The following is a 115,343-nucleotide window of genomic DNA, read 5'->3' as shown; positions in this document are numbered from 1 at the left end:
ATGCAAAGTCAATCTCTAAATCGCCAATATCTGTAAGTTGCCATTTATTTTCTTTATATCCCCAAATTTGATATTTGCCTTGATCATCTTTTATAAGATAAGGTTTTTTGTCTAGTTTGCTTGTATCCAATTTATCGAATGAAGTGATGGACATCAAAGAGAGGTCATAGTCATCCCCTAGCAATCGAATTAAAGAAGCCCTATACTCTGCAATGGTCTTAGAGTACTCCGTATGTTTGAGTGCGAAATGAGCTCTTGGGTTGGTTGTATAATCTGGGCTTAATATCGTGGCGTTTACCTCGGAAATATATTTTTTTTCAGCCACCTTGGCATAAATTTTGGCTTTTTTAGCATGAACGGTTTTAAACGGTTCTAAAGAGATGAATAGGGCGTTAACCAGATCAATGCGCTGTTGAGTAAAGAAATGAGCTGTAGCTAAATTTGCTTTTGGAGCTCTCGTCATCAGTAAGGGTTTTTCAGACAAGCTCGCGATGATAGCTTGATCTTGCGCTTTAGCTCGATCAGAGTCAGTAAAGCTTTTTAGAAAATAAGGCTGAAATTGGCGATACAAGCGAAGTAACTTAGCTTTTCTTGCTGAATTAATATCTTCACCATAGAGTAATAGTTCAATGTTCTCGCCAGAATAGACGTTTTCGTGTGCTAATAGCTTTATAAACTTATTCCATGCGCCTTGTGCTCTTATAAGTTTTAAATGTTGAGTCTTATGATACGCATGCAATTTTCTTGCTTGCTCAAGTGTTAAATCATCGGGATTGCTTAGTGAGAAACCTGCTGGCGTCTGCCGAAACGCGAGTCGTTGCACAGAAGACGTTGGGTCAATGCCTAAAATTTTTGCTTCGTTAAAGGTTGCATCGGGTAACTCGCCAGAGTAAGGACAGACATGCTTTTCAGACTCTTCTACAAAACGCAAAATGTCTTTATTCAGTTTAATATGAAATAGATGCGTAGCCTTGTCCTTGGATAGCTCGGTCTGCAACTTTGCTTTTATAGCGATTAATGTGGTGAGAGCTAGAGGGCCAGCTTGACGTTTAATCCAGTGCCATGGTCTCACGATTTGGCGGCCCCAAGTATTTTCTTCTGATAAGTCCCTGAGAATAAGATTGGCCAATTCTGGAGCAATAATCTTCATGTAGGGGTGCAAGAATTGGTATTTATTGGCCAAAAATTGCTTGTCTTCTTTTGGCAAATTCAAAAGGGAATATCCTGCAAATGAAGAATCTTCAATAACCTCAAAGAAATCGTTAAGTGCTTGCTCGGCTATATTGTGTTTTGTTAAATCCCATTGTGCAGTAGAAATGCGTTGTCGGGTTTGTTCAAGCCGAGCTTCATTAAAACGCGAATCATCCAGGGTTAATAATTCCTTTCCCTTTGCCGAGAAATTGACAATTGTAGAAGCATAGACTCCTAGAAGCTCGTACCAGGGTTTAATTTGGTTCATTAAAGGGGTTGTAAGTGTACCGGGACGAAGTAGGGCCTGATCCTCAAGTCGATCAACTAAAGCAAATAAAGCGGGTAAGTAAACATGTTTTAACTGTCCTAAATTGTACCGAACGACCTCCTGGGAAGATTCATTCATGTAACCAATCTGCTCCAAAGTGCTCATGGAGAGAGTAAAGATATGTCGAATGATCTTTATGTAATTCAATGCCTTAAATGAGATAAAAATATCACCACTCTGGAGATTTTCTATAGACTTTAATAATTTAAACGCTGATTCTTGTAAGTCCCCAAGTTTCGCCTTATCAATGGTTGGTTGATAAGTAGAAATTTGTGGGGCAAATTCCTGCAGCTTAAGCGTTAACTGTTGGATATAGCCAGGTAAAACAGCTCCAAAATGTGCAAGGAAATCATAATCGTAATTTCCCCCATTAGGCCTCATTTGATCGATGGCAACGCCAGAGAACCAGCCTGCATTATAACCAACAGGATAATCTTTCAAGGAGGATGTGAGCCCTGCAGTTGAACGGGTATGCTTATCGATATGAGCCTTTACTCGTGTGATGATCTGGAACCAATCTGCATTATCTTTCAGAGCGGATGTGAACTCTACAGCTGCATTAGTATTCTTGTCGGTATGTTTTATTATTTGTGCAAAGATTTGGATGACTTGTTGTTTGATTTCACTACCAAGAATTTCATTAAAATCAATATCAAGATGCGTTATAAGTTGGCTAGCTTTGTAGGCATGGTCTAGCGCTTCCCAAGATTTTCCAACATCTTCGAATAATTCGTTTATATTGCTCAGATTAACGGATTGTAAATCTTTAAAGGCTAATTGTGCGTGATAGATGGCATTCAGCAATTGCTTGATTTGGATGATTTGCTTGGGTTCATTGGCAAAGTCGGTAAAAGGCTCTCCTTCGCTGTTCACCACGGCAAAAAAAGGTTTTGCATAATGACTAAAATAGGTCTGCTGAAGAGTAGTGAGAATTTTTTCCCTTAGATTCTTTAAGAGGCGTGCGATATCGCGCTCTTTAAAACCATCGATTAATCCACCTAATCCCCATAATCGTCGTAAGTATTCAATCATCCTGTTTCTTAAGTATGCATTTCCGCATGCTAATAGTACAAGATTATCCTTAAGGAAACATTAAGGAATTTATTTTTTTATTTCTGCATTTGCACAGGACAAAACTTTTTTATTGCCGTTATTGCGAACAAAAAGCAATCTATATTCTTTGTGCAAACGATCGATCTGGGTTGCTTCGCTAGCGCTCGCAAAGACTTAATTTTTATCCTATAGCGCTTTTCTGCAGGCGGTTATAATGAGTAGACAAATAGAACTCTAAGAAGTAATCATGCCTATCCCATTAAATAAACATGCAAAAATTTGGGTTCACTGATGGAATCATTCCGGACAAAATTCATAATCGCCTCCTTTTCCAAAGAAAAGTTAGGCCTGATGATAGTCTTATATTTTTTATTAACGAAAAATGCTTGGCTGGTTCCAGCGACAAGATAAAAGAATTATCTGAGCATGGGGTTAAAATAAAAGTCATTGATGATTGTTTGTCTGACAAAAAAGATGATCCTTATCTTGTTACCCTTATTCAGAATATTCTTGGAAAGGTAAAGTTAACTAAGAATGCGAAGGATTCTGTTTTTGCTTCAGATCTTTTAAGAATGACGAATATGGTTCAAGACGAAGGGTTGTATTCAGATACAGATGTTTTTTTCCTAAACAAGAACGGTTCCCTAATCATTTCTACAACACACCTATTTGGCCATCATAACGATAAGACTGCCCCAGATATTCACATATTTGGTATAGATTCTTATACAAGAAAAAATTTTCATGCTTCCTTGGTTAGAAATCTAAAAGAATTTTATGGGGGCGAGCCGCCAAGTCCAAATGATGAACGACTTGTGATGATGCCTGGCATACATTTTTTAGATTTCTTAGAAGCATCAGGACATGGACATTTGGATTTTAATGAAACAAAAGACAACGTTTTATCTGGGTTAGATCAGACACATGCTGGAGGAGAGGAGAGATTGCATGATAATGCAATAAAGGATGAACTTTTGAAACAGGCTAAAGAAGCAGTAGAAAAAATCAACTTAGGAAACAAAATATAGGATATTCATTTGACAATCAAAACACCGATTTTTTTGTATGTCAAAAACAGCTCTCTTCGATTAAGATTTTCAATCCTAAAACAAAACCGAAGGCGGAATAAGAAATGAATCATTGGCAGACCTTGGCAGATATCCGTCGCGAATATGGTGAGTTATCGTTATCAGAAGAATCAGTAGCTGATTGCCCTATTGCGCAATTCAAACAATGGTTCGAGGAGGTCTTACCTGGAGAGACGACTGATCCCACAGCGATGGTTCTCTCCACTGTAGATGACAGAGGTTTCCCCGATTCGCGCGTTGTCTTGCTCAAAGGCTTAGAGCATGAGGCTTTTATTTTTTATACAAATTATCAAAGTACCAAGGCATTACAACTCGCTCATACGCCTTATGCCGCGCTAAATTTTTACTGGCCCGGGATGGCTCGCCAAGTTCGGATCCGCGGTCGAGTCAAACGTACCAGCAAAAAACAGTCCGATAACTATTTTTATTCACGACCACGAAGTAGTCAGTTAAGTGCTATCGTTTCCGTACAAAGTCAGGAGATTCCAGATAGAAGCAGCCTTGAAGAAGCGTTGAATAAGCTCATTGCAACATATGGACAAAAACCCCTACTACGTCCAAAACAGTGGGGTGGTTACCTTGTTATTCCAGATGAAATTGAATTTTGGCAAGGCCGCGATAACAGACTTCACGACAGAATCTTTTATTACAAGAAGAAGGGACAATGGGTTCATTGTCGATTGGCACCATAAATGCATTATGAATGAGAAACTCATTTGTTAAGCGATCACAGTCTAAGTAACAATTTTGTCAAGAAAGAGTAAAAAAGGGGCATTCAAAGGCACGAAGAGGTTCGTAGTCGTAGAATGAGGATTAATGAAGTGCTGGTTGGCTAAAAGGAAAAGCACTTTTAACTGAAAATAAAGATAGCGTATTGGAAGACGCTAGAAGGGGGTACCAAGATGAACGATACAACTTCGTTGTTACCAGACATAAAGCTACGCTTCAACATTGAACACCCAAATCTTGAAGAATGCTACGCTTATGGTTATGAGTGTGCCCTGGCTGAGATTGGTGAAGAAGCAAACCCATATCGCGAAGGCACTCAAGAATACGAACACTGGATTGAAGGTTGGTGGGCAGGATTTTATGGTGAAAAGCCTTTATTCGACCTTGCTGAATTAATGGTTACACAAGAGAAAAATGAAAAGAACGCTGCAAATGATCAGGTGTACCATTCTTTGGGAAATATGGTAAGTGCCAACTTTCTCACCAAGATGTTAAAAATTACTGGGGCGATTGCTGCCACCGCAGTTGTTGGCTACCAGGTTCTGGATTTGGTTGCATAGACTTATTCCAAGGTTAAAAATCACTAAGTCAGACCAAATGAAAAAGGGTAGGTGTGAACTTACCCTTTTTATTTACTCATCTGTAGTCTGGTTGACATCTAACGCAAACAGGAAATGTTCCTATTTAAATAATTTCAGTACCATTCCTTTCATTCTCGCTAATTCAGCGGGATTAAATTCTTTATAAATCGGGCTGCCAATATTTAGGCAAACGGTCACTTGTTCACCTATCCCTTTTAATAGATCGACGCCTGAAAGCATAAGTATGTTGATGTGGGTGCTGATATCTTGAGCCCATTTATCGAAATATTCCCTGCTCGTAAAGACAGGTAAAAAAAATTGTCCGTCTTGTTCGAAATAAAGGACTTCCGGTTGCTCAGGGTTTGAATTTTTATCAACAGGAATCATAAAATTTGCTTTGATAAATTCCAGGTAGGCTTTATTTGCTTCCACACTTCCTCCTGCAGAATCCAAAGCCTTTTTGATTGCTAACTCAAGTTCGTTCATTCGATGACCAAGTGAGAAAAACAAAAATTATACACAAGTGGAGTGAAAATTACTGCAGGGAAGCAAGGTGATCACAGATTCTGCAAAAGCTAGGGACGTTCCCTAAGTTCTATATGAGCAATGTGTTGAAATAATTAACGGTAACAGTATAATGTAGGTTGAATTTTGATAATTTAATGACCAGCCTACTGTTTTTTATGATTTATTCCAAATTCATCTAGGATGGAAACGGTAACGAGTAAGTTTATGAATATGTTAGCAATGTCTCAGAGTACAAAAGTAAATCGCGTTAATCAATTGGGTTTTGCTTGGCTTGTATGGGGATTAGCAGCAACTTTTTACTTTTCCGACTACATGGCGCGAGTAGCTCCAGGGGTTATGCACCGTAGTTTACAAATAGATTTTGGTATTAATGAAGCTGGCTTTGGTATTTTAACCGCTTCATTCTATGTCCCTTATATTTTAATGCAAATTCCAGTGGGCCTCACTGTTGACCGTTTGAGTATTCGTGCCATTCTTACGGTGATGTCATTAATTACTGCGCTTGGTTGTGGGGTATTCGGTTTGGCTGATGGTCTGGCTATGGCTTCGGTCGGACGAATGTTGATTGGTTTTAGTGCGGCATTCGCCTTTGTGAGTTCCTTGCGCTTGGCAACCTCCTGGTTTCCTCCTGTCATGCTGGGTTTATTGTCTGGTTTGACGCAAGCCTTAGGAATGTTAGGAGCAGCCGCAGGAGAAGCTCCTGTTTCATTTTTGGTAGCAAACGTTGGTTGGCGCCATAGCATGCTCATCATTGCCTTTTTGTTTATTGCCCTTGCCGGTCTTTTGTACCAATTTGTGCAAGATAAGCCAGGGGAAAAACGGCATGAAATGAAGAAAAGCGAAGGCGAAGTAAGATTAAGCATTCTTCGCAGCTTACGTATTATTCTTACTCATCGTCAAACTTGGTTGAATGCACTATATGCTGGATTTTTATTTGGTCCTACTGCCGTTATCGGTGAAGCTATTGGACCTGCTTATTTGCAATATGGACGAGGTTTAACAGCTCATGCGGCTGCATTTGCAACAGGTTTAATTTTCATTGGTTGGGGAATTAGCGGTCCTTTGTCAGGTTGGTTATCAGATAAAATGGGACGCAGAAAGCCATTGATGATACTTTCTGCTTTATTTGGTGTTGCATTAACTTCTATTTTTGTTTTTTATCCTCATATCGACAGAACACTGGCTTACGTTATCTTCTTCGTCTTTGGTATCACTAATACAGGCGTGGCTATTGCCTATGCTGTGTCAACGGAGATACATGAAAGTAATGTTATTGGTACGTCTATTGCCTTTACCAACATGATCTCCATTTTTGTGGGGGCTTTGATGCAACCATTGGTTGGTCGATTGGTGGATTTGGCCTCAGGTCCTCGAGCCTATAATGTTGAAACCCTGTTACTCTCAGATTTTCAGGCAGGTTTAAAAATCTTGCCTCTTTGCTCTCTGGTCGCTTTAATTTTGGCATTTACAGTCAAAGAAACTTACTGTAAGCCCATTCGCAAAGCATAACCCCAAACCAAGGGCTCCTCTGGTCATTAAGTTAATCGATTTCAAATCCCCGCGGGATCCATCATGTTAGTCTGGTATGGGTGCTGCGGTCTGATCCGGTTCTGGTCCGGGAGCGGTAGTGCGAGAATAGAAAAAATCCTTAACTTAATGACAGTTTAGCCAAGTCCTAAACAGATAATGATTTTTTCTCCGAATGTCTTTGCTAGTTAGTTAATCTCATGTTTTAATTAGGGGCGGTGCCTCTGTATATTTCTTTTTATTCAAGAGGCGAACACCTAACACGGAGATAATATGAAAAAATTCATAGGATTAGTGGTTATTCTAGCCGTCCTAGTCCTCGGCTCTTATTATGGTATGGGCTACCTTACTGAGCAAAAAGTGAAGGAAAGCCTCAATTTTGTGAATCGATCAGATGGGTTAGCTGCAACAATTGTCAAATATGACCGTGGCTGGTTCACGTCAACAGCAACATTGAATTGGCATATCCATATCCCTGAGCAAACGACTCAAACTAACGGTAAGACTGAGACTACTCCTGCGCAAGATTACAAGATGCAGATGCCAGTTACCATTTATCATGGCCCGGTTATCTTCTCGGATAAAGGTGTAAAATTTGGCTTAGGTTATGCGCATACTGCCCTGAAAATGCCGGCTGAATATACGCAACAGTTCAATACCTTATTTACCAGTGAATCCACAAGCCCAACCGTGGTTATCGATTTTTTTGTAAGTTATTTAGGCAATAGCAATGTCGATATGTCGGTGCCTGCATTTAAATTATTTGCAAAAGAAGGTAATGCAACATTTGAGTGGTTAGGGATGTCGACCTCAACTAATTTTTCTTCAGATCTCGACAAAGTAGGTGGCAACATTACCATTGATGGTTTGAGCTTCAAAAAAGATCAAGTGAACACCAAGATGTCAACCGTTACCAGTGAATATAATTTGCACAGAACTGATAAGGGTTTGTTCCTTGGTGATGCCAGTTTATCTTTTCCGTCTTTTGTCGTGATGGATAGTGATAAAAAGCTATTTGAACTGGGTCAGTTCGATATTCACTCAGATTCTGATATAGAGAATGGGTTATTTAACTCCCATTTTAAAACGTCTATTGAGAAAATTGTTGCAAATAACAAAACCTATGGTCCTGGAAGCCTGGAGGTTGCTATTCGTAATCTTGATGCAGATGCATTAGCTAGATTGAATGCGCAAGCTCAACAAGTGCAACAGGGTACAGAAGCCGAACGTCAACGTGCTATGTTGGCAATGTTGCCTGAGCTGCCGAAATTGTTTAGCAAAGGTGCTGAATTTGAAGTTACAGAGATGAATTTTGTAATGCCGCAAGGGACTATTGAAGGCAATTTGATGGTTTCATTGCCAAAAGGGGAAATGAGTAATCCATTTGAGATCATCCAAAGGGTTCAGGGTAATGGAAAGTTAAAGGTTCCTGCCGTTGTTGTGAAAGAACTCTTTACTGAATCCATCAAACAGAGAATGATGTCTCCACAAGGACAGCAAGATGATGGTGATAAACAAGGAATTACGCAACAAATACAGCCGCAGAATAGCACCGATGCTACGGCTCAGGCAGCGGCTAATTCCAGTGATGTGTCACAACAGGCTGTTGCCCTTGCTGATAAGCAATTGGCTACTTTGGTGCAAAATGGTGTACTGGCCCAGCAAGGAAGTGACTATATTGTTGAGGTTAGCCTCAATCAGGGTCAATTCACCATCAATGGGAAGCCCTATAGCCCTGAAATGATGAAATTCTAATAAGTTTAAGGAAAAGATTATCGAGATGAGCCTGGTTCGCTGGGCTCACGACTAATTCCTGATTTTTAAAATAATTTTACAAAGTCTAGACTTGCCATGGATTAGCCGATTCGGTAACATGCTCGTTTTTAAAGGAGGAGTTAAGAATAATGACAACAATCAGTAATGAAGCTGGGGATGCAACGATGTCACTGGCTGAGAGTGTCACTCAATCAGTGCAGAAATACTTTGCCGAGCTCAAGGGAACTGATCCTGTTGATCTGTACCAATTTGTCCTTGAAGAAGTTGAGACACCTTTGTTTCGTGCTGTAATGGAGCATTGCAAATACAATCAATCTCGTGCAGCAATTATGCTTGGAATCAGTCGAGGTACATTGAGGACTAAGTTACGTCGTTACTTCGATGACAAGTATGTTGGTACTAGAGATTAATTTTTTGCTCGGCACAAGATAAAGGGAAGAAATCATCTTCCCTTTTTTATTTGAATTAAAAAGTAACAAGATTTTAAGATTCCCTCTGATCTATTACATTAAAAAAGCTCAAACTTGTTATGAGATCTTATCGACAAACATTGAACTTACAGATTCCTCAACATTCACGCGCTTAATGGCTTGAGCAAGCATATCAGCCAAGCTAACTACTCTGATTTTTTGGCAATGTTTTGCGGCTTCAGAAAGAGGAATTGTGTCGGTGACAACAACCTCGTCCAAGGCAGAATTTGTTATGTTCTCTACCGCTGGTCCTGATAAAACTGGATGGGTAATATATGCTCTAACACTGATCGCGCCATTGCGTTTTAATTCCTGAGCAGCTGAACAGAGCGTGCCGGCAGTATCCACAATATCATCGACGATAATACAGTGTCTGCCTGCTGGCTCACCAATAATATGCATTACTTGGGCTTTGTTTGGGCCGCTACGACGTTTATCGATGATCGACAAATCCGCATCGTTCAATTGTTTAGCCATTGCTCTTGCACGCACCACCCCACCTACATCTGGTGATACGACCATGAGATTGGAAAAATTTTGCTGCTTGATGTCCTCAAACAAAATAGGTGTGGAGTATACGTTATCCACAGGCATATAGAAAAAGCCTTGAATCTGATCAGCATGAAGGTCTACGGTTAGCATACGGCAAATCCCGACAGAGGCCATCATGTCGGCGACAACTTTAGCAGTGATTGGAACACGTGCGGAACGAACTCGGCGGTCTTGGCGTGCATAACCAAAATAGGGTACAACCGCGGTAATTCGACCAGCAGACGACCGTCTCAATGCATCTGCCATGATTAATAGTTCCATCAAATTGTCATTTGTTGGCGAACAGGTCGATTGAATAATAAATATGTCGCGACCACGAACATTTTCGAGGATTTCAACCATGGTTTCGCCATCGCTGAAGGTCCCAACTGTTGCTTGTCCAATGGGGATCTGCAAGTGAGAGGCTATTTTAAGTGCAAGCTCTGGATTAGCATTGCCGGTAAAGATCATCATCGTTGACATGTGCAAAAAACCTTTGATTTGAGTTTACTCAGGTAACTTAAACACATAGCAGAAGACAGCCAGTAAGATATAATTATTATTTGAGCGATCCGGTGAACGCATCCTTTCCGGGTATCTTCTGCCGTCTGTTTACTTGAATCAACAAGATTGTGGCTGGGGTGCTAGGATTCGAACCTAGGTATGCAGGGATCAAAACCCTGTGCCTTACCGCTTGGCGACACCCCAATAAGTTGTAGATTCGTTTATCATCCATGAACATGCATTGCTGCAAACGTGCGTATTTTGCAAACTATTTATAGCCTTGTCAAACATTTTATGTGGCGAACATTGTACTATATCATCGATTTAATTTTGATAGGGAAAAAAGCTTCTTTTTAATTATGCCTTATAGAATGTTTGATGCAAAAAATAAGGATACCCAAGCTGACCAAAGTAGCTTGGGTAACAGGTATAATATTAGATCTTCCAGCGTTTGATGACAAATTTGATAAAGACTCCATTGCCTTGTAATCTTATCAAGCTAGGTAGAGCCACGTTGCCTATCGTTTTATATTGACCATATTCAATCGTGTAGCCTCCTTGCCGTAAGACTAATAAGTGATTGGCAGAATCGCGCTTGGCAGATTGAATATTACCAGGTGCAGGAAGCCCCCTTACCCAATAATATAAGTTGTTCACTGGCAACCGGATTCCTGTTTCTTTTTTAAGCAATTCATCTGCATTTGATGAAGAAGCAGACTTGGGCCCGTCACGATAGGTTACAACGCCTCCTTGTTTATTAATAATTACTGTTCCACTACCCAGAGGGCCAAATAATCTAATCTGATATTGCCCAAGGCCACGTTGCATCCAATTTACAGAAGCGTTCCAACCTTTATTTTTACTACGGGCAGCCATGGCGCCGGAGATTTCCCAAGAGGAAATAGCGGCGGCTGAAGCTGTAGCGGCACTCTTTGTTGCTTCTGCTGTTGTGGACGTGGATGGTGTAGCTGCAATTCCTGTTGTTTTATTGGTTGTTTGAGCTGTGGTCTCAGTTTTGCCAGTATCTGTTGTACCTGGCACTGGATTAGCAGCGTTACTTCCTGAGAAGTTAGATGGTACCTCCATTCCTGGACGAGGGGCACAAGCAGCTAGTAGAAGGAATGAACAGAATAAAGTCGATTTAATAGCAGTCATTGCATCTCCTAATTCCATTTATCGTGGGGTTTCCATCTTATAATAGTCTGCAAGTTGGAAATTTTCCTGTTCGTGAGGAAAAAGGTTTTATCAGAGCAGTATACTCAAGAAACTTCAAAATGCTAGATGAGCTATCGCTTTTTATGACTACGACGCTTTAAAAACTCGCAATAGGACTAGCTATTACTTGCTTTTTAAAGCGTCGTAGTCATAAAAATCAAGTTGCCCAAAAACTAGCATTTTGAAGTTTCTTGAGTATAGTTTTTCGAGGCACAATACGGTAGACTGCCAGAAATTGCAATTTGTTGCTTAATACAATGAAACATAAAGTAATCTATCCAGGTACCTTCGATCCGGTTACTAATGGTCATGTTGATATTATCACACGTGCCTCGAAAATATTTCCTGAATTAGTGGTTGCAGTGGCGAGTAATGAGACTAAAGGTCCTTATTTTCCTTTAGAAACCCGAATTGAACTTATTAAACAATCTTTAGGGAATTTGCCGGGTGTGGTAGTACTTGGCTTCGATTGTTTGCTCATTGATTTTGTGCACCAACAAAAGGCAGGAATTATTTTACGCGGCTTACGGGCTGTCAATGATTTTGAATATGAATTCCAACTCGCGGGGATGAATCGTAAACTTTCAAAGGATATCGAAACCTTATTTTTAACACCATCAGAGCAAGTATTGTTTATTTCATCCACGTTAGTGCGAGAAATTGCCCAGCTTGGCGGTGATGTATCGCAGTTTGTGCCCCCCCCTGTAGTACGTGCTTTCCAGCAGCGGCAACACAAATCTGTATGAGCATGCTTAAATTTATACTTTTCTTTTTGCTAATTGTCTCTAGTATTCATGCCCATGATCGCTTTGGACCACCTCCTGGTTACGCTGTAGCCACTGCTCATCCTTTGGCAACCAATGCTGGTTTAGAAATTCTTGCTGCTGGTGGCAATGCTTTCGATGCAGCTGTGGCTGTTAGCGCGGTACTTGCTGTAGTGGAGCCTTATCACTCAGGTTTGGGAGGTGGTGGTTTCTGGTTGCTCCATTTAGAGAAAGAGAAAAAAAATGTTTTTATTGATGGTCGTGAAGTAGCTCCTCTGGCTGCTCACAGAGATATGTTTCTGGGTTCTGATGGCAATCCTGTGCCAGGTCTTTCTTTAAATGGTGGATTAGCTGCGGCCATTCCGGGAGAACCAGCGGCCCTTGTATACATTGCAAAACACTACGGCCGCTTACCTTTGAAGGAATCTCTTGCCCCCGCTATTCGTCTTGCGGAAGAGGGTTTTATTGTCGATCATCAATTTAATTATTTTTCAACGATGGATGATCGTTTGCAGCTGTTACGACGCTTCCCAGACACGGCAGCCGTTTTTCTTAATAGTGGGCGAGCCTATCAAATTGGCGAGCGTCTGCGGCAACCAGATTTGGCTAGAACATTGCGGTTATTAGTTGAGCAAGGTCATGATGGTTTTTATAAGGGTAAGGTTGCTGAGCAACTTGTAAAAGCGGTACGTGCGGCTGGAGGCATCTGGACTCTAGACGATCTTGCTTGCTATCAGATTAAGGTTCGTGAACCTTTGCAAGGTGCTTATCACAACATGTTAATTATTACCGCACCTCCTCCTTCTGCTGGCGGTGTAGCTCTAATTACGATGTTAAATATTTTATCAGCTTATCCTCTGCAAGCATTTTCGAAAGCGCAATGGGTGCATTATCTTACTGAAGCGATGCGCTTAGTATATTGGCAACGAGAACAAGCATTGGGAGATCCTGATTTTATCAAAATACCTCTTGAGAGACTTTTATCGGCTGAGAATGCAAAACAACTAAGAAGCCTAATTTTGAAGGATAGAGCTACTCCTGATCTCGGAGGGAAAGAAATCACTAAACTAAGAAATGACAATACTAGTCATATATCAATTATCGATAAAGAGGGCAACCGTGTTTCCGCAACGATGACAGTGAATTTCATATTTGGTTCCAGTGTAATAGCGGCTGGAACTGGGGTGTTACTCAATGACGAGATGGATGATTTTTCTGCAAAGCCTGGAGCAAGGAATGTTTTTGGTCTGGTCGGGAGTGAAAAAAATAGTATTGCTCCTGGAAAAAGACCGGTTTCAAGCATGACGCCGACGTTCTTGGAAATGCCCGGTCGGGTTGCTATTGTTGGAACACCTGGAGGTAGTCGCATACCAACGATGGTCTTACTTGCTTCATTAGTTTTTAACAATTATCAAGGGGCGATATCCATGGTATCTGCGATGCGCTTTCATCATCAATACATACCTGACTGGCTACAATTCGAACCGGAGACGTTTTCTCCTGCGTTACAAGCCGAACTTAAGAAAATGGGCTACAAATTAATGGCCCTAAAACAATACTACGGCGATATGCAAGCCATCACTTGGGATAAGGAAAATAATATCCTCACTGCAGCCTCTGATCCCAGACATATTGGTTTAGCAGCTGCTATTACCCTGAATTCCACTGGATATGGTTTCAATTATTGATTGTTTGTGGATGTTTTCCCGCTAACTCTTCAATCGCTGTATGAACTCGCTGAACGAGCTCATCCTTATTTTCCTGAGTGTATTGAGAGGCATCTATGGGTTGTCCAATGTGCACTTCGGCTGTTTGATTAATGTTAAATTGAGTGGTTCTTGCTGGCAAAATGTTATAGGCTCCGCGGATACCGATGGGAATAATGGTTGCCTTTGCCTCAATTGCGGTAATAAATCCTCCTTTCTTAAAGGCCGCAAGTTGCCCATCTTTCGAGCGAGTGCCTTCAGGCGCTATCCACATAACAATGCCACTTTCCAGTAGTTTACGGACAGCCTTCAAATCTTTGATAGCCTGAAGTCGATTTTTACGATCAATGAAAGGAAATTCTGCAGCTTGCATCCCTTTTCCCATAAGGGGGATTTTGGACAATTCTTTTTTAGCAAGCATGCGAATGGAGTGATTCGGAAAGGCTTTAAAGCTAATGGGGATATCATAGAGGCTACTATGATTGCACATGATAATTGTTGCTTCCCCTGGTTTAGGTTCGATCTTATGGGGGTTTATAATTTTGCATTTGACTCCAACCAGGTTGAGCAGGTGATTGGTCCAGGCATGAATGGTTTTGTCGACCCATGCTCGATTCGTTGTGCCTGTGAGATGTCTTAAGGTGGAACAAAGACAGTAAAAGGCAGTATAGAGAGCGGATAATAAAATTATCCATTGAGTGCGCAACTTGCTTATTTTCATTCGGTTCGATAAATAAAATTAAAATATGAAGAATAATACTTCATGTTTATAGGCTTTCACAGTAAAAGTGCGAGCTTTCACCATCAGGACAACCTCTTGCATAACCGCATCTTTTATTTTATTGCTGCGTTATCAATGTTTCTGCGGTGCTCATTTACTTCATGTAAACTCTGCTCCTCGAAACATTGATGCCTTGCACTCAAATAAAATCTACCGGTTATGCAAGAGGTCTAATGAAGGTTGACAATGAGGGCAAAAGGCAGAACTACGCCCTGCTATGATGGCTACTTCAATGATATGATGACAATGGAAACAAGGAAGATTTTTTCTACCATATACCTTTAAATCCTGGGAAAAATAACCCGGTTTACCATCAACCGAAAAAAAATCACGTAGTGTTGTTCCTCCAGCGATGATTGCTTTCTCTAGAACACGCTTGATTTGATAAACAAGCTTAGCAACTTGTTTAGCTTGTAGACTTCCAGCTGGGGTTTGCGGATGAATGCCTGCAAAAAATAAACTCTCGGTTGCATAAATATTACCCACACCTGCCACAATATCACTACGCATAATAAAAGATTTAATATTTTGCCGTTTTCTAAAAGCCTTTTGACTTAAATAATCTGCATGAAATGCCTCAGAAAGTGGCTCTGGTCCTAAGTGGTTTAAAAGAGGATACTGATAGGGATCACCCGTGAAATATTGCCAAAGACCAAATCGTCGTGGGTCATTGTAACGAAGCATGTAGCCATCCTCTAATAGCAAATCAATATGATCATGTGCTCCAACAACATCGTCTGTTTGTATTAATCGCAGATGACCAGACATCCCCAGATGAATTAACAGATGGCCACTTGTTAACTGTAACAATAAATATTTGGCACGCCGTATTACAGCTTTGACCTTTTGACCTGAACAGAGATCATTTAATGGGGGAACAGCTAGACGTAGCTGCAGCTGTCTAACGACGATATTTTTGATGGCTTTACCCACGAGGAAGGGTGCTATGCCGCGTCTTGTTGTTTCGACTTCAGGTAATTCAGGCATTAATCTTTGTCACTATGTTCAATAATACGCCCTTTGGCTATCTCTTTTTTGGCGCTCGGGAAAAGAAAGTGTTTCACCACGGCAATTAACCACAGAATACCCCCTATAACAAGACCCCATATCAGTACATATGAGAATAGGATAAATAAAGCGATGATTAATGCGATTGCAATCCCTGCAATTAAGAAAGGAATGATTTGTTGAAATAAAGGCTCTAATGTTTTGTTGCTCATATGTTGTCCCTATGTGGAAAACCACTAGCTAGCCAGCATGTTATTTAAATTATCGTTCACAACCGTAGGTGATGCAATGCGAATTGTGCAATTTGTGATATGATATAAGCAATGTTCTTGTGAATTTATCGCCAGGGAACATTACTATGATTTTATTTAATTGGGGAGTAACCATATGATTTATGGTGTTCTAAATCTGTCTTTCTGGGGTTATGTGTTAGCAATATTGATACTAACGCAAATTACTATCGCCGCTGTTACTATTTATCTACATCGTCATCAAACACATCGCGCCTTAACATTGCACCCAATTATTAGTCATTTTTTTCGTTTCTGGTTGTGGTTGACTACCGGTATGATCACGGCTGAATGGGTAGCCATCCATCGCAAGCATCATGCAACGACGGATGTGGAAGGTGACCCACATAGTCCCAAGGTCTTGGGTTTGAAAAAGGTTTTTTGGGAAGGAGCTGAATTATATAGGGAGGCAGCTAAAGATAAGGAAATGATTGCCAAATACTCTCATGGAACACCTAATGATTGGATTGAAAGAAATCTCTACTCCCGCTTCTCCGCAAAAGGTATTTTGTTAATGTTTATTATTGACCTCGTGCTTTTTGGCTTACCCGGTATTACCGTTTGGGCCTTGCAGATGCTGTGGATTCCTTTGCATGCAGCCGGAGTAGTCAATGGTATCGGACACCATTGGGGCTACAGAAATTTTGAATGCCCTGATGCTGCAACCAACGTCTTTCCCTTTGGATTTTGGATAGGTGGTGAGGAGCTACACAACAATCACCATACATTTGCCTCTTCAGCAAAATTTTCCGTAAAATGGTGGGAATTTGATCTTGGTTGGTTATATATTCGCTGTTTATCCTTTTTAGGATTAGCCAAGGTTAAAAAACTACCACCGAAATTAGCAAGAGAAGAAGGTAAACTTCATGTTGATCTCGAAACGGTAAAAGCTGTAGTAAGCAATCGCTTCCAAGTTATGTCCCAGTATTATAAGCGAGTTGTCCGCCCTATTTTGAAGCTTGAAAAACGTGCCGCATCGGTCAAAAGAGAAAAGCATCTTTTCCAAAAAGCAGGACGTCTATTGCGCTTGCAGGAGAGTTTGCTAACTCCACGGGCAAGGGCGCGTCTGCAAACACTTCTGGCCAGTCGAGAGCAATTACGTCTTGTCTATACGTTTCGCCAATCATTGCAAAATATTTGGTTAAAAACAGCAAGTTCACAAAAAGAATTGGTAGAGGCGTTGCAGCAATGGTGTAAGCAAGCTGAGGAGTCTGGATTAGACGTGTTAAGACAATTCGCCCAGCAAATAAAAGCTTATGTTCCCCACCCCGTAAAAATTTAGGGTCTGAACACAATGGGTGGAGGTGGGCAAACCATAGCATCAATTTGACTGCTAGACTTATAATGCTGACATGGTAAAGTTGACATTCAGCTACTTTTGCTTTGAAGTGATAGTTCCCAATCACATGATCTTTAAGGAGATGTTATTTATGGAAAAGACGGCCGTTGTTACTGGAGGAACAGGTGGGATTGGTACAGCTATTTGTCAACGTTTAGCTGCTGAGTATCAGGTAATTGCTTGCTATTTTAAAGGTGGGAATCATGAAGAAGCGAAACGCTGGCAATTAGCACAGAGAGCCGCAGGTTTTGAGATTGATATTGTCTACGCTGATATCGCTCATTTTCCAGATTGTGAAAAATTAGCATCTCTCATTCTTGAAAAATATAATCATATTGATGTCTTAGTGAATAATGCGGGGATCACTGTTGATACCAGCTTAAAAAAAATGAGTCCTCAACAATGGCAGGCTGTTATTGATGCCAACTTGACCAGCGTATTTAATGTAACTCGTAATATTCTGCCAGCAATGTTAGAAAAAGGTTATGGACGAATTATTAACATTTCATCCATTAATGGACGAAAAGGGCAATTTGGTCAATGTAACTATTCAGCTTCCAAAGCCGCCCTTTTTGGATTCACAAAAAGTTTAGCCCAAGAAGTGGCTTCTAAAGGTATTACAGTTAACACTATCTCCCCAGGGTATATTGAAACGCCAATGTTGGCAGGAGTGAAGGAAGAGGTTTTACAAAACATCATTGCTCATATTCCTGTCGGACGACTGGGTACACCTAAAGAAATTGCAGATGCTGTCGCTTTTTTAGCTAGCCCCTCCTCAGGATTTATTACAGGTGCTAACTTAGACGTAAATGGCGGCCAATACATGTAGTGTAGTGTCTTAAAAACTTTAGTGTCTGGTTTAAACAGGGAACAGGATGCAAAAAGAAAAAGTAGTGTTGATTACTGGCGGTACAGGTGATATCGGTACTGCCATCGTTAAGCAATTAAGACCCTTGTATGGCCATATCATCGCACTCGATATTGTTTCTAAACCTCAAGCTGCTTTATGGGAGGCTGAATTAGGTCAGGACAATGGTCACAATATCTATTATCGTCAGATGGATGTTTCTAACTTTGATGAATGCAAAGTGGTTATTGAAGAGATTATTGCTGACTTCGGACGTGTTGACGTATTGATCAATAATGCCGGCATTACTAAAGACGCTGTATTTTCTAAAATGACTAAGCAACAATGGGATGATGTCTTAAGGGTCAATTTAGATAGCATGTTTAATGTCACTCATCAGGTTGTTGAACAAATGCGTAGCCAAGGAAGCGGGCGAATTATCAATATTTCCTCAGTCAACGCACAAAAAGGGCAGTTTTCTCAAACCAACTATGCTGCTTCTAAGGCGGGGATTTATGGTTTTACCAAAAGCCTTGCGCAGGAACTTATGTCCAAAAATATTACTGTCAATAGCATTTCCCCTGGGTATGTCAATACTCGCTTGATGAAGGGTATAAGACCAGATATTTTGGAGGCGATCATTGAGCTAATTCCAGCTAAGCGTTTGGCTGAGCCAGAAGAGATCGCTTGGGTTGTTGAATTCCTAATCGATGAGAGAAGCCGTTATATCACCGGCGCAAACTTAAGTATTAATGGTGGCTTACATATGTATTAAAACGTAGGTTGGGCCAAGGCCCAACCTACGCTTCCCACATCCTCATTTAGAAAGTGGATAGAGAGAGCACACAGCCCAAGCAAAAATAAACCAGCAAAAAAGCATTGAGAGAATATGGCAAGATTGATAAAGAAGTATAAGAACCGCAGATTGTATGATACCGAAAAAAGCCAATACATTACTGTTGAGGAATTGCAACACTATGTGGTTCAAGGGTTACCTTTTAAAGTTGAGGATTCCACAACAGGAAAGGATATAACCAATGCCACCTTGTTACAAATTTTGGTAGAAATGGAAAGCGGCGCTACACAATTCCTATCACCTGAAATCCTGCGTCAACTAATCACCTTCGCTAACCACCCAATGAGTCAATCGTTTAAATCTGTCTTAGAGCAGATGTTCGCCAATATGCAAAAGCTACTACAGACAAACCCTTATTTAAATGACTATAAAAAAGCTACAAATCTTTGGAACGAACAAATGCAACAGCTCTTTAAGCAATGGCAAGGATTTTTTTAGGATCTTCTCTTCGTTGCAAATGAAATCTGTTTTCAATGTTGCATCGCAAAAAAAAATCACATAAGCTCTTGACACGTATAGTGAAAAGATACTAATCTATTATTGTGCAGTGCAACATATCGGAGAAATAAGATGACACAAGCATACTTTGAGAAGTGGAGCGAAGTAGCAAAAAAAATGCAAGAACCTTTTCAAGCTATCGCCGAACTGAATGTAAAAACCATGCAAAGTTTAAATTACCTAAAACCTGAGGAATTGACCAACGTCAAGAAGCCCGAGGAGCTGGTAGAGAAACAAATTCATTTGGCAATAGAGAATGGCCATAAGGCTTTAGATTATTTGCAAAAATCATTTCAAATCATTGAAAAAACCATGCTTGCTTTGGTACAAGAAGTAAAAAATAAATCAGATATAAAGAAATAGTTTCCTCTGTTAGTGGCAAAAAGACTACCACGTTGTTTGTGGTAGTCTTTTTTATTGGTTTATTAATTATCCTGCTTCCATGACGATTTCCAAACGGTGGTTAACCACGCTTTAGCCGCGGGGCTTATGTTTTCATCCACTAATGCTGCTTGATAAATCTCTTCCCTCATTACACTAGAATCTCCACACATCTCATCCATTAAATCATTCCACTGTTGCAGGATTTTAGAAGAGCAATTTTCTTTCGCCTGCGCCAAGATACTATAAATTCGTTTTTTATAGTAACTATCGATGGCTTTATCTAACCAATCAACATGCTTAGGTGAAAGCAAATGATCTTCTCCAATCTGCCCTTGCTTGAATCCTTTTTCCCAGATTGCACGCTTAAGTTCGGCAAAATGTCTTCCATACAAGCTATTGACCATTTCCATACAGCGCTTGCCAATAGACTGAGCCACTTCAGAGGCGGGATCATCATCTAAGTGTAAAGTTATTTTATCAACTAGCGCCGCCCATTCTTTTTCGAACTGTTGTTTTTCCGCTTCTCGGGTTTTTAATTCCCTCTCAAAGCTTACATAGTCTTTGAGCTCTTCAGGGCTAAGTACTTTGCCTGCCCATGATTTTTCTAATTCTTGCGTCATTTGAAATACCTCGATTGATTCAATAATTGTTTTCCAAGGAATGGATTTATCTTGATTACAATCGGCAATAATCCGTCTTAATGTTTGGCTAGCTTCTTTTAGACTCTTCGCTTTCTCTTCCAAATAAGCGGCTTGCAGCGAAAAATTATCAAGGATATTTTGCTGCTTGTCGAGCAAGGTTTTGATTTCTCCCAATTTAAAGCCAAAGAACTTCAACGCGATAATTTGCTGTAATTTTGATAAATCGCTTTCGGAGTACAAACGATAGCCATTCTCGAGTCTGATACTGGGCGTAAGTAATCCCAAGGCATCATAGTGGTGCAAAGCACGCACAGAGACTTTGGTTATTTGACTTAACTCTTTAACAAACCACTGGGTCATCGTTTTTCCTCCTTACTGCAAAGGCTAAGCTATGACGCAACGTAAGGGTCAAGCATTTTTTCAAAAAGGGTTTATCTTATTATTTTATTTAAAACTCAATCTTCAAGTTTTCTAATTAACAAATCAAAAAAAACGAATTACCGTGGCTTGACCACGGTAATTCGGTGTTCTAAAGAGTCAAGCAATTAGTTCTTCAGTCACTTCAGTTTCTTTTAAAGATGGTGTCACAAGGTCATCAAGGCTTGTTTGTGGCGCAGTTACTAAATTTGATTCAGTGGTCTCTTTATATGTTTTATGTACATACTTTCCAGGTGCATCCATAATGGCTTTGAACGGTAATTGCCTAAAATCTGGAGCAGGGATGAATTCGCCAGATTGCTGTTCAAGCCAACTTAACCATTCTGGCCACCAAGAACCAGGGTGGTGGGTAGCTTTCGCCAACCATTCGTCAGCAGTTTGGTTTGTACTTAGATTGCGGTAAAAACCATATTTCTCCGAGGGAGGTGAATTAACAATGCCGGCAATATGTCCTGAACCCCCTAATAGAAAGCGTTTTTTTCCCTTCATTGCTTGAAAACCTCGGTATGTCGTTTTCCATGGCGCAATATGATCTTTCTGTGTAGAGACAAAAAAAGTTGGTACATTGATCTGACTAACATCTAATGGCACATGGTTTAACTGGATTTTCCCAGGTTTGATTAGATTATTATGGAGATACATCCAGCGCAGATATTGAGAGTGCATTTTTGCAGGCATGTTCGTAGCATCGGCATTCCAGTACAAAATGTCAAAGGGTACTGGATTTTTGCCCTGCAAATAATTTTTAATGAAAAACGACCAAACCAAGTCATTTGCTCTTAAAGAGTTAAATGTGCTCGCCATAAAACGGCCATCTAAAAACCCCTTGGTATGCATTTCCTCTTCAATACGACGAATTTGCTGTTCATCAATAAAAACAGAGATATCACCTGGATCACTGAAATCAATCATCGATGCCAAAAAGGTTGCACTATGAATAGGATTTTCTTTTAGTGCCTTTAAATAAGCCAACATGCACGCGTTAAGAGTACCTCCAATACAAAAACCAAGAGTATTCACCTGTTCTACATGAAGCTGTTTTCGGATGACCTCAACGGCAGTCAGAGGGCCTTCTTTAAGATAATCATAAAGCCCTTTTTTCGCATAACTTGCATCAGGGTTAACCCAAGAGATAATAAACACGGTGATCCCTTGTTTTACAAGCCAAGCAGCTAAAGAATTATGAGGGCTTAAATCTAGAATGTAGTACTTATTAATCCACGGGGGTATGATTAGCAGCGGAATGCTTCTTACGTGATCCGTCTGCGGTGTGAATTGAATAAGCTCCATCATGTCGTTGCGATAAATAACTTTCCCTGGAGTTGTCGCAATATTTTCACCGATTTTAAACGCATCCATATCCGTCATCTTGATGATTAAACGTGATGAACCTGATTCCATATCTGTTAATAGATTTTGCAAACCAAGCAATAAATTTTTACCGTTACTTTGAATGGTTTCGGCCATTAATTGCGGATTTGTATGTAAAAAATTAGCAGGAGACAAGGCATCAAGGTATTGTCTGGCAAAAAATTGCACCCTTTTGGCAAGTTGTTTATCACCGTAATCCAAATGCTCTAGAAGTGAATTGAAGTGTTCACTGGCTAACAAATAATGTTGACTGAGTAAGTTAAAAAACGGGTTATTCACCCACTCTTCACTGCTAAAACGACGATCTTCAATAGGCATTGGCGTCCCTTCAAGCCAGTGATTGAATTGCTCCTGCGCTAAACTTAGAGCATCTTGCCAATAAGCCATTTGCATTTGCCACACTTGTTCCGGATTTTTTAGAATAACGGCTAACAATGTTTGGAAATCCGTTGTTAAATCAATAAACTGCTTGATTAAGGCAGGTACTTGCACAGGTTGCTGTCTTAAACCATCCAATAGCTGAAGACTTTTTAAGGCAACGGAGTGCATGAGATCCCTAAGTTCTGTATCCTGAGTCATCCGAGCTCCTACAGGGGTGAGTTGCTCACCTATTTTTATAGTTATTACTTAGCTTAGCAAGCAGTGAATGAAAAAAAGTAATCGTAGGTTGTGCCTTGGCCCAACAAACCCGGAAAATGTTGGGCGGCCAAGGCCCAACCTACATTCCATTACAAGCAATTCTTCTCCTACGGACTGCTTGTAGGTTACAATTCCGCCAATTTATTTTTATTGCGCCACCAATGCAGCTTAAAGAATTAAAACTAGCCGGATTTAAGTCTTTTGTAGACCTTACTGTCATCCCCTTTCCCAGCCAACGAGTAGCAGTCGTAGGTCCTAATGGATGCGGCAAGTCAAATGTCATTGATGCTGTGCGCTGGGTGATGGGTGAAAGTTCAGCAAAAAATCTGCGCGGTGAATCAATGGCCGATGTTATCTTCAATGGCTCGAGTCAGCGAAAAGCCGTAGGCCAAGCTTCCGTTGAACTTATCTTCGACAATAGCCTTGGTCGTTTGGCTGGCCAATACGGAAGTTACCAAGAAATTTCCGTAAGACGAGTGGTCACGCGCGATGGAGAGTCCTCTTATTATTTGAATGGTACTCGCTGCCGACGTAGAGATATCACTGATATATTTTTAGGGACGGGAGCAGGAGCTCGTGGTTACTCTATCATCGGACAAGGGACGATTTCTCGCATTGTTGAAGCTCGACCTGAAGAATTAAGGGCATATTTTGAAGAGGCTGCAGGTATCTCTAAATATAAAGAGCGACGCCGCGAAACGCTTGTTCGTATTGAACACACTCGTGAAAATTTAGCACGTGTGACGGATATTCGTGATGAGTTAGATAAACAATTGCAACGGCTTGAGCGCCAAGCCAAAGCTGCCCAACAATTTAAAAGGCTAAAGGCTGAAGAACGTTTATGCAAGGCTGAGATTTTGGCACTAAAATGGAAAGCGTTGAGGACTGAGCAGACTGCAAAGCAAAATGATATCAAAACTCTTTTTGCTGAGTACGAAAAGCACCAGGCAAAGGCCGCAGAAGCGTTTAAACAAAGCACAGTTTTTCGTGAAAAACTGCATAATGACAATGAAATTTTTCAGCAAATTCAGACGAATTTCTATCAATTGGCCACAGAAATTGCGCGACTGGAAGATTCTATTCAACAAAACCAACGAGAAAGGAAGCTTCTAAAGCAAGATCAGCAGCAAGTTCAAAGCGATTGGCAAGTAACAAACAATCAAATTCAACAAGACAGCGAGTTAATACAAATCAGCGAGAAGCGGCTTGCAGAACTGCAAGACAATCTGCAGCAATTACAACAGGAGTATTCTCTTAAGGAAAAAACACTCCAGAGCACGCAAAAAGAACAGGCTGCTTGGGATGCAAAAATCCATGAGATTGAGAGTCTACTCAATAAAGCTCTGCGTAATACTCAGATCGAAGAAGTACGTTTGCAACATTTAAATCAACGCCGTCAACAATTGCTAACTCGGTTGGAAAAAATTGCAGAAGAGCAACATTCTAGTGAGTTAGAACATCTGACACAAGCACTTGCCGAGCAAAAAACATCCAGTTCTTTGCTGGTGAAACAACTCCAAGAAGACGAGCAAATTCATCAACAAGTTAATTTAGAAATTGCAGCATATCGTCAAAAAATAGCTGAAATTGAAGAGCAGGTTCGTCATTGTCAGGATAATCTGCATGATCTAAGTACGAAGCAAGCAGCAATCCATGCAGCACAGCAAACCGCTTTGGGTCATACACGAGAGACCCCGCTTGACTCTTGGCATGGAAAACCTCGGCTGGTTGAAGTAATAAGCGTTGAAAAAGAATGGCAACATGCTTGTGAAGTTGTCTTAGGGGAGGCTCTACAAGCTACAGTTTGTGAAAATTTAAATGATCTATGGCCAAAACTTAGAGAGATAGAAACAAATAGAGCTTACTTCCTTACATCAGCGCAATCAAAGAATACAACGTCTAATTATTCTCGTCTTATAGACAAGATAGCGGGTATTCACCCGAGCTGGCTACATAACCTGGATAACGTTTATACGGCCAATGATGTGGATGAAGCGTTGTCTTTGCTCCCTCACTTAGATGACGCAGAATCGATTATCACAGCTGACGGTTATTGGCTAGCCAAAGGCTGGGTTAAAATTGCCAAAACATTTTCTAATGACCAACATGGATTGCTGTCTCGCCAAGAGGAATTGACTCATTTAAATGAGGCGCTGGTTGCAGCGAAAACTGAGTTGTCTAAGCTAAAAATCACGCGAGAGCAATACCATCAGCAATTTAAGGCAGCAGAACAACGTTTAGAGGTAGCAAAACAAGCTTTAGCAAAAACCCATGAAGAATACAGAATGAGTGAAGTGGAAATCACTCATAAAGAAAGGGTGTTGCAGCAAGCAGAGATGAGGAAAAATCTCTTGGCTCAGGAAAATGAAGAATGTTTAGGCTATTTGGAGGAGCTTGGGCAAGAGCAGGAAAACTGCGAACGATTGTTGCATGTTGCGCGGAATGAGGGGCAGCAATATGAAACAGAGCGCAAGCAGTTGCTTGAACAAAAAACCAGCTGGCAAGAAATCTTGCTAAAGCATCAGCAGGCTCTCGAGCAAGTGAAATCACTCCTGAGTCAGGCACAGTTGGCTTATGATCGCGAACAGTTTAAAACTCAGCAATTGGAAGAGAACATTAAACGCGAGCAGTTGCGTCTCGAAACCTTTAAGGAGCGAATGGAAAAACTATCTGTTCGTCTTCTGGAACTTGAACTTCCAGAGGAAACACTAACCAGCGATCTCAATGAGAAAATTCTTAAACATCAGGAATTGGATGCCCACCTTAACCATGCTCGGGATAATTTACAGGTTTTAACTCAGCAATCAGAAGAATTTGAAGCTCTTGTACGCACAGAAGAGAAAAATGCACAGCTTTTGCAGGAAAAAATTCAACAAGCACAAATGCAGGAGCAAGCGCTTGCTGTCAGAGCCTCCGGGGTCATCGAAGCTTTGACAGAGCTTGGTGTTAGTCTGGATAACCTATTAAATAATCTGCAGACAACAATGACTCAGGCAGCGCGGGAACAATCTTTAGAGGAGATTGGCGAAAAAATTAGACGCTTAGGTGCAATTAACTTGGCAGCGATTGAAGAATATGACAGCGAGCGACAACGTAAACAACATTTGGATGAACAATATCAGGATCTTAGCGAAGCCCTAGCCACCCTGGATGCGGCAATCGCAAAGATGGACAGAGAGACACAACAGCGACTGCAAAATACGTTTGATGAAGTGAATACCGCTTTTCAAGCTCTCTTCCCACGTCTTTTTGGTGGCGGACGTGCCATATTGGAGTTGACTTGTGATAATCTGTTAGAAGCTGGCATTTTGGTGATGGCCCAGCCTCCAGGGAAACGAAATAGCACCATCCACTTGCTTTCTGGTGGAGAAAAAGCTATGACCGCGGTCGCTTTGGTGTTTGCAATTTTCCAATTGAACCCCTCACCATTTTGTATGTTGGATGAGGTAGATGCGCCACTGGACGATGTTAATGTTGGACGGTTTTGTAGTTTAGTAAAAGAGATGTCACAATTCGTACAATTCCTGATTATTACTCACAATAAAATAACCATGGAATTGGCAGACCACTTGATTGGGGTAACGATGCGTGAACCTGGGGTCTCGCGCATCGTTGCAGTCGATGTAGAACAAGCCTTGTCTATGAGCTCATCTTAAGTTTTAGAGCTCTTTAATAGAGGAGTTAAACATGCAGGCAAATTGGAGTCTTATCCTTAATGTTCTGTTACTCATTGGAGTTATTATTGCTATAGGGCGGTTGATGAGAGCAAGGCGTCAAAGCTTAAACCCTATCAGCTATCAACCCTCACTGGGGCAAGTGGAAAATAAAAATTTTGATGACATTATAGCAGTGCGTAAAGTTAGTCATGATTTACCCGATGAGGAACATCAGCAGGAGGCTCCATTAATACAAAACGTTACGACAAAAGCACCGAGAGGTGAGGAACCGCAGAAGCAACACTTAGGATTCCAAACCAGTGATGCTGGTCAATCAGTGGTGATGTTTCTGCTCGCGAAGGAAAATCGTCAACTTGCAGGTTATGAATTATTACAAACTGTCTTGGCAGCTGGTTTGCGTTTTGGAGAAGGCCATCTTTTTCATCGCCACCAGTATCCTAATGGCCAAGGTCCGGTGCTTTGCAGTTTGGCTGCAGCTACAGCAAGTGGGGTCTTTGATTTACAAAATATTGGGGCTTTTAGTGCTAGAGGTCTTTGCCTATTTATGCAATCTTCAGGTAATCCAACGATCGATGCTGAACGCCTTACGATTATGCATGAAACGGCCAAGCAACTTGCTGATGGATTAGATACTTATTTGCTCGATGATCAACGACAGCCACTAACCGAGGTAAGTCTTGCACGTTATCATCGTATGTTAAATATTCCTGAGACTTATGAGTTGCCCATCCTGGCTTAAACGTGCGCCTAGGCAACTTCAGCTTGAAGTGAAAATCAAACCGGGCGCCAAAGAAAACAAGATTTCTCTCGATTCCTCAGGGGGCTTGCAAATTAGCTTGCAAGCTAGGCCTGAGGACGGTAAAGCCAACAAAATGCTCATTCAATATTTGTCTAAATACCTTAAGGTTACGCAAAAGCAAATGAGCATCTTGCGTGGTGCTACTTCTCGTACAAAGCTGCTTGGTATCGATAGTAATGACGCAGAGCAGGAAAGGTTAGTACACTTGCTTTTTAAAGTTAAACAAATTAACTATAAAACATGAAAACATCGGTAGCCTGGATGGTCGCATTAGCGAACATCCGGGGTTACCACAAGAATAATAATGTACAAAATTACTCCACTTACTGGTGAGTTAAGGCAATAATCAGTACACTAAGCCTTTTAGCCACACTAAAGCACTATGAACCTAAATCACCTTGCGGAATTGTTGGGCGTTACTTGCTCTCAAAACGATCTGATTACAGGCGTTTGTATTGATAGTCGTCAACTTAAGCCCGGAAATTTATTTGTTGCGATAAAGGGAGAGCGTTTTGATGGTCATGATTTCATTGAAGAAGCGGTAGCCAAGGGTGCCATCGCGGTAGTATGCAGTCGAGCAAATAAAAAGGTGGCTGTTCCGCAGTTCGTAGTGGCTGATACCTTGCAAGCCCTGGCAAAAATTGCCATCGGCCACCGCGAAACCATCCACTGTCCCATCATTGCCTTAACAGGGAGTAATGGCAAGACCACTGTGAAGGAAATGATTGCTGCTATTTTACCTAAACCCTCACTCGCCACACCCGGAAATTTAAACAATCATATTGGCGCTCCCTTAAGTGTGCTGCAATTAAATGCGCAACATCGTTATGCAGTTTTCGAATTAGGGGCTAATCATGTAGGAGAAATTGCTTATACAGCAGCGATTGTGCGCCCTCACGTAGCCTTGATTAATAACATCGCACCAGCGCATATTGGTGAATTTGGTTCTATTGATGGTGTTGCAAATACCAAAGGCGAAATATATCAATCGCTTAATGCTAATGGTACTGCTGTCGTTAATGATGACGATGACTATGCGCACTTCTGGGATGCTAAATTAACAGGCAAAAAGGTTTTGCGTTTCTCTTTAACGAAACCTGTGGACGTTTATGCACGCAACATCTCTTATAATGAGGATGGTTGTGCCAAATTTGAACTTGTCTTGCCGACAGGCCATGCACAAATAACTCTACACGTCCCTGGCGAACATACTGTGCGTAATGCTCTAGCTGCTGCTTGTTGCTGTTATGCTGTTGGTATCCCTTTAGCTGATATTACGCAAGGATTAAGCCATTTCCGTGGTGTTCCTGGCCGTATGACTTTGTTAAAGGGCAAAAATCAATCTCTGGTGATTGATGATACTTACAATGCGAATTTACGTTCCGTATTAGCTGCAGTTGCTGTTCTTGCTAAGCGCCAAGGTCGACGAATTCTAGTGTTGGGAGACATGGGGGAGCTTGGTGATTGGACGCAACAACATCACGAAGAGGTAGGTCATGCTGCTCAACGTCAGGGCATTGACTTATTGTTGACGTGTGGCGTTCATAGTATACATACCAGTAAAGCTTTTGGGTCCAGTGCAAAACATTACAAAAGCCAGGAAGACTTGGCCCAAGATTTGCTCAGTAAACTTGATGAGAATACAACGGTTTTAATAAAAGGGTCGCGTTCTGCGGCAATGGAAAAAATTGTGCGTCAACTGGTGGGTTGAATCACCCAGAATATGGTATGCTTGGCAACTTTTTGCGCGGCCTGAGAATTGCGTTATTTATCCCAGGCAATTTTATTTTGGGTGTGCTCCTAACATGAATGAGGTATAAAAGATGCTTTACTGGTTAACGCAGTTACTACAAGGACAGTATCATGCGTTTAGAGTTTTTCAATATCTAACATTTCGTTCTATCCTGGCCTCTTTAACTGCGCTGCTTGTGGGCCTTTTTTGTGGTCCTATGATGATCCGCTGGTTACGAAGCCTGCAAATTGGTCAAATGGTACGTGATGACGGACCAAAAACGCATTTATCAAAGGCGGGCACACCAACAATGGGAGGTGTCTTGATCCTACTGGCTATCATTGTAAGTTGCTTGCTATGGGGTGATCTACGACAACCTGCTTTATGGTTGGTGTTGTTGGTAACCACAGGGTTTGGCTTAGTTGGTTGGATTGATGATTATCGCAAACTGGTGCGTAAAAATAGTAAAGGCTTACCTGGACGCTGGAAGTTTTTTTGGCAGTCAGTGATTGCTTTTGCAGCAGTGCTTTTTCTCTATCATACGGCAGAAATTCCTGTGCAGACACAGTTAACAGTGCCGTTTTTTAAGGACCTGCTGATTAACCTTGGTCCTTTCTTTCCCATATTGGCTTATTTCGTTATTGTGGGTAGTAGTAATGCGGTTAATCTTACCGATGGTTTAGATGGTTTAGCCATCATGCCAATTGTTATGGTTGCTGGAGCATTAGGGATATTCGCCTATGCGAGTTCTAATGCCCTCCATGCGCATTATCTGGCAATCCCCTTTGTACCGAACATAGGAGAGTTAACGATCTTTTGTTCAGCGATTGTCGGTGCTGGCCTCGGCTTTCTCTGGTATAACAGTTATCCCGCCCAGGTATTTATGGGAGATGTAGGGTCTCTAGCACTAGGCGCTGCCTTGGGAATGGTTGCTGTAATCGTTAGACAAGAATTGGTCCTGCTAATCATGGGCGGCTTATTTGTTCTTGAGACAATATCTGTAATTTTGCAAGTTGGTTATTTCAAATACACCGGCGGTAAGCGCTTATTCCGTATGGCGCCATTGCATCATCATTTTGAATTGAAAGGATGGTCTGAACCTAAAGTTATTGTTCGTTTTTGGATCATGACTGTCGTTTTTGTGCTTTGCGGTTTGGCAACCTTAAAATTACGGTAGGGCATAATCATGAACCAACCACTCTATCTAGTCGCAGGATTAGGCAAAACAGGGCATTCAATCGCAGGCTTTCTGAGTCGGCGTAATCAACCGTTTGTGGTTTTTGATACTCGCAAGAATGTTGAGGGGCTGGCTGCATTTAATGCTGAATTTCCTGGAGTGGATGTTTTTCTAGGGGAATTGCCCACAGCAATTTATAAGCAGTTAGAGGGTATTATTGCCAGTCCAGGTATATCTCTGGATGAGCCTTTTTTGCAAGAAGCTTTTCGATTAAATATCCCGGTGTTCGGAGATATTGAGTGTTTGGCTCGGGAAATTCACGCACCTGTCATTGCTATTACTGGAACCAATGGCAAGTCGACTGTAACCACTTTAGTCGGTGAAATGGCTAAAGCAGCGGGATTAACAGTTGCTGTAGCCGGGAATATTGGTTTGCCAGTGCTGGATTTATTAGATGATGCGCAACAATATGACATGTGGGTTTTGGAGTTATCCAGCTTTCAATTGGACTTAACACATTCGCTTAAACCAGTAGCTGCAACGATTTTAAATGTCACTCCTGACCATTTGGATAGACACCATACGCTTGAAGCGTATACGCAATCTAAACAACGTATTTATCGCAATGCTGCTTTCCTTTTATACAACCGTGATGATGAACTAACACAACCCTTACCTGCGTATCAGCAAGCGAATAGATTTAATTATGGTTTGAATAGTCCCCAATCCAATAATTGGGGCATTGTTGAACAAAATGGCATTAATTATCTTGCTCGAGGAGAGGATTGCTTTTTAGAGGTAGATAAGCTCCATATTAAGGGTAAACACAATTGGCAAAATGCATTGGCAGCTTGTGCATTAGCATCAGCTGCAGGAATTGATAGGCAGTATATTGTCAGTGTTTTACAGTCCTTCAGTGGTCTGCCGCATCGTTGTCAGTGGGTGAGAACACTTGATAATGTTGATTGGATCAATGACTCTAAGGGAACGAACATTGGAGCAACTATTTCTGCCATTTCTGGAATAGGAGGTTCCATGCAAGGGAAGATCGTATTAATTGCTGGTGGCCAAGGGAAAGGCGCCGATTTTACGCCTTTGCGTACACCTGTTACCGATTATGTGCGTACGGTGGTTTTGATTGGCGAAGATGCAGATAAAATTGCCAACGCACTTGATGATGTGGTGCCTGTGTTACGCGCGTCTTCCTTGGATGGTGCAGTGACACTTGCTAAACAACAAGCAAAACCAGGTGATGTCGTATTGTTGTCTCCTGCCTGTGCAAGTTTTGATATGTTTCGTGATTTTAATCATCGTGGTGAAGCATTTAGCCATTTGGTGGGTAACTTGTGAGCACTATGCAGCCTCGACATTACAATTTGCGTGGGAAACCGACCAGTAAACCAATCGCCCTTTATGATAAATGGCTGATGGGCGCTGTATTGGGACTATTGATTCTTGGTTTAATGATGGTTGCTTCAAGCTCAGTCATGATTTCTACAAAGTACTACCATCAGCCTTTTCATTTTTTAATCAGACAGGCTTGTTATCTTATTGCCGGACTTTTAGTCGCCTTAGTTGTGATGCGAATAGACAGTAGTCTTTGGGAAAAACTGAGTGTGTCTTTACTGCTAATTTGTTTGCTTATGTTATTAATTGTCCTAATTCCAGGTGTTGGACGCATCGTTAATGGTTCTCGGCGCTGGCTTGCGCTTGGTCCCATTGGGATTCAAGTTTCTGAATTAACAAAGCTAATAATGATTTTTTATGTTTCTGGTTATTTGGTTCGTCAACATACTAGTATACATCAGAGTATTTTGAGCTTCATCAAGCCGATGATTGTTTTGGGTTTAGTATCGGTGTTATTGCTTATGGAGCCTGATTTTGGTGCTACTGTCGTTATCTCTGGAACGGTGATGGCACTTTTGTTTTTGGCAGGAGTTAAACTACGTTATTATGTTGGACTATTGATCATTGTGACGTTTAGTTTGGTTGTGCTTGCTTTTTCCTCTCCTTACCGGGTGGCTCGTTTAACAGCCTTTCTTAATCCTTGGGCAGATCAATTTAATAGTGGCTATCAACTTACGCAATCGCTCATCGCTTTTGGTCGTGGGGGGTGGCTAGGTGTCGGACTGGGGGATAGTGTTCAAAAATTATTTTATCTACCAGAAGCTCATACGGATTTTTTATTTGCTGTGCTTGCTGAGGAATTGGGATTAGTTGGCGTTTTTTTGGTATTAATCTTGTATACCATATTGGTCGTTAGAGGAATGACAATAGGTTTTACTGCTTTTAACCAAGGACGTTTGTTTGCTGCGTTTACAGCTTATGGTTTAACGTTTTGGTTAGGTTTGCAGGCTGCTATTAATATGGGTGTGAATTCGGGACTACTACCTACGAAGGGATTGACGTTACCCATGCTAAGTTACGGTGGCGCCAGTATGGTAGTGAATTGTGTGGTGATCGCGCTTCTATTGCGTATTGATCACGAAAATCGTTGGCAGTCTCTAGGACTGAGAGCGCCAACCTCTTAAATAAAGGGGAATTTTGTGAAAAACATAGGGCAGTTTCTATCACCAAGGATGGGGCGAGTAGAACAAATTCATTTTGTTGGGATTGGTGGTGCTGGAATGTGTGGCATTGCTGAGGTTTTGCACAATGAAGGCTATCGTATTACTGGTTCTGATCTAAGTGAAAGTCGTACAGTGCAACGACTCCAATCCCTGGGTATCAAAATCTATATTGGGCATCATGTTGAAAATATTCGAGGGGCGGACGTGGTCGTCCGTTCGACTGCTGTTGATGCAAACAATCCAGAGGTTGTCGCGGCTCTTGAGCAATTAATTCCTGTTATCCCGCGAGCAGCGATGTTGGCTGAGCTTATGCGGTTTCGCTATGGCATCGCTATTGCTGGTACCCATGGGAAAACCACGACAACAAGCTTAGTAAGCAGTTTACTAGCAGAAGGAGGATTGGATCCCAGCTTTGTGATTGGTGGTAAATTAAACAGCTGTGGCTCAAATGCTCAATTAGGTAAATCTGCCTATTTTGTGGCTGAAGCCGATGAAAGTGATGCCTCATTTTTATTCTTAAAGCCCATGATGGCTGTGGTGACTAATATTGATGCTGATCATATGGGAACTTACGACGATAATTTTGATAAATTACGTAATACATTTATTGAGTTTCTGCACCATCTACCATTTTATGGTTTAGCTGTTCTTTGTATTGAAGATGAGGAAGTTCGTCGCATTTTACCTGCTGTCCAACGCCCTACAAAAACGTATGGATTCTGTGAAGAAGCCCATTATCGCGCACTAAACTGGACACAAAATGGTTTGCTAAGCGAATTTACGGTTGAAAGACCTGCGCCTTGTAACCCATTGAACATTAAATTTAACTGGCCCGGCCGCCATAATGTTTTAAATGCGTTGGCAGCAATTGCTATCGCTAGCGAACTCGGTGTGAGTGATGATGCTATTATCAATGGCTTACTCAAATTCCAAGGTGTCGGTAGGCGCTTTCAGATGTTGGGTGAAAGACGTTTTGAGCGAGGCTCTGCCATTATTGTGGATGACTATGGTCACCATCCACAAGAAATCATATCAACGATTGATGCTTTTCGGCGTGTGTGGCCAGATAAACGTTTAATTCATGTTTTCCAACCACATCGCTATAGCCGAACCCAATCGTTGTTTGATCAATTTGTTAGTGCCTTAAGTTTATCTGATGAGTTGCTTTTAATGGATATATACCCCGCTGGAGAGCCGGCAATTCCGGGGTTGAGCAGTGAGCTTTTGCTACAGCAAATAAGTCAGCACCATCCGAATGCTAGATTAGTGAATGATAAAAATCTGATGCAAACATTGGATGAGTTGGTGACGGATGGTAGTGTCATTTTGATGCAAGGTGCCGGTAATATCGGCCAAATGGCACTTAATTTAATGCAGTCCTCAGTGCGAGAATCAGCATGAGAACGATGACCTCAACGGATGCCGCAATGTATCAAGGTCAGTTGCTCATTAATGAGCCATTGGCTGATTATACAACCTGGCGTGTCGGAGGGATTGCGAGCAAGTTATATAAGCCCACCAGCATTCCTGATCTGGTGCTTTTCCTTAAACAGTTACCTAAGGATGAGCCATTATTATGGTTGGGTTTAGGAAGCAATTCCTTAATTAGAGACAAAGGTTTCTCGGGAACGGTTATTTTAACTCAGGGATGCTTAAAGGAAATTAAATTAATTGGCGAAGGATTGGTGCACGTTGAGGCAGGTGTATCATGTGCTACCATGGCAAGATTTTGTGCTCGTGCTAATTTAGCTGGGGCAGAGTTCTGGGCTGGTATTCCTGGGACAATGGGTGGGGCTTTAAGAATGAATGCAGGTTGTTTTGGTGGTGAAACCTGGCAATCTGTGATTGAAGTAGAAACCATCACTCGTTATGGTGAGACGCGTATTCGTAAGCCAGAAGAGTTTGAGATAGCTTACCGTCACGTAGCTGGTTTGCAAGATGAATGGTTTATTGCCGCGACCTGTCGTTTTGCGAAGGGTGACAAGGAAAAATCATTACAACGGATTAAAGAGTTATTAGAGCATCGTGCTAAAACACAACCAACGAGCGAATATAATTGTGGTTCGGTTTTTCGCAATCCTCCGAATAATTTTGCTGCCTATCTTATCGAGTCTTGTGGCCTCAAGGGTAAGCAAATCGGAGGCGCGGTTGTGTCAGAAAAACATGCCAATTTTATTATCAACCAAAATGGTAATGCTTTGGCTCGAGATATTGAATCATTAATCGAGTTAGTACGTGACACCGTGCAGCAGCAAACAAACATTGAGCTGGTTCGTGAAGTACACATTATCGGAGATCTTTAATGTCTGAATCTATTAATCTCTTATTACTTTATGGTGGCAAATCTGGAGAGCATGAGGTTTCCTTAGTTTCTGCAGCTTCAGTCTTGAGGGAGCTAGATGCTAAAAAGTACAACATTATCCCAGTTGGTATGAGTAAAGAAGGACAGTTTTATCTAAATGATTATCAGGAAATGCTCACTTTTAAAGAAGGGTTGCCAGTAAAAGCAACGCGCTCGCAATCCTTACCCAGTCTAATGGCAAATGGGCGGTTGGCTGTTGATGCCGAAGTGGTTTTTCCAGTTGTGCATGGCCCTCTTTATGAAGATGGTTGTTTACAAGGTATGTTAGAGCTAACTGGTATTGCTTATGTGGGTTGTGGTGTGTTGTCTTCTGCAATTGCCATGGATAAAGATATGGCCAGACGGCTTGTCTGCAACGACCATATTCAATCGGCGCGATATCGGACCCTTTCCTGGCATAGCACGGCTGAAGACAAGGAACAATTTTGTCAGCAAACAGCAACTGAGCTGGGTTGGCCTTTGTTTGTTAAGCCTTGTTCTTTAGGCTCAAGTGTTGGTATTCATAAAGTAAGAAATATGGCTGAACTAAAAGCCGCGGTTCTAGATGCTTTGCGGTATGATGAAATGATTTTAGTGGAGGAATTTCTTCCAGGTCGTGAAATCGAATTATCCGTACTTGAGAATACCTCTCCTTCATGTGCTCCAAGAGTTAGTTTACCAGGGGAAATCTGTGTGCATCATGCCGATGGCTTCTACTCTTATACGGCAAAATACCTGGAAAGTGACCAAACAGAATTCCATGCCCCAGCCAAGCTTAACGCTGATGCAGTAAAACGTTTACAAGCAATTGCAGCTGATATTTTTACTCGGCTAAAGTGCAAGGGTATGGCTCGAGTTGATTTTTTTGTGAATGAAGAGAATGGTAAAATTTATTTTAATGAAATTAATACCATTCCAGGATTTACTCCTATAAGCGGGTATCCAAAAATGTGGCAAGCTAGTGGTTTAGCTTATCCAAAGTTATTAGATGAGTTGATCAATCTGGCCATGGTTCATCAACGTTGCCGGCAACAATTGGTAACAGATTATCAATAATGACATTGAGGTTAGCGTAATTAGAATAGCTGATAACGGGTAATGGGATAAGCGGATGGATGCTAATAGGGGACGATTACGCTATGCGAGCTTTCTAACACTATTGATTATGTGTGCGCTTTTCTTGGCAGCAAGATTAGTCTATCTCTATATGGCTGATCCAAAAAGGTTCCCGATCAATACGGTCAGAATAACTGCAAATTATCACCATATTACCCATAAAGACATTGAGACCATATTAAGTAAATACTGGGATTCCAGCTTTTTCTCGCTGCCTGTGGGAAAATTGTATGCTGATTTGGCTTCGTTTGAATGGACAGATCAAGTGCAAATTGAGCGTGTTTGGCCAGATACCTTGAAAATTATTTTAGTCGAAAAAGTTCCTATAGCCACTTGGAATAATGCCATGATGACGGTAGACGGCGAATTGTTTAATGAGGGTGGAAGACTAGATACTACTTTACCGCATCTTAGTGGTCCAGCGAATCAACAGAAGGAAGTCTTACAAGTTTATAAAAAAATGAGTAAGATATTATCAATATATGGTTTGCATGCAGCTTCTTTAGATTGGCGTGATAATCAGGCATGGGAGCTCACCCTTGCTAATGGCGTACAATTACGCTTGGGCAAGCGGGACTTAGAAACCCGCATAACTCGATTCTGTAAAGCATATCCGGCTGTTTTTGCAGAAAAATCGGACCAATTGGCAAGTGTTGATTTACGTTATCCGCGAGGCATGGCGGTGCAATGGAAAAAATAAGCGGGAAGATAATGGCAAAAAAAACAGAAAAAAATATCATCACCGGTTTAGATATTGGCACTTCAAAAGTGGTCGCATTGATAGGTGAGGTGGCGGCTGATGGTGCGATTGAGATCATAGGTATTGGCCGTCATCCCTCCCGTGGATTAAAACGAGGTGTAGTGGTCGATATTGAGGCGACAGTGAACTCCATTCAACGGGCGGTTCAGGAAGCAGAACTGATGGCTGGCTGTGAGGTGCGCACTGTATATACTGGTATTGCTGGTAGTCATATTCGCAGTTTGAATTCACATGGTATCGTTGCGATTAAAGATCTGGAAGTTTCTCAAGCAGATGTAGAGCGTGTCCTTGATGCAGCAAAGGCCGTTGCTATACCCGCCGATCAAAAAATTCTGCACATCCTTCCTCAGGAATTCATTATCGATAATCAAGGAAGTATTCGCGAACCTGTCGGCATGGCTGGTGTTCGTTTAGAGGCAAGAGTCCATATTGTAACAGGTGCGGTTAGTGCGGCCCAGAATATTGCAAAATGCGTGCGACGCTGTGGTTTAGAAGTCAACGATATTATTCTTGAGCAACTGGCTTCAAGTCATGCTGTGTTAACAGAAGATGAAAAAGAGCTTGGCGTTTGCCTCATTGATATTGGCGGCGGTACTACAGATATTGCTGTGTTTGCAGAGGGAGCGATTCAATACACGGCGGTAATTCCAATTGCGGGGGATCAAGTGACAAATGATATTGCGATGGCATTGCGCACCCCCACAAAAGCAGCAGAAGCCATTAAAGTAAAGCATGCTTGTGCAATGCCTGAGTTGTCCAACGCTAACGAAATGATCGAAGTACTTAGTGTGAATGAACGGCCAGGACGAAAGATATCAACGAAAGTACTTTCAGATGTCGTTTCTGCCCGTTACGAAGAATTATTTTCATTGGTTCGCAATGAGCTTCGCCGTAGTGGCTTCGAGCAGCGCATTGCAGCGGGGATGGTCATGACTGGAGGTGGGGCCTGTGTGCGGGGCGCTATCGAATTGGCTGAAATGTGCTTTGAAATGCCAGTTCGTCAGGGCTGTGCACAGCAAGTATCAGGCTTGGTTGAGGCGACGGTCAATCCTTCCATGGCGACGGGGGTAGGTTTGTTGTTGCATGGGTTTCAACAACAATACGAAGGTGGTTATAATGTAACTAGTTTCAGCGATAGCGGTAAGGGAATGTGGGCGCGGATGAAGGAATGGTTTAACGGGAATTTTTAAAAAATCGAGCAGATTCATGGTCATTGGCGTTTGCAGTAGAATGTAACTGCATTTTGCAGGTTAAATTAGGTTCCATCCCGATTGCGTTTCAGTCATAATTTGGGATAGGAGCATCGTCATAGGCAGAATTTTTGAGGGGAGAGGTCTAAATGTTTGAATTAACGGAAAGTCAGCCAGACAATGCCGTAATTAAAGTTGTTGGTGTCGGCGGTGGCGGCGGTAATGCCGTTCAACACATGGTGGCTGAAAATATTGATGGCGTGGAATTTATATGTGCCAATACTGACGCTCAAGCACTCAAAAATTCAAATGCTAAGATCCATATTCAGTTGGGTGAAGAGCTCACCAAAGGTCTGGGGGCTGGTGCAAATCCGCAGATCGGCAGAGAAGCGGCAGAAGAAGATAGAGACAGGATTAGAGAAATTCTTGCCGGTGCAGACATGGTATTTATTACAGCCGGCATGGGGGGAGGAACGGGTACAGGTGCTGCCCCAGTGTTTGCAGAAGTGGCAAAAGAATTAGGTATTCTTACTGTTGCCGTGGTGACAAAACCGTTCGCCTTCGAAGGCAAGCAGCGTGCCTTGGCGGCTGATGAAGGCATTCGCCGTTTGAGTGAACATGTTGATTCGCTAATTACCATTCCGAACAACAAGTTACTCAGTGTACTAGGTAAAAATATTAGCCTCTTAAATGCTTTTAAAGCAGCTAATAATGTCCTTTTAGGCGCAGTTAAAGGCATTTCAGATCTTATAACTCGTCCAGGCTTAATCAATGTGGATTTTGCTGATGTGCGCACAGTGATGTCAGAAATGGGCATGGCCATGATGGGTACTGGTAGTGCTACCGGAGAACAACGAGCACGCCAGGCAGCAGAAGCAGCCATTGCCTCACCGTTGTTAGAAGATGTTAATTTCTCTGGTGCAAGAGGTATTTTAGTTAATATCACCGCAGGTCTTGATATGTCTATAGGCGAATTCGAGGAAGTGGGTGATGTTGTTAAAGAATTTATTTCAGATGATGCCACAGTTGTTGTCGGTACAGTAATCGACCCTGAGATGACTGATGAAATGCGCGTCACAGTCATCGTAACCGGTTTAGGTGAGCGTGGTGGTCGTCATCAACAACAAGTAAACATAACAACGAGGACTCGTATAGCGGAATCGACTCGAAGTGATGGTTCACTGGATTATCAGCAATTTGATAGGCCCGCAGTGATCCGTAAACAGGCAGCGGTAGCCGCAAAACCAACCAACGAGACTTCGATACCTGATGTAGATTATTTGGATATCCCAGCCTTTTTACGTCGACAAGAGGAAAATGTCGAATAATGATTAACCGTTAGTCTTTATGTTTTGTGTATCTGTCTTAAAGCAGTCTGTTTTGCTTGTTGTGGATAAGGAAGTAAAAACTGCTGTTTGTAGAGAGTTACAAAAAAATTAGACTAATCAATAAATTGCTGATATGATTTGGTAGTTTATTGCGCTAAAAAATGGGATAGCAAAAGGTGATTACTGAATGATAAAACAAAGAACGCCTAAGAAAGTCATTCAAGCAACAGGTGTTGGGTTGCATTCTGGAGAAAAAGTTCTACTCACCTTGCGTCCCGCTCCAATTAATACGGGTATTGTTTTTAGACGTATTGATTTAAATCCAGTGGTAGAGATTCCTGCGCTATATGATCAAGTTGGCGATACCATGCTGTGTACTTCCCTGCAACGCGATGGTGTGAAGGTAGCGACAGTGGAGCATTTACTGTCTGCGTTTGCCGGCTTAGGCATTGATAATGCCTATGTCGATATCAATGCTCCTGAAATTCCTATTATGGATGGTAGCGCTGCGCCTTTTGTGTTTTTGATTCAATCCGCGGGCATCCGCGAGCAAAGTGCTGCGAAACGATTTATTCGAATTTTAAAGCCTATCCGTGTTGAAGATAATGGCAAATATGTGCAATTCCTTCCATACAATGGTTATAGAGTTTCCTTTACCATTGATTTTGATCATCCCGTTTTCAATGACAAACCGCAAACAGCAATCTTTGACTTATCTAGCACGTCATACGTGAAAGAAATCTGTCGGGCCCGAACATTCGGATTTTTGTCAGATTATGAGAAATTGCGTGAAAATGATTTAGCGAAAGGCGGTAGCCTTGATAATGCAATTGTAGTTGATGATTATCGTGTCATAAATGAAGATGGTTTACGTTTTGAGTCCGAATTTGTCGCCCACAAGGTATTGGATGCTATAGGAGATCTTTATCTCTTGGGTTGCGGGCTTATCGGTGCTTTTGAAGGGTATAAATCAGGACATGGGCTCAATAATCGTCTTTTACGTGAACTGATGATCCGACAAGACGCTTGGGAATATACTTATTTTGATGCCGAAAATTACCAACCTACCGTTGCCTCTGACTTTTTGCCTATAGAAGCATAGTTAACCTGTCTACTCAAAGCCAATATAAATGATTTCTCGATCTTCAATTTCTTTAATACGACAAATCAAGAAACCGAATTACCGTGGCTTGACCACGGTATCTAGAGATCTTCAATGAATCATGGACCGCATTTACATCGATCAATATTGAAACACTGATTCTGATTGCTGTCTGGGGCTCACCTTCTATTTTTCAGGGGTGTTTTAAAATCACCAGAAAAGATGGCAAGGGTAAAGAAATTTTATTTTTTCGCTCCGAATGTTTCAGCGAGCAAAACGCAATTATGCAAGGGAACTTCTCTCCAGAGGACCATCAATTTACTCATCTCTACCACAGCTGCAATCGCATTGCACTAGACCTTTTAGTCAAGGAAAATGAACAAGCGCTATATATTTTGCAATATGCATTATATTTAACCTTGAATAAAATGTTAACTCACAGCCAGTGGTCTCTTAAGTATGTAGATGAAGTGGCTATGAATAACATAGGTAAGGCAATTGAGCCAATCTTACACTGTGGCTCATGGACGCAAGATGCTGAGCATCTCGGTTTTGCTGTAGCTGTTGATTTTCATCCCGGAAATCCAGTGGAAGAGTCAGCGGTGTTAACTGTGTTAAAGGTTGACAAGCTATTCACAGTTTTATCCACAGGATCTGTGGGTAAAAAAAGAGGAGATTATTTTAATTAAAACGCGGCTGAGCCTTTGAGTGACAAAGGAAATAGAAGAATCTAAAAAATAAGAAAATTAACTTTTTTCTCTGACTAGAGAAAAATTATCCACAGGCTATGAAAGGAATAGGCACGACAACTAAGGGATAATAGCCGAATAAATTTTAAAAAAATAGTCTTGACATCGCCAAAATCTAAAAATTTTTAGATTGCAATTAGACTCGCTTTATAAACTATCAAAATTACGATAAAGTGTTCGTCTTCTTGTCTTAACTGGTTTCGTTTATGTTTGAAAAAGCGGCGGAAGTATTGACATGGGCCACTGGTGGCCTGGTGGATCCTTTTAATATTGGTGGGTTGGCAAGACAACGTACACGAGAAACGTTTGCTGGCTTGTGGACGCATTACAGTTGGCGAGAGTATTTTGCAAGAGGTACGATTGTGGTGTCCACAGTGGCATGTGCAATGCTTGCGGCTAACAGTTGTGAGAATGAAGATTGTAGCTACCTAGCAAGAGGTATGGCGGGTGCAGCATTTGGTTTTTTTGCCTCTCATGTGGCCGTTATGACACCCACGCTATTACGCCGAAACGCCATTAAAAAAGATTCACAGGCTTTATGCGAAAATGTAGGTGAAACGCTTAACAAAATAGCGGAGAAATACAATTCGGAAACAGAGCCTTTTGAGGTGACTGTAAAATTAATCGTTGCCATAAATAATTTCGCTACGGCTGCTTTAAATCAAAAATTACCTGTCACTAAACGCGGTGATACGGTAAAAAATTTATTAAGTATTAAAAGCTTAATGAGAAAGTTAGACGCAAGCGTTCAGGAGCTTGCAAGCGCATTACTTGAGGCTGACAATGATTCGGTCGGAGAGCTCTTGCAAAATGCACTGGTTTTTTGGGAACAAGATTTTGACATGATTAAAGCAGATTTAATGGCAATGGACACTGTTCAGATGAGCTATCAACCTAAGCAATTAACGGGCTAGTTTTTGTAGTGCTTTTTTAAGAGGTTCATAAGTAAACTCACTACTGGCTGTATAAATGATGGCGCGAGCTGGATCTGATATTTGGATGGCTTTCTTCATTTTGGTAGTGCTGATGCCATGCTCATTCGCTTCATCGATGGAAATTTTAATGCCGGTCAATTGATAAAGCCCTGCTTGTTTCCTCAATTTATCGCGTAAATCAGGGATGATATAGCGCAATTCAGTTGCCCAAGCAGAGGCTGTGACAATAACTAAGCAGCCTTTGTTAAAACTTCCTACTCTACAATACTCAACTAAGCTCAAGGGCAAATATTTTTTTATCAGGTTATTCAGGGCTGCCAGTTCCATCGCCTTCTCACAGAGTGCTGCTAATTGCGGATTAAGACAACGATTGACTTGGCGCATTTGACATCCTTAAAGGGAACTTCTGAGTTAAAGAACATAGCATAGCAAATTTCCCGTATCTGCAATATCATTATGTCTAAGTGATTACTTACTACTTAAGGGTGAGAATGATAGACAAAGATGTCGTATATTTTGCAAGGCTACATTGGATCTTATTTTTCTGGCCAATTGTGTTAGCACTATTTGCAATCTATATGGGTTACTCTTCGATGCCGTTGAAAGAAGTATCTATCTTGTTTCTCTTTGTTGCTTTGATTTGGATGATCATGACTTGGGTCACCTATCATTTCTCCTCGCTCACGATTAAAAACAAACAAGTCATCTTGCGTACTGGCATGTTGGTGAGACAAACAGTCGACATCCCCTTATCAAAGATAGAAAGCATCGATATTCGGCAATCCGTATTAGGGAGTATCCTGCGCTATGGCTCGTTAGTCATTACGGGTACAGGAGGTACACGCCACATCATCAATTTCTTGGACAATCCGTTAACTTGTAGACGGTATATCGAACAACTCATGCATGAATAATAGACGTCCTTCGAAACTCGCTAATAAACATTGGTCGCAAGCCTTTTTTACAGAAATCATCATTTCTGTCCAGCCTTTGCAAGGTAGTTATCAGCACCAAACGGATATCATTGAGCTTCAAGATCACAGCAAATGGGTTTGCAAAACCTTTTCCAAACATAGCTGGTTAGGCACAAGTAGTCCTTCGCAAATTGCGTTTACCGCGTCTCTTACAGTCTTGGTGGCAGCAAAGCTGGGTTCTACGTTTGCACCGGTGTTTAGTGCATGTCTTGAACCCAATGCTGCTAACTCATCCTCAAGGCTCATTTTCCCTTATTGTGAAGGTCGAGTTACCGATGCTGTCACTGAAATTCAGGCTTTTAAGCTCGGAGGCGTTCTCGCGCAATTGCATGCTCTAAGATTGCCACAAGATAAAGCGAAAATGCTTCCCGAGATCCAATTACCTGCAACAGGAACTTATCCTGCTTGGGTATCTACTTTAGTTGAGCATTGCAATAAGTATCATGACTATGATGCAGAGAACATGGTTGTGAGTCATCGTGACATTCATTTGCACAATGTTGTTTGGAAAAATGAAGACACACCGCACTTAATTGATTGGGAGAGTGCTGGTCTTATTCATCCCTTCGTAGAGCTTATCGGCTTGGCAAGCAATTGTTCAGGTTTAGCTGTTTTGATTTTTGATAAGAAACTATTTCAAGCGGCATTAGCAGGTTATGCTAATGATGCCAAACAATTACCACGAGGAGATAATATCCTCTGGGGGTTGACGCTGCATACCTGGCTATTATGGTATGCTTATGCCCTAAGTCAGGGTTGGCAAGAAAATGCTAGACAAACCTTACAAACCATTAATTTCATTCGAGGCAAGTTGCGAGAACTTAAGCGGATTTATATCGAAGCCGCAAGAGACTTACCAAATGGATAATGAGATCTAACATGAAAAAAATTGATTTTCGTAGCGATACGATGACCAAACCTGATAAAGCGATGCTGCAATTCATGATGCATGCGGAAGTTGGTGACGATGTTTGGGGTGAGGATCCCACTGTTATCAAGTTAGAAGAGATGCTGGCAGATAAAGCTGGCATGGAGGCAGCCGTTTTTGCACCTTCTGGCACGCAATCGAATCTAATGGCTGTTATGGCGCACTGCGAACGAGGCGATGAATACATCGTTGGACAAACGGCTCATACTTATATGTGGGAAGGTGGTGGCGCCGCTGTTTTAGGCAGTGTTCAGCCACAGCCACTTGAATTTGCTGAAGATGGAACGTTGCCTTTGGATAAAATTGCTTTAGCCATTAAGCCATTGGACGATCATCATCCACGCACCAAATTGCTATGTCTTGAAAACACCACGGATGGGAAAGTCCTACCTCTCGATTATTTAAAAAAAGTACGGTTATTCTGTGGTGAACACAATCTCCAAAGTCATCTAGATGGAGCCAGAGTTTTTAATGCTGCAGTTCAACTGCAAGTGCCTCTGCATGCAATTAGCGCGCATGTTGATTCCGTATCGATTTGTCTTTCCAAAGGCTTGGGTGCTCCTGTTGGTTCAGTGCTTTGTGGAACAAAAGAATTCATTCGAAGAGCCAGAAGATGGCGAAAAATCTTAGGCGGTGGTATGCGTCAAGCGGGCATTCTTGCGGCTGCATGTATTTATGCTTTGGAAAATAATGTGGCGCGCTTGCACGAGGATCATGAGCACGCTTTTCTTTTGGGCACTACTTTAGCAGAAATCGAGGGTATAGACGTCGAGGGATTGCAGACAAATATGATCTTTGTAAGATTTGCACATGGTTATTCTGAATTACAATCGCACTTACAGCAAAAAGGTATTTTATTCCCAAAGCAAGCGAACAAAAAAGGCATTGTGAGATTAGTGACACACTTAGATATCTCGCATAAGGACATCATTTTGGTCATTAAAGAAATTAAGAACTTTTATGCAAGCCCCTATAGAACCTAGAGAGGAGGATCTATGTTAAAGAAGGTCGCTTTTACAATGTATCCTGTTGAGGATCTCAATCGTGCCAGACAGTTTTATGAAAAAAAGCTTGGGCTTACTGTTGGAAGTATAACCGCAAATGGTCGTTGGGTTGAATATGATTTACCTGATGGAGGCTGTTTCACTATCACTGATCTGGCTGAAGGATTAAAGCCAAGTGCAAATGCTGGCGGCTCTATTGCTTTTGAAGTTGAGGATTTGGACAAATTGGTTTCTCATCTCAAAGAAGAAAACGTCAAATTCAAATTAGATATTTTTTCTTCCCCTGTTTGTCGGATGGCGGTGATAATTGACTCAGAAGGAAATGCAATCACCTTGCACCAGCTTAATAATCCAAGGTAGCTAAGTGTAGTCTGCTTACAGAGTAACTCCCGGCTGCAATCAGCCGGGTTACGTTCATCAGAGATCCTGACAATCATTCCTCACTTGCAGTGTAGCCGCAACCTTCTTTAGGACAAATAATTTGCTTTCCAGAGCGCTTTGTTTCTTTGACGGTTAACAACGGCCAGGCACATTTGGGACAGGGCTTATCAATCGGTTCATTCCACAGTGCATAGTCGCACTTAGGATAATTACCACAAGAATAAAATATTTTCCCTTTACGAGATTTGCGCTTCAAGATAGTTGCTTGGTGGCATTTGGGACATTGTACAGCGGTATCCGCTGGTTTTTCTAAGGGTTCAATGTACTTGCAACGGGGGAAATTACTACAACCAATAAAACGACCATAACGGCCGATTTTAATATGTAGAGGACCAGAACATTCTGGGCATACGCGTCCTTCTACAACCTCTGGTTCCGCTTTGTCGCCTTCCTGGGTGTTCAAGTCTTGCGTGTAATCACATTCGGGATAACCCGTACAACCAATGAACCGACCACGTTTCCCTAAGCGAATAGCAAGTGGTTTCCCACATTTCGGGCATTTTTCCTCGAGAGCTTCAGTGGTAACGTCTTTGCGTTGTACCTGAGTATCCGTATTTTCAATCTGACTAATAAAGGGCTTCCAAAACTCTTCCAGGACGGGTATCCAATCTCGTTCACCACGGGATATTGCATCCAATGTATCTTCCAACTGTGCAGTAAATTGGTAATCTACATAGCGGGTAAAATGTCCAGTAAGGAAGCGATTAACAATCCGTCCTACGTCTGTTGGGATGAATCGTTTTTTATCGACAGTCACATATTCACGTTGTTGCAACGTATGAATAATTGTGGCGTAAGTCGATGGGCGGCCAATATCATATTCTTCCAAAGCTTTCACAAGTGAAGCCTCAGAATACCGTGGTGGAGGTTCAGTAAAATGTTGTTTTGCAAGAATATCTTTTAAATGCACTTTTTCACCGACTTTCAATGCCGGGAGTAACGCATTTTCCTCATCATCCTGAGTATCATCACGTCCTTCTTCGTAGATAGAAAGAAACCCAGGAAAAGTAATTGTTGAGCCATTAGCGCGAAACATATTGCCTGTACCACAGCTTAAATCAACAGCGACAGTATCAATCACCGCTTCGGCCATTTGACAAGCCACTGTGCGTTTCCAAATGAGATTATACAATTTGAATTGATCACTGGTGAGCGATTGCTCAAGCATTTCAGGGGTGCGTTTAATGGAGGTAGGACGAATGGCTTCATGCGCTTCTTGAGCATTTTTTGATTTAGTCTTGTATAGTCGAGGTGAACTTGGGCAATTATCTTGGCCATAACGTTCATGAATGTAACTGCGAATTTCTTCAATCGCATCTCGGGCTAAGTTAACCGAGTCAGTACGCATGTAGGTAATTAAACCCACAGTTCCTGTGCCGATATCGATACCTTCATAGAGTTGCTGGGCGACCATCATGGTTTTTCTGGCAGTAAAGCCTAATTTTCGAGCTGCTTCCTGCTGCAAGGTAGAGGTGATGAAGGGGGCAGCTGGATTACGTTTACGTTGTTTTTTCTCAATGTTAGCAACGACAAGGAAACCTTGTGCTTCTTTCAATAAAGTGTTTTTTATATTGTGTGCTTGTCCCGACTCATTGACCGTAAATTGCTGTAATTTAGTTTTGGAAAAATGAGTCAGTCTTGCTTGAAAAGCAGTATTGTCATGTTGGCAAAGAGCTAAAATTTTCCAATACTCTTGTGGTACAAAACGTTCTATTTCTTCTTCGCGCTCCACAATAAGTCGCAATGCTGGACTCTGTACACGACCAGCTGAAAGACCGCGGCGAATTTTTTTCCATAATAAAGGTGATAAATTGAAACCTACAAGATAATCGAGAGCTCGCCGAGCCTGCTGAGCATTTACCAAATCCATGGAAATAGAACGTGGGTTACTTATTGCTTCTTGAATAGCTGATTTGGTTATTTCATTAAAAAAAATGCGGTGAACTTCTTTGTCTTTTAGTAGATTCCTTTCTTTCATTAGTTCATACACATGCCAGGAAATGGCTTCCCCTTCACGATCAGGGTCTGTTGCTAATAGAAGAGAGTCAGAATTTTTTAAGGCTTTGGCAATGGATTCAATATGTCTGAGATTCTTTTCTATCGGCGTATAAGTCATATAAAACTGATTATCAGGATTAACGGAACCTTTTCGCGCAGGAAGATCTCTGACGTGGCCATAAGAGGCCAATACGTCATAATCTTTGCCTAAATACTTTTGAATTGTTTTAGCTTTCGCGGGTGATTCCACGACAACCAAGTGTTTGCTCATAAAGAATTAACCTTCCTTGTGGTAATAAATTAATGCAACGGTAACTTATCTTCTTTTTGATATAGCACAAGATCAAGAAAAGCTAACTGATTCGCATCAAGGTTATCGGCAAGTGCGTTGCGGATTGTCCATTTGGTTTCTTGCAAACTGACAAAGCGGGATTCGGAAAATAATAGCTGATTGATAATCAATTCCATGGTTTCTTCAGCAATAACTCCTAAAAGCATCAGGCGTGTTAGAAATTGATAGCTTGCTTTCGTGAGTTTTCTCTGCTCATCTACAGTAAATAAGCGCATGGCAGTTTTTTTTGCATCTCTGATGTAGATGGTGCGATCTTCCAGGCTTAGGTTCTCTCCTGTCTCTTGGCTATCATCAACACTCGTTTGACTTTCTTTCAACTGTGCCAAGCTTTTTTCAAAAAAACTCATTAATATTTCAAACAAACTATCTTTCATTACGCGCACCTCATGTAGCCACCAGGAACTGCTTTAATTGTCCCTTGTAATTCTAATGTAGCCAGGGAGCTGACTACCTCTTCAATGCCTAACCCACTTCGTGCAATGATTTGATCCACGCTCGTTATCTCGAAGCCAATGCACTTTACTAGGTTTTGGTTATCCGTGGCAAGGGATAGTGTTGGGTTAGCTTGTATGACTTGCTTACTATCCAGACCTAACTCGTCCATGACATCCTGAATTGAAGTCACTAACTTCGCTCCTTGCTGCAGAAGATAGTGACAGCCTCTGGCTTGAGGATTAAGAATCGATCCTGGTATAGCCAGGACGTCGCGATTTTGCTCCAGAGCCAGTCGTGCAGTGATCAATGAGCCACTCTTAATTGCCGACTCAACAACCAGGATGGCTAATGATAAACCACTTATTATACGATTTCTGCGTGGAAAATGTCCAGCTTTTGGGGGAGTTTTTAAAGGAAATTCGCTTAATAACAAGCCATTTTGCTGGATTTTATCAGCAAGAGCTCGATGTTGACGAGGATAAATTTGATCAATTCCTGTTCCCATGACCGCAATCGTTTTCCCCGTCGCTTCTAAACAGCCACCATGAGCTTGAGCATCAATTCCTAAGGCCAGACCACTAACAATGGTGAGTTGATGAGAAGCCAAACCAGAGGCAAAGCGCCATGCAGTTTCACTCCCCAGGATAGAGGGTTTACGGCTACCAACAATGGCGACAGTCGGCTGTTGTAAACAGGTGAGATCTCCACGTGCATAAAGCACGACTGGAGGATCATGAATTTCTTTCAGTAGACTTGGGTACAGAGGATCTTCCCAAGTGAGTACATACTGGTTACTCGTTTCCTGCCAGCATAAATCTGTTTCAATTTCATTCAATGAGAACTTAGTGATGGACTCAGCAAGTCGAGTTGATAGACCTTCCTTCTCTAGTTGCTGTTTTGACAACTTAAACATGTCTTCCAGTCGCGGCCAGCGTGCCCATAAATTGGCGATAGTGCGTGGACCAATAAAAGGAATTTTATTTAGTGCGATAAAATAAGGTTTGTTGTTCGTCAAAGTGAATAATCCATTAATTGGCAAGATAGGTCTGCCTATCAGTGAGAAGCATTAAGCGAAGTGTGTAACTTCTCCGAGATGTGGCATCTTGCGGTGGCACGAGGTATTGGGCAATAATATCACGCATCGTATGTTTTAAATAGATAAGTATGGCAATTCGTAAGATTCTCTATTTGCCTGATCCAAGATTGCGGCAAATCGCAAAACCTGTTGAACATTTTGATGAGAGCTTGCAAAGCTTGATCGATGATATGTTTGAAACCATGTATGGCGTCAATGGTGTCGGTTTGGCTGCTCCACAAATCGGTGTCAGTTTACGTTTGTCAGTTGTTGATGTTTTGGGAGACAAAACACAGCAACTTGTTTTGGCAAATCCGGAAATCGTAGCGTCTGAAGGACAGATGGAATATCAGGAAGGCTGTTTATCGGTGCCTGGTGCCTATGATACTGTCACTCGTGCGCAAAAAGTTACAATTCGTGCACAAGATCGTTTTGGCAAACCCTATGAAATGACGGCTGAAGGGCTTTTGGCCGAATGTTTTCAGCACGAAATAGATCATATGAATGGCAGACTATTTGTCGATTTGCTTTCACCCTTGAAGCGCGCAATGGCAAGAAGAAAGTTGGATAAATACAAACGGCAGAAAGCTCGGAAATAAGAAGCTCGCTGATTGTAATCCTTCTCACCCGCCGCGCTATGCGCGTCGACCTCCCCCACAAGGGGAGAGGCATTCCTTTTCTCTTGGTAGAGGAGCACATATATTTTTCCTCTCTCTTGTGGCAGAGGGTAGGGTGAGGGGGGATTAAGCTTGAGGAGCAAACTTTGAATATCGTATTTGCAGGAACGCCGGAATTTGGCCTGCCCTGTCTTAGAGCACTTGCAGCGTCCTCCCATCAATTGCTTGCGGTGTATACACAACCTGATAGACCCGCAGGACGCGGCCGTAAGTTACAACCTTCTGCGGTAAAAATGTGGGCAGTAAGCAAAAAATTATCCGTCTATCAACCGGTTAATTTTAAAAATGAGGATACTGTCAACGAACTCAAGGCGTTGCAACCTGATGTGATGGTGGTGATTGCCTATGGTTTGATTTTGCCTCCTCCCGTCTTATCAATACCGAAATTTGGCTGTGTCAATGTTCATGCTTCTTTACTACCCCGTTGGAGAGGAGCTTCGCCAATACAGCATGCCATACTTCATGGTGATACAGAAACGGGTGTAACCATCATGCAAATGGATGTTGGAATGGACACAGGAGCCAAACTGGCTGAAGCAAGCTGTCCTATTTTTGCTGATGATACGGCAGGGAGCTTGCATAATCGCTTGGCTGAACTCGCAGTGGCTCCACTATTAGCAACACTTGATGCTTTGGCCACTAATCGAGTGCAACCTGTACCCCAAGATGAAAGTCAAGTTACCTATGCCGGCAAAATCAACAAAGAAGATGCGGCAATTCATTGGTCTAAGTCAGCTAGCGAAATTCATAATCAAATCCGGGCTTTTAATCCCTGGCCTATTGCCTATACAGAGGTAGAGGGAGAAGTGATGAGAATTCATCGTGCTCACGTCGTGGAAACGACTTCCTCAGGCAAACCGGGAACTATTCTTTCTCTTGATAAAAAGGGAATGTTAGTGGCTACAGGTCAATACGCATTGATGATTGAGCATATCCAGTTTCCAGGTGGCAAGATAATGACGGTGGCGGACTGGTTAAATGCCAATCGTTCTCGTTTGCAGATTGGTTGCGTTTTAGAATGAAAAGCAATGATCGCTTACAGGCTTTATGGATACTTGGGACGGTTTTACAGGAAAAAGCTCCTTTGTCACATGCTCTGCAGGCGAGCAAAGACGTAACTCCCTTTACTAAAGAGCTGTGTTTTGGGGTTTGTCGTCATTATTTTCGTCTACAAGCAATTGCGGACCGGTTTCTTGATAAACGCCCAAAAGCTTTTGAAGTATGGTTAGTTCTGTTGATAGGCCTTTATCAATTGCATTTTATGCGAAAACCCGATTATGCCGTGGTTAAAGAAACAGTTGATCTGCTTGGTGCAATCAAAAAAAATTGGGCCAAAGGCTTGATCAATGCTGTGTTACGAACGTTTTGTCGTGAGCAACAGTCGATTTTGACTACCTTGGCAAATGATCAACGGTTTATTTATGGTCATCCTCAATGGTTTGTCCAACGCGTACAACAAGATTGGCCGCAGGATTGGCAAGATGTTTTACAAGCAAATGACAGCCATCCGCCGATGAGTCTGCGAATCAACCAGCGTTGTGCAGATAGAGAATTGTATTTGCAACGCTTAGAAAAAGCAGGCATACGAGCTTATCCTCATCGTTATTCTCCAGTTGGCCTCACGCTTGAAACGGCTTGTGAAGTGCAGACTTTGCCAGGTTTTGCGAATGGAGAAGTCTCTGTACAAGATGAATCGGCGCAATTGGCTGTCTCACTGTTAAATCTTCAGCCAGGATTAAGATTGTTGGATGCCTGTTGTGCTCCAGGCGGTAAAACTTGCCATATTCTTGAAGCGGAGCCGAATCTAGACGTTTGCATTGCTCTGGATGTTGATGAAAGACGTTTGCAGCGAGTCCAAGAGAATTTATCGCGCCTTCATTTGCAAGCCATGTTAATGAAAGGTGATGCACTTGAGCCGCATACGTGGTGGGATGGGAAACCTTTTGATCGAATTCTTCTTGATGCTCCTTGTTCGGCTACCGGGGTAATAAGGCGCCATCCTGATATCAAACTATTACGAACAGAGGCTGAAATTACCACAGTTGCTAACTTACAAGCCAATTTGCTAAAAAGTCTATGGGCATTATTGGCTCAAGGTGGGTTACTTATCTATGCAACTTGCTCTATTATGAAGGAAGAAAACGAAGAACAAATTGCCCGTTTTGTTGCTGCGCATGCTGAATGCACGTTTATAGATGAACAGCAACCTTGGGGACAAAATACCGGTCATGGTTGGCAAATATTACCCAAAGAAAAGGGCGGAGACGGATTTTTTTATAGCATTCTTAGGAAAGAGTAATCATGCAATTAAATTGGCCTCTCATCATCGTTATATGTTGTTTAGCTCTACCAGGAGTCATTATTGCAGTACCACGCCTTATTCGTCTTTTACTACCTGACAACAGTGAGCGGGTACAAAAACGAGTAAGTGGGCTTGCTATAGGACAAACCTTATTAATGGTCTTGATATTGACCATTGCAGGTAGCGTTTTGTCTTTACGAACAGGATTAAATGCGCCTGTATTGGAGAATTTGCTTCAAGGAAAACCTGTTTTGACTCTGATACAAAACATGGTACTACCCATTCTTCTTTGCACTATCGGAGGACTCGTTGTTTTCTTCGTTCTTTACTATGGTCTAGTAGCCAGTATTCTAGATGAGGCGACCTTCGCCATCATGCGCAAAGTGCGAACGGTACTTGCTCTTGATGGTTGCATGCTTTATGGGGGCGTGGTTGAAGAAATTATTGCTCGCTGGGGATTGATGAATGTTGTTGCTTTCTTTTCCATTCTGTTTTACGGGCAAAAAACGCCACTTAGCATCTGGATTGCTATCCTTTTAAGTGGTTTTTTAGTTGCTCTCGGGCAGTTGCCCGCCTATCTCGCTGCGGGTTGTCACTCAGGTCGCCGTTTTGTTTATAGTGTGTTGCTATTAAACATTTGGCAAGCCATTGTGTTTGGCTGGCTTTTTTGGCAATTTGGTCTCTTTGCTGCCATTGTTTCTCATATGCTTTTTCATGTGGGTTGGTTTCTTTACGATAAAACGTAAAAATTTTGTAAAAGCATATGCACTTAATGCTGGCTTAATTTTAATCAATTATCGTTAAGCTTTCAGTATCTTTAAGTTGTATTTTATGTCTGCAAAATTATATGAGGTTGATCCATTGACTGAGAGCGTTGATGATTATCATACAAAAACTGAGGTGATTAATTTTCACAAACAAATGAAGGCCATGGCCCTTCAAGGGGATGCTGTTGCAGCCTATCGATTGGCAAGAGACTTTCCCCAAAATTCTGATGATTACTTAAAGTGGTTAAAGAAAGCGGCAGACAGTGGTCTCACCAATGCCAAGCTCGATTTGGCAATTTCTTTGGCACAGTCGAAGTCAGTCAGCAAACTGCAGCAAGCTGCGGATTATTTCGTCCAGGTTTTACGTTCTAAGGATAGGTTTATCAAAGACCAGGCTGAGGATTTCCTAAGCCAAAATCGTTCATTATTTGCTGAGGTTACAAGGCAGATGAATGGTAATAAAATTACATCATCCTCCAATCACTTTTTCGCACCTGACCCTGCACGGGTTGAAGACAATAATCAAGTCCTGGCAGCATTAAAAGTCAAGTAATCCATAGGTGATTTCTCGATCTTATGAAACAATAAGATAACATTACTTATTATTCGTTTTCATGAGGATGCAATACAAATTACTTCCTATCGAATGGCTACAGCCCGGTAAATATCAACCTCGCAAACAATTTGCCACAGAAAATATACAGGAATTAGCTCATTCCATTGCTACTCAGGGATTGATTGAACCGTTGGTGGTTAGGGAGATCGCAAAAAACAGCTTCGAGATCGTTGCTGGCGAGCGACGTTGGCGAGCGGCCATGATCGCTGGACTTGCGGAGCTACCTTGTTTAGTCACTGACTATTCGGATGAACAGGCTGCTGCCGTTACACTCATTGAAAATATTCAACGTGAAGATTTAAATCCCATCGAAGAGGCCAATGGTTATCGACGTTTGATTGATGAATTTCACTTCCAACAAGATGAAATTGCTGCCTTGGTAGGAAAATCGCGTAGTCATATTGCTAACATTTTACGCTTATTAATGCTATGTGAGCCTGTGCAAGACTGCATAAAAGAAGGCAGGTTATCCATGGGCCATGCAAAGATATTGGTAGGGTTGACAACAAAACAACAAATTACTCTAGCAAAGCAAAGTGAAGAAAATGAATGGTCAGTGCGTTACCTGGAAAAAAAAGTCAAGGAAATCAAAACAGGGGAACAGCAACCATTAAATGCTCATCGTGATCGTGATGTCGAACGTTTAGAAGCAATAATAGCAGAACAAATAGGAGCACCCGTGCAAATTATTGCCAATGATAACAACGGTGGACTGTTGCAAATAAAATTTTTTGATAATGATACGCTCGCAGGACTTCTGGACCGCATGGGCTTGCGATATGATTAGCATTTATTTAGCCCACAGATGTTAAACATGAAGGAAGACAAATTGATGAAAAGGATGTTGTCAGGTACAGTGTTAACGTTACTCATTGCATCTTCTCATGCCAGCTTGCGAAGCGGCGCTGATCAGTTAATCAATCAAGTTTCCCCAACGCTGAACATTGGGGTCGAAGTCATTGATTTGACCACAGGTGCTATACTTTATCGACGCAATGAAAACCGAACGTTTGTTCCGGCTAGCAATATGAAATTATTTTCAGATGCAGCTGCGTTGATGGTTTTAGGCCCCGATTACCGCTTTAAAAACCAATTGAGTACCAATGCGCCTCAATTACAACAAGGAACGTTGAAAGGATCACTCTATCTTCACCTTTCAGGGGATCCCTCATTTAATCATAAGCGACTGGCAACTCTTTTATCTGGATTAAAAACCTGGCATGTCAGTCGTATTCAAGGGAATGTGTATATTGATAGCAGTCATGCCGCAATTGATCCATATCCTCCGGGTTGGATGGCTGAAGATTTGAAGTATAGCTATGGTGCCCCCCTGGCCCCGGTGATGATAGATACCAACCGCTTAACGGTCACGGTTAATCCATCAGGTAGGGTGGATGAGCCAGCCATCGTTGAAACAAACGATGCGAGTGGTAGTATTGTTATAGACAACCAGGTTAAAACCAAAGCGAAAGGCAGTCGTTGTGGTGTTGGTTTTTCCTTGGATCAAGAAAATCATTTGACTGTGCGTGGTTGTGTCAATGTTGGCCAATGGGCAGTTCAACAACAAATGGCTATTCGTAATCCTCTTGCCTATGCCCAAGGCTTGATCAAACGTCAATTGGCTGAATCGAATATTGTCCTCGAAGGCAATGTCTTATTAGGGCGTGCACCTTCTGGATCATTATTAATTGCCAGCGAATCGTCTAAACCGATATCGCAATTGATGGCTGATACACTAAAGCCGTCTGATAATCTGTATGCTGACAGCCTCTTTTTGCATGCAGCGGAAAAATTACACGGTTCACCAGTAAATTGGGCAGGAGCTCAACCTATCGTAAAAAATTTCATTCAGCAGCAGACAGGGATTCAATTGCAGAGCGCGGTGCTAACCGATGGTTCTGGTTTATCTCGTCATGACTTAATCACACCAAGTCAAACGGCTTCTCTTCTACGCTTTCTCTATCATCGGTTCCCGCTTTCTTATGAATATATTGCTGCTTTACCCGTTTCTGGGCGCGACGGCACGTTGCAACGCCGTTTTAAGAAACCTACTCAGCAGGATTTTGTGCGCGCTAAAACGGGTACCATGAGAGGAATAGTGAGCCTGTCAGGTTATTTATATACTGCAAATGCGCATACATTAGCTTTTGCCATCTTCATTAACCATGTTCGTGGTACGAAGCCTGCGGTTTCTGGTAAATATCGTTATGTCGTGGATGCACTTTGTACCTATTTTCTGCAACAAAAACCCGGTGCGAATACTTGGGCCAAGGTTTTTTCTCCCCATGGGCGGCTGAAGTTTCAACAAAATCCTACCCAAGCAGAAGTGCAACGAGGGAGACAGGCTCGTTGGCGACGTTTGGAAACCGTTGTGAAGGCGGCGCTTAAAGGCCAAGCGGTGACCGTTATTTATCGTGGAAATGAGTTAATACTCAAAGATAATCAACCTGATGTGAGTCGAGTGTTAGTTGCATTAAAAAACCTAAGGAATAAATATCCCTTCGCAGTAGCATTAGCCTCAAAAACGATGCCTGGAGGTATAGGTGTGAAACCTTTGGTGTTATGGATTGAAGCAACGGTACCTTCTAATGATAATAGTCAGCGCATCTGGACGATTCGTGAGGCAGCTGCATAAGATGTCATCCCCGCATAAAAAGCGGGGATCTATAAATTTATCGTAGTTAGCGAATGCTTATGAACAACACCCCAATAAAAATAAAGATCCCTCCGACAATGACGGAAGTGTCAACATGATTTTCGCCAAATAAAAGCCAGGTAAACAAAATAATAAATAGCGGATAAGTTAATTCAATGGTTCCTGCAAAGGTAGCGTCTTTGAGTTGTATGGAATAGACAATAAAAAAACTCGCAACGATAACAATGACAACCTCAAGTGAGGTTAGCCAAAAAACGCTGGGTTGATGAAGCAGAATGTCTAGATCTTTTTTGAAGGTAGTGAAGTAGGAGAGTAAAGAAAACACAATAGCGCCTAGCAACATTTCTAGTGCTAATAACGTGATCGGTGAAATACTGCGAAGCACTTTTTCTGCAAGCGAGTAATTTAAACCCCATAAAACGGCAGCCACAATAGCAAAGATTAGCCACATAGATTTCTCCAAAATGGTTGTTGCATGAATGCCCGCTTTCTCCCCTCACCCGCCGCGCTATGCGCGTCGGCCTCTCCCACAAGGGGAGAGGTACTAAACTCTCCCTACATAAGGTAGAGTGCTAAAATTTTCTCCCTCCCCCCTTGTGGGAGAGGGCAGGGTGAGGGATATTTATTGTACAGGAAAATCAAAATAAGTATGTGGGTAAGGTTCATTTCGCAGCCTAAAATGCCACCACTCTTCTTTATAGGGTACAAAACCATAGCGTAGCATGAGATTGCGCAATAGGAGCCGATTCGCTTTCTGCTCCTCTGTGAGATCTTGATAATTCGTATGAGCACTGACATCAAAGCAGTCAAAGCGAGTCCCAGTATCAATGGAGTCATCATCAATATAGGCTGGTGTTTTCCCATAACATGTTGCCGATTTTTCTATGTTCCCCCTATTATTCTTGCCTAGTTTAATCAGCGTTAAGTCAACTGTGCTGCCACGGCTGTGACCCGAGGCTTTCGCGATATAGCCTTTGGCAAATAAAGTATTTTTTTCTTCTCGAGGGTAGAAGGCTGCTTTCATTTTATTATCTCTTGGGACTTGGCTCCATCGATAAAATGCGTTTACTGCTCGTTGTGGACGATAACAATCATAAATCTTTAAACCATAGCCCATAGCCCTTGCCTTTTTCTCAACATTTGCCAATTGCTTGGCCGCTGCCAAGGTCAGGATACAGCGGTTGATCTTGTAGCCAGGAATAGGGTGTCCGACAAAATTATTGGAACCAGCATAGCGCATGTCTTCGATGATATTCGGGGCTACTTCATCTAAATAGACAAAACCTTTGGGCAGGCTGTAAGCCGTTGTAAAGCCAAATAAAAGTAAAATAAAATAGCGGTGCATAATGAACGTGAATGGGTGAAAATATGATCATACCTGCTTTATCCCAGAAATTTCCACCCTATTTACGCATTAATGCGCACCACCCACTCCACTGGTTTTACTATCACTACTGACGGGTACTGCTTCCTTAAGTTGTTTAGCTTTTTCTTCCTTCTCATGGATGACTGCCACACATTGCCCCAGGAGTTTGTGGTCTTGTTCTGCGGGTGGTACATATCGCAGGTAGTCATCAATCGCTTGTTTTCTTAAGGAGATCTCAAACTCTTTATATTCCTGCTGTCCTTCTCTTAAATTAAATTTTTTCACAAACCAGTCATGAAGAGCCGTTTTGAAATTTGCGTAGTAACAGATCGGTGCTTTGAAAAATTTGCAGACTAATGATTTTGATGGATCGTTTTCACTGTGAAAAGTTGTATGTGTGATTTCTGGTAATTGCTTGAAAATCAGATCCCTGGCTTGTTCTTCATCCACATATTGCGCTTGCTCCAATAATCTTAAGACCTTTTGAATGTCATCTTTTTCTGCTTTAAAGCGCAAGGTTCTAACAGGAATGGCTCTATCATCAGCTGTTTTTTCAGCCCATGGACCACGTTCAGCTATGCTCAAGACCATGTCTGGGCCCTGTTTCTCGATTGCCACCCCAACGACATGAGCCTCCCAGCCTGAGTGTGTCAACAAAGGCTGACCAGCGAGTAAACTACCAGTGACCTCATCAATTTTATTGGCGACGTCGCTGATTGGCAGGAAATGGTCCAAAAGATTAATAATTTCGTGATAGCCTTTTTGCTTGCTTTCTTCGCGGCTCATGGCGAATTGACTTAATGTTTGTTGTAGGAAAGGAATAACGTTTTTAGGGAAGTTTCCTGATCCAACGTATTCATTGGTTTGTTTAGGCGGCTCAATAAGTTTTTGCACGCCAAATACAAAATAGAGTTGTTGCTTTGCGAAAAAACTTCTCAAGGATTTTTCATCGATTTGAAATCTCGGTGGCACTTGGCTGTTAAATTCGCTGATCTTTTCATGAGGAACTCTTGGTGAACCAAAATAAATCGTTTCAAGATTTCTGATAGGTGTGCGTCCATACTTATCAAGTAAATCGAGTCGACCTCCCAAAGCGTAGAGCTTTTCCGCAAGCACGATATTTTTATCACGTAATACACGATGCATGATGGTCATGTTGTTTTTGTCTGTTAAGTTAAGGTGAGTAGTATTTAATGCGCCTGTCTCTACTAGTTTTTCAATAGTAGCGAATGACGCGAGATGCAAAAACGATTGTCCTTGATTATTACGTGCAGTGGCATCAACTCCCAGAGCTAGTAGAGTCGCTAGCGTGTCAGCATCGCCTTGCCTTGCAAGTAGGTGAAGACAGGTATTGCCATTATCATTTTTTATTGTCAGAGCTTGCTTTGGAATTAAACCGCTTTGAATTAATGTGAGTTGATCTGGATGATATTCTGCAAGTTCATGAATCCAACTGTTGCCTTGCTCATTTAAAATAGGCTCTACATTTGGGAACGTGGATAAAAGTAACGTTAACAACTCCAAGTTGCCGTACCTTGCAGCAAAGTGGAGTGGGGTATCGCCATTGACATCCTGACTCTCCAAACTTGCGCTAATAAGTTCACGGGTTGTTTCTTCTTTAAGCATCTTTTCTACAAAAGGAACGCTGTCGTTGTGTAAGGCAAGTTCATGCAGCCAGGTATTGGTTTTATCATAGTTGGCAAAGTCAATAAAATCGGGGGTATTTTTTGCAAGAAACAACGCTAGGATATCGAAATGGCCTAGTCTTGCTGCAAGAGATAAAGGTGTATCCTTGATTTCACCAACTAGGGTTGTCTTGTAGAGCATTTCTCCGCGCAATAGTCCTTCATCATTAATTTCCTGGATAAAATAGGGGTTGTATTTAGCCGCTTGATAAAGTGGGGATGGGTGGCCGTGATATTTTGTAAGGGGTGTTTCAAGTTTCAGCAAGACTTTATCTGCCGTTTTGCTTTTTTGCTCCCAGGGGGTTTCACCATAAATGTTGGTCTTATCCCAGAACTCACCATTTTTATCATGCTGATAGCAAATTCTGATACAATCCTCAATCAAATCAGCTTCACCAGCGCGGACAATCTTATGGAGCAACGTATCACCGTCTGGATCAGGCGCCATGATGTGTTCAAACGTAAGAATGTTTTTTTGCGTCAGTGCTCTTAGCCAGTCATAATGTTTTTTTCTTGCGGCGATGTGAAGAGGGGTATAACCTGCGGGGTCTTTTTCTAATAGTAACTTAGGATCGGTTAAATCCACTAATACCGCTGGATTATCCTGTTCAGCGCCCTCGAATAGCTTCTCTTTCATAGGAACTGCCAAATCATCTACATCTGATTATAATAATAGCTGATTGCATATATTGCCGACAGGCCATGTAAAAAATAGATGCTCTTGAAGTTTATATTTAATCAAATGGAGTACGTACGCGGGCTTGGTCCCTTGACCAACATAAAAAATATTGATTTTTGTTCATATAATCCTCTTTTTTGACAAAAATGATTTAAAATCATGTACTTATTTCACATGTCCTATTTTATCAGGTGTGTATTTTTTTGACAAAGTCATTGGGCTTAACGTCTGCTTAAGCATTCTTTATATATAATTAATTAATTCAGATCATAGAGACTTTGTCATGCCAAGAGAACATACCGAACTATTTCAACAATTAATACAAAAGAAAGAAAAAGAGTTCCAGCTTGATCCAGCGAATGTTAAAGCACAGCTACAAAGCGGCGCAATGAATTATGAGACAATGAGTGATTTATTGCGTGAAACCAATGATGCACAATTTGGCATTGTTTCAACATTAAACGATAAAAATGAATGGGTTAGAGATGCAACGCATGCCATTCCTCTTGAGCAGCGGATGTCCCATGATGCGCCTGTAATTGATGCAAATAATACCTTATTACGTTGCTTATCGCGATTGCGCCCTATTGATTTTGCTATTGGCAAAAAACTTGGCGAAGATGGTCAAACCATTCAAGCCGATATAAAAGAGCAATTTAGCAAATTAAGTGAGGAGATTTTGCAGATTGCGCAAGATAGCAATAAATCTGACCAGCAAAAGCAAACAGAAATCAATCAGAAAGAACAAGAATTTAATACATTCCTCATAGAAAAATTGCATGAAGCCAATTTAACGAAAGGATGTGAAACATCCGAAGATGCAGAAAAATTACTTTTTCACTATCGTAATTTATCCAGCGTATTAACGCCTGCACGCACGATGATCACGCTAACCTATGATAAACAAGCACAGGTTTTGCAGCGCGAAACGCAATACCCTGTAACTGAAAAAACGCCTGAGCAAAAGGAAGCCATTAAGCAATTAAAAACCGTAACGCCTTACCCATTTAAGGAAGATAAAAATTCGCATACCGTAAATAATATTGCAACCCAAGAAGCCGATAGCTTATTTGCCGACTTGATTGGCAGAGATGACACCGCTTTGCCGGCTCAGGCACGTAAAACGCATTTGGCAGGAGCAAAAAATGCCTTTATCGTTAAAAACGAGTTAATAGAAATCAAAGATGAAGCAATTCTTGATGATCCTGAAGCGCTTGATGGACTAACAGCTGAAACGGACGATGATGTACTTTGGTTAGCAAGAATGGGGTCTCCCGCTTATGTTGGTAAAGGAGAGGGTAGCGAAGCGATTCAAACCCATACGCGTGAAGATTTTGATCAGGTGCGTAAGGAAGCAGCCACAAGAATGGGCAAAGACTCTGACTCATTGACTCTGCATGTCACAACCTTGAATACCGTCAGTCCGCTTGAGAAGCAATCCACAATCATTGAGCACGTTTATAAAGCAACAAAAGAACGCGAAGATAGAGAAGATAAAGTTTCTTATGTGCCAACCAATCCTGATGGAACATTTCGCGCATTAAGTGTAGCAGAAGGGCTTGATTTCGATGGTGAAGCGCAACCCTGGGGCATAGCTCCTCTGCAAAAAGCAACCCGGCTTGAAAGTGTTTCTAAAGTGGTGTTGGCAGCCAGCCGAACAGCAAACACGCTGAGTGTCGTTCATTGCGCCAGTGGTCAAGATAGAACGGGAACCGCGGTTGAAAAATCAATCCAGGAATGGATGAAAAAACGTTATGAAGTAAAAGGATTGACTACTCCGGATACTCCTACGAATATTGAGACAATGCGTGCAGAGGGTGGTAATGCCGCTGAAATCACCACACACCATGTGCATGGTTCACCTGGCATGAAGACCGACTCCGTTGCTGATAATTTATTCGGCAGTAAAGGAACATTTAGTCCACGAGTTACTCAAGAGTTGTATCGTAAAAGTGCTAAAACCAATAAGGAAAATAAAGTTGGCAAGGTTGATTTTCTTAAAAAGCCTAGTGAGCTGGCAATAAAAGAGTTCAATGAGAATCTTGAGCAATTTAATGCAAGTTTGAAAGAAGTACCCAACAATACCCCTAAAGAAAAGACATTGATTGCAAAAGGCAATGAGCTTTTGGTGCAAGTGGATAATCTCACAAAGGGTGACCCAAAATCTCTAGACTCTCGAAGCCTAAGTGATTTGAGTTTGGTATTAGCCACTGCTAACAAAGGCTTAACAGAATCACATAATGCGGAAAAATCGAAAGCCAATGTCAAGCAATTGGCGTCTTTGGCAAATCATGTGTCTGGTAAATCCTCACCCGGTTGGAAAGCATTAGGTGTAGGATTATTGGTATTTGCCTGTGCAGTCCTGGTCGTTGGTGGGGTTTTGGCAGCGATTCCTTCAGGTGGTAGTAGTTTATTGCTTGCAGTACTTGGTGCAGCCAAATTGGGAGTGCTTGCATCAGGAGCGATTGCGGGAGGGGCTGTTGCGACATCAGCTGCGGCTGGCACAGGTTTCACATTGTTTGGACGTGAAAAAGGACTAGCTAAATCCGTAAGTGGTTTCAAGACAGCACTTCAGGACGAAAATGCGCCTAAAACAGACACTACTGAAGAAGATAATAAAAAACCGAAATCTCTCTGATTGGTTTCAGCGATGTAGTTGGATGAAGTCCGAAGGACCTCCTCACCCGGATTTCACTTCGTTCAGCAATTAATCGATCCTCTCGTGGGATGCTGGATATGGCCAATCGCCTCGGGTAATTGCAAAAAAAATGATAAAGGTAGAGAGAATCAACAGAATATGATACAGGTCGTTATCATAACGATACTCAACCGGTACTTCATAGCCTAAAAGCATATTTGTTCCTTCCCGCAAGGCGATCCAAATAATATTGGAAGCGATGACTGCAATGAAACCAACACGCGCCAATCCTTTCGAATAGATAGCAGCTAACGAATAAATAAAGATGACTGAAAGCGCGATAAATAAAAAACTATCTTGTGTGATATTAAAATACGTGAATGCTAAGGAAATAAAAATAACAACGATGCGTATGCTATCAGAAACATCCATGGCCTGAATTAGGCAATAATTTAAAAAAACCACCCCTAAGCCAATTGCAATCCATAGATGACCAACATATGGCTGTCCGTAGGCATAATGAACCCAAACGCCTAGTACCTTCAACACAAAAATCATCAGGAAAAAAACAACGATAAAGTTAGTGAATTTCTTGTTACCTTTTATCCACTGAAAAGCGGCGATTAAAAAATAGAAAAGAAGAAAAACAGCATGTAGGGCGTTGGTCAATGCATTTGTTGTAATTGCATTCATTATGTTGACTCTGATTCCCTGTTAGGTTTTATCCCCACAAGGCTAGCAATTCAACAGCAATCGTAGCCTTATGGAGCATTTCGCACCCCGTTTGCTAATAATATTCAACGCTTGTTGTGGTGACATCGACAGGCTCAGTGTCAACAACACTGACAGAATCATAAACGACTGGGGTAGTCACTACCGTTGATGGACAGCAACTCGATGATGTAACCACCGGTACAGCCGGACAACATGCTGAGGTAGTTGTTACCACACCAGGACAACAACGTTTGACAACCCGCTTGGTGACCACCGGTGTAGTGACGACACGAGTTGTAACCACTGGAGTAACACTGACTTGCTTATATTCAACAAGCTCAGTATTGGTATAACCACAAGCTGTCAAAATGACTGACATAGGTACTAACGCTATCCGTTTCATAATTACCTCTAGTCTTGCTCAGGTAGATAAATTGTAGAATATTTGTACAGTTTCTGCCAGTCGGTGGATCTTGGTTGTCATTCAATTCCTTCAATTTGCTTGTTTTTTATGAGGGCATTTAACTATACTGATGCCCACTATTGCAGCTGAGATGGCATAACAGGATCATAAGCGTAAGGAACAGGGTGTGGAAAATGCTAGATAGAGCAAGTGTAGTTGACGAACAATTTATAAAGCGTGTCAAGGATGCTGATTTCCCGCGGATGAAAACACCGACCTCGCCTGCGGATGTAGGGATGGATAAAAAGACTGCTATCGAACTCTTTGATTCACAGATCAAATCGCGGCTGTTGGATCTCATTGCGCGTCAATTGAAAGAAAAAGCTTTATCTTATTACACCATTGGCAGCAGTGGTCATGAAGGCAACGTTGTTTTTGGTAAAGTCTTTAAAATCAGTGATATGGCTTTTCTGCATTATCGCAGTGGGGCTTTTTATTTGCAGCGTGCAAAGCAATTAGCAGGTTGTGATGGTGTCAAAGATATTCTACTTTCCTTAGTTGCTGCGGCTGATGACCCCATTGCCGGAGGACGTCACAAAGTATTTGGTAGCGTACCTTTAAATATACCGCCACAAACGTCTACCATTGCTTCTCATTTGCCCAAGGCATTAGGCGCAGCATTATCAATTACACGCGCAAAAGAATTGGCCATTAACAGCAAACTACCTGTTGATGCAGTGATTTTGTGTTCCTTTGGCGATGCGTCAACAAACCATGCGTCGGCTCAAACCACTTTAAATGCATGCTCATGGATTGCAACACAAGGTTATCCCTTACCGCTGATTTTTATTTGTGAAGACAATGGCATAGGTATCTCAGTACCTACTCCAGCAAACTGGGTAGAAGACTCAATAAAGGGACGTCCAGGATTACACTATATGACTTGCGATGGGTTAAACATTGCAGATACCTATCGACAAGCACTTCAGGCTGAATATTTGGCCAGAATTAAAAAACAACCAGTGTTTTTGCACATGAAATGCGTGCGTTTGCTAGGTCATGCAGGTTCAGATATTGAGTCTCAATATAGTTCTCAAGCCGAAATTGAAGCACGGGAGTCTCAAGACCCTTTATTGTATACAGCCGGTCTACTTTATCGTGAAGGATGGATGAGCATACAGGCAATGATCGATCTCTACCAAGCTAACCATGCTCTTATTGAAGCCAAAGCGATGGAAGTTATTCATCTACCTAAAATGAGTAGTGCTAAAGAAGTCATGTCTTCTTTGCTGCCCAAAATACGTAATAAACGCAGTTATTTGCCTGCAGATGAAGCGAGGCGCAAAGAGGTTTTTGGCAGCAGTTATAATCAATTGGCGATGAAACGCAATCTTTGCCAGCAAATTAATTTCGCCTTAACTGATCTGATGATGCAATACCCAAATATGTTGCTTTTCGGAGAAGATATAGGGAAAAAAGGTGGAGTATATCGTGTTACAGCTGATCTGCAAAGTCGCTTTGGCCAACGTCGTGTTTTTGATTCTATACTGGATGAGACAACCATTTTAGGCACGGCTATTGGCTTGGCGCATAATGGCTTTCTACCGGTCCCAGAAATTCAGTTTTTAGCTTATTTGCATAATGCAGAAGATCAATTACGTGGAGAAGCCTCTACCCTATCTTTTTTCTCCAATGGACAATACCAAAACCCTATGGTTATTCGCATTGCTGCTTTGGCCTATCAGAAAGGTTTTGGCGGTCATTTCCACAATGATAATTCCATTGCTGTTCTTAGGGATTTGCCAGGAGTTGTTGTTGCTTGTCCGTCCAATGGTCCTGATGCGGCCATGATGCTGCGTACTTGCATGCGCTTAGCTCATCAAGAGGGACGTGTTGTGGTCTTTTTAGAGCCTATCGCTTTATACATGACCAAAGATCTCCATGAGGCTTCCGATAACGGTTGGTTATTCGAATATCCATCCCCTGATAAGACGATTGAGCTCGGTGAAGTTGGTGTGTTTGGCGAAGGTGATACCGTGATTTTGAGCTATGCTAATGGTTATTATTTGTCCAGGCAGGCTGCAAAAGTTTTACAAGAGAAATATAACATCGCTGTGAAATTAGTCGATTTACGCTGGTTAAGTCCTATACCTGCAGAAGCGATACTGAGTGAGATCGCTAAGGCAAAGCGCGTGTTAATCGTGGATGAAGGGCGTCAAAGTGGTTCGGTGAGTGAAGGTTTAATGGCTTTCTTGATGGAAAATGCTCCTCCTCGTTTGAAAATAAAACGTATCACCGGTGAAGACTGCTTTATTCCATTAGGGACTGCTTGGCAGTATTTGTTGCCTAGTCGTGACAGTATTGTCGCTGCTGTTTTGGCATTGCATTCAGTTAAAAGGGAGAAAGAACGTGGACGATTTGTTATTTCTTGACGAACAATTACACGAAGATGAGCGCATGATTCGCGATAGTGTTTCGCGTTTTGTTAGTCAGGATGTCGTACCTTTAATGGCGGAAGCTTTTGAACATGCTGAGTTTCCAAGAGAATTTATAAAAAAATCTGCTGACTTGGGTATATTGGGCTTAACTCTGCCTTCTGAATATGGAGGGGCAGAAGCCTCTTATGTTGCCTACGGTTTGGTGTGCCAAGAATTAGAACGGGGTGATAGTGGATTGCGTAGTTTTGTGTCAGTACAAAGCTCGTTATGCATGTACCCTATATTTCGTTATGGTAGTGAGGAGCAAAAGAAGCGCTTTTTGCCAGCCATGGCTGCCGGTGAAATCATCGGCTGTTTTGGGCTGACTGAACCTGATTCAGGCTCTGATCCAGCCAGCATGCGGACCAGCGCCAAAAAGGTCAATGGTGGTTGGCGTTTAAATGGTGCAAAAATGTGGATCACCAATGCACCCATAGCTGACATTGCTATTGTATGGGCAAAGACAGAGACAGGCATTCGCGGCTTTATTGTTGAAAAGGAGTTTAAGGGTTTTCATGCCCCAGAAATTAAGCAGAAGATGTCTTTACGTGCCTCACTAACAGGTGAGCTCGTGTTAGAAGATGTTTTTGTACCTGATGAGAATCTTTTACCTGCCAGTGATAAAGGTTTAGGTGCCGCATTAAGCTGTCTAAGTCAGGCTCGATATGGCATTGCCTGGGGAGCAATGGGCGCTGCCATGGCTTGTTTTGACATCACTCGAGACTACTTGCTAGAACGCAAACAATTTGACAAGCCCCTCGCTTCTTTCCAACTCATTCAAAAAGATTTGGCAGACATGTATACCGAAATTATCAAAGCACAATGTCTTAATTTACAAATCGGCCGTTTAAAGGATGAGCAGCGAGACACCCCAGTGATGATCTCCTTGGCAAAAGGCAATGCTTGCCGTGAGGCTTTAAAAATTGCTCGCGCTTGCCGCAACCTGCTAGGGGGAAATGGTATTAGTCTTGAGTACCATGTCATTCGACATATGCTTAATTTAGAATCTGTGTTCACCTATGAGGGTACGGATAACGTACATACTCTAGTGCTTGGTCGACATATTACTGGAGTCAATGCATTTGGTTGATTTTCGAGACTGTTCATTTAATTGAGTCATTCCCGCGTAGGAGGGAATCCATTCTAGTATGAGGCTTCCATCAGGATGGAATCCCCGCCTACGCGGAGATGATACGCACTCGTTTGATGAGTGACATGATGTTTAAATTTTGACTATAAAGTGCTAATATCGACATCCTTTGCTTTGGTAGGATGTCTAATGAAAAAGACCTGGTTTATTCTTTGTGGTGCTATTTTGGTAGTAACTCAAGCTATTGCTGCAACAAAGACAGTTCTCTTTAGCCCTTATGCCGATCTTACCATTAATGCCCATTGGGATTCGCAAACGCAAAGTATGCAGCCTATGGATTTAGCAAAAATTGCTATAACCAATGGCATCAAGGCTTATCACTTAGCGTTTATTACCGATAGTGGTAGTTGTCAGCCGGCTTGGGGTGCTCAAGCCACTTATGGCTTGGATAGCGGCTTCGGAAAACACTTAACTGATCAGCTTGTCCAAAATGGCGTTGATGTCGCTGTTTCTTTTGGTGGTGCAAATGGGACAGATATTTCATTCAATTGCGACAAAAGCAAATTAACCACTATCTTTGAACAAGTGGTAAATACCTATCAAGCCAAATCTTTGGATTTTGATATTGAAAATGGTACAGCGGATGTCCCAAAGTTGATGCAAGCGTTGCAGGCATTCCAAAAAAAGAATCCTAAAATCAAATTAAGTTTTACCTTGCCGGTTATGCCTGAGGGATTAACGTTCCAAGGAAAACAAATCTTAAATGCCGCCAAAGATGCTGGACTCAATTATCAAGTTAACATCATGGCTATGGACTACGGTCCTGCTTATCCAGGCGACATGGGACAGTATGCCATTCAAGCTGCAACCGCTTTATATGACAATTTGAAAGCATTGTACCCTGAGAAAGCACCAGAGGCTTTATGGCAACAAATTATCGTTACTCCGATGATTGGTGTTAACGACGTCAACAGCGAGCAATTTACCTTGCAAAATACCGATGCTTTAACACAATTTGCACAAACGAAACAGTTAGGTGGCTTGGCAATGTGGTCGATAGCCAGAGACAGACCTTGCGCTGATAAATGGGCAAGCCCAGTTTGTAGTGGTAATAACTCGCAGACGACAGAATATGAGTTTGTGAGACATTTCCTTAATAATCTGTCTTCATAAGCACAATGAGCTATCCTAGATAGAAGAAAGGATGCTTGTTATTTAAATTCAGACAAGTTATTATTCCGCATCCAAATCGGGGCGTAGCGCAGCCTGGTAGCGTACTAGCATGGGGTGCTAGTGGTCGAAGGTTCAAATCCTTCCGTCCCGACCAGTTTCTAGAGGTCTATTCCGGGGACATGGGTTACAAATTATACCGGAGACATAGGTAACACACTTTAGGCCCAAAAGGATTGGGTAAAGGTTCCAATTTACATGTCTGCTCATCAAAATACTTCGGCTCATCCCCAATCCGGGGCTTTCATCAAGACATGTTGGCAGTTAAAGACGGACTAAGATTCACTTGCTGGTGTAGCGCCGTTATAAAATCACTTACAGTACGAACTGTTTTGCCATCCAATAACTTATCTGCCAGGCCTTGCTTTACAAAGGCTCTAATAGAGTCACCTAATTTACCCTTACGTAAGGTTGATAAATGCGATAAAAGATCGGCTGGTTTTTCTTTTAAAGCGTCTTTAAGCGCCGCAATAGCTTCTTTCATTTCTGAATCGCTTTTGGAAAAAGCAAAAATGCCGTATTTATATTCTTTATTTAATATATCCTCAAGAGCTAGAGTGCTATTTACAAAAGAAACAACATTCTCATTAATAGCTAAATTGTCTTGATGCACTTCTGTAACAGTCTTTATTAATCGGAGTTTTTCAACATTGGGGTCGTCTGACTTTAAAATTTTTAGTTTATCTAGTTCCTTATTTTTATTTATTTGATCTTCAATCCACTTTACAGTTACTTTGGTTATATCATCGCTGTTCAAGATGACATCAATACAAAGATCATATATTGGTGATTCTTCTGCAAAAGATGCAGGAGAAGCTAGTAATATTTTTCTTATAGCCTGACGATATGCATTATTTAGATAATCAATGAGTTCCCTTTCATTAATTAGATTCTCTTTAGTGTGAGATTTTTGAATAAATTTAAAGGGATCATAATAACCATGAACAGTATGTAATCTCGGCACAATAATACCTCAAAAATAGATTTACTTCATAATCGCTTATTTACCGAATTACCTCAAATATCTTTGGATAAGAAAGTTGAATAAGATAGGCAGATTAAAATTGCGAAGTTAGCTAGTGTAGCCTGTTTGCCAAGCAAACGGGCTACCTCTCTGATCCATTAGGAATTTGTATACATCACATAAGAATGATCTATTTCGTTTATAAACAAATAGATGTTAACATTGTTTTGTTTAAGTAACTTTCATATTGTATTCAAAAATACCAAATTGCCGTTGTGATTTTACCACACTATGGAGTTTCTATGTTTTTTATGTATAACACGCTAAAACCAAAATTTAATCAACAATATAAAAAAGAATCTTCAAAGATTTCAAATAACGAAGCTCTGAGTTTATGGTCCTCTTGCTTAGCTCAGGGAAAACTTTACTATAAAAAGAACCAGTGTTTAACAGCCTTAAGTGAGTTGCTAATTCTCCTTCCTCCTGAAGAAAAAATTCACTGCAATGTGTTGCTTGAAGATATAATAGAATATTGGAAAAACTCAAATGACCACACCCTTGTTCGTAACCTAAAAGCACGCATGAGGACCATAGAAGAAATAAATAATGATAAGCTCTATATTGATGAAATCAAATCAAAAAACGAGAGAAGCGTTTATTATGGTTTAGCTTGTTTTCTTACAAGTGTTATTTTAATTGTATTAGTCTTGGCTCTTTTTCCGCCATCAATTGCTCCAATTGCAGCTATTATGACGTTCTTGGTCATGATTTTGACACTATCTCATTTTTCCCGTGAATGTAATAGGAATGAACGCTTTATTGATGGGCAACAATTTGCAGAAATTAAGGATTTTCTGATCTTTATAGGATTTAAAAACGACGAGTTTGTAAATTCAGAAGACACGCACTCCCCCTCTAACTATGGTTTTTTTTCCCCGAATAAAGATGACTCTACTTTTTCCTCTGACCCCAGATTCCCCGGCACAGGTTATCGATTAGGGGGTAAAATTTGAGCTAGTGTAGCTGTTGCAAACAGGATTTCTTATTCCTCTCTAGATGAATCCTGTTTGCCAAGCAACGAGGCTACCTCGCTAGTTACCTAGAAATGATATAGGCAAAGATAAGCCCTGCCCCCATTAATATGAGCTTAAATTTTATGGGAAACGATTTAAATGCAACAATAAGACGATTCATTGTTTATACTAGGAGTGTAAAAAAGAAAATATAGAGTCACTAGCGGAAAGCATAGATGTCAACACAAGAATGGCCTGCTGAAGATTATGCAATAGGTTCTTATATCCAAAATAGCATTGCAGATAACTATTTACAGTATTTAACAATAAAACCGACTGATCGTGTATTGGATATCGGATGCGGTAATGGTGCTTTCAGCAGTAAAGTTATAGATAAAATTCCTCAAGGCTTGTTTCTTGGAATAGATACTTCTGAGAATATGCTGAAATTAGCCAGAAAAGAAATGGCGAATTATCCTAATGCAAGCTGGCAAAAGGGTAATGTATTAACGATGGAATTCAATCAGCAATTTGATTACATTGTATCATTTTGGTGCTTGCAATGGTGTCTTTCTGACATTGAGACAGCTTTTCAGAATATTTACCATGCTTTAAAACCAGATGGAAAAGTTCTGACTATTTTTCCTTCAGGTGATGATCCCTTTGTTACAAGCTACTCCAAAGTAAAAGCTTCAGGCGAATTTAACTCGTTAAACAATTTTAAACCTGTTGCAGTAGATCAGTATGAATTCGTTCGTATGCAAGAAAGAATAGCTCTTCTTCCTTTTAAACAAATTAAAATTGAGCGAGTAAAACATAAACTACTTTTACCCTCTCTGGATATTTTCCGTAAATTTGTCAATGGGATTGCATTCTTTCAAGGCCAAATTCCTACTGAGGAAATAGCTGCTATCAATGAAGCTATAGTAAGAGTCTATAAGCAAGAATGCGAAGAAAAATATCAAGGTGAATATTGGTTCATTTTATCAATTTATGTGATCACTGCTGAAAAATGGTAGCTAGGGTAGCCTGTTTGCTTGCAAACAGGATTTCTCTTGATTTTCATTGTCATTGTAAATCCCGCACAGAGGCGTTTTTAGTGAACTGCTTAACAAAATTTTGTGAGGAGAGAGGCTGACTGCTCAATTCATCCAGGAAAATTAACTTAAAATAGGATGAATTAGCCAACGACGTGGCGTCGGGGTATTCAGGATAGTATTTAAGCAGGGGAAATAATAACGATTGTCCAATAACGTAGCGCTTGTCCTTCGTTGACGGCTTTAATCCCCATACGTTTTGGTAAGTGATAGGGATCAATGTTTGATTATCTTGTCGTTGGTTTCCTATGTACAACATGACATGACCTCCTGTGTAAATGAGGGTCATTAGTGGATGCCCTTGAGTTGCTAAGGTGCTGAGTCGCTCATCAAGCGTTTTTTCTGATAAATCTAAAGAAACATATTGTGCTTGTTGCAAAGAGTTTCTGGGTAACCAAATCCCTAATGGAGCGAACAGGCTTTTCAGTTCTTGAGAGCAATCATTAAAAAAGAATGTACCACCCCATCCGTAAGGTCTGTTTTGTAATTGTTTAATGAGGGATGCCATGTTATGTTTTGTTGCGGGAACTGGCATGGGTTGCGCAGCATTTTTATTCACTATTCCAGTTCCTATTACAGCCTGCTGTTGTTTATTTTTCCGGGGAACCAAAATAATCGTGCTCTCTTCACCTTGATAGACCAATGGAAATACGGCGCCAATATAACCCTTAAAAAGAAATTGATTAGTATTATCTACCACGCTGGTTTCCGTTTGAGTAATGGCTATAAGCCCCTTTCTCGCTTTGGTATTCCATTGGTTAATAAATTCAGCGGAGGCATAAGCAATATCATTGCTTTTTACCCAGGCAAAATAAGCATCAGGCGTCAGAACCAAAGACCAAGCCTTATCTTTTGAGACATGAAGGACATATAAGGGTGTTCCAGCCCACAGAGCTGATTCCTGTAAGTTATCAAAAGGAAAACCTTGTCCTGCAAGGCTTAAATGAAAAAAATCAGGCGCACCATCAGGTAAAGCACGTGCAAAAGTGTTTTGCACAACAATCGCTCTATTTTGATTATTAAAAGCCGTTGAGTTTAGCTCTCCTAAATTCATGTTATTAATTATTTTATTGAGCCAAATCTCATCGTGTTCTTTGAAATTTTCTGCATAATGATAGTTTATAGGGTCTTGCTTTTGATTATCAAAATCATCAATTATGGCCAGTTCGATTTTTTTTACAGTGGGTAAGAGATTTTGAACTAATTGCTCACTCCAAGGAGAAAGTCCTTGATTATCACTGGAATAATAATGATTAAAAAATTGTTGCAGTTGCGCTGCTTGGTATTCTGGCTTTATCAAACGCTTATTGTAGTCATCACTCTCTTTAGGCAAGTAAGTATTAATGTCTTGGTTATAAGCTTTTATTGAAAAGTCATAGATAGGTACTTCTATCGCGTGCGACTCTGTTACAAATCCAAATAGGACACAAAGAATAAACGAAGTAATGTAAGATAATTGTCGCATAAGCGTAATAAACCATCTTTCGGAAAGAAAGATAGACAATTATATCATAGAGAATATAGAGTATTAAAAAATGATGTGAAATCAAAAAATGATTTTTTTCATTTAGAATTGAATACTCCATCCATTGATGTGATACAAATTGCATTATCTTTTGGGGCTCATGTCACGGAAATTAAATCTGTAGAAGACATAGAGCCAGCACTCAGTCTGGCTTTTGCATTTAAGGGCCCCACTTTTATTGCTATCCATCATACGTAAAACGCTTCAAGATGATGGGTGAATACCTATGGTTTCTTGCTTTTCCTCATGTTGGATTAACCATTTTTTACGGGCGATTCCTCCACCATATCCACCTAATTCACCCGTACTTGTAATAACACGGTGACAAGGAATAACCAGGGCAATTTGATTCGCACCATTGGCATTCGCAACAGCTCTATACGATGATGGTTGTCCTATCATCCTCGCAAGATCGGCGTAGCTTCTTGTTTCACCATATGGAATAGTACGTAGTGCTTTCCAAACATGCTTTTGAAAAGCACTGCCTAGGAGACATAATGGTGTTGTAAATTCATGTAACTTACCTGCAAAATACGCCTTCAATTCCTTCTCTATCGATAGGATGACAGGTGTTACTCCAGGAATGACTGCAGAAAAAATACGGGTCCTTAAGCGTTCAACTTCACGCTCAAGACCTCGCCTATCAACAAATTCCAAAAGATATAAAGCAGCTTCATCAGCTATCGCAACCATAGCACCAAGTGGTGTATCTAGCCAATGGGCTTTCAGAATCTTCAATTCCTGATTAACATTCGCGGGTGCTGCTCCCATGATTTTAGAAAAAGCATCGCGAAAGCCGCTGCTTGATTTATAACCTGCATCCAACTGTGCCTCAATCACCTGATTGCCACCGCGAATTTGCTTCATTGCTAATCCCATGCGACGGTGTCTTGCATATTCAACAAACGTCATGCCAAATCGCTTCTTAAATTGTCTTCGAGCCGTTGAGGCATCAACAGACAGGGCGGCAAAATCTCTGTCTTTCCATCGTTTTGATGGGTTGGCTTCCACGGCATTCACCAAGGTTTGCACCAAATCGGATACTTGGTTGGGATGAGAAAGGGGACGACAGCGCTTGCAAGGTCTAAATGACGCTGTTAAAGCGTCTTTAGCTGTTTGAAAAAACTCACAATGCTCTAATTTAGGTTTTCTTGCGGGACAAGTTGGGCGGCAAAATACTCCAGTTGTTTTAACCCCAACATAAAAAACACCTTCATAGTCGGTATTTTTTTCAATGAGCGCGCGATAATATTCTCGAATCATTTCCTGAGTTAGCTGCATCAGTTTATCTACAAATTCAATCTAGCTTTATCTTAGACTATAACACTGCTGACAAAATCTGCGACCGAAAATCAGGCATCGATTTTTTATTCCCATATGATCGATCGTAGCCCGTATTAGCGCAGCGTAATACGGGAAGGGATGGTATAAGAATTCCTGTATTACGCTGCGCTTATACAGGCTACAAAACTATCTTTCAAAAGTAGTTAGTGCATTTGAGCACATAAGAAATTTATATATCCAATATATGGATAATCAATTTTTTTTCCCAGGCTCAAATGCTACTATTCGTCGTAATTTTCTATCCTATGGAGTTAAAATGTCAAAATTTTCATTTTCTGTTTTCGCTATTGGTTCTCTAATTGCTACTTCCGCCTCAGCAACCCATATTATTGAGATAATAACAGGACAGACAGGACGCATTAATAAACAAAATACCGTTCATTCTATAGCTAAATCGGACTCAGATGATTATGTTAATTTCACAGGTGATTGGCAGGGAAGTTGTAAATATGATGATGGAGAACCCCAGACGGGAGCTCTTAAAATCATCAATGATCGTTCTCATATTGAATTTAATGGTGTTTCTTTTAAGATTGGGCATTTAACTACAATGTCTTCAGCAGGCTATAAATCAACATGGTACGATCACATGCACTTTTACTGGAATACTACAAAAGATAAACTATTAGGGCAGGGAAATGCTATGTGGACAAGATATGGTCAATCAAAACTCAATAGTAATTTTGGGAGTCAACTTTTTAATGTTGTACTGTCCTTAAATCAGGATCAGCTTCAAATGAGAACGGTATATTTTGAGCTCAATGACTCAAATGAAGCAGAACCCAATCAAAATGGATATACTCATATATCCATTTGTACATTTACTAAAATAAAGTAGTCTGCAGGGCTACTTACCTGGATGTTCGCTAAAGCGACCATCCAGGCTACCCAAATTATCGTTTATTTTTTTCTAAACCTTCAAAAAATGTTATGGCTCTTGCTATTGCTTGACGGTAATATGGTCTGAGTTTAGGGTTACTTCTTCTTAATTCAAGCCAACTTATGGTGACTAATTTTCTAGCGAGCAAGAAATAGGGGCTTAAATCAATATCCTCTTGCGAAAGAGGCATATATGTAGAGTATCCCGTGAATAACGCTTCTTTTAACTCAAGGAAATTTTTACTTTTTTCACCTTCAGTTAAATATTCAAATGCAAATAATGCAACAGCCAAATCATCACCATATAACCCCACGCCACAATCATCAAAGTCAATAACTGCATATTTATTTTTGTAAGTAAGGAAATTATTTGGTTGCATATCCGAATGGATCAAACCCGTTTTATCTTTGTATGATTCTTCATAATGCTTGAGTGTCTGATAAACAGTTCTCCTTGCTTTTGTAATGATGTCTTGCTCTTTCTTGGATACTGCAGTAAGTTTTTCAACGTTGTAAAATTTTGCCCTGTCAGTGCCCACTAAGCCATCTGTGTTCCAGTAGTGGCGGTGCTTAATCGCTATGTCTTGTCCGCTCTTTTGTAGTTGAGCGATGATAGAACCTAAATGATAAGCATATTGCTTATCAATGCTTTTCCATCTGATTTTCCCTGGAATCCATTCAAACATATGACAAAGTCTGATCGTGGAGATTGCAGGATGCGCGTATTCAATTAGGTATTGATCATGAGTGGTAAGAACGGGTTTGGGAACCAATAAGTCAGTTGTTTTTAAGATGTGATGCAACCATTTTATTTCTTCAAGAAACGCTTGCTTTGTATGATATCCCACAGGGCTAATTCTTAAGACATACCGTTTATTTTGAGTATCTGTAACTCTGAATATTGCATTGGCTCCATATCTGATGAAGTCAATGTTTCGAACGTTTAGCGGATATTGTTTCACTGCCTCAACTGCAAGGGCCCTAAGCCTTCTAACCTGGGTTAAGTATGAAGCTTGTTCAAAAGGTATCATTAAATGAGTCCCCGACTTTTTAAAAAATCGTGCGCGACTTTTTGCGGGCTAAGTTTTTTTACGTCTACGAGGTAATTTAAGTGTTGCATGGTTTTATTGTCGATGGTACCTAATAGAGGCTTTAATGCCATGAGCACCTGAGGATAGTCTCTAAGAATAGCATTGCGAATTACAGGCGCAGCATAATAAGGTGGATAAAAATGCTTGTCGTCTTGCAATATACGTAGATGAAGTGCGGCAATCCTACCGTCAGTTGTCGGCGATCCGATGATTTGTACATCATTATTCTTGATGGCTTGATAAACGAGATCGGGTTGCATTTGTACTATTTTTTCAAATTTAAAACCATAAGTACGAGTAAGACCTGGTAATCCATCAGGACGTAAGAGGAATTCTGCAGGAGCCGCAAGGATAAGCTCATTGGTAAGACCACTTAAATCGCTCAAATTAACTAAGTGATGTTGCTCAGCAAATTGTTCCTTGACAGCTAATGATTGTGAATTATTGAATCCAAAAGGTGCTAGCCATATGAGATCATAATTTTTCAGGTAAGCTTTTTTTACGAAATCAAATGTCTGCTTTGGATTGCTAATTTGACTTTGTTTAAGTACAACGAGATAGGCAGTGCCCGTGTATTCTGGATAAATATCAACTTGCCCTGTTAACAAAGCATCTTGCAGAATAGTTGTTGTTCCAAGATTAAACTTCTTGATAACACGCAAATCGGTTTTGGCTTCAATCACCTCTGCCATTAAATAGCCCAGGATATATTGTTCAGTAAAATTCTTTGTGCCTATGACAATTGAATTTTTTGTGTCATGAGTAAAAGAAAAAGACCCATGAATGGTTATAGTCAGCAATGTGACAACAATAAGACTTACTAAAGTGATTTTAATTTTTTTAAAAGGCATGGTTAAACGATGCCGAGACGATAATAAGATGGTTAGCGTAGCAAGCACATAATCAATGGCTAGAGCAAGTAAGGCTGTAGGAATTGCACCTAATAAAATGAGATTAGGGTCATTTAATGATAAGCCTTGAGTAATAAAATCCCCTAACCCTCCCGCCCCTATAAAAGCAGCAATAGCGGTAATACCTATCGTCATCGCCATGGATGTTCTAATGCCAGCCATAATCACAGGGCGTGCGAGTGGAAGTTCAATAAGGTATAGACGCTGCCAACGAGTAACCCCTAAACTATTGGCAACATGGAGATAGATGGGCGAAACACCTTTCAAGCCAGCATAGGTATTACTTGTGATTGGTAATAAAGCATAGACAATGAGAGTAATTAGCGTTGGTATCAGGCCTATTCCTACAAAAGGAATTAAAAAACTGAGTAATGCAATACTAGGGATAGTTTGGAAGATATTGGTCATGCCAAGTACAGGATTTTTAAATTTCGGCAATCGAACAATAAGGAGTCCTAAGCCAACACCAATAATGATCGCTATACACATGGCTGACATAGATATAGAGATATGTTCGATTAATTTAGTTTGTAAGTCGGGTAAATGTGACTTTATGAAATCCCAATAATTATTCATCGGCTAAGTATGTGTTTTTGTTGTAAGAAGTTGTTTAACGAATTCAGTAGCGGGACGGACTAGAACGTCTTCTTTTGTGCCAATTTGCTCGAGATTTCCCGCATGCATGATAGCAATCCTGTCAGCTAGACGAAATGCTTCATTAATATCATGAGTTACAAAAATAATTGTTTTATTGAGTTTTTGCTTTAGGGCAATGATTTCGTTTTGTAACGTTTCGCGAGTAAGCGCATCTAATGCGGCGAAAGGTTCATCCATTAAAATGTAATTAGGATTGGTCGCTAAAGCACGTGCTACACCAACGCGTTGCTGCTCTCCGCCCGATAATTCATCAGGATAGCGGTTAAAATACTTTTCCGGGTCCAGATTGACTAAATGTAACAATTCGTTGACACGCTTAGTGCGTTGTTCCTTGGGAATGCTCATCAAGCGCATGATAATGGCTATGTTTTGGGCTACGGTCATGTGAGGAAACAGACCGATATCTTGAAATACAAACCCCATTGAGCGACGCAATTGCACTCTAGGGTAATCTTGTATTAACTTCCCATCAATCTCTATTCTGCCTGAGGTGGGTTTAAGCGTATGATTGATCAGTCGCAGTAATGTGGATTTCCCACTACCAGATGATCCCACTAGTATTAATGTTTCACCATCGACAATGGATAAATTAAGATTTTTGACCGAATAGGATTTCTTTCTATCAAAGGATTTAGAAACATTATGTAGTGTAATCGTCACAAAGTTACATTCCTTTGCAAAGGCAACCCTCATAATACATCTTTTTTGTATTTTATAAAAACAAAACCGTGCTACTCTATGAATATATCCCGTACCCAGATACTATTCTTAAAGATTATCTTGAACTGAGGTATGTTTAGATGGAGCAATACCTAATAACAACAAAGCAACTCGGTTTGCGACTCATGAGACAAGACGACGTAAAGTATTTAGAGGGCCTGGATAAAGATCCGGAGGTAAAAGAGTATTTTCCTGAAGGCACGCTAAGTCGTCGAGAAATCAAGAGTCAGATTGAAACTTGTCTCGCTAATTATGAAGTTAAACATTTGCCTTGTTTAGTCATCTTTAGGCTTAAAGATAATGAATTTGTTGGAGAGGCCTATTTTGATCGGATTGAAACGGGAGAAATTAAAGTAGGCTATCTTTTTCATAAGAAATTTTGGAGCAAGGGTTATGCGACTGAGACGTTAAGAGGCTTGCTTGCTTGGGCAAAACAACATATCGATGCCGATTATATCATCGCTTATGCTGACAAAAATAACAAAGCGTCATTCCGAGTGATGAAAAAATGCGGCATGGAACATTATAAAGATGCTTATTATCTTGGTATGATATGTCGATTCTATCGGATTAAGAATCGATAAGCAGTTACTACTAATGTGTATCCATACAGAACAACGTGACAATGTTTTTGAGAGCGTGCTCGCAAATGTTGAGTTGTTCAAGACTGATAAATTCATCAGGCCGATGTGCTTGTTCAATATTACCAGGTCCGCAGATAATAGTAGGAATGCCTGCATCTTGGTACGAAGTAGCTTCACTAGAATAAGATACCTTTAAGTACTCTTCTGTACCGATAACGGTGTGGACTAATCGGGTAATAGGAGCATCTTTCGATGCAGTAAATCCTGGTGAATCAGAAATTTGGTCCAAATAAACAGCCGCTTCGGGATATGTTTTTTTCATGTCGGGTAATAACTCATTGTTAATGTAATTTTCAAGCTGGCTACGAAGATTTTCGAGAGGAAATTGAGGCAAATAACGGATTTCAATGATGAGCTCACAATTATTAGGAATGATGTTTCTTGCCGTTCCCCCGCTGATAATATTGGTACAAAGCGTGCAATAGGGCACATCAAAGTCTTTATCGAAGGGACCTTGTTCTTTTAAGTACTTCGCTAACTCACTGATGTAACAAATCAAGCGACCTGCGTAATGAATGGCATTACAACCTTGATCGGCGAGCGATGAATGAACGGAGTATCCTTGGATTTGACAATGAAAAACCCGTCTTGATTTTTCTCCGATGATGGGGCGCATGCTCGAAGGTTCGCCAACGATACAGCCCTCAGGTTGTATACTTATTTTCTGCAAGTATTCCAATAAATCATCCACACCAATGCAACCAACTTCCTCATCATAGGTAAAGGCAAAATGGAGGGGTTTGCATAGTTTCAGCGCTTTAAATTCAGGTAAAAGCGCCAGTAAAACAGCGATAAATCCTTTCATGTCGCTGGCACCACGACCATAAATTTTGCCATCTTTCTCAGTGGCTATAAATGGATCAGTCGTCCACATTTGCCCTGCAACAGGAACCACATCGGTATGTCCCGACAGCAAAAGACCTCCTTGAGTTTGACCATTTTGGGCGGGTATGGTGGCAAAAAGATTTGCTTTCGAGTCTATGGTGCTAGGGATAATATGAGCGTTGATACGGTGTAATTTGAACCACTCAGCGATTACCTCGATTAATTCCATATTGGAATTGCTGGAAATGGTATTAAAGCCAATGAGTCGTGCAAGCCACTGTTGTGCGTTCATTTCATTCCTTCAAAATAACCACCTATAGTGAACATAGCACTCTCTATCGCGTTTTAACACTTTTAAATTAACGTGAATTGCGACTCTGCCTCCTAATGGGTGTCATTCCCGCGAAGGCGGGTCCATTCCTACACTGACCCTTGAGCGCAATCAGAGGTGGATCCCCGCCTTCGCGGGGATGACAGTTTTGAGGATAGATTTAACTTAATGGCAGTGGCCTGCGGGGGATGACTTATAAAATGAGTCGATCACTGAGCAAAGAAAACCTACAAGGTTATTTTGGCAATGTTTTCAGTTGCATATTCTTCACGGGCTTCGCGGTTTTGATAAGTGTTATTAAGTTTGAACTCACTCTCAGAGTATATTAGTTCGCCATTAGGATGTTTCATTGTTTTTCCGCGACACAAAACGGTTGCATATTGTTCATTATCGGCAATCTTTTGCGCTAGTGTATTCATCAAGGGAGCAAGCTCAGGGAATTTAGTTGTGAGAGCATTGAGGCTATTCATCAATTCTTTCTCAAAGAAACTCGCTTCTTTAGGAACCAAATACCGCTCAAAAATAGACTGACCAGCGTACTCAAAATTTTTTATTGCTACTGAACCATGGACAAACCGTTTTACTTGTACAGCATGAAGGGTCTCTGCAATGATATTAAAGAACTCTGTTTTCACAGTATCGAAGTCCTCATTTCCCCGCTGACTAACCAAGTTTCGTAGATTGCTATTGCAATTCTTTACTGCGTCTTCTATAGCTGCTGTTAGCTCTTCATTGGTAAATGTTTTTTTTAACCGCTCACTCTTGAACCAAAATTCATACAAGCGTGACCGTCTATGGTCTGTCTCATCTAGATATTGGAAAGCATTTCTAAATTCGTCAATGACTTGCTTTAATGAAGGCATTTTTATCTCCTATAACAAAAAGAAGGGTAACATAATACCTTAGGCGTGAAATAATTGCCTCACGATGAGTAAAAATGAATAAAATGATCGGGAAATTTAAAAAAGCTAACTTGATGAAAGACTTATCATTCAAAGTGTCGCTAATACCCCTTCATAGAAAGGACTATTACCGACTGAGATACTTCCTGAAAATGGGAAATCAAAGCTGATTGCTAGAGTTAAATTGAATCCGATTACGATTGCCAAACATACATTGGCGAAGATCCGCATGCCACCTTCCTTCGCTTTAAGGAGGCTTGCTAAAAAAATGATTACTATCGCCCCTAGGATTAAGGCTGTTCGAAGCTCGTCATTAATAATGCTTTTCGCAGCCATCAATCTGTCACGGCGTTGCTTCAAAACCTTATCAAGGAAGGAAAGGCTTTGACGATAAAATAACTCTTCTTTTGGGGTTTGGGGTGTATAATCTTGAAAAGACAGGAGTAGATCCTGCAGAGCCGTCCAAGCTTTTTCACTTTCTTTGCCTTCACGCATCTTCTCCCATTCATCTCCCCTCACTGCAACAACATAGGCTTGAATGTTTTTTCGCAGTAGACTGGCTTCTTTAGGGGGGAAAACGTCGAGGTGGCGAACAATCACACTGATGGCGTCCGTTTCTTCATAAATAATTTTTTGTACAGCGAGATAATGGTTCCAGAGTGCTATAATCACAAAACCCAGGAACACGCCATAACCGCTGCCCATAATATTAAGCACACTATCAGTGCTGCGTGAGTATTCTCGGTCAATGGTTTCTTGAGGAATGAGTATCGAGCCTAGATAACTGGCTAAGAGAGAAATGCAAATCAATATTGAAAGATTGATTAAGAAGATTTGCCATATCGGTAATAAATTAATTAGTCCGCGAAACATGCCTTCTCCCTGGCTTAACACGTTGTTTCTTCCATTGGGGGTTTAGCTTTGAAAGACTAATTTATTAGTCTTTCATCGTTCTAAGCGGATTGCAATATTCTTGCAGCTTATTTTTTGCCAGCGCCAATGAATTCCAGGTAAAAAGAAGGCTTAGGATAACCAATATATTCTACCGTTGTACCCATACCGGCGATGAAATGATAGAGATTGTGACAATGATTCAACCATATTCCTGGATTATCAGCATCGAATTGGATTTTTACTGTACTATTAGGTTGCACAAGAACAGTATCGCGCATTGCTCCATTCGGAAGTTTTATACCATCAATTTCTGTGACTTGAAAAACATGCCCATGGAGATGCATGGGATGAGACATTTGGGTTGTGTTCGTAAAAACCATTTCCACCCGATCGCCTTGCTTAATTGTCTTAGGCGTGATTTTAGGGTAGCTCTGACCATTCAGCATCCATTGATAACCTTGCATGTTGCCGTCTAGTGAGTATGACAAACTAACAGTAACAGGTTTCTTTGTCAAAGGTCGTATCGCGTGCAATTGCTTTTCAAGTTGATAATAATCAATGCGACCTATGCTTTGTGCCGCAATTGAACTTAATTGTGGAATGGGCATTATTCCTGTGACTAATATTAGTCCCGTTTGCTTATTCGTACCTTCCGCTTGTGCAAGAATAGGAAAAAAACCACCCTGTTTAGGGATCGTTAAAATGATATCCAGCCGATTGGCAATACCAATCGGAAATGTCTTGGCAGTTATTGGTTGAACATCTTCACCATCTACAGCAATCAATGTCCCTGCAATATTACCTAAATTGATCTGAAAATTCGTCGAAGCTGAGCCATTGATTATTCGCAGCCGTATCGTTTTACCTGCACTGACTGTTTTAATCTCGGGTTTCTTCAATGTCGTTCTGTTGGTGAGAAAGGCATCGTAGTCAATATCATTAAAATCTGCTTTTCCATTCATATTCATCGATTTTGACATTGTCATAGCGGGCATTTTGGCACTGCGCAATTTTTGAAATAGGATGTTAGGATCAGCGTAAGTAAAATCTTCCAGGAACAAAATGACTTCTTGTTCTTTGTTTTGTTCACCGGGCTTATAAATAATAAAAGGTGCTGCCAAGAGCTGTTGCTCTTGAAAGCCCACATGAGAATGCATCCAATAAGTCCCTGATTGCAGAAGTTTAAATTTATAAGGGTGACTCTCACCTGGTTTAATTGGGGTTTGCGTTACATAAGGTACACCATCTTGATCATTAGGAACGATAAGACCATGCCAGTGGATTGTTATCGGTTCAGCTGATTTATTTACTACCGTTACATTGAATAGATCACCTTTGGTGCCAAAATAACCTTCTTTACTGATCGAACCGTCAGGCTTAATAAAACGGAGATTAAATGCTTTCGCTGCTTTGCCCTGTTCATTAAGTTGAAACTGGGTATCCGTAACTTCAATGATGGTTTTTGGGGATGGTGTTTTTTGTTCTGCAGGACTATCAAAACAGAAAATGATCAAGGCGAAAGAAAAAAAGAACAAAAATAAATAATTTCGTCTTTCAAATGTCTGCAATCGTTGCATAATAGATTCACCCGAATTATTCAATTTATTATCTTAACAATAGTAGAGAGTAAACATCCTGGCAAAACCAAAACGACAACGACTGTTCATAAGACTGCGTCATTCCCGCGTAAGCGGGAATCTAGGATGGTTCTCGCCTCCGCGAGAATGACACGATTAAGTAGAGACTCAGAGATGAGGTGCGGTTCTTACTAACGCAAGGATGCCATGTCTATTACAAATCGATAACGTACATCACTTTTTAGAACCCGTTCATAAGCCTCATTAACTTTTTGTATAGGAATCAATTCGATGTCTGCAGTGATATTATGTTTGCCGCAAAAATCAAGCATTTCTTGAGTTTCTGCGAGACCACCAATCATTGAACCCGCCAAACTACGGCGACCGCTAATCAGTGAAAAAGCACCAACGGGGACATCCTTATTCGGGACTCCAAGAACCACCAGAGTGCCGTCCCGCTTCAACAATTTTAGATATTCATTCCAATCAATTCCTTCGGATACGGTACAGAGGATGAGATCAAAGCTTAAGGCTAATTTATTGAAGGTGTTTGGTTCCGAAGTCGCATAAAAAAAGTCTGCCCCAAGACGCTTACTGTCTTGTTCTTTTCTGGTTGAATGGCTAAGTACAGTGACATTAGCACCCATGGCATGCGCAATTTTTACTCCTACATGCCCGATGCCACCTAAACCAAGTATGGCCACTTTTTTGCCTGGACCTGCTTGCCAGTGTTTTAAAGGTGAGTAAAGCGTGATTCCCGCACATAACAATGGCGCCGTGTCAGCTAGTGGTAAGTTGTTAGGAAGACGCAAAACAAAATTTTCATCAACGACAATTTTTGTTGAGTACCCACCCTGCGTTAAATGGCTCCCATCACGCTCCATCCCGTTGTAGGTCACTGTTGGTCCTTCCAAACAATATTGTTCTAACCCATCCTCACAATTTTCACAGTGGCGGCAAGAATCAACAAGACAGCCTACACCAACATGCTCCCCCTCTTTAAACTGCTTAACCTTTGTCCCAACTTTTTCAACGATGCCTACAATTTCGTGACCTGGGACCATGGGAAAAAGGGAGCCACCCCATTCGTCGCGAGCTTGATGAATATCGGAATGACAAATGCCACAGTACTTAATATCAATCAATACATCATGATCACCCACATCTCTTCGCTGAAAGGAAAAAGGTTCCAATGGAGCTTTAGCACTTGATGCAGCATAGCCTTTGACTGGGATCATCATTATTATCCTTATTGTATTTTATTAACCCTAACCAGGGTCTGTTGACAATTGCTCTACAAGCCTACGCGACGCTCCCGGACTCGATCCGGGATCAGTCCGCGTCATCCAGGGATCTTGTGGATACCTGGACAAGCCGCGGTACGTAGGGGTTTTCAAGAAATTGAATAAATGAATTGTCAACAGGCCCTAAGGTGTTAATGGTATGCGTTATATGGAATATTTGCAAAAATCTAATTTTATCTTTACGCTGCTGGCAATGTTTTTTCTGGCAATAAATTGTGCAACAAAGATATCCATTCCCTATAATTTTTGCTATAATTCGCGCAAATTTTGCGACCCCCCTTGCTAAGGAGTAATGTTGTCTGAGTCTCTTGCAGTGAAGTCGGAGCTTGTATTCCCGCGAAACTCTTTCATGGCATGGTTAGTTTGCCTATCAGCAGGGTTATTTTTCTTTTACGAATTTTTTCAGTTAAATATTTTTGATGTGATCAATCAGCCTTTACGTGTTGATTTTCACCTTAATGCCGCACAGCTTAGCTGGATGTCTAGTACCTATTTATGGGCAGACTTATTATTCCTTTTACCAGCAGGAATTATTCTTGATCGTTGTTCTACTCGTTTAGTTATTTTGATCGCAATGGTGATTTGCGTGATTGGTACCATAGGTTTTGCCATCACCCATTCTTTTGCTCTTGCTTGCTTTTTCCATTTCCTTTCAGGTATAGGTAACGCTTTTTGTTTTTTATCTTGTGTGGTATTGGTTTCTCATTGGTTTCCTCCCCGTCGCCAAGCGTTAGTTATCGGTTCCTTGGTAACCATGGCTTTCATGGGTGGGATGATGGCTCACACTCCTTTTGCTCATCTTAATGAGCTCTATGGCTGGCGTGCCTCTTTATTTATTGATGGTATCGTCGGTATCTGCTTGTTACTCTGGATTTATTTGATTGTTCAAGATAAACCAGCGAACACTGGTGAAGTAAAAAAATCTTCGCAAGCCTCTGCTATTCCAAGTTTTTTGCAAGCTCTCGGTAACCGCCAAAATTGGTTGGCTGGATTTTATACCTGCTTTCTTAATTTACCTATTATGGTGCTTTGTGCTTTATGGGGGGCCACTTATCTACAGGTGGTTCATCACTTACCAGAGATTGCTGCAAGCAATGTGGTGAGTCTTATTTTTATTGGTAGTATCGTTGGTTGTCCCTTGGTTGGATGGTTTTCTGATAATCAAGGCCGACGTAAGCCTTTAATGATCATCGGTGCAATAGCAACACTAATTACGACCATCCCTTTATTTATGGATATTGTTTTGTCACAGACTGTTTTAAGTATTTTATTTTTTGCGCTTGGTTTTTTCACCAGCACCCAAGTGATTAGTTATCCACTGATAGCAGAGAGTAATCTATCAGACAACACAGGGGCAGCGACGAGTATCGCCTCAGTGATTATTATGGGTGGGGCAGGTGTAGGTCAGGTGCTATTTGGTTGGTTGATGCAGCATCATGCGGGTCTTATTACTAAAAATTACACTATCGCTGACTTTCAATATGCCATGTGGATGTTTCCTCTTACCGCGCTCGCCGCATTAATTGCTGTTTTACTAACCCGTGAAACATACTGCAAACGTTAGATTTAGGAGTTTTTATGCAGATGGTGGAAGAATATCAAGATGAAAAGCAAGCTTCTGTGTTGTTGCCCTGGCTAGTCTGTTTTAGTGCGTCATTATTCTTCTTTTATGAATTTATTCAAGGCAACATGTTTGCCTCGATTGCTGACAACATCATGCAGGATTTTCACGTGCAAGCTGATAAAATGGCCTATTTATCAAGCATTTACTATTTGTCGAATGTGCTCTTTCTGTTTGTTGCCGGAATGATCCTTGACAGATTTTCTACCAAAAAGACAATCTTATTTGCTATGTTTTTATGCGTGATAAGCACATTTATTCTCGCTCATGCGCAATCGTTTTATCTCGCTTTATTTTGTCGATTTGTGACTGGAATTGGCAGTGCATTTTGTTTCTTAGGTCCCATTCGTCTTGCTTCGCGTTGGTTTCCTCCTAAGCGTATGGCTCTGGTTACAGGAGCAATCGTCACTATGGGAATGACAGGGGGGATGTTGGCGCAATATCCTCTGACTAAATTAGTCAATCAAATAGGATGGCGTGATGCCCTCATACAGGTAGGTTGGCTTGGAACGGCCATGTTAATCTTCATGGCTTTTGGCATGATTGATAAGACACGAACAGAAAGTCACAAAATTGTTCAAAAAATATCGGTTTTCGTTGCAGCTAAAAAGGCTTATTTAAATCCGCAAACACTGAGGGCAGCTTTATATACCAGCCTTATGAACATGGCTATAGCTGTTTTTGGGGCGATGATGGGCTCTCTCTATCTGATTCAAAGAATGGGAGTCTCCAAAGAAGATGCTGCTGCAGTCAACACCATGTTATTTTTAGGAGCAATCATTGGTGGTCCTGTGATTGGTTGGTGTTCTGATAAATTAGGTTTGCGTATATTGCCTATGAAAATAGGGGTAATAGCGTCGTTGCTTACCTTGTTAGTCGTTCTATTTGCTCCAGTTTCGCTATCTATCATGAAAATCTTATTTTTCTTACTGGGTTTTTTTACTGCAGCCCAAGTCATTAGCTATGCTTTGGTGGTAGAAAGCAGTCCAGTCATCATGACAGCTACAGCCGTAAGTGTCATTTCTATTCTTACTCAGGGTGGTTATATCATTTATCAAAACTTGTTTAGTCTTTTATTAATGAGTCATGGTGAAATGCAATTAGTAAATGAGGTTCCTGTGTATTCTTTAGGGGACTACCAGTTTGCCGCTATTATCTTACCTATAGGTTTGGTCTTGGCATTGCTTGTCTTATTCGGATTAAAAGAAACCCATTGTCGACATGTAGAGGAATAACGGATGCCAGGACGTGTTTGTATTTTATTGATGGATTCTTTAGGGATTGGCGCAAGCCTTGATGCTCATCGCTATGGGGATAAAGGAGCGAATACCTTTGGTCATATTCATTTGGCCTGTGAGGATGGTTATGCTGATAAAGAAGGTGTGCGTAAGGGAGCTTTGCACATCCCCAATTTGACAAGGCTGGGTTTGTACCATGCTGCTGTAGCGAGCTCAGGGAGACGACTGATTGATTTATCGCAATTGCCTGAGCCCAGTGGTTACTATGGTTATGCTGTTGAGCAAAGCTTGGGCAAAGATACTCCCAGTGGACATTGGGAATTGGCTGGTGTTCCGGTGCAATTTGAGTGGGGGTATTTTCCTCATGAGATACCGTGTTTCCCTAAGAAATTAATTGATGAACTCATAGAAAGAGCAAAATTACCCGGGGTTTTAGGGCAAAAACATGCCTCGGGTACGACCATCATTGACGAACTAGGTGAGGAGCACTTAAAGACAGGGAAACCGATTATTTATACCTCTGCAGATAGTGTCTTTCAGATTGCAGCTCACGAACAAGCGTTTGGGTTACTACGGCTGTATGAGGTCTGTAAAATAGCGCGCGAATTGGTGAATGAATACCAAATTGGTCGCGTTATTGCTCGCCCTTTCATAGGGGAGATTGGTTCATTTTCACGCACTGGGAATCGTCGCGACTACGCCACTTTGCCACCTGCACCTACTTTATTGGATGAATTAAAAAAGGTAGGTCGAGAGGTCATAGCCATTGGTAAGATTGCAGACATCTTTGCGCACCAGGGCTTGACTCAAACAATAAAAGCAGATGGCAATATGGCATTGTTTGATGCTACCCTGGCAGCTATGAAAACAGCACCTGCCGGCAGTTTGGTTTTCACCAATTTTGTGGATTTTGATTCATCTTATGGTCATAGACGTGATGTCGCAGGTTATGCCCATGCGCTTGAGCAATTTGATGCTCGTATGCCAGAACTAGAGCGACTGCTTAATGCTGATGATCGAGTGGTGATTGCTGCTGATCATGGTTGCGATCCTACCATGCCAGGCTCGGACCATACGCGAGAGCATATTCCTGTTTTGGTTTTTGGACCCGGAGTCTCTAGTCAATTTATTGGTCGCCGAGATAGCTTTGCTGATATTGGCCAAAGTATAGCAGAGCATCTAAACATTCCTCCTTTACTCCATGGTGTATCTTTTATTAACCGTTTAACTTAAAGTACTCTGAATTTATTAAAAGATAAATATCGATACACATGATCTACCCCGCTTCCTTTCTGACTTATTGTAATACAATTAATCTTAAATTGACGTCTTTACGTAAGACAGTTCTCTATATTTTGTGGCAGGGTGAACGGCCACTTAAAGCTTATGAAATACTTGATAAGCTTTCAGCAATAAAACAACGCTCTACGCCCCCCTCTGTTTATCGCGTTTTGGATTATTTTGTGGATTACGGAGTCGTTCATAAAATTGAATCCATTCAATCCTATATGCTTTGTCATGAACCCGAAAAACATCTACCTTCTGAGATTTTGATGGTGTGTTATCAGTGTCATCAGGTGCAAGAGGTCTATCATAGTGAAATGCATTCCCTGATCCAAAAATTAACACAAGACCATCAATTTCATTTAGGGCAAGATGCCATTGAATTGAAGGGAGTTTGTGAGAAATGTCAGCCAACCCTAGATATCTAAACCAAAAAGTAATTGTCAACAGACCCTAAAAAATTATCGCTTATCTATTGATTTTTTTTTCTTCAACCCCATTTATGGCAAACCATCAACAGTGAGGATACATTTTGGATCAATATCGTGGTACGACCATCCTGTCTGTTCGACGCGGCAGTAAGGTGGTTATTGGTGGAGATGGTCAAGTCACCATGGGCGACACCATTATGAAGGGTAATGCCCGCAAAGTAAGGCGCTTATATAAAGATAAAGTCATTGCAGGTTTTGCTGGTGGAACCGCAGATGCTTTCACCTTGTTTGAGCGTTTTGAACGAAAACTTGAAATGCATCAGGGTCATTTAGTTCGTGCTGCCGTGGAGCTCGCCAAAGATTGGCGAACAGACAAAATTTTGCGGCGTTTGGAAGCGCTTTTAGCTGTGGCTGACAGCAAGGCTTCCTTAATTATTACAGGAAATGGCGATGTCATCGAACCGGAAGAAGGACTTATTGCTATCGGTTCAGGAGGTCCTTTTGCTAAATCCTCTGCCAAGGCATTGCTAGAGAATACAAAATTATCAGCGCTTGAGATCGTGCGTAAAAGTTTGGCTATTGCTGCTGATATTTGCATATATACCAACAACAATTTAACCATTGAAGAATTGGAAAGTGATAGTGAATAGAATAGTAATGACTCCTCGGGAAATTGTACAAGAATTAAATAAACATATCATTGGTCAGGATGAAGCGAAACGTGCTGTGGCCATTGCATTACGCAATCGTTGGCGTCGGATGCAAATACAAGATCCGGTCTTGCGCAGCGAGATTATGCCCAAAAACATTTTGATGATAGGCCCAACAGGTGTTGGTAAAACCGAAATTGCTAGACGGTTGGCCAAATTGGCGAATGCACCTTTTATCAAAGTCGAAGCGACCAAGTTTACTGAAGTGGGTTATGTAGGGCGCGATGTTGACTCTATTCTGCGCGATTTGATTGACATTGCTGTTAAGCAAGAACGTGAATTGGCGATGAAGAAAGTAGAACATTTGGCTGAAGATGCTGCTGAAGAGCGTATTTTAGATGTTCTCTTACCGCCACCAAGAGTTGGCCTCACACCGAGCGAAAAAGAATCCTCTACTCGCCAAATTTTCCGCAAGCAATTGCGAGAGGGACTCTTAGATGATAATGAAATTGAAATTGAATTGTCAGCAGCCCAGGTGGGTGTAGAGATCATGGCACCACCGGGAATGGAAGAAATGACGAGTCAATTGCAATCCATGTTCCAGCAAATGGGCAGTGGTCGCACGCGAACACGCAAATTAACCATTGCCAAAGCAATGAAAATCTTACGTGAGGAAGAGGCTGCTAAATTAATCAATGAAGAAGATATCAAAACCCGTGCTATTGAAAATGTTGAACAAAATGGCATCGTCTTTATCGATGAGTTGGATAAAGTTGCCAGGCGCGCAGAACATGGGACCGGAGGTGATGTTTCCCGCGAAGGTGTCCAGCGCGATCTTCTACCTTTGGTCGAAGGCACAACAGTATCGACAAAATACGGTATGATCAAATCTGATCACATTTTGTTTATTGCTTCAGGTGCTTTCCACGTGGCTAAACCCTCGGATTTAATTGCCGAATTGCAAGGTCGTTTGCCTATTCGTGTCGAATTAGGTGCACTTACTGTCGAGGATTTTGTTCGTATCCTAACTGAACCAAGTGCTTCTTTAACTGAACAATACACCGCCCTAATGGCAACGGAAGGTTTACAATTAACCTTTGATGTTACAGGTGTTCGTCGTATTGCTGAAGTGGCTTGGAAAGTCAATGAGCGTACAGAAAATATTGGTGCACGGCGTTTGTATACAGTGATGGAGCGATTATTGGAAGTTGTCTCCTTTGAAGCAACTGATAAAGCAGGTGAGTCAGTCCATATTGATAAATCCTATGTTGATAAACACTTAGGTAAATTAGTAGAGGATGACGACTTAACACGTTATATCCTGTAATCGACTCTTAAGGAGTTAATTCTTATTCACTATGAATCATATTAGCGTCTAATGTAAATATTTATGGCAAAATCGTTAATAGCAGGTATAATAATTATCTCATTGTCCCAACGCGTATAACGAGATGATTGCTTTCCTAGAAGCTTATCGTACAGGATTATTACAACGACAACATTGGCTGCCCAATATCATTTCAGGGGTTATCGTTGGTGTCGTTGCTCTTCCTCTGGCCATGGCTTTTGCTATTGCCTCAGGTGCAAAACCTGAGCAGGGTATTTATACCGCTATTGTTGCTGGGGCACTGGTGTCTTTATTGGGTGGCAGTCGCTTGCAAATTGCGGGGCCGACAGGTGCCTTCATCGTTATTCTTTCAGGGATTACAGCAAAGTATGGAATTGATGGACTGCAAATCGCCACCCTCATGGCAGGGGTTATTCTTTTCTTCTTGGGTGTGGCCCGTTTTGGTACCGTTATTAAATACATCCCTCAACCGGTAATTGTTGGTTTTACTGCAGGGATAGCTGTTATCATTTGGGTGGGGCAATGGAAAGATTTTTTTGGTCTACCCGCTGTAGGCGGAGGGCATTTTCATGAGAAATTTCTGCATCTTCTGCAAGTGCTTCCGCAGTTAAATACGACAACAACTGCATTATCTCTGATTTCCCTGGCGTTAGTACTTTATTCATATAAATTACCTGGCTTAAGCCGTGTGCCGGGTCCTTTGGTTGCGTTGGTTGTAGCGACGGTAGTTCAAGCAATCTTCCATTTTGATGGTGTGGCCACAATCGGTAGCACATTTGGAGGCATTCCTCAGGGATTGCCTGGCTTTCATTTGCCTGAAATTACTGTGGATCGATTAATGGAGTTGATGGGACCAGCTTTTGCCATTGCCATGCTTGGAGCTATTGAATCATTACTTTCTGCCGTTGTTGCCGATGGAATGGCAGGTACGCGCCACAACTCTAATCAAGAATTAATTGGCCAAGGGATTGCCAATATCGCTGCTCCTTTATTTGGCGGGTTTGCTGCCACTGGTGCCATTGCAAGAACGGCTACCAATATTCGTAATGGTGGTAATAGCCCCCTTGCTGGTATAGTACATGCCATTATTTTATTAACGATCATCATCTTTTTAGCTCCATTGGCCGTAAATATTCCCTTATGCGTGCTTGCAGCGATCTTATTTGTTGTTGCCTGGAACATGAGTGAAGCTCGACATTTCCTAAAGATGATTAAATGTGCACCACGAGCCGATGTCATGATCTTACTAACTACTTTTGTACTAACGATTGCTGTGGATTTAGTAATGGCGGTATATGTTGGTGTGATTTTAGCCGCTTTTCAATTTTTAAGACGAATGGCCTCAAGTGTTGCAGTACAACGAGTCAGCAATCTAGATTTGCAAGAGGAGCTAGTCAATCCAAAGTCGGTTGGTCTCAACGAAGATATATTGATTTACATGATCGAAGGGCCGTTATTCTTTGGAGCTGTTGAAAAACTAGAACACGCGCTGGCTATTACGCACACTGAGCCAAAGATTTTGATTATTCGATTAGCTCGCGTTCCTTTCATGGATATTACCGGATTACAAACCTTAGAAGAGGTGATCCTGAGCCTGCAGAAACATCAAGTTCATGTCATGTTAACTGAGGCTAATGCGCGTATTTATTCTGAACTTGAAAAAACAGGAATTGTTGACTTAGTGAAGAGAGAGAATATTTTTCAGGATTTTGCCCAAGCGCTCAAAATGAGCTCTGAGCAACTTACCCGGACTACTGCGAGGGTCGGTGAAGAGCTTAAGAGCTTGTTAATTAATTCTAACTAAAAATGAACACCAGCCGTCATTTGCTGCGCTTCGCTGCTCATTTACTCTCGCGTAAACTGCGCTGCGATGCTCGCAAATAATGGCTAGTGTTCTATTTTTAGCGAATTAATTAACAAGCTCTAAGAGCTTTGGCTAAAAAGCTGATTTAAGTCAATGGCCAGCGCCTTTTGCAGTTCTAGATCGGTTTTATCTAACACTTCTCGCCAGTAGATGGTGTGGGGTAAATCTTCTCTTTCTAATTCTACACGGGTGGGTAATCGATATGGGAGATGTTGGGTGAGCCAGTAAAGAGTCACTTGATTGAGATCGCGACTCAACATTAACTCACCTGTATCGGTATTGTGAACAAGCCCTGAGCTTATCAGTTCATGGATCATATTATCTACGTTAATTGCAAAGGGCAGAGAACTTGCGGAGATCAGAGCCTCACGAGTTAAACCTCTCCCTGATTGTTGAGCTAACCAGAGTTGATGCAACCATAATAAGGCATGTGAGAAACCGTCGATGGGTATCCCAGGTCGTCTTTTATAATGAACGGAAAGCGCGTAGCTAATTTCTGCACCGAGAAGGGTGATTACCCATACCCAATATACCCAAACAAAAAAGATAGGAATGGTAGCGAACGCGCCATAGAGCAGTTCATACGTGTCAAACTGGGCTAAATAATACGCGAAAGCCTGTTTCGCAGACTCAAATAAAATAGCTGCGACCAATCCTCCCCATAAGCCATGAATAATTTTAACCGGACAATTGGGAACCACAACATACAAAAAGGTAAAGCCCACCAAGGAAAGAAAAAAAGGAATGCTATTTAGAAGAACTAAAGGAGCACGATATTCTTGAGTGAAAAGCAAAGACAAAACATAAGAACTGGCAGCTAAGCTTAGACCAAGAAAAACAGGTCCAAGAGACAAAATAGCCCAATATAATAAAAAGGCCACTACTCCTTTTCGAGGAGTATGGACCTTCCAAATTCGGTTCATTGCCTTTTCTATTGTGACCATCACTAATAAAGCGGTTAGGAACAAAATAGCCACTCCCCATATAGAGAGTTTGGAGACTTGCGTGGAGAATTGTTTTAGATAATTTTGAATTACTTTACCTGTTGCCGGCACGAAATTTTGAAAAATAAAATCTTGCACGGGCTGAGATAATTTTTCAAAAACGGGAAAAGAGGAGAGCAGCGTTAGGCTAACACTCATTAAAGGTACAACAGCAAGCAGACTAGTGAATGCTAACGCTGAAGCCCTATAAGTACAATCATCTTTTATAAAATGCTCGACCACAAACAAAATAAAACGTTTTGCTTCATAAAATTTTGTAGTTAATTTATGTTTCCAATCCATGAAACAATAGACCATGTAAAATTATTATTGTTACCAGAGGTATAAACACAGCTTAAATATACAGCTTTTTTACTATCTCATATTGGAACTCCAAATGACAATGTACTTCGTTTAATTTAATAGGTAAAAACGTTTAGCATCAAAAAAAATATACAAGTACTTTTAGCAAATTAGCGCTATACTTAGCTCTTTAAAAAGGTGTCAAAAATGCTCATTGTTTACCATAATCCTCGTTGTTCAAAGTCACGAGCTTGTCTACAGCTCATACAAGAGGCTGGAGTTCCATTAACAGTTATTGATTACATAAAGAATGGTCTCACCTTGGACTCCCTGCGGGCTTTCGTTACTAAATTAGGCCTTGATGCGATTGTTCGTAAAAACGAAACGCTTTATAAAGAATTGCATTTGGCAGAAGCTGATGAGGTTACCATTTTGCAAGCACTCATTGATTATCCTCAGTTGCTGCAAAGACCGATTGCCATTGTCGGTGAAAAAGTGGTTGTTGCCCGTCCGCCAGAAAAAGTCTTGGAGCTTATTCATGACTAAACCCTATGTTCTTGTTCTTTATTATTCTCGTCATGGAGCCACAGCCCAACTTGCCCAATATATAGCTCGCGGCATAGAAGGTATTGGCAGTATGGAGGCACGATTAAGAACAGTCCCACCTGTTTCGGCGACCTGTGAAGCTGTTGATGAACTTGTCCCTGAGCATGGAGCACCTTATGTCACCTTGGACGATCTTCGTGATTGTCAAGGGCTCGCTCTAGGTAGCCCAACGCGCTTTGGTAACATGGCATCTCCTCTAAAATATTTTTTGGATATGACAACGCCACTGTGGTTGGCTGGTGATTTGGTTGATAAGCCTGCGTGCGTTTTTTCTTCATCTGCTTCTATGCATGGAGGACAGGAGACTACTCTAACGAGTATGATGTTACCCTTGCTGCATCATGGGATGCTCATTATTGGATTGCCTTATACTGAAGCGAGTCTAAGCACAACGCGGACGGGTGGTACTCCCTATGGGGTTACCCATGTGGCTGGTATGTCTAACGAAAATCCTATCAGTCAGGATGAAATGATTTTGGCAAAACAATTGGGCAAGCGTTTAGGAAGAATTGCGACACAGCTTTATGTCAACAGACCTTAGTTTTACTCAATGGTGTGAACGTGAAAGTAATTACATTTAATGCTAATGGTATTCGAGCTGCTGCCCGCGCTGGGTTTTATGATTGGCTAAATGCACAAAACGCTGATTTTGTTTGTATACAAGAAACGAAAGCTCAATTGTGCGATAAGCGATCGGAAGAACTTTATTTTCCGAAAGGCTATTTTTGTGAATATTATGACGCACAAAAAAAAGGCTATAGCGGGGTAGCCATTTATGCTCGCCATAAGCCTCTGCGAGTTGTAAAAGGCTTGGGTTTTGACTATTGTGACAATGAGGGGCGTTACCTACAATTTGATTATCCCAAAATAAGTATCATTTCTCTTTATATGCCTTCTGGTACCAGTGGAGAAATAAGGCAAGCAGTTAAGTATGATTTTTTGGACCGTTTTGCTAAACATTTGCTAGTTTTAAAAAAGGAGGGACGAGAGTTACTTCTTTGCGGAGACTACAACATTGCCCATAAAAAAATTGATTTAAAAAATTGGCAGGCTAATCAAAAAAATTCAGGTTTCCTCCCTGAAGAAAGAGCTTGGATGGATAAGCTTTTTGATTCCATGGGCTTTGTTGATGCTTTTCGTGTGGTTAATCAGGAAGAAGGGCAATACACCTGGTGGACTTATCGTAGTCCAACTGCAAGAGATAAGAATGTGGGTTGGAGAATCGACTATCAAGTCATTACTCCTGGGTTAAGGGACAGTGTGACAGATGCAGTAATTTATCGGGAGCCGCGTTGGTCTGATCATGCCCCCCTAATGATTGAGTATGAGGGAGATTGGTATGCTTAAGCTTGCCAGCTGGAATGTAAATTCTTTGAAAATTCGTCTTGAGCACATCTTAAATTGGGTAAAATCATCCGAAGTGGATATTTTAGCAATGCAAGAGACTAAGCTTATTGATGAGCATTTCCCCAGCAATATATTCTCCGAGCTTGGTTATCATGTTACTTTTTCTGGACAAAAAAGCTACAATGGGGTGGCGATCATTAGTCGCCACCCTATTGAGGAGATCCTTAAAGAGAACCCTCGGTTTGTCGATCCGCAACGACGCTTCTTGGCTGCTACTATTGCTGGAATACGAGTTATTAATCTTTATGTACCTAATGGTTCTGAGGTGGCTTCCGAAAAGTATGTCTATAAATTGGAATGGCTAGACAAGACCATCGCTTTTATTAAAGAACAAATGCTGCTTTATCCCAAAATTGCTATTGTTGGTGATTTTAATATTGCTCCAGAGGATAGAGACGTGCATGATCCACTTGAATGGCAAAATTGTGTCATGGTCAGTCCACAAGAACGAAAAGCATTTGCTGACATATTAGCGTTGGGGTTTAGTGATAGTTTTCGAAATTTCTCTCAGGAAGACCAAGCGTTCACTTGGTGGGATTATCGTGCAGGGGCATTCAGGCGCAACCGCGGTTTACGCATTGATCACATTTTGCTAAACAAAGAACTAAATTGCCTTTGCACCTTATCCCAAATTGATAGGATGCCAAGAAAGTGGGAGAGACCCTCTGATCATGCTCCAGTCTGGGTTGAACTACACGGTCAAAATGATTGTTAATAAATGGAGAATGTATACCAAATTGTGTCATCCCCGCGAAAAATTGAGTACAGGTTTGAACTGAGTAGCCTTGATGAAGCGTAAGCGTAATCAAGGTTTTCATATGCACGATGCCTGGCACACAATAAACCTTGATTACGCTTACGCTTCATCAAGGCTACGCTGGTTCCTCGGTTCAAACCTATACAATTTTTTGCGGGAATCACACAGTTTAATGAGCAGTCTCAATAAATGTGTTGAAAATTAATTTTACAAGGATGGGAAAATGCATAAATTTATCACATGTGCTCTTCTAACGCTTATAATCTGGACATTAAATTTCGAGTTAGTAGCGAAAACAGCTGAAGAAATACTAACCTTGGGTAAGACAACTTCTGCGATGACACAGCAAGCTATGACACCTAGTCAAGCTCTCTTGCGTTTAAAGGAAGGTAACCAGCGCTTCCAGGGTAATCGTATGAAGCAGCGAAATTACTTGGCTCAAGCGAAGCAATCGTCCTATGGTCAATTTCCTTGGGTGGTTATCCTTAATTGCATGGATTCTCGTTCCGTCCCTGAATTTATTTTTGATCAAGGTATTGCTGATCTCTTTACTCTACGTGTTGCAGGGAATATTTTAAATGAAGATATTTTGGGAAGCATGGAGTATGCCACCAAAGTGGTAGGTGCCCGGCTGATCGTTGTTCTTGGCCATACGTCTTGTGGGGCCGTGGCGGGTGCTTGTGAGGACGTTGAACTTGGACATCTTGATCATGTCCTTGACAAAATAAAACCTGCTGTTGATCCAACAAAACAAGCCACAGGACTTAAAGATTGTTCTAATTCTAAATTGGTTGACACTATTGCGAAAAATAATGCCTTAAATGTTGTGCGCCAAATTCAGCAGCAAAGCTCAATTATTAGCAATTTACTTGCACAGGGCAAGGTGGGTATTGTAGCTGGTATACATGATATTAGGACTGGAAAGGTTACTTTTTTTGAGGAAGAGCGTTTTTTACCCGATTAAGAAAATTGATCTATAATTAAATTTCTGCTAATGTTGCGCGTCTTAATATTATAAGAGCATGGTGCTTGGCAAGGTTCAGGTGGCGATGCTCGGTTTTGGAAATTTGAGAGAGTGGTATTATGAAAGCGTCTATTCACCCAGAGTATAAAGTTATTAACGTGACCTGCAGCTGCGGCCACTCGTTCGAAACGAAATCAACGTTAACTCATGATCTAAATATTGAAGTTTGTGCTAATTGTCATCCATTTTATACGGGTAAGCAAAAACTCGTTGACACCGGCGGTCGAGTACAAAAATTCCGTGATCGCTATAAAAAGAAAGAGAAAGCATAATCGTTTCAATTTGTTAAAAAGGCGCAATAAATGCGCCTTTTTTTTGCAAAATGACTGTTCATCTTTAACATTTTTCTATATGATTTTCCGCCGGGTTTCCCGAAAAAGAGAGTAAACGCCTTGGACAAAGATTTATTAAAAGAACGTGCATTGGAATATCACGAGTTTCCTATTCCTGGAAAATTAGCAGTGCATGTGACTAAATCAACCAACTCGCAAGATGATTTATCACTTGCCTATACTCCTGGTGTGGCTGAACCAGTGCTTGCCATTGCTGAAAATCCAGAGAAAGTGTTTCGCTATACTGCAAAGGGAAATTTAATCGCTGTAATGACCAATGGTACGGCAGTCCTCGGCCTAGGTGATGTAGGTCCTTTAGCCAGTAAACCAGTGATGGAAGGAAAGGCGGTATTGTTTAAACGCTTTGCAGATATTGACGTCTTTGATATCGAAATTGATGCGGAAGATGCACAAGCCTTTATTGCAACCGCAAAGCGAATCGCTCCTACGTTTGGTGGCATTAATCTTGAGGATATAAAAGCTCCAGAGTGCTTTGAGATCGAGCAAGCTTTGATAGAGCAATTAAGTATTCCTGTTTTTCATGACGACCAGCATGGTACAGCCATTGTTGTTGCTGCTGCTTTGTTAAATGCCCTGGACCTGCAGCAAAAGAAATTGTCAGATGTCAATATTGTTTGTATTGGTGCTGGCGCTGCGGGTATAGCATCCATGCGCTTACTGGTAGCTTTAGGGGCTGACAGAGAAAAAATGCTTCTTTTAGATAGCAAAGGTGTGATCCACACTGGGCGAGAAGATCTCAATGCGTACAAATTTGCTTTTGCTCGCAAGACTGAACAGCGAACTCTGGCAGATGCTTTAGTGGGCGCTGATGTTTTTATTGGGGTCGCTAAACCTGATTTGCTTAGTGCAGAACTTTTACAATTAATGGCTCCAAAACCAGTTATTTTTGCTTTATCTAATCCTGACCCAGAAATTCGACCCGAAATTGCTGAGAAAGCTCGTAATGACTTGGTCATTGCTACAGGGCGCAGTGATTTCCCCAATCAGGTAAACAATGTCTTATGTTTTCCATATATCTTTCGCGGGGCGCTAGATGTTCGTGCAACGTGCATCAACCAATCAATGCAGATTGCTGCAGTTGAAGCGATTCGCCAACTGGTGCAAGAGCCAGTTCCTCAGATTGTTAAGGACAATTATCCAGGTGTGAAAAACTGGGAATTTAGTCCGCACTACATCATCCCTAAACCTATTGATCCTCGCTTAAAGGAGCGGGTGGTGCTTGCTGTTGCCAATGCAGCAATAGCGAGTGGTGTCAGCCGGGCTGATTTTGTTAAAAAATATTAGCTCGTGCTTAACAATGAATAAAGGAGTGAATTTTGCATAGTAAAGAGACAAAATACATGATGCTTGGCTGGGTAATCTGTGGACTCGGTGCATTGTATTACAGCTATGAATATTTTCTACGTATTTCACCCAGTGTGATGGAATACCCACTACGTGAGCATTTCAATTTATCAGCAACTGGTTTTGGTTTGCTCTCAGCATTTTATTATTACGCCTACATTCCTATGCAATTGCCAGTAGGTGTTCTTCTTGACCGCTATGGCCCAAGATTATTAATCACTTTAGCCTGCTTAATTTGTGTCATTGGTACCTTTATTTTTGCTGGCACAACGGTATTCTGGATCGCAGCGGTGGGGCGTTTTTTAGTAGGGTTTGGTTCGGCCTTTGCATTTGTAGGCGTATTAAAATTAGCTACCATTTGGCTACCAGAAGATAAGTTAGCCATGGTCTCAGGATTAGCGTCGGCGTTAGGCACGGTAGGTGCCATGATAGGTGATAATGTGTTGGGTAGCTTGGTCACGACTGTTGGATGGCGTGAAACGGTAAATCTCAGCGCCTATTTTGGAATCGGTTTAATTTTTGTACTCTGGTTTGGTATCAGAGATAGAAAAGGTCACCAACGTAAAAGTGGTACTGTCGATACGTTCAAAAAAAGTATGATTGACTTGGGTATCATTGCACGCAGCAGACAGATCTGGATTAATGGTATGTTTGGTTGTTTGGTGTACCTCCCAACGACAGTGTTTGCAGAACTTTGGGGTATTCCCTATCTAAGACACGCTCATGGTTTATCTCAGACAGGTGCTGATTTTGCGAATTCATTGCTATTTTTAGGATTTACCTTTGGCGCGCCCTTAATGGGATACATCTCTGACAAGCTAAAACGTCGTAAGCCACCTATGTTGTTTGGCGCTGCTGGGGCAGGAATTATCATGATGATTATCCTTTATTTGCCTGGCTTGGAACAATGGCATATTAATGTACTTATGTTTGCTTTAGGGCTTTTATACAGTGCACAGTGCATCGTTTTTGCTGTTGGTCGTGAACTTAGTCCCAATGAAGCTGCTGCAACCGCGATGGCAATGACTAACATGATTGTGATGCTTGGGGCGATGTTCTTGCAGCCACTTGTTGGGCGTTTATTAGACTTAAGTTTATCGACACATCTTGTTGCTCCTATGCAAGATATTCCTGTAGATAAATTGCAACATATGTACACAGCAAATGATTATCAATTCGCTTTGTCGATAATTCCTATTGGGATAATTATTGCCGCCATATTAACCTTTTTCTTGAAAGAAACTTATGCTAATGCAGATAACTAGTACGTCCATTGGTAGAAGACAAGCCTTGATGGGTAGCCTAATATGCGCTATTGGGGCCTTCTTCTATTGTTATGAATTTGTCTTAAGAATTATCCCCGGGGCTTTGCAAAGTGAATTAAGCGCAGCTTTCGGTCATATTTCTGCAACTGCCTTCGGCCAACTATCCGCTCTTTATTATTTTGCCTACTCACCGATGCAGTTGCCTGTGGGTATGCTTATGGATCGATATGGGCCGCGGCGTCTTTTAACGTTTGCGTGTTTTTGTTGCGCATTGGGTTCCTGGATGTTTGGTATTACATCCTCTATGCTAATTGCTGGTTGTGGTCGTTTTCTTGTTGGTTTTGGCTCCTCTTTTGCTTTTGTTGGTGTCCTATCATTAGCGATGCATTGGTTGCCACGACGATATTTTTCTCTAGCAGCCGGTTTAATTACCACCTTAGGGATGTTAGGCCTCGTCTATGGTGAAGTGAAAATTACAGATATAGCCGTCACTTTAGGCTGGCATTATGTGCTTGATCTTACGGTGATTATTGGTGTGGTATTAACCATAGTGACATTCTTTGTTGTTCGTGATGGACCAGAAGGACATTCTTCTCATAAATACCCGTTACCCAAGTTTTTTGCTGATGTTTGGTCGGTACTCACTTCCCCTCAGGTTTGGTTAATTGGTTTTGTTGGGGCTTGTCTCTATACCTCCCTATCTGTATTTGGGGAATTATGGGGTAAAAGTTATTTAGAGCAAGCTCATCATTTAACCAAAGTTGAAGCAGCCAGGACGGTCTCAGCCATGTTTCTGGGCTGGGCTGTAGGAGCGCCAGTCGCTGGCTATTTATCTGACCGCAGCGGGCGTCGTGTTTTACCTTTGGCAGTTGGCGCTGTTTTTGCCCTTATCTGCATTAGCTTTGTCCTTTATTATCCAGGTCTGTCCTATTTCTGGCTAAATATCCTTCTATTTTTATACGGCGCTTTTAGCGCTACAGAAATTATTGTATTTATCATGGGTAAGGAAAATAGCGGAGCTAAATTATCAGGGACAGTCTTTGCAGCAGTAAATATGATCATTAGCTTGGGGGGTGTACTCTTCCAACCTTTAGTCGGTAAATTGTTAGACACCTTTGGAGACAGTGGCATCGTCGGCGGCGAGCATATCTATACCGTTGTCGATTATCAAATTGCTCTTTCAGTGTTACCCATTTCGCTATTGGTAGTGACTATCCTTGCTTTCTTTATGAAGGATGTTAAGTCCACACACCATTAGAGCTACCTACGTTGGCTAAATATCGCCACTAATTCTTGTGCCGCTCGTCTATTCGAAGCTTGACAGCTGATGAAGCGCGGCACGGAAAAAGAGATAATTTTTCCTTGACGATAATGATGTCTCGTAAATTCAGTATCATGGTTTGAGATAATCACAGTAATACCGCGAGCAGCACTCTCCACAGCAAGATCGGCAAGTTCGATTTGATCAATTTCTTTAAATTTTTTATTGATGTAGGAAGAAAAATTTGCGCTGGATGATAAAGGAACATATGGAGGATCACAATAAATTAAATCACCGACCTCAGCTTGAGCAAAGGTGTGTCTAAAATCAGCTGAAACAAATTGTGCTCTTTGGCTTTTTTGATAAAAATAATCCATTTCCAAACGAGGGAAATAAGGTTTGCTGTAGCGGCCAAACGGAACATTATAAAATCCCTGTTGATTATAACGACAAAGGCCATTGTAGCCATGTCTATTTAAATAAAGAAATAATGCAGCTCTATAACGCAAGTCTTTGGTGCGATTAAATTTTTCACGAAAATAATAGTATCTCGTTTCACAATTATTTTTACTTGAGAAAAAGCGAGCACAATAGTCAATAAATACCGCTCCCTCATGCTGTAAAAATTTAAATAATCTAACCAAATCCGCATTCTTTTCCGCCAGTAAATAGCTTGGATAATCTGAGTTCATAAAAATTGCGCCAGAACCCGTGAATGGTTCAATTAGACGTTTTGCAGGGGGCAAGGAACTCAAAATGGTTTCTATGCATTGATACTTATTCCCAGCCCATTTAAGAAATGGTTTTATTTTAATCATAAGCTAAGACGAATGAAGCTCGTTGGAAGTATGACGCAATATCTGTTAAATGACCACAGTTAAAGTGATTCCGCAATACAAGAACCACGTCATCCTGAGCATGGTGAGGGATCTCCTGAATCTCGGAGATCCTTCACACAGTGAAGGATGATGGACTTTCGCGAACTTGTAGAGATACAGGGGCAAGCCGGAAAATGATGTTCCTCAACGGAAGACAACAACTGAGAACTTAATGGTTATAGTTATGAGGTTGACGCTATCTATCCGCTCTGGTTATGATGCAGGGCAAATCGATTAGATGCTGGATGGCATAACGTGGACGAACTAGGCGAACTCCTTAAGCCTTCATGGGGCTCAGAGCAATGGATTTTGGAAGGTTGGAACCAAATTTCTCAACAAGAAAAAGCGCTGATCAAAAGTCGTATGGATACGTTATTTAGAGATGGTCTTCCTTTTGAGCTAAAGCATGACAGGCTATTGTATATCTACACTTTTTCGATGCTTGCACAATTAGAAGTCTTAGCAATCCAGGTGCCTTTAAAATTTGAGGCTAAAATGTCTACGGCTGAACATCGATTGCGAATGCGCACGCAATTGCTGGATGAAATTTTTCACGGCCTGGTTTTCACCAAAATTTTATATCTTCTCTGCGCTCCTCATGCTTTACCCCCTGCATACAATGAAGGCATAGAAATTTTATGCAATTTTATTCGTAATGAGGAATGTCCAAAGGTAGCTGTCGTTTTACTCAATTTGATTGGTGAAGCCTGGATAGAAGAGATCTTTAACTGTCTCCAAAAAGCGGATATTGCGCCAGAGGTATTCACAACGATCATTGCGGATGAACATCGCCATGTATGTGAGGCAGATTTATACAAGGAGATTGGTTTACCTGACATGGAGGTTGTCCGTGGCAAACTGGAATTCTTAGAAAAGCAGTTGATAAGCATTTTCTTACAATACAAGTACATGGTATCGATCTCTACTATATTGGGGGTTGATGGTGCGATTGGGTTTCTTCAGGCTTTAAATGATAAACATACCCAGCAGTTAGCCAAGATTAACCTACAACCCGGTGAAAATTGGCTTTTCTTTATGAAGGTTGGAGAAGAGTTTTTCCCACGAGTGCAAAAATATACCCAGAGAAATGAGCAGCTAGAAATGACACCCATTCGCAAGCTGTTTATGACTCAGTGGGATAACCCCAGTGACCCTACCATGGCTGGAGAATTCAGCATTAATGTAACTTGTCTTGATTTTTTTAATAAAAAATTTCCACCGGAGACATTAACGACATTAATGTTACAAACCATTAGCAAAGGCTTAAGTGAAAATCCTTCCTGGCGCTCTTTTTTAAGTCATGGGAAATTATATCAACGCCAAGAAGCATCAGTGGGATTAATAGTTAAATTGCCTGATTGTCAAGATCATATAGGTAGCATCGTTTTGGAAAATTGCCATAATATGCGTATTCAGACTCTGGCGCTTAAGATTAGAAATATTCTCAGGATGATGGTGTACTGTTTTAAGAAACGTGAACAACTCGAAAAAGAACACCCCTTTTTAGCTTCCATGATTGATTCTGCTTTGTATGAATTTAGCAATGACTTCTATGCTTACCCTATGCCTGGTAATGCGGTGGTTTCATTAAGCAATATTGGTTTTTATGGTTATACCGGAGCAAAGTCACCACTTCGTTCTACTGAGGCCATGAGATACACCCTCCTTGAAATAGAGCGTCGACCTGTATGGAATAAAGAAACGAAAACGTTTGAGCCTCAGGACATGTTACCAATATCAATAAGCGCAGATCATCGCATTTTTGATGGTAATTCGCCGCTGCCAAAATTAATTGCCAAATATTTTGATGAAATGTTTGAAAAGATGCTAAAAGAGCAGTCTACGCCTATCAAGTCTACACAAAATCCTGAGGGAAAGTTTATTAAACTTTTTGAGCAACTGATAGCGAACAATTTGGAGTTAGGATATAAGGCTCTTCTCGTACTACAGACGTATTGGGTGGATGCACTTGCTGTTGAGGAGTTGCTCAATGGTAATCTGGCCAAAAAAATGCTAGCTTATTTCAAATAGAGCTGATGCCTAAATTGCAATGATCAACAAAAATATCGCGGTTAAGCCTATCAAGCCTAAACTAAGATTCCCGCCTGGAACCATTAAGATGCTCCCAGCAGGGTCAATCTTTCGCGCACGCCATGCCATAATCGTTGGTAAAAGCAACAACAAAATTACGCAGCAAACTCCAGCATAACTCAACGCATGAAGATAGATCCCAGGGTTGGCTAATACCACGACCAAAGGTGGAATAAAGGTTAAAGCCAAGGTGCTTTTGCCTTGCAGCCCCGATTTTTTTAAGGCGAGCCCATCGGCTAAAAAGTCAAACAAGCCAATCGAAACACCAAGAAAGGCCGTGACCATACAAATCGATGTAAAAAAGCTGAAAAAGCCTGTTATCCATTCGTTATGAACCGCGTTGGAAAGTGCATTGGTTAGACCACTTGTTGCATGCTCATTATTCATTAATGCGATTAGACCATCGTCCCCTTGTCGTTGGACAACGCCCATGATGACCGCATCCCAAAGAATGTAACAGCTTAAAGGTATAAGAGAGCCGAAGAGAATAACCTTTCTTAAGGTTTTAATATCATCATTAAAGTACTCCCTTAAACTGGGGACAATAGAAGCGAAGCCAAAGGATGTCACCAGAATCATCAGACTTCCAGTGATTGCTTTTATCGATCCCCCACTCAAACTATTGAGGTTAACATGCGGACTGATAACGATAACTAACAATAAGTAAACACCTAATTTACCAAACATAAGGCCGCGATTGACATAATCTACAGCGCGAATACCCGCATAGACCACCAAACTAAAAATGACTGTGAATACCAGAGAGGTAATCCACATGGGTAGTTCAATGTGTAATCTTGCAAGAATTCCCCCTAACACATCACTACCGCCCGAGATGTAAGCAGCCAAAAGGGTATACAGTAGAAAGAGGTAAGTAACCCAGGCGACAATTTGCCCAGGGATTCCTAAAGTGGATTTAGCCATGGATACCATATTGCTGCCTGATGGTAAGCGCAAATTGACCTCAAGAATCAATAAGGCGCCTGCGGTCATAATTAACCAACACATAACGAGAAAGAAAACTGAGTTGGTAAAACCAACTTCAGCTGTTGATACGGGTAAAGCAAGCATCCCGCCACCAATTGAGGTGCCGACTATTAATAAAATACCACCAATGAATTTTGAGTTTGGCACGATTACATCCACTTGTATAAAATTAAACCAATATGATAAATTACGTCGCATTGTCTGTCAACGGCGACGTAAGCTAGGGCGTTCCCTAGCATACACAGTTACTTAATTAATTGCCAACCTGCATTTGCAAGTAAGACGATGGAAAAAATAATTACTACCCATTGCGAAAATTTCCCTCCAGGCACGATATATCTTGATGCAAATTTTTTTCTTCCGAATACGGTCATTAAAGCGGGTAAGAGTAGCAATAAAATGACACAGAAGATGCCCGCATAATTTAAGGCATGAATATAGGCACCAGGATAGTAAATGACTATTAATAATGGAGGTAGAAACGTTAGCAAAAACAAACCAATGCCCTGACGTCCTCGTTGTTCCATATTTAATCCGTCTGCTAGGAAACTAATAAGGCACAATGCAACGCCTAAAAAAGCGGTAAGCATACAAATAGAAGTAAAAAAATTAAATAACGAACTAATCAGTGGGTTTTGTACCATGGTTGAAAGGTTGGCAGCCAAAGCACTTGTAGTCCGCTCATCATGCATTAATCTGGCTAAGCCAAGATCTCCTTCAGTTGGCAAGCTTCCCATAATGACTGCATCCCAAGCAATGTAACAAAGTAATGGGATAAGCGAGCCAATTAAAACCACTCTTTTTAACGCTTTGACATCGTCATTAAAGTAGTCGCGAATATTAGGAACAATAATGGCAAAACCAAACGATGTGATTAAAATCATTACGGTTCCGACAATATAGTGATAATTGCCACCCTGAAAATGTTGAATATTGATATGAGGGGCAATTAAGATGACCAGAATAAAATAGATGGCCAGCTTGCCAAACATGAGCCATCGATTGAGTAAATCGACGCGACGGATTCCTCCATAGACAACGAAGCCAAAAACAAGTGTAAATAATAGACTTGCTTGCCATTGACTGAGGGAGATGCCCATCCGGACAAACAAACTCCCAAAAATATCTGCCCCGCCTGAAATGTAGGCTGAAAGTAAGGTATAAAGCAGAAAGATATAACTTAACCAAGCGGTAAGAAGCCCAGAATTTCCTAAGGTGGAGGCTGCCATGGATACCATATGCTTACCGGGTGGTAGATAAAGATTTGCTTCAAGAATAAAAAGAGCACCTAGAGTCATTGCTGCCCAACAAAGCAGTAAAAATGCTGATGATTGCCAAAATCCAGTGAGTGAATTTGCAACCGGCAAAGCAAGCATGCCCCCACCAATAGAGGTCCCTACAATCAAAAGAATACCACCAATGAATCTGGATTTCATTTTACACCTACAACGTTAAGCAGAGCATTTAAAAAAAGAGACTGTTGATTAGACTATGTCCCCGCCTACGCGGGAATGACATCGTTTGGTAGACACTCTCTTCAGAATTAAATTATTTAACATAGCCCGTCAATGGGGCAGGCGCCTGTACACTCGAGCAATTACATAGAACTTGAATTTCTAAGCGCCGATTTTGAGCACTACCATGGATAAGTTCATTGTCAGAAACAGGGTGCTTATCGCCATAGCCCTCAGCGTTTAAACGTTGTGCAGGGATACCATTGGCCCAAAGAAAGGTCAACATGGCTTCTGCTTGGGCTTGAGTAAGTTTTTTCTTATGATAGCGAGAACCCACATCATTGGTAAAGCCTGCTACATAAATTGGACAACAAGAAGGGAACATTCTAATCAATTTGATCAGCAAGGCTAATCCAGAGAAGCATATTGGATTTAGTCTTGGGCTATTAAACATGAAGTATTTATCAGTAGGTACCACAAGGGTTACCGTGTCCCCGTATTGGATATATTGGATCTGCCGTTTCTGCAACTGTTTGATAATTTCACGTTTGCTGTCTTTATAAAGCCCTATTCCCGCACCAAAGGCCGCTCCTGCGCCTGTGCCAGCTAGTACTGGGCCACCTGCTATCGCCATGGCAGCAGTACCTGCCGCTGCTCCTGGAGGTGTCGTTACATAAACACGATGATAAGGTTTAAAGTTATTATAAGGTGGGTGATATTTATAACAACTCGTTAAAGCTAGAGACATTAAGCCGATGAAGGCCAAGGGCCTAACAGAGCTCTTGCGTAACATTCCCACTCCTTATGCAGATGAATTTTTCCATTATTAAGCATCCCTATTTATTTCGCAATTAACACTTAAGCTTTTCAGCTATTTCTTACTTGAAATTTTTGGAAACCTTTAATTTCTTATCAACTAAAACAGAGTAATAATTCAGAAAATTCTACGCAATGGACTTTTGATTGGTTATAGTGTTCGAAGAAATATTAATGCTAACTAATTTGATATGAATCAGAAAACATTTTCTTTTCCCTTGATGTTAGGTGCCTTAGGGGTCGTGTATGGCGATATAGGCACAAGTCCCCTCTATGCTATGCGTGAGACGTTGATGGGACTACCCATTAATGAGGCTGATGTCTTAGGTATCCTATCCTTAATCTTATGGTCTTTGGTTATTATTATCTCTATCAAATACCTCGCTCTCGTATTTCGTGCTGATAATCATGGCGAAGGAGGAATCTTAGCGTTACTAGCCTTACTCAAACAAAAGAAAGCGAAACATAGGTATTTATTTTATTTACTAGCCATCTTTGGTGCCGGGTTAATTATTGGTGATGGTATGCTAACACCAGCCATCTCGGTAACCTCAGCAATTGAGGGTTTAAAGGTTGTTTCACCAAAATTTGAGGCTTTTGTCACCCCCTTAGCATGCTCCATATTGGTTAGTTTATTTATCATGCAATCCAAAGGAACTGGCAAGCTTGGGGCTGCCTTTGGCCCTATCATTTTGCTGTGGTTCATAACGATAGGGACGTTAGGGTTAGTACATATTCTAAAGAATCCAGTAGTGTTGAAAGCTATTAACCCATATTATGCCTGGGAATTTTTTCGTACACAGGGTTGGCATGGATATTTTTTGTTAGGAGGCGTTTTCCTGGTTGTAACTGGGGGTGAAGCGCTTTATGCTGATATTGGGCATTTTGGTAAGAACCCTATTCGCTATAGTTGGTTTTTTGTGGTTCTGCCGGGTCTGTTATTGAATTATTTTGGACAAGGGGCACATCTATTACAGTATCCTGCATCGATTGAAAACCCTTTTTATAAGCTTGCTCCCCCCTGGTTCTTTCTGCCGTTACTTGTGCTTTCCACTGCGGCTACGGTGATTGCCTCACAGGCTGTAATCTCGGCGACATTCTCCATTACTAAACAAGCTGTCTTGCTTGGACTTTACCCACGACTTCCAATTATTCAAACTTCACATGAGCATGAAGGCCAGATTTATATCCCACAAGTTAATTTTTTCCTGCTTATAGGTACCCTTATTCTTATTTTTATGTTTAAAACCTCCGGCGCTATGACACATGCTTATGGAATTGCTGTTAACTTGGATATGCTGTTAGTAAGCACAATGGTTGCCTACGCTGCCAGAAAAGTTTGGCATTGGCCTTTGGTGTATGTCATCGCCATATTCAGTCTTTTTATCTTTGTTGACCTGGCTTTTCTAGGGGCAAATGCTTACAAATTTATGACGGGTGGATGGGTGCCTGTTTTTTTCGCGCTGCTTGTGGCGATTGTCATGTTTACTTGGAATAACGGTATGCGATTTATGCAAAAGAATTTTTATATGAAAAAAGCAGATATTACAAAAATTGTAAAACAATTGCGTTATAAGTCGTTGAACCAACTTCCTGGTGTTACTGGTATCTTCATTACCGATACCTACGATCAGAGTGGGGGAAGCTTTCTGCATTTTTTAAAATTGAGTCTTGCGGTACCGGAGAATATTCTCATCGTGAACTATAAGGTTGAAAATAAACCCCATGTCCCCGAGCGATTTAGATTTAGATTAACCCAGTTGGCGCCGCAAATTTGCCAATTGACTCTTCATTATGGTTTTATGGATACCATTTCTATTCCGGATGCTTTAATCTCTGTGAATAAGCTAAAAGCGCTCCCTTTTGAAATCAATGTGGATAGCGCGACTTATTTAGTAGAGATACCCAATGTAATGGCTTCTAAAACCAAGAAGACCCTTATGTTTTACTGGCAAGAAAAATTATTCGCGTTTCTTATACGTAATTATTCTGCAAACTTAAACATAGAATTCTACAAATTGCCTTACAATAGAACCATTGCCATTGGTACTTATTGCATCATTTAGTAAATAAATCGGTAGTAATTACTGTCTCAGCGATGGAGATAAGCAAGATCTTGCATGCACTGAATCTCTAAGAGCGGGAGTTGCTCAATTACCTCTACACCCTGATAATAATGGGGTTTGTGGTACGACCACTTGGACATTGATACCCTTAATCGTAGGGCTGGTTCGCGCTTCTCTCAGATAGTCTATTAAAGAGACATCGACAATTTGTCCATGAATAGAGGATGCTTCTCTGAAGAAGAGAGTCCCGTTTCTCCAAAAGGCAAAGCCTAAGTGTGATATGTTTAGATTAGTGCCAATTTTATCTTTAAGATCCCAATTAGGACGGACGATCTCAACGATAGATGCATCAGGGATTTGTGAAAATAAATATTGATTTGCTTGACCATTTGCATCAAATAGAGCAGTTAAAGGAATATAAGGTATATGTGACTCTGCCTTAGGCAGTTTACTCCCTCTCTGCTTCAAGTCGGCCAATCGTAATTGCTGTTCCTGAGCATTTTGCGGGTAAAGACGAATATTCGTAGTAGTAAGGTGTTGATACCAAGAAGGTTTGTCAATTAGGGCTGTCGCTATAAGTGCCACAGGCTTATTATTTATATCCTTAAAGGAAAGGGTGATATCTTTAACGAAACCTTGTATCTGGTTATTTTGATTCCAATCCAGAGAGGTGAAATGATTTCTGCTAGTGTATGCAACATGACCGTCTTTGTAGCGAATTTTACATAAGCATTGCTTGAAATCGTTAGTGCTATTGGCCAAGGCCAGTGCTAGGACTGTGGTAACGTAAGTCTCACAATCAAAAGCATCAACACGATACCTTGGTGCCTGATCAAAGCGTGCTTTTGCCCCTTCTCCTAATGCGCCAAGAAGATAGTCTTTGCCCAGAAATTGAGCGCTGATGGTATCTAGGCGAGCTGACATATCAAGTTTCGGGATGTTATTTAATTTATGATATAGTTCGCTAATGGCTTCATTGGCTTCCTGCTGCTTAGGATGAACGTTTGCTAGTGCCTGATATGACAATACAGTAAGGCTGATTAAGCAGATAAGCCAATGTATAGATTTTGCTCGATGATAAAACGAGGTCATCTTTATCCTCTCGTTCGTCAAAAAAGGATATATTTTAACCTGTATAGGGTTGGGGTTACAACAATGCTGAATGTCATATGGTTATCAATGATCTTTCTCTCGGTAGTGGTGGGAATTATTCAGGGGAGAATTGATCAGGTCGTACATGCAGTTACAGACTCAGCAAAGTTAGGGTTCGAAATTGCCCTGGGCTTGGCAGGTATCATGGCACTATGGTTGGGCATTATGGGTATTGCCTCTGAATCAGGATTAATTAATCGCTTCGCTCGAATATTGAAGCCAGTCATGCAACCGCTATTCCCGGATGTCCCGGTCGACCACCCTGCTATGGGAGCGATGGTTATGAATATGGCAGCGAATATGTTAGGGTTGGCAAATGCTGCAACACCCTTTGGTTTGCAGGCCATGAAAGAGCTGCAACAACTTAATAAAAATACGCAAGAAGCCAGCGATGCCATGTGTACATTTCTTGCGATTAATACCTCTAGTGTGCAATTGATTCCCGCCACCGCGATTGCTTTTCTAGCCGCTAATGGCAGCTTACATCCAAGCAGTGTGATTTTTAGTGCATTAATTGCGACGATAGTATCAACATTAGTAGCGATTATCGCAGTAAAACAATTAGCCAAATTATCTGTGTACAAGATAAAGGGGTCTGTTGCCAATGACTAATTTTGCCAATCAACTTTCAAATGTGATCTTTCTTGCCTTTGTGGTCGGTATTCCTTTATATGGCGTTTTTAAAAAAATTAATGTTTTTGATGCTTTTACGACAGGGGCCAAACAAGGATTTGAGACCTCTATCACCATTCTTCCCTATCTTATTGCTATGCTTGTTGCCATAGGAATGTTGCGTGCCTCAGGTTTTTTTGAATTGTTAAACGCTTATCTTGCACCTGTTTTTGCAGCATTGGGTATGCCTTCTGAACTATTACCTCTGGCTCTTGTTCGTCCTTTTTCTGGTAGTGCTTCTACGGGAATTATGGCAGAACTCATTCACCAGCATGGAGGGGATTCTCTCATTTCAAAAATGGCAGCTACCATGATGGGGAGCACGGAAACGACATTTTATGTGATTGCAGTTTATTTTGGTGCCGTCGGCATAAAGCGAACAAGACATGCTATCCCTGCAGGTCTTTTGGCGGATTTGGCCGGGATTATTGCTAGCGTCATGATTTGTCGTTATCTATTTGCTTAAACAGCCATTGTCATACTGAGCGAAGCAAAGGATCCCCTAAATCTTGGGGAGACCTTCATCGCATCCTAAAGCTCTCGAGGACTCAGGATTTTGCAAGACGAGTTTGCTCGAACAGTTTCAATTGTGCCAATAACTTCGCTGAGTTGGCTTTAAACGAAGCCATCTCACGTGCTTCAATTGGGAAGCCTCTTGGTAGGTTTACTGTGGTCGGATTTTTAGGTTGTCGGTTGATATGAAATTCATAATGACAGTGAGGCCCAGATGCCAAACCCGTTTGCCCGACATAGCCAATAATTTGGCCGCGCTTCACGAAATCTCCACGAGAGAGTCCCTTCTGAAACTTCAGCATATGACCGTAGATGGTACTATACGTTTTGTTGTGATTAATTTTGATCATATTGCCGTAACCACTTTGGCGGCCAATGATTTCTATACGTCCATCACCAGTAGCACGAATCGGTGTACCAATCGGTGCTGCCAAGTCTACTCCTTTATGCGGTCTTCTATAGTGCAGGATAGGGTGATATCTAGATAGACTAAATGGCGAACTGATATGACTGAAACGCAAGGGATAGCGCTCAAATGCTTTCTTTAAACTAGTGCCTTGTAGCGAATAGTAATCAGAATGCCCTCTTCTATCCGTGTGACGGATGGCCTCATACGTTCTACCTCGTGTTTTGTATTTTACAGCAAGAATATCACCAGCCCCTACTAGCTTGTCTCCAACATAAAGTGCTTGATACATAATGATGAATTGATCGCCAGCACGTATATCTTTGGCAAAATTAATATCCCATGTAAATATCTCTGTCATTTGTTGCACAAGTTTATAGGGGATGTTGTTGCGTTTAGCTGTACCATATAAAGATCCATGCACTGTGGCTGCCACAATGTGATTTTGGCTAGTCGTCTTTCGTGTAAGGATTTTGGTTTTGTATCGCTGGCCTTCACGAACTACTACCAGCTCTTCCAAATTGGTATATGGAAGAATCATTTTTTCCAAAGTTTGCTTTTTAATTAACAGCTGTATTTCTTGGTCTGTCTTAAGCTGGGATAATGCCTTTGCATGTGGATTCCCACGCATAATTGCTTGCAAGGTTTGTGGGCTTAAACCTAAGCGCTTAAAGACAGTGGTTAAGGAATCCCCGCTTCGTGTTTTGATAATTTTCCAATCATTATTTTGAGCTGCGACTTTAGCAGGTAGTGCTTTTTTAGGATTTGCTTCAGGTTTAGGTACTTCCACAGATGGCTGCTTATCAGCCATCTTCGTTTTAGGGG

At 41.3% G+C, this 115,343-nt stretch carries 105 protein-coding genes and 2 tRNA genes (2 of these 107 only partly in view); 70 read left to right on the top strand and 37 right to left on the bottom strand.

All coding sequences use genetic code 11. The annotated features are described in order from the left end of the window. Nucleotides 1–2,551: the 5' portion of a hypothetical protein gene (locus tag CKV79_RS12085; RefSeq protein WP_028372630.1), read on the bottom strand. 2,405 nt of this gene lie to the left of the window's left edge; the window shows 2,551 of its 4,956 coding nt (coding positions 1–2,551); the start codon lies at nt 2,549–2,551; its stop codon lies beyond the left edge, outside the window. A gap of 290 nt (nt 2,552–2,841) precedes the next feature. Here CKV79_RS12085 and CKV79_RS12080 point away from each other — a divergent pair, with 290 nt between their 5' ends. The 3 genes from CKV79_RS12080 to CKV79_RS12070 all read left to right on the top strand — a co-directional run bounded on the left by CKV79_RS12080 (nt 2,842) and on the right by CKV79_RS12070 (nt 4,949). Further along, nucleotides 2,842–3,600, top strand: a complete 759-nt coding sequence (locus CKV79_RS12080; protein WP_028372629.1) for a hypothetical protein — start codon at nt 2,842–2,844, stop codon at nt 3,598–3,600. Between the two features lie 104 nt (nt 3,601–3,704). Beyond that, nucleotides 3,705–4,352 carry a pyridoxamine 5'-phosphate oxidase gene (pdxH, locus tag CKV79_RS12075; protein WP_028372628.1) on the top strand — a complete coding sequence of 216 codons (648 nt, stop codon included), beginning with the start codon at nt 3,705–3,707 and terminating at the stop codon, nt 4,350–4,352. 210 nt (nt 4,353–4,562) lie between these two features. Continuing rightward, complete coding sequence (locus CKV79_RS12070; RefSeq protein ID WP_028372627.1) at nt 4,563–4,949, top strand: hypothetical protein; 387 nt, start codon at nt 4,563–4,565, stop codon at nt 4,947–4,949. 120 nt (nt 4,950–5,069) lie between these two features. Here CKV79_RS12070 and CKV79_RS12065 read toward each other — a convergent pair whose 3' ends face one another. Beyond that, complete coding sequence (locus CKV79_RS12065; RefSeq protein WP_028372626.1) at nt 5,070–5,456, bottom strand: SseB family protein; 387 nt, start codon at nt 5,454–5,456, stop codon at nt 5,070–5,072. Between the two features lie 246 nt (nt 5,457–5,702). On the opposite strand from CKV79_RS12065, the gene CKV79_RS12060 reads away from it, so the two are divergent. The 3 genes from CKV79_RS12060 (at nt 5,703) to fis (ending at nt 9,211) form a co-directional block, all read left to right on the top strand. Beyond that, nucleotides 5,703–7,007, top strand: a complete 1,305-nt coding sequence (locus tag CKV79_RS12060; RefSeq protein ID WP_028372625.1) for an MFS transporter — start codon at nt 5,703–5,705, stop codon at nt 7,005–7,007. A 291-nt stretch (nt 7,008–7,298) separates the two neighbouring features. Continuing rightward, complete coding sequence (locus tag CKV79_RS12055; RefSeq protein ID WP_028372624.1) at nt 7,299–8,780, top strand: YdgA family protein; 1,482 nt, start codon at nt 7,299–7,301, stop codon at nt 8,778–8,780. A gap of 149 nt (nt 8,781–8,929) precedes the next feature. Beyond that, entirely contained in the window at nt 8,930–9,211 is a 282-nt protein-coding gene (gene fis, locus CKV79_RS12050; RefSeq protein ID WP_028372623.1) for a DNA-binding transcriptional regulator Fis, read from the top strand. Between the two features lie 117 nt (nt 9,212–9,328). Here the strand turns inward: fis and CKV79_RS12045 are convergent, their stop codons facing one another. The 3 genes from CKV79_RS12045 to lolB form a co-directional block, all read right to left on the bottom strand. Next, on the bottom strand, nt 9,329–10,285 hold the full coding sequence (locus tag CKV79_RS12045) for a ribose-phosphate pyrophosphokinase (protein WP_028372622.1): 957 nt from the start codon (nt 10,283–10,285) through the stop codon (nt 9,329–9,331). Nucleotides 10,286–10,435: 150 nt separating this feature from the next. Then, nucleotides 10,436–10,510 (bottom strand) — tRNA-Gln (locus tag CKV79_RS12035). A 231-nt stretch (nt 10,511–10,741) separates the two neighbouring features. Beyond that, nucleotides 10,742–11,461: a lipoprotein insertase outer membrane protein LolB gene (gene lolB, locus CKV79_RS12030; RefSeq protein WP_028372621.1), complete on the bottom strand. Its 720-nt coding sequence runs from the start codon at nt 11,459–11,461 to the stop codon at nt 10,742–10,744. Nucleotides 11,462–11,778: 317 nt separating this feature from the next. Here lolB and coaD point away from each other — a divergent pair, with 317 nt between their 5' ends. Continuing rightward, complete coding sequence (gene coaD, locus CKV79_RS12025) at nt 11,779–12,267, top strand: pantetheine-phosphate adenylyltransferase (RefSeq protein ID WP_028372620.1); 489 nt, start codon at nt 11,779–11,781, stop codon at nt 12,265–12,267. Next, complete coding sequence (gene ggt, locus CKV79_RS12020) at nt 12,264–13,973, top strand: gamma-glutamyltransferase (protein ID WP_028372619.1); 1,710 nt, start codon at nt 12,264–12,266, stop codon at nt 13,971–13,973. The genes coaD and ggt overlap by 4 nt, the downstream gene beginning before the upstream one ends. Here the strand turns inward: ggt and CKV79_RS12015 are convergent. The 3 genes from CKV79_RS12015 to CKV79_RS12005 form a co-directional block, all read right to left on the bottom strand. Then, nucleotides 13,963–14,712 (bottom strand): lysophospholipid acyltransferase family protein, encoded by a 750-nt coding sequence (locus CKV79_RS12015; protein ID WP_028372618.1) that lies wholly within the window; start codon nt 14,710–14,712, stop codon nt 13,963–13,965. The two genes, ggt and CKV79_RS12015, sit on opposite strands and share 11 nt — an antisense overlap. Nucleotides 14,713–14,922: 210 nt before the next feature. Beyond that, nucleotides 14,923–15,759: a bifunctional DNA-formamidopyrimidine glycosylase/DNA-(apurinic or apyrimidinic site) lyase gene (mutM, locus tag CKV79_RS12010; RefSeq protein WP_028372617.1), complete on the bottom strand. Its 837-nt coding sequence runs from the start codon at nt 15,757–15,759 to the stop codon at nt 14,923–14,925. After that, on the bottom strand, nt 15,759–15,992 hold the full coding sequence (locus CKV79_RS12005; protein WP_028372616.1) for a hypothetical protein: 234 nt from the start codon (nt 15,990–15,992) through the stop codon (nt 15,759–15,761). The genes mutM and CKV79_RS12005 overlap by 1 nt, the downstream gene beginning before the upstream one ends. Before the next feature lie 175 nt (nt 15,993–16,167). Here CKV79_RS12005 and CKV79_RS12000 point away from each other — a divergent pair, with 175 nt between their 5' ends. The 5 genes from CKV79_RS12000 (at nt 16,168) to CKV79_RS11980 (ending at nt 19,973) form a co-directional block, all read left to right on the top strand. Then, nucleotides 16,168–17,352 carry a DesA family fatty acid desaturase gene (locus CKV79_RS12000; protein WP_028372615.1) on the top strand — a complete coding sequence of 395 codons (1,185 nt, stop codon included), beginning with the start codon at nt 16,168–16,170 and terminating at the stop codon, nt 17,350–17,352. A gap of 148 nt (nt 17,353–17,500) precedes the next feature. Then, entirely contained in the window at nt 17,501–18,238 is a 738-nt protein-coding gene (gene phbB / locus CKV79_RS11995) for an acetoacetyl-CoA reductase (protein WP_028372614.1), read from the top strand. Between the two features lie 46 nt (nt 18,239–18,284). Beyond that, nucleotides 18,285–19,031, top strand: a complete 747-nt coding sequence (gene phbB, locus CKV79_RS11990) for an acetoacetyl-CoA reductase (protein WP_028372613.1) — start codon at nt 18,285–18,287, stop codon at nt 19,029–19,031. 114 nt (nt 19,032–19,145) lie between these two features. Then, nucleotides 19,146–19,550, top strand: a complete 405-nt coding sequence (locus CKV79_RS11985) for a polyhydroxyalkanoate synthesis regulator DNA-binding domain-containing protein (protein ID WP_028372612.1) — start codon at nt 19,146–19,148, stop codon at nt 19,548–19,550. A gap of 132 nt (nt 19,551–19,682) precedes the next feature. Beyond that, complete coding sequence (locus tag CKV79_RS11980; protein WP_028372611.1) at nt 19,683–19,973, top strand: phasin family protein; 291 nt, start codon at nt 19,683–19,685, stop codon at nt 19,971–19,973. A gap of 62 nt (nt 19,974–20,035) precedes the next feature. On the opposite strand, the gene CKV79_RS11975 is transcribed toward CKV79_RS11980, so the two are convergent. Together CKV79_RS11975 and CKV79_RS11970 are read right to left on the bottom strand one after the other, a co-directional pair. Next, entirely contained in the window at nt 20,036–20,995 is a 960-nt protein-coding gene (locus tag CKV79_RS11975) for a MerR family transcriptional regulator (protein ID WP_028372610.1), read from the bottom strand. A gap of 177 nt (nt 20,996–21,172) precedes the next feature. Then, the gene (locus tag CKV79_RS11970; RefSeq protein ID WP_081778034.1) at nt 21,173–23,023 is read right to left on the bottom strand and encodes a PHA/PHB synthase family protein; all 1,851 of its coding nucleotides are present in this window, start codon (nt 23,021–23,023) and stop codon (nt 21,173–21,175) included. Between the two features lie 221 nt (nt 23,024–23,244). On the opposite strand from CKV79_RS11970, the gene smc reads away from it, so the two are divergent. From smc to CKV79_RS11890, 16 genes are all read left to right on the top strand, one after another. Further along, a complete protein-coding gene (gene smc / locus CKV79_RS11965; RefSeq protein ID WP_028372609.1) occupies nt 23,245–26,739 on the top strand; it encodes a chromosome segregation protein SMC in 3,495 nt (1,164 codons plus the stop codon). Between the two features lie 31 nt (nt 26,740–26,770). Next, entirely contained in the window at nt 26,771–27,499 is a 729-nt protein-coding gene (locus CKV79_RS11960; protein WP_028372608.1) for a cell division protein ZipA C-terminal FtsZ-binding domain-containing protein, read from the top strand. Beyond that, on the top strand, nt 27,477–27,803 hold the full coding sequence (locus tag CKV79_RS11955) for a DUF167 domain-containing protein (RefSeq protein ID WP_051546091.1): 327 nt from the start codon (nt 27,477–27,479) through the stop codon (nt 27,801–27,803). Before CKV79_RS11960 ends, CKV79_RS11955 begins: the two co-directional genes overlap by 23 nt. Before the next feature lie 138 nt (nt 27,804–27,941). Beyond that, nucleotides 27,942–29,270 (top strand): UDP-N-acetylmuramoyl-tripeptide--D-alanyl-D-alanine ligase, encoded by a 1,329-nt coding sequence (locus tag CKV79_RS11950; protein ID WP_028372606.1) that lies wholly within the window; start codon nt 27,942–27,944, stop codon nt 29,268–29,270. Nucleotides 29,271–29,382: 112 nt separating this feature from the next. Next, nucleotides 29,383–30,468 carry a phospho-N-acetylmuramoyl-pentapeptide-transferase gene (gene mraY / locus CKV79_RS11945; protein ID WP_028372605.1) on the top strand — a complete coding sequence of 362 codons (1,086 nt, stop codon included), beginning with the start codon at nt 29,383–29,385 and terminating at the stop codon, nt 30,466–30,468. A gap of 9 nt (nt 30,469–30,477) precedes the next feature. Then, nucleotides 30,478–31,818 (top strand): UDP-N-acetylmuramoyl-L-alanine--D-glutamate ligase, encoded by a 1,341-nt coding sequence (gene murD, locus CKV79_RS11940; protein ID WP_028372604.1) that lies wholly within the window; start codon nt 30,478–30,480, stop codon nt 31,816–31,818. Nucleotides 31,819–31,823: 5 nt separating this feature from the next. Further along, the gene (gene ftsW, locus CKV79_RS11935; RefSeq protein ID WP_028372603.1) at nt 31,824–32,999 is read left to right on the top strand and encodes a putative lipid II flippase FtsW; all 1,176 of its coding nucleotides are present in this window, start codon (nt 31,824–31,826) and stop codon (nt 32,997–32,999) included. 15 nt (nt 33,000–33,014) lie between these two features. Then, nucleotides 33,015–34,439: a UDP-N-acetylmuramate--L-alanine ligase gene (gene murC, locus CKV79_RS11930; protein ID WP_028372602.1), complete on the top strand. Its 1,425-nt coding sequence runs from the start codon at nt 33,015–33,017 to the stop codon at nt 34,437–34,439. A 5-nt stretch (nt 34,440–34,444) separates the two neighbouring features. Next, entirely contained in the window at nt 34,445–35,341 is an 897-nt protein-coding gene (gene murB, locus CKV79_RS11925; protein WP_028372601.1) for a UDP-N-acetylmuramate dehydrogenase, read from the top strand. Further along, the gene (locus tag CKV79_RS11920) at nt 35,341–36,435 is read left to right on the top strand and encodes a D-alanine--D-alanine ligase family protein (protein ID WP_028372600.1); all 1,095 of its coding nucleotides are present in this window, start codon (nt 35,341–35,343) and stop codon (nt 36,433–36,435) included. Before murB ends, CKV79_RS11920 begins: the two co-directional genes overlap by 1 nt. Nucleotides 36,436–36,490: 55 nt before the next feature. After that, nucleotides 36,491–37,195 carry a cell division protein FtsQ/DivIB gene (locus CKV79_RS11915; protein WP_028372599.1) on the top strand — a complete coding sequence of 235 codons (705 nt, stop codon included), beginning with the start codon at nt 36,491–36,493 and terminating at the stop codon, nt 37,193–37,195. A gap of 11 nt (nt 37,196–37,206) precedes the next feature. After that, nucleotides 37,207–38,445 (top strand): cell division protein FtsA, encoded by a 1,239-nt coding sequence (gene ftsA / locus CKV79_RS11910; protein ID WP_028372598.1) that lies wholly within the window; start codon nt 37,207–37,209, stop codon nt 38,443–38,445. A gap of 149 nt (nt 38,446–38,594) precedes the next feature. After that, on the top strand, nt 38,595–39,773 hold the full coding sequence (gene ftsZ / locus CKV79_RS11905; RefSeq protein ID WP_028372597.1) for a cell division protein FtsZ: 1,179 nt from the start codon (nt 38,595–38,597) through the stop codon (nt 39,771–39,773). A gap of 187 nt (nt 39,774–39,960) precedes the next feature. After that, the gene (gene lpxC, locus CKV79_RS11900; RefSeq protein ID WP_028372596.1) at nt 39,961–40,875 is read left to right on the top strand and encodes a UDP-3-O-acyl-N-acetylglucosamine deacetylase; all 915 of its coding nucleotides are present in this window, start codon (nt 39,961–39,963) and stop codon (nt 40,873–40,875) included. Nucleotides 40,876–41,159: 284 nt separating this feature from the next. Then, on the top strand, nt 41,160–41,564 hold the full coding sequence (locus CKV79_RS11895) for a hypothetical protein (protein WP_051546090.1): 405 nt from the start codon (nt 41,160–41,162) through the stop codon (nt 41,562–41,564). 266 nt (nt 41,565–41,830) lie between these two features. Then, nucleotides 41,831–42,538 (top strand): hypothetical protein, encoded by a 708-nt coding sequence (locus tag CKV79_RS11890; RefSeq protein ID WP_028372595.1) that lies wholly within the window; start codon nt 41,831–41,833, stop codon nt 42,536–42,538. Here the strand turns inward: CKV79_RS11890 and CKV79_RS11885 are convergent. Further along, nucleotides 42,527–42,943, bottom strand: a complete 417-nt coding sequence (locus CKV79_RS11885) for a DUF721 domain-containing protein (protein ID WP_028372594.1) — start codon at nt 42,941–42,943, stop codon at nt 42,527–42,529. The two genes, CKV79_RS11890 and CKV79_RS11885, sit on opposite strands and share 12 nt — an antisense overlap. A gap of 107 nt (nt 42,944–43,050) precedes the next feature. Here CKV79_RS11885 and CKV79_RS11880 point away from each other — a divergent pair, with 107 nt between their 5' ends. The 4 genes from CKV79_RS11880 to CKV79_RS13945 are packed head-to-tail and all read left to right on the top strand — an operon-like array spanning nt 43,051 to nt 45,825. Next, nucleotides 43,051–43,473 carry a PH domain-containing protein gene (locus CKV79_RS11880; protein ID WP_028372593.1) on the top strand — a complete coding sequence of 141 codons (423 nt, stop codon included), beginning with the start codon at nt 43,051–43,053 and terminating at the stop codon, nt 43,471–43,473. Continuing rightward, nucleotides 43,466–44,401 carry a phosphotransferase family protein gene (locus CKV79_RS11875; RefSeq protein ID WP_028372592.1) on the top strand — a complete coding sequence of 312 codons (936 nt, stop codon included), beginning with the start codon at nt 43,466–43,468 and terminating at the stop codon, nt 44,399–44,401. The genes CKV79_RS11880 and CKV79_RS11875 overlap by 8 nt, the downstream gene beginning before the upstream one ends. Before the next feature lie 11 nt (nt 44,402–44,412). Continuing rightward, complete coding sequence (gene ltaE / locus CKV79_RS11870) at nt 44,413–45,444, top strand: low-specificity L-threonine aldolase (RefSeq protein ID WP_035915044.1); 1,032 nt, start codon at nt 44,413–44,415, stop codon at nt 45,442–45,444. 12 nt (nt 45,445–45,456) lie between these two features. Further along, nucleotides 45,457–45,825: a VOC family protein gene (locus CKV79_RS13945; protein ID WP_028372590.1), complete on the top strand. Its 369-nt coding sequence runs from the start codon at nt 45,457–45,459 to the stop codon at nt 45,823–45,825. A 73-nt stretch (nt 45,826–45,898) separates the two neighbouring features. Here CKV79_RS13945 and topA read toward each other — a convergent pair whose 3' ends face one another. The 3 genes from topA to dprA are packed head-to-tail and all read right to left on the bottom strand — an operon-like array spanning nt 45,899 to nt 49,706. After that, nucleotides 45,899–48,175 carry a type I DNA topoisomerase gene (gene topA, locus CKV79_RS11860; RefSeq protein ID WP_028372589.1) on the bottom strand — a complete coding sequence of 759 codons (2,277 nt, stop codon included), beginning with the start codon at nt 48,173–48,175 and terminating at the stop codon, nt 45,899–45,901. Nucleotides 48,176–48,204: 29 nt separating this feature from the next. Further along, a complete protein-coding gene (locus CKV79_RS11855; RefSeq protein ID WP_028372588.1) occupies nt 48,205–48,630 on the bottom strand; it encodes a DUF494 family protein in 426 nt (141 codons plus the stop codon). Beyond that, complete coding sequence (gene dprA / locus CKV79_RS11850; RefSeq protein ID WP_028372587.1) at nt 48,630–49,706, bottom strand: DNA-processing protein DprA; 1,077 nt, start codon at nt 49,704–49,706, stop codon at nt 48,630–48,632. Before dprA ends, CKV79_RS11855 begins: the two co-directional genes overlap by 1 nt. 149 nt (nt 49,707–49,855) lie before the next feature. On the opposite strand from dprA, the gene def reads away from it, so the two are divergent. The 7 genes from def (at nt 49,856) to dacB (ending at nt 56,763) form a co-directional block, all read left to right on the top strand. Next, nucleotides 49,856–50,365, top strand: a complete 510-nt coding sequence (def, locus tag CKV79_RS11845) for a peptide deformylase (RefSeq protein ID WP_028372586.1) — start codon at nt 49,856–49,858, stop codon at nt 50,363–50,365. 164 nt (nt 50,366–50,529) lie between these two features. Next, nucleotides 50,530–51,465: a methionyl-tRNA formyltransferase gene (fmt, locus tag CKV79_RS11840; RefSeq protein ID WP_081778033.1), complete on the top strand. Its 936-nt coding sequence runs from the start codon at nt 50,530–50,532 to the stop codon at nt 51,463–51,465. After that, nucleotides 51,462–52,742 (top strand): 16S rRNA (cytosine(967)-C(5))-methyltransferase RsmB, encoded by a 1,281-nt coding sequence (rsmB, locus tag CKV79_RS11835; RefSeq protein ID WP_028372584.1) that lies wholly within the window; start codon nt 51,462–51,464, stop codon nt 52,740–52,742. The genes fmt and rsmB overlap by 4 nt, the downstream gene beginning before the upstream one ends. A 2-nt stretch (nt 52,743–52,744) precedes the next feature. Then, nucleotides 52,745–53,491, top strand: coding sequence for a CPBP family intramembrane metalloprotease (locus CKV79_RS11830; protein WP_028372583.1), 747 nt, complete (start codon nt 52,745–52,747; stop codon nt 53,489–53,491). An 85-nt stretch (nt 53,492–53,576) separates the two neighbouring features. Beyond that, nucleotides 53,577–54,065 (top strand): SEL1-like repeat protein, encoded by a 489-nt coding sequence (locus tag CKV79_RS11825; protein ID WP_028372582.1) that lies wholly within the window; start codon nt 53,577–53,579, stop codon nt 54,063–54,065. Nucleotides 54,066–54,126: 61 nt separating this feature from the next. Continuing rightward, a complete protein-coding gene (locus tag CKV79_RS11820) occupies nt 54,127–54,915 on the top strand; it encodes a ParB/RepB/Spo0J family partition protein (RefSeq protein ID WP_028372581.1) in 789 nt (262 codons plus the stop codon). A gap of 45 nt (nt 54,916–54,960) precedes the next feature. After that, a complete protein-coding gene (gene dacB, locus CKV79_RS11815) occupies nt 54,961–56,763 on the top strand; it encodes a D-alanyl-D-alanine carboxypeptidase/D-alanyl-D-alanine endopeptidase (RefSeq protein ID WP_028372580.1) in 1,803 nt (600 codons plus the stop codon). A 46-nt stretch (nt 56,764–56,809) separates the two neighbouring features. On the opposite strand, the gene CKV79_RS11810 is transcribed toward dacB, so the two are convergent. The 3 genes from CKV79_RS11810 to CKV79_RS11800 form a co-directional block, all read right to left on the bottom strand. Further along, entirely contained in the window at nt 56,810–57,235 is a 426-nt protein-coding gene (locus CKV79_RS11810; RefSeq protein ID WP_028372579.1) for a DMT family transporter, read from the bottom strand. A 171-nt stretch (nt 57,236–57,406) separates the two neighbouring features. Next, on the bottom strand, nt 57,407–58,129 hold the full coding sequence (locus CKV79_RS11805; protein ID WP_028372578.1) for a M15 family metallopeptidase: 723 nt from the start codon (nt 58,127–58,129) through the stop codon (nt 57,407–57,409). A 69-nt stretch (nt 58,130–58,198) separates the two neighbouring features. After that, on the bottom strand, nt 58,199–60,472 hold the full coding sequence (locus CKV79_RS11800; protein ID WP_028372577.1) for an ankyrin repeat domain-containing protein: 2,274 nt from the start codon (nt 60,470–60,472) through the stop codon (nt 58,199–58,201). A gap of 325 nt (nt 60,473–60,797) precedes the next feature. Between CKV79_RS11800 and CKV79_RS13940 the strand changes: the two genes are divergently transcribed. After that, on the top strand, nt 60,798–63,152 hold the full coding sequence (locus tag CKV79_RS13940; RefSeq protein WP_065236358.1) for a hypothetical protein: 2,355 nt from the start codon (nt 60,798–60,800) through the stop codon (nt 63,150–63,152). Nucleotides 63,153–63,221: 69 nt separating this feature from the next. Here the strand turns inward: CKV79_RS13940 and CKV79_RS11790 are convergent, their stop codons facing one another. After that, nucleotides 63,222–63,845, bottom strand: coding sequence for a hypothetical protein (locus CKV79_RS11790; RefSeq protein WP_035915039.1), 624 nt, complete (start codon nt 63,843–63,845; stop codon nt 63,222–63,224). Between the two features lie 94 nt (nt 63,846–63,939). Next, entirely contained in the window at nt 63,940–64,269 is a 330-nt protein-coding gene (locus tag CKV79_RS13845; protein WP_131796051.1) for a hypothetical protein, read from the bottom strand. A gap of 194 nt (nt 64,270–64,463) precedes the next feature. Between CKV79_RS13845 and CKV79_RS11785 the strand changes: the two genes are divergently transcribed. From CKV79_RS11785 to CKV79_RS11770, 4 genes are all read left to right on the top strand, one after another. Continuing rightward, a complete protein-coding gene (locus CKV79_RS11785) occupies nt 64,464–66,701 on the top strand; it encodes a thiamine pyrophosphate-dependent enzyme (RefSeq protein ID WP_028372575.1) in 2,238 nt (745 codons plus the stop codon). Continuing rightward, nucleotides 66,679–67,836, top strand: a complete 1,158-nt coding sequence (locus CKV79_RS11780; RefSeq protein ID WP_028372574.1) for an acyl-CoA dehydrogenase family protein — start codon at nt 66,679–66,681, stop codon at nt 67,834–67,836. The genes CKV79_RS11785 and CKV79_RS11780 overlap by 23 nt, the downstream gene beginning before the upstream one ends. A gap of 189 nt (nt 67,837–68,025) precedes the next feature. Further along, nucleotides 68,026–69,009, top strand: coding sequence for a chitinase (locus CKV79_RS11775; protein WP_028372573.1), 984 nt, complete (start codon nt 68,026–68,028; stop codon nt 69,007–69,009). A gap of 77 nt (nt 69,010–69,086) precedes the next feature. Continuing rightward, a tRNA-Pro gene (locus CKV79_RS11770) sits at nt 69,087–69,163 on the top strand. Nucleotides 69,164–69,313: 150 nt separating this feature from the next. On the opposite strand, the gene CKV79_RS11765 is transcribed toward CKV79_RS11770, so the two are convergent. After that, nucleotides 69,314–70,030 carry a hypothetical protein gene (locus CKV79_RS11765; RefSeq protein ID WP_028372572.1) on the bottom strand — a complete coding sequence of 239 codons (717 nt, stop codon included), beginning with the start codon at nt 70,028–70,030 and terminating at the stop codon, nt 69,314–69,316. Between the two features lie 302 nt (nt 70,031–70,332). Between CKV79_RS11765 and CKV79_RS11760 the strand changes: the two genes are divergently transcribed. Beyond that, a complete protein-coding gene (locus CKV79_RS11760; protein ID WP_028372571.1) occupies nt 70,333–71,043 on the top strand; it encodes a hypothetical protein in 711 nt (236 codons plus the stop codon). A gap of 236 nt (nt 71,044–71,279) precedes the next feature. Beyond that, the gene (locus tag CKV79_RS11755; protein ID WP_028372570.1) at nt 71,280–72,062 is read left to right on the top strand and encodes a class I SAM-dependent methyltransferase; all 783 of its coding nucleotides are present in this window, start codon (nt 71,280–71,282) and stop codon (nt 72,060–72,062) included. 49 nt (nt 72,063–72,111) lie between these two features. Here the strand turns inward: CKV79_RS11755 and CKV79_RS11750 are convergent, their stop codons facing one another. Further along, entirely contained in the window at nt 72,112–73,605 is a 1,494-nt protein-coding gene (locus CKV79_RS11750) for an SH3 domain-containing protein (RefSeq protein WP_081778032.1), read from the bottom strand. A gap of 75 nt (nt 73,606–73,680) precedes the next feature. On the opposite strand from CKV79_RS11750, the gene CKV79_RS14035 reads away from it, so the two are divergent. Continuing rightward, nucleotides 73,681–73,863, top strand: a complete 183-nt coding sequence (locus tag CKV79_RS14035) for a thiamine pyrophosphate-dependent enzyme (RefSeq protein WP_028372569.1) — start codon at nt 73,681–73,683, stop codon at nt 73,861–73,863. A gap of 6 nt (nt 73,864–73,869) precedes the next feature. Here CKV79_RS14035 and CKV79_RS11740 read toward each other — a convergent pair whose 3' ends face one another. Further along, nucleotides 73,870–74,946, bottom strand: a complete 1,077-nt coding sequence (locus CKV79_RS11740; RefSeq protein ID WP_035915035.1) for a bifunctional transcriptional activator/DNA repair enzyme AdaA — start codon at nt 74,944–74,946, stop codon at nt 73,870–73,872. Between the two features lie 319 nt (nt 74,947–75,265). Between CKV79_RS11740 and CKV79_RS11735 the strand changes: the two genes are divergently transcribed. Next, complete coding sequence (locus CKV79_RS11735; protein ID WP_028372567.1) at nt 75,266–75,847, top strand: hypothetical protein; 582 nt, start codon at nt 75,266–75,268, stop codon at nt 75,845–75,847. Between the two features lie 55 nt (nt 75,848–75,902). On the opposite strand, the gene CKV79_RS11730 is transcribed toward CKV79_RS11735, so the two are convergent. From CKV79_RS11730 to CKV79_RS11720, 3 genes are read right to left on the bottom strand one after another with little or no spacing between them, the layout of a single operon-like run. Continuing rightward, on the bottom strand, nt 75,903–76,919 hold the full coding sequence (locus CKV79_RS11730; RefSeq protein ID WP_028372566.1) for a phosphotransferase enzyme family protein: 1,017 nt from the start codon (nt 76,917–76,919) through the stop codon (nt 75,903–75,905). Then, entirely contained in the window at nt 76,919–78,466 is a 1,548-nt protein-coding gene (locus tag CKV79_RS11725) for a glycine betaine ABC transporter substrate-binding protein (protein WP_028372565.1), read from the bottom strand. Before CKV79_RS11725 ends, CKV79_RS11730 begins: the two co-directional genes overlap by 1 nt. Nucleotides 78,467–78,469: 3 nt before the next feature. Continuing rightward, complete coding sequence (locus tag CKV79_RS11720) at nt 78,470–79,207, bottom strand: ABC transporter ATP-binding protein (protein WP_028372564.1); 738 nt, start codon at nt 79,205–79,207, stop codon at nt 78,470–78,472. A gap of 140 nt (nt 79,208–79,347) precedes the next feature. On the opposite strand from CKV79_RS11720, the gene CKV79_RS11715 reads away from it, so the two are divergent. Beyond that, nucleotides 79,348–79,851 carry a GNAT family N-acetyltransferase gene (locus CKV79_RS11715; protein WP_028372563.1) on the top strand — a complete coding sequence of 168 codons (504 nt, stop codon included), beginning with the start codon at nt 79,348–79,350 and terminating at the stop codon, nt 79,849–79,851. A gap of 10 nt (nt 79,852–79,861) precedes the next feature. On the opposite strand, the gene argE is transcribed toward CKV79_RS11715, so the two are convergent. The 5 genes from argE to CKV79_RS11690 all read right to left on the bottom strand — a co-directional run bounded on the left by argE (nt 79,862) and on the right by CKV79_RS11690 (nt 85,678). Continuing rightward, nucleotides 79,862–81,028: an acetylornithine deacetylase gene (gene argE / locus CKV79_RS11710; protein ID WP_028372562.1), complete on the bottom strand. Its 1,167-nt coding sequence runs from the start codon at nt 81,026–81,028 to the stop codon at nt 79,862–79,864. A gap of 266 nt (nt 81,029–81,294) precedes the next feature. Then, nucleotides 81,295–81,930 carry a hypothetical protein gene (locus CKV79_RS11705; protein WP_028372561.1) on the bottom strand — a complete coding sequence of 212 codons (636 nt, stop codon included), beginning with the start codon at nt 81,928–81,930 and terminating at the stop codon, nt 81,295–81,297. A 129-nt stretch (nt 81,931–82,059) separates the two neighbouring features. Then, complete coding sequence (locus CKV79_RS11700) at nt 82,060–82,842, bottom strand: bestrophin-like domain (protein WP_028372560.1); 783 nt, start codon at nt 82,840–82,842, stop codon at nt 82,060–82,062. Nucleotides 82,843–82,949: 107 nt separating this feature from the next. Further along, nucleotides 82,950–84,440: a multicopper oxidase family protein gene (locus tag CKV79_RS11695; protein WP_035915032.1), complete on the bottom strand. Its 1,491-nt coding sequence runs from the start codon at nt 84,438–84,440 to the stop codon at nt 82,950–82,952. A 191-nt stretch (nt 84,441–84,631) separates the two neighbouring features. Beyond that, a complete protein-coding gene (locus CKV79_RS11690) occupies nt 84,632–85,678 on the bottom strand; it encodes an NAD(P)-dependent alcohol dehydrogenase (protein WP_028372558.1) in 1,047 nt (348 codons plus the stop codon). A 361-nt stretch (nt 85,679–86,039) separates the two neighbouring features. Here CKV79_RS11690 and CKV79_RS11685 point away from each other — a divergent pair, with 361 nt between their 5' ends. The 7 genes from CKV79_RS11685 to CKV79_RS11655 all read left to right on the top strand — a co-directional run bounded on the left by CKV79_RS11685 (nt 86,040) and on the right by CKV79_RS11655 (nt 94,120). Then, the gene (locus tag CKV79_RS11685; RefSeq protein ID WP_028372557.1) at nt 86,040–87,308 is read left to right on the top strand and encodes an MFS transporter; all 1,269 of its coding nucleotides are present in this window, start codon (nt 86,040–86,042) and stop codon (nt 87,306–87,308) included. Nucleotides 87,309–87,322: 14 nt separating this feature from the next. Then, nucleotides 87,323–88,600 carry an MFS transporter gene (locus CKV79_RS11680; RefSeq protein WP_028372556.1) on the top strand — a complete coding sequence of 426 codons (1,278 nt, stop codon included), beginning with the start codon at nt 87,323–87,325 and terminating at the stop codon, nt 88,598–88,600. A 3-nt stretch (nt 88,601–88,603) separates the two neighbouring features. Further along, nucleotides 88,604–89,836, top strand: a complete 1,233-nt coding sequence (locus CKV79_RS11675; protein WP_028372555.1) for a phosphopentomutase — start codon at nt 88,604–88,606, stop codon at nt 89,834–89,836. Nucleotides 89,837–89,925: 89 nt separating this feature from the next. Further along, entirely contained in the window at nt 89,926–90,315 is a 390-nt protein-coding gene (locus CKV79_RS11670; protein WP_157737142.1) for a Fur family transcriptional regulator, read from the top strand. 104 nt (nt 90,316–90,419) lie between these two features. Beyond that, nucleotides 90,420–90,968 carry an ATP-dependent protease subunit HslV gene (gene hslV, locus CKV79_RS11665; protein WP_028372554.1) on the top strand — a complete coding sequence of 183 codons (549 nt, stop codon included), beginning with the start codon at nt 90,420–90,422 and terminating at the stop codon, nt 90,966–90,968. Nucleotide 90,969: 1 nt separating this feature from the next. After that, nucleotides 90,970–92,295 carry an ATP-dependent protease ATPase subunit HslU gene (gene hslU, locus CKV79_RS11660; protein ID WP_028372553.1) on the top strand — a complete coding sequence of 442 codons (1,326 nt, stop codon included), beginning with the start codon at nt 90,970–90,972 and terminating at the stop codon, nt 92,293–92,295. Between the two features lie 124 nt (nt 92,296–92,419). After that, nucleotides 92,420–94,120, top strand: coding sequence for a SulP family inorganic anion transporter (locus CKV79_RS11655; RefSeq protein WP_051546087.1), 1,701 nt, complete (start codon nt 92,420–92,422; stop codon nt 94,118–94,120). A 119-nt stretch (nt 94,121–94,239) separates the two neighbouring features. Here the strand turns inward: CKV79_RS11655 and CKV79_RS11650 are convergent, their stop codons facing one another. After that, nucleotides 94,240–95,466: a YihY family inner membrane protein gene (locus CKV79_RS11650; RefSeq protein ID WP_028372552.1), complete on the bottom strand. Its 1,227-nt coding sequence runs from the start codon at nt 95,464–95,466 to the stop codon at nt 94,240–94,242. A gap of 207 nt (nt 95,467–95,673) precedes the next feature. Between CKV79_RS11650 and arsC the strand changes: the two genes are divergently transcribed. From arsC to CKV79_RS11605, 9 genes are all read left to right on the top strand, one after another. After that, nucleotides 95,674–96,012, top strand: coding sequence for an arsenate reductase (glutaredoxin) (arsC, locus tag CKV79_RS11645; protein WP_028372551.1), 339 nt, complete (start codon nt 95,674–95,676; stop codon nt 96,010–96,012). Next, on the top strand, nt 96,005–96,613 hold the full coding sequence (wrbA, locus tag CKV79_RS11640; protein WP_028372550.1) for an NAD(P)H:quinone oxidoreductase: 609 nt from the start codon (nt 96,005–96,007) through the stop codon (nt 96,611–96,613). The genes arsC and wrbA overlap by 8 nt, the downstream gene beginning before the upstream one ends. A 20-nt stretch (nt 96,614–96,633) precedes the next feature. After that, a complete protein-coding gene (locus tag CKV79_RS11635; protein WP_028372549.1) occupies nt 96,634–97,419 on the top strand; it encodes an exodeoxyribonuclease III in 786 nt (261 codons plus the stop codon). Then, the gene (gene xth, locus CKV79_RS11630) at nt 97,412–98,194 is read left to right on the top strand and encodes an exodeoxyribonuclease III (RefSeq protein ID WP_028372548.1); all 783 of its coding nucleotides are present in this window, start codon (nt 97,412–97,414) and stop codon (nt 98,192–98,194) included. The genes CKV79_RS11635 and xth overlap by 8 nt, the downstream gene beginning before the upstream one ends. 265 nt (nt 98,195–98,459) lie before the next feature. Further along, on the top strand, nt 98,460–99,200 hold the full coding sequence (locus tag CKV79_RS11625; protein WP_028372547.1) for a carbonic anhydrase family protein: 741 nt from the start codon (nt 98,460–98,462) through the stop codon (nt 99,198–99,200). Nucleotides 99,201–99,319: 119 nt separating this feature from the next. Further along, a complete protein-coding gene (rpmE, locus tag CKV79_RS11620; RefSeq protein ID WP_081778031.1) occupies nt 99,320–99,532 on the top strand; it encodes a 50S ribosomal protein L31 in 213 nt (70 codons plus the stop codon). 120 nt (nt 99,533–99,652) lie between these two features. Next, complete coding sequence (locus tag CKV79_RS11615; protein ID WP_028372546.1) at nt 99,653–100,897, top strand: malic enzyme-like NAD(P)-binding protein; 1,245 nt, start codon at nt 99,653–99,655, stop codon at nt 100,895–100,897. Nucleotides 100,898–100,929: 32 nt separating this feature from the next. Further along, entirely contained in the window at nt 100,930–102,222 is a 1,293-nt protein-coding gene (locus tag CKV79_RS11610; RefSeq protein ID WP_028372545.1) for an MFS transporter, read from the top strand. Continuing rightward, nucleotides 102,209–103,480 carry an MFS transporter gene (locus CKV79_RS11605; protein WP_028372544.1) on the top strand — a complete coding sequence of 424 codons (1,272 nt, stop codon included), beginning with the start codon at nt 102,209–102,211 and terminating at the stop codon, nt 103,478–103,480. Before CKV79_RS11610 ends, CKV79_RS11605 begins: the two co-directional genes overlap by 14 nt. Nucleotides 103,481–103,482: 2 nt before the next feature. Here the strand turns inward: CKV79_RS11605 and CKV79_RS11600 are convergent, their stop codons facing one another. After that, nucleotides 103,483–104,301, bottom strand: coding sequence for a Dam family site-specific DNA-(adenine-N6)-methyltransferase (locus tag CKV79_RS11600; RefSeq protein WP_028372543.1), 819 nt, complete (start codon nt 104,299–104,301; stop codon nt 103,483–103,485). Between the two features lie 315 nt (nt 104,302–104,616). On the opposite strand from CKV79_RS11600, the gene CKV79_RS11595 reads away from it, so the two are divergent. Beyond that, nucleotides 104,617–106,392 (top strand): 2-oxo acid dehydrogenase subunit E2, encoded by a 1,776-nt coding sequence (locus tag CKV79_RS11595; protein WP_051546086.1) that lies wholly within the window; start codon nt 104,617–104,619, stop codon nt 106,390–106,392. 9 nt (nt 106,393–106,401) lie between these two features. Here CKV79_RS11595 and CKV79_RS11590 read toward each other — a convergent pair whose 3' ends face one another. The 3 genes from CKV79_RS11590 to cmpA form a co-directional block, all read right to left on the bottom strand. Further along, nucleotides 106,402–107,586 carry an amino acid permease gene (locus CKV79_RS11590; protein WP_028372542.1) on the bottom strand — a complete coding sequence of 395 codons (1,185 nt, stop codon included), beginning with the start codon at nt 107,584–107,586 and terminating at the stop codon, nt 106,402–106,404. 98 nt (nt 107,587–107,684) lie between these two features. Further along, a complete protein-coding gene (locus CKV79_RS11585) occupies nt 107,685–108,875 on the bottom strand; it encodes an amino acid permease (protein ID WP_028372541.1) in 1,191 nt (396 codons plus the stop codon). Between the two features lie 112 nt (nt 108,876–108,987). Then, nucleotides 108,988–109,686: a C-OmpA-like family protein CmpA gene (gene cmpA / locus CKV79_RS11580; protein ID WP_051546085.1), complete on the bottom strand. Its 699-nt coding sequence runs from the start codon at nt 109,684–109,686 to the stop codon at nt 108,988–108,990. Nucleotides 109,687–109,900: 214 nt separating this feature from the next. Here cmpA and CKV79_RS11575 point away from each other — a divergent pair, with 214 nt between their 5' ends. Next, nucleotides 109,901–111,775: a potassium transporter Kup gene (locus CKV79_RS11575; RefSeq protein WP_028372540.1), complete on the top strand. Its 1,875-nt coding sequence runs from the start codon at nt 109,901–109,903 to the stop codon at nt 111,773–111,775. An 84-nt stretch (nt 111,776–111,859) separates the two neighbouring features. On the opposite strand, the gene CKV79_RS11570 is transcribed toward CKV79_RS11575, so the two are convergent. Next, nucleotides 111,860–112,867, bottom strand: coding sequence for an N-acetylmuramoyl-L-alanine amidase-like domain-containing protein (locus tag CKV79_RS11570; protein WP_028372539.1), 1,008 nt, complete (start codon nt 112,865–112,867; stop codon nt 111,860–111,862). A gap of 63 nt (nt 112,868–112,930) precedes the next feature. Here CKV79_RS11570 and CKV79_RS11565 point away from each other — a divergent pair, with 63 nt between their 5' ends. Both CKV79_RS11565 and CKV79_RS11560 read left to right on the top strand, forming a co-directional pair. Next, nucleotides 112,931–113,539 carry a nucleoside recognition domain-containing protein gene (locus tag CKV79_RS11565; RefSeq protein WP_028372538.1) on the top strand — a complete coding sequence of 203 codons (609 nt, stop codon included), beginning with the start codon at nt 112,931–112,933 and terminating at the stop codon, nt 113,537–113,539. Further along, nucleotides 113,532–114,065 carry a spore maturation protein gene (locus tag CKV79_RS11560; protein ID WP_028372537.1) on the top strand — a complete coding sequence of 178 codons (534 nt, stop codon included), beginning with the start codon at nt 113,532–113,534 and terminating at the stop codon, nt 114,063–114,065. Before CKV79_RS11565 ends, CKV79_RS11560 begins: the two co-directional genes overlap by 8 nt. A gap of 82 nt (nt 114,066–114,147) precedes the next feature. Here CKV79_RS11560 and CKV79_RS11555 read toward each other — a convergent pair whose 3' ends face one another. Continuing rightward, on the bottom strand, nt 114,148–115,343 hold the 3' portion of the coding sequence (locus CKV79_RS11555) for a peptidoglycan DD-metalloendopeptidase family protein (protein WP_028372536.1). Its footprint extends 283 nt past the window's final position; 1,196 of the gene's 1,479 nt are visible here — the last part of the coding sequence; the start codon falls outside the window, past its right edge; it ends in the stop codon at nt 114,148–114,150.

This window comes from Legionella lansingensis (assembly GCF_900187355.1).
GTDB classification, from domain to species: domain Bacteria; phylum Pseudomonadota; class Gammaproteobacteria; order Legionellales; family Legionellaceae; genus Tatlockia; species Tatlockia lansingensis.
The sequence above is the reverse complement of the archived record's forward strand: the minus strand, read 5'-3'. Positions and strand labels throughout refer to the sequence as shown.

Coding starts and splice junctions, on each gene's coding strand:
- CKV79_RS11960 (WP_028372608.1), top strand. CDS start 26,771: ATGCAGGCAAATTGGAGTCTTATCCTTAATGTTCTGTTACTCATTGGA.
- mraY (WP_028372605.1), top strand. CDS start 29,383: ATGCTTTACTGGTTAACGCAGTTACTACAAGGACAGTATCATGCGTTT.
- CKV79_RS11725 (WP_028372565.1), bottom strand. CDS start 78,466: ATGAATAATTATTGGGATTTCATAAAGTCACATTTACCCGACTTACAA.
- CKV79_RS11625 (WP_028372547.1), top strand. CDS start 98,460: ATGCATAAATTTATCACATGTGCTCTTCTAACGCTTATAATCTGGACA.
- dacB (WP_028372580.1), top strand. CDS start 54,961: ATGAAAAGGATGTTGTCAGGTACAGTGTTAACGTTACTCATTGCATCT.
- CKV79_RS11915 (WP_028372599.1), top strand. CDS start 36,491: ATGGATGCTAATAGGGGACGATTACGCTATGCGAGCTTTCTAACACTA.
- CKV79_RS11885 (WP_028372594.1), bottom strand. CDS start 42,943: ATGCGCCAAGTCAATCGTTGTCTTAATCCGCAATTAGCAGCACTCTGT.
- CKV79_RS11950 (WP_028372606.1), top strand. CDS start 27,942: ATGAACCTAAATCACCTTGCGGAATTGTTGGGCGTTACTTGCTCTCAA.
- CKV79_RS11890 (WP_028372595.1), top strand. CDS start 41,831: ATGTTTGAAAAAGCGGCGGAAGTATTGACATGGGCCACTGGTGGCCTG.
- CKV79_RS11825 (WP_028372582.1), top strand. CDS start 53,577: ATGTCTGCAAAATTATATGAGGTTGATCCATTGACTGAGAGCGTTGAT.
- CKV79_RS11680 (WP_028372556.1), top strand. CDS start 87,323: ATGCAGATGGTGGAAGAATATCAAGATGAAAAGCAAGCTTCTGTGTTG.
- CKV79_RS11560 (WP_028372537.1), top strand. CDS start 113,532: ATGACTAATTTTGCCAATCAACTTTCAAATGTGATCTTTCTTGCCTTT.
- CKV79_RS11760 (WP_028372571.1), top strand. CDS start 70,333: ATGTTTTTTATGTATAACACGCTAAAACCAAAATTTAATCAACAATAT.
- mutM (WP_028372617.1), bottom strand. CDS start 15,759: ATGCCTGAATTACCTGAAGTCGAAACAACAAGACGCGGCATAGCACCC.
- CKV79_RS11655 (WP_051546087.1), top strand. CDS start 92,420: ATGATTGCTTTCCTAGAAGCTTATCGTACAGGATTATTACAACGACAA.
- CKV79_RS12080 (WP_028372629.1), top strand. CDS start 2,842: ATGCAAAAATTTGGGTTCACTGATGGAATCATTCCGGACAAAATTCAT.
- phbB (WP_028372614.1), top strand. CDS start 17,501: ATGGAAAAGACGGCCGTTGTTACTGGAGGAACAGGTGGGATTGGTACA.
- CKV79_RS11600 (WP_028372543.1), bottom strand. CDS start 104,301: ATGATTAAAATAAAACCATTTCTTAAATGGGCTGGGAATAAGTATCAA.
- ggt (WP_028372619.1), top strand. CDS start 12,264: ATGAGCATGCTTAAATTTATACTTTTCTTTTTGCTAATTGTCTCTAGT.
- CKV79_RS12000 (WP_028372615.1), top strand. CDS start 16,168: ATGATTTATGGTGTTCTAAATCTGTCTTTCTGGGGTTATGTGTTAGCA.
- CKV79_RS11700 (WP_028372560.1), bottom strand. CDS start 82,842: ATGTTTCGCGGACTAATTAATTTATTACCGATATGGCAAATCTTCTTA.
- murB (WP_028372601.1), top strand. CDS start 34,445: ATGACCTCAACGGATGCCGCAATGTATCAAGGTCAGTTGCTCATTAAT.
- CKV79_RS11775 (WP_028372573.1), top strand. CDS start 68,026: ATGAAAAAGACCTGGTTTATTCTTTGTGGTGCTATTTTGGTAGTAACT.
- CKV79_RS11920 (WP_028372600.1), top strand. CDS start 35,341: ATGTCTGAATCTATTAATCTCTTATTACTTTATGGTGGCAAATCTGGA.
- ftsA (WP_028372598.1), top strand. CDS start 37,207: ATGGCAAAAAAAACAGAAAAAAATATCATCACCGGTTTAGATATTGGC.
- pdxH (WP_028372628.1), top strand. CDS start 3,705: ATGAATCATTGGCAGACCTTGGCAGATATCCGTCGCGAATATGGTGAG.
- fis (WP_028372623.1), top strand. CDS start 8,930: ATGACAACAATCAGTAATGAAGCTGGGGATGCAACGATGTCACTGGCT.
- CKV79_RS11750 (WP_081778032.1), bottom strand. CDS start 73,605: ATGCGACAATTATCTTACATTACTTCGTTTATTCTTTGTGTCCTATTT.
- CKV79_RS11820 (WP_028372581.1), top strand. CDS start 54,127: ATGAGGATGCAATACAAATTACTTCCTATCGAATGGCTACAGCCCGGT.
- CKV79_RS12005 (WP_028372616.1), bottom strand. CDS start 15,992: ATGAGCAACAAAACATTAGAGCCTTTATTTCAACAAATCATTCCTTTC.
- CKV79_RS11830 (WP_028372583.1), top strand. CDS start 52,745: ATGCAATTAAATTGGCCTCTCATCATCGTTATATGTTGTTTAGCTCTA.
- CKV79_RS11790 (WP_035915039.1), bottom strand. CDS start 63,845: ATGAATGCAATTACAACAAATGCATTGACCAACGCCCTACATGCTGTT.
- rsmB (WP_028372584.1), top strand. CDS start 51,462: ATGAAAAGCAATGATCGCTTACAGGCTTTATGGATACTTGGGACGGTT.
- ftsZ (WP_028372597.1), top strand. CDS start 38,595: ATGTTTGAATTAACGGAAAGTCAGCCAGACAATGCCGTAATTAAAGTT.
- CKV79_RS11605 (WP_028372544.1), top strand. CDS start 102,209: ATGCAGATAACTAGTACGTCCATTGGTAGAAGACAAGCCTTGATGGGT.
- phbB (WP_028372613.1), top strand. CDS start 18,285: ATGCAAAAAGAAAAAGTAGTGTTGATTACTGGCGGTACAGGTGATATC.
- CKV79_RS11805 (WP_028372578.1), bottom strand. CDS start 58,129: ATGCACCGCTATTTTATTTTACTTTTATTTGGCTTTACAACGGCTTAC.
- CKV79_RS11690 (WP_028372558.1), bottom strand. CDS start 85,678: ATGATCCCAGTCAAAGGCTATGCTGCATCAAGTGCTAAAGCTCCATTG.
- CKV79_RS11740 (WP_035915035.1), bottom strand. CDS start 74,946: ATGCAGCTAACTCAGGAAATGATTCGAGAATATTATCGCGCGCTCATT.
- rpmE (WP_081778031.1), top strand. CDS start 99,320: ATGAAAGCGTCTATTCACCCAGAGTATAAAGTTATTAACGTGACCTGC.
- smc (WP_028372609.1), top strand. CDS start 23,245: ATGCAGCTTAAAGAATTAAAACTAGCCGGATTTAAGTCTTTTGTAGAC.
- CKV79_RS11875 (WP_028372592.1), top strand. CDS start 43,466: ATGAATAATAGACGTCCTTCGAAACTCGCTAATAAACATTGGTCGCAA.
- murD (WP_028372604.1), top strand. CDS start 30,478: ATGAACCAACCACTCTATCTAGTCGCAGGATTAGGCAAAACAGGGCAT.
- CKV79_RS11705 (WP_028372561.1), bottom strand. CDS start 81,930: ATGCCTTCATTAAAGCAAGTCATTGACGAATTTAGAAATGCTTTCCAA.
- CKV79_RS12015 (WP_028372618.1), bottom strand. CDS start 14,712: ATGAAAATAAGCAAGTTGCGCACTCAATGGATAATTTTATTATCCGCT.
- ltaE (WP_035915044.1), top strand. CDS start 44,413: ATGAAAAAAATTGATTTTCGTAGCGATACGATGACCAAACCTGATAAA.
- CKV79_RS11570 (WP_028372539.1), bottom strand. CDS start 112,867: ATGACCTCGTTTTATCATCGAGCAAAATCTATACATTGGCTTATCTGC.
- lpxC (WP_028372596.1), top strand. CDS start 39,961: ATGATAAAACAAAGAACGCCTAAGAAAGTCATTCAAGCAACAGGTGTT.
- xth (WP_028372548.1), top strand. CDS start 97,412: ATGCTTAAGCTTGCCAGCTGGAATGTAAATTCTTTGAAAATTCGTCTT.
- CKV79_RS12070 (WP_028372627.1), top strand. CDS start 4,563: ATGAACGATACAACTTCGTTGTTACCAGACATAAAGCTACGCTTCAAC.
- CKV79_RS11810 (WP_028372579.1), bottom strand. CDS start 57,235: ATGTGGCTAATCTTTGCTATTGTGGCTGCCGTTTTATGGGGTTTAAAT.
- argE (WP_028372562.1), bottom strand. CDS start 81,028: ATGAACGCACAACAGTGGCTTGCACGACTCATTGGCTTTAATACCATT.
- coaD (WP_028372620.1), top strand. CDS start 11,779: ATGAAACATAAAGTAATCTATCCAGGTACCTTCGATCCGGTTACTAAT.
- CKV79_RS11715 (WP_028372563.1), top strand. CDS start 79,348: ATGGAGCAATACCTAATAACAACAAAGCAACTCGGTTTGCGACTCATG.
- CKV79_RS11980 (WP_028372611.1), top strand. CDS start 19,683: ATGACACAAGCATACTTTGAGAAGTGGAGCGAAGTAGCAAAAAAAATG.
- lolB (WP_028372621.1), bottom strand. CDS start 11,461: ATGACTGCTATTAAATCGACTTTATTCTGTTCATTCCTTCTACTAGCT.
- arsC (WP_028372551.1), top strand. CDS start 95,674: ATGCTCATTGTTTACCATAATCCTCGTTGTTCAAAGTCACGAGCTTGT.
- CKV79_RS11675 (WP_028372555.1), top strand. CDS start 88,604: ATGCCAGGACGTGTTTGTATTTTATTGATGGATTCTTTAGGGATTGGC.
- CKV79_RS11800 (WP_028372577.1), bottom strand. CDS start 60,472: ATGAAAGAGAAGCTATTCGAGGGCGCTGAACAGGATAATCCAGCGGTA.
- CKV79_RS11880 (WP_028372593.1), top strand. CDS start 43,051: ATGATAGACAAAGATGTCGTATATTTTGCAAGGCTACATTGGATCTTA.
- CKV79_RS11785 (WP_028372575.1), top strand. CDS start 64,464: ATGCTAGATAGAGCAAGTGTAGTTGACGAACAATTTATAAAGCGTGTC.
- CKV79_RS11650 (WP_028372552.1), bottom strand. CDS start 95,466: ATGGATTGGAAACATAAATTAACTACAAAATTTTATGAAGCAAAACGT.
- CKV79_RS11985 (WP_028372612.1), top strand. CDS start 19,146: ATGGCAAGATTGATAAAGAAGTATAAGAACCGCAGATTGTATGATACC.
- CKV79_RS11895 (WP_051546090.1), top strand. CDS start 41,160: ATGCAAGGGAACTTCTCTCCAGAGGACCATCAATTTACTCATCTCTAC.
- CKV79_RS11730 (WP_028372566.1), bottom strand. CDS start 76,919: ATGATACCTTTTGAACAAGCTTCATACTTAACCCAGGTTAGAAGGCTT.
- ftsW (WP_028372603.1), top strand. CDS start 31,824: ATGCAGCCTCGACATTACAATTTGCGTGGGAAACCGACCAGTAAACCA.
- CKV79_RS11955 (WP_051546091.1), top strand. CDS start 27,477: ATGAGTTGCCCATCCTGGCTTAAACGTGCGCCTAGGCAACTTCAGCTT.
- CKV79_RS13945 (WP_028372590.1), top strand. CDS start 45,457: ATGTTAAAGAAGGTCGCTTTTACAATGTATCCTGTTGAGGATCTCAAT.
- CKV79_RS12055 (WP_028372624.1), top strand. CDS start 7,299: ATGAAAAAATTCATAGGATTAGTGGTTATTCTAGCCGTCCTAGTCCTC.
- CKV79_RS12060 (WP_028372625.1), top strand. CDS start 5,703: ATGAATATGTTAGCAATGTCTCAGAGTACAAAAGTAAATCGCGTTAAT.
- CKV79_RS12065 (WP_028372626.1), bottom strand. CDS start 5,456: ATGAACGAACTTGAGTTAGCAATCAAAAAGGCTTTGGATTCTGCAGGA.
- CKV79_RS12045 (WP_028372622.1), bottom strand. CDS start 10,285: ATGTCAACGATGATGATCTTTACCGGCAATGCTAATCCAGAGCTTGCA.
- CKV79_RS11565 (WP_028372538.1), top strand. CDS start 112,931: ATGCTGAATGTCATATGGTTATCAATGATCTTTCTCTCGGTAGTGGTG.
- CKV79_RS13845 (WP_131796051.1), bottom strand. CDS start 64,269: ATGAAACGGATAGCGTTAGTACCTATGTCAGTCATTTTGACAGCTTGT.
- def (WP_028372586.1), top strand. CDS start 49,856: ATGGCAATTCGTAAGATTCTCTATTTGCCTGATCCAAGATTGCGGCAA.
- CKV79_RS11575 (WP_028372540.1), top strand. CDS start 109,901: ATGAATCAGAAAACATTTTCTTTTCCCTTGATGTTAGGTGCCTTAGGG.
- CKV79_RS11975 (WP_028372610.1), bottom strand. CDS start 20,995: ATGACCCAGTGGTTTGTTAAAGAGTTAAGTCAAATAACCAAAGTCTCT.
- wrbA (WP_028372550.1), top strand. CDS start 96,005: ATGACTAAACCCTATGTTCTTGTTCTTTATTATTCTCGTCATGGAGCC.
- CKV79_RS13940 (WP_065236358.1), top strand. CDS start 60,798: ATGCCAAGAGAACATACCGAACTATTTCAACAATTAATACAAAAGAAA.
- CKV79_RS11695 (WP_035915032.1), bottom strand. CDS start 84,440: ATGCAACGATTGCAGACATTTGAAAGACGAAATTATTTATTTTTGTTC.
- topA (WP_028372589.1), bottom strand. CDS start 48,175: ATGAGCAAACACTTGGTTGTCGTGGAATCACCCGCGAAAGCTAAAACA.
- cmpA (WP_051546085.1), bottom strand. CDS start 109,686: ATGTTACGCAAGAGCTCTGTTAGGCCCTTGGCCTTCATCGGCTTAATG.
- CKV79_RS11585 (WP_028372541.1), bottom strand. CDS start 108,875: ATGAAATCCAGATTCATTGGTGGTATTCTTTTGATTGTAGGGACCTCT.
- CKV79_RS11755 (WP_028372570.1), top strand. CDS start 71,280: ATGTCAACACAAGAATGGCCTGCTGAAGATTATGCAATAGGTTCTTAT.
- CKV79_RS11735 (WP_028372567.1), top strand. CDS start 75,266: ATGTCAAAATTTTCATTTTCTGTTTTCGCTATTGGTTCTCTAATTGCT.
- CKV79_RS11855 (WP_028372588.1), bottom strand. CDS start 48,630: ATGAAAGATAGTTTGTTTGAAATATTAATGAGTTTTTTTGAAAAAAGC.
- CKV79_RS11970 (WP_081778034.1), bottom strand. CDS start 23,023: ATGACTCAGGATACAGAACTTAGGGATCTCATGCACTCCGTTGCCTTA.